This window comes from Duncaniella dubosii, from assembly GCF_004803915.1.
GTDB lineage: Bacteria > Bacteroidota > Bacteroidia > Bacteroidales > Muribaculaceae > Duncaniella > Duncaniella dubosii.
Genome location: NZ_CP039396.1, coordinates 2,363,310 through 2,478,652 on the forward strand (window position 1 = coordinate 2,363,310; position 115,343 = coordinate 2,478,652).

Annotated in this window: 97 protein-coding genes, 1 tRNA gene, 3 rRNA genes, 3 pseudogenes and 1 riboswitch (1 of these 105 only partly in view); of the genes and pseudogenes, 51 read left to right on the forward strand and 53 right to left on the reverse strand. The window is 47.5% G+C overall.

Annotated features, from left to right (window positions below):
• The 5 genes from scpA to thrA all read right to left on the reverse strand — a co-directional run.
• A protein-coding gene (gene scpA, locus E7747_RS10295; RefSeq protein ID WP_123614362.1) for a methylmalonyl-CoA mutase crosses the window boundary here: on the reverse strand, positions 1–1,398 show its 5' portion. 738 nt of this gene lie to the left of the window's left edge; the window shows 1,398 of its 2,136 coding nt (coding positions 1–1,398); its start codon is at positions 1,396–1,398; the stop codon falls past the left edge of the window.
• Positions 1,399–1,430: 32 nt separating this feature from the next.
• Positions 1,431–3,293 (reverse strand): methylmalonyl-CoA mutase small subunit, encoded by a 1,863-nt coding sequence (gene mutA / locus E7747_RS10300; RefSeq protein WP_136415789.1) that lies wholly within the window; start codon positions 3,291–3,293, stop codon positions 1,431–1,433.
• 283 nt (positions 3,294–3,576) lie between these two features.
• Positions 3,577–4,881 carry a threonine synthase gene (gene thrC / locus E7747_RS10305; RefSeq protein ID WP_136415791.1) on the reverse strand — a complete coding sequence of 435 codons (1,305 nt, stop codon included), beginning with the start codon at positions 4,879–4,881 and terminating at the stop codon, positions 3,577–3,579.
• 32 nt (positions 4,882–4,913) lie between these two features.
• Positions 4,914–6,152, reverse strand: a complete 1,239-nt coding sequence (locus E7747_RS10310) for a cofactor-independent phosphoglycerate mutase (protein ID WP_136415793.1) — start codon at positions 6,150–6,152, stop codon at positions 4,914–4,916.
• A 7-nt stretch (positions 6,153–6,159) separates the two neighbouring features.
• Positions 6,160–8,592, reverse strand: coding sequence for a bifunctional aspartate kinase/homoserine dehydrogenase I (gene thrA / locus E7747_RS10315; protein ID WP_136415794.1), 2,433 nt, complete (start codon positions 8,590–8,592; stop codon positions 6,160–6,162).
• 255 nt (positions 8,593–8,847) lie between these two features.
• On the opposite strand from thrA, the gene prfA reads away from it, so the two are divergent.
• The 10 genes and pseudogenes from prfA (at position 8,848) to E7747_RS10365 (ending at position 19,702) form a co-directional block, all read left to right on the forward strand.
• A complete protein-coding gene (gene prfA / locus E7747_RS10320; RefSeq protein ID WP_136415796.1) occupies positions 8,848–9,957 on the forward strand; it encodes a peptide chain release factor 1 in 1,110 nt (369 codons plus the stop codon).
• 50 nt (positions 9,958–10,007) lie between these two features.
• A complete protein-coding gene (pyrF, locus tag E7747_RS10325; protein WP_123614368.1) occupies positions 10,008–10,838 on the forward strand; it encodes an orotidine-5'-phosphate decarboxylase in 831 nt (276 codons plus the stop codon).
• A gap of 294 nt (positions 10,839–11,132) precedes the next feature.
• Positions 11,133–11,846 carry a hypothetical protein gene (locus tag E7747_RS10330; RefSeq protein ID WP_136415798.1) on the forward strand — a complete coding sequence of 238 codons (714 nt, stop codon included), beginning with the start codon at positions 11,133–11,135 and terminating at the stop codon, positions 11,844–11,846.
• Complete coding sequence (locus E7747_RS17505; RefSeq protein WP_136415800.1) at positions 11,846–13,492, forward strand: hypothetical protein; 1,647 nt, start codon at positions 11,846–11,848, stop codon at positions 13,490–13,492. The genes E7747_RS10330 and E7747_RS17505 overlap by 1 nt, the downstream gene beginning before the upstream one ends.
• 114 nt (positions 13,493–13,606) lie before the next feature.
• A pseudogene (locus E7747_RS17570) lies at positions 13,607–14,452 on the forward strand (pectate lyase family protein); the annotation flags it as partial.
• 780 nt (positions 14,453–15,232) lie between these two features.
• Complete coding sequence (locus E7747_RS17575) at positions 15,233–16,486, forward strand: M64 family metallopeptidase (protein ID WP_228449313.1); 1,254 nt, start codon at positions 15,233–15,235, stop codon at positions 16,484–16,486.
• 123 nt (positions 16,487–16,609) lie between these two features.
• Complete coding sequence (locus tag E7747_RS10350; protein WP_123614388.1) at positions 16,610–16,864, forward strand: type B 50S ribosomal protein L31; 255 nt, start codon at positions 16,610–16,612, stop codon at positions 16,862–16,864.
• 195 nt (positions 16,865–17,059) lie between these two features.
• Positions 17,060–18,154 (forward strand): lytic transglycosylase, encoded by a 1,095-nt coding sequence (locus tag E7747_RS10355; protein ID WP_136415802.1) that lies wholly within the window; start codon positions 17,060–17,062, stop codon positions 18,152–18,154.
• A gap of 127 nt (positions 18,155–18,281) precedes the next feature.
• Complete coding sequence (locus E7747_RS10360) at positions 18,282–18,956, forward strand: hypothetical protein (RefSeq protein ID WP_136415804.1); 675 nt, start codon at positions 18,282–18,284, stop codon at positions 18,954–18,956.
• 2 nt (positions 18,957–18,958) lie between these two features.
• Complete coding sequence (locus tag E7747_RS10365; RefSeq protein WP_228449136.1) at positions 18,959–19,702, forward strand: porin family protein; 744 nt, start codon at positions 18,959–18,961, stop codon at positions 19,700–19,702.
• Between the two features lie 124 nt (positions 19,703–19,826).
• Here E7747_RS10365 and E7747_RS10370 read toward each other — a convergent pair whose 3' ends face one another.
• From E7747_RS10370 to rplM, 8 genes are all read right to left on the reverse strand, one after another.
• On the reverse strand, positions 19,827–20,687 hold the full coding sequence (locus E7747_RS10370; protein ID WP_136415806.1) for an SDR family NAD(P)-dependent oxidoreductase: 861 nt from the start codon (positions 20,685–20,687) through the stop codon (positions 19,827–19,829).
• 235 nt (positions 20,688–20,922) lie between these two features.
• Entirely contained in the window at positions 20,923–21,579 is a 657-nt protein-coding gene (locus E7747_RS10375; protein ID WP_136415807.1) for a hypothetical protein, read from the reverse strand.
• A gap of 448 nt (positions 21,580–22,027) precedes the next feature.
• Positions 22,028–22,762, reverse strand: a complete 735-nt coding sequence (locus E7747_RS10380) for a LytR/AlgR family response regulator transcription factor (RefSeq protein WP_123614373.1) — start codon at positions 22,760–22,762, stop codon at positions 22,028–22,030.
• A 164-nt stretch (positions 22,763–22,926) separates the two neighbouring features.
• The gene (locus E7747_RS10385; RefSeq protein ID WP_136415809.1) at positions 22,927–24,027 is read right to left on the reverse strand and encodes a sensor histidine kinase; all 1,101 of its coding nucleotides are present in this window, start codon (positions 24,025–24,027) and stop codon (positions 22,927–22,929) included.
• A 372-nt stretch (positions 24,028–24,399) separates the two neighbouring features.
• Positions 24,400–25,392, reverse strand: coding sequence for a translation elongation factor Ts (gene tsf, locus E7747_RS10390; protein WP_123614375.1), 993 nt, complete (start codon positions 25,390–25,392; stop codon positions 24,400–24,402).
• 39 nt (positions 25,393–25,431) lie between these two features.
• Positions 25,432–26,247, reverse strand: coding sequence for a 30S ribosomal protein S2 (gene rpsB / locus E7747_RS10395; protein WP_123614376.1), 816 nt, complete (start codon positions 26,245–26,247; stop codon positions 25,432–25,434).
• A 169-nt stretch (positions 26,248–26,416) separates the two neighbouring features.
• The gene (rpsI, locus tag E7747_RS10400) at positions 26,417–26,803 is read right to left on the reverse strand and encodes a 30S ribosomal protein S9 (RefSeq protein ID WP_123614377.1); all 387 of its coding nucleotides are present in this window, start codon (positions 26,801–26,803) and stop codon (positions 26,417–26,419) included.
• A gap of 7 nt (positions 26,804–26,810) precedes the next feature.
• A complete protein-coding gene (rplM, locus tag E7747_RS10405) occupies positions 26,811–27,290 on the reverse strand; it encodes a 50S ribosomal protein L13 (protein WP_123614378.1) in 480 nt (159 codons plus the stop codon).
• Between the two features lie 395 nt (positions 27,291–27,685).
• Between rplM and E7747_RS10410 the strand changes: the two genes are divergently transcribed.
• The gene (locus E7747_RS10410) at positions 27,686–28,618 is read left to right on the forward strand and encodes a YitT family protein (RefSeq protein WP_168185306.1); all 933 of its coding nucleotides are present in this window, start codon (positions 27,686–27,688) and stop codon (positions 28,616–28,618) included.
• Positions 28,619–28,988: 370 nt separating this feature from the next.
• Here E7747_RS10410 and spt read toward each other — a convergent pair whose 3' ends face one another.
• Entirely contained in the window at positions 28,989–30,176 is a 1,188-nt protein-coding gene (gene spt / locus E7747_RS10415; RefSeq protein WP_123614380.1) for a serine palmitoyltransferase, read from the reverse strand.
• A 245-nt stretch (positions 30,177–30,421) separates the two neighbouring features.
• Between spt and E7747_RS10420 the strand changes: the two genes are divergently transcribed.
• Positions 30,422–31,270 carry a lysophospholipid acyltransferase family protein gene (locus E7747_RS10420; RefSeq protein WP_123614381.1) on the forward strand — a complete coding sequence of 283 codons (849 nt, stop codon included), beginning with the start codon at positions 30,422–30,424 and terminating at the stop codon, positions 31,268–31,270.
• Between the two features lie 43 nt (positions 31,271–31,313).
• Positions 31,314–32,582 carry a sigma-54 interaction domain-containing protein gene (locus E7747_RS10425; RefSeq protein WP_136415813.1) on the forward strand — a complete coding sequence of 423 codons (1,269 nt, stop codon included), beginning with the start codon at positions 31,314–31,316 and terminating at the stop codon, positions 32,580–32,582.
• Between the two features lie 107 nt (positions 32,583–32,689).
• On the opposite strand, the gene E7747_RS10430 is transcribed toward E7747_RS10425, so the two are convergent.
• Positions 32,690–33,565 carry an N-acetylmuramoyl-L-alanine amidase-like domain-containing protein gene (locus tag E7747_RS10430; protein ID WP_136415815.1) on the reverse strand — a complete coding sequence of 292 codons (876 nt, stop codon included), beginning with the start codon at positions 33,563–33,565 and terminating at the stop codon, positions 32,690–32,692.
• Between the two features lie 655 nt (positions 33,566–34,220).
• On the opposite strand from E7747_RS10430, the gene E7747_RS10435 reads away from it, so the two are divergent.
• The 23 genes and pseudogenes from E7747_RS10435 to asnS all read left to right on the forward strand — a co-directional run bounded on the left by E7747_RS10435 (position 34,221) and on the right by asnS (position 61,278).
• Positions 34,221–35,755, forward strand: a 16S ribosomal RNA gene (locus tag E7747_RS10435).
• Positions 35,756–35,897: 142 nt separating this feature from the next.
• Positions 35,898–35,971, forward strand: a tRNA-Ala gene (locus E7747_RS10440).
• A gap of 216 nt (positions 35,972–36,187) precedes the next feature.
• Positions 36,188–39,089: ribosomal RNA gene (locus E7747_RS10445) — 23S ribosomal RNA — on the forward strand.
• 198 nt (positions 39,090–39,287) lie between these two features.
• Positions 39,288–39,396 (forward strand): 5S ribosomal RNA (gene rrf / locus E7747_RS10450).
• The 16S, 23S and 5S rRNA genes sit together here with 1 tRNA gene alongside, the layout of an rRNA operon.
• A gap of 296 nt (positions 39,397–39,692) precedes the next feature.
• The gene (locus E7747_RS10455) at positions 39,693–41,219 is read left to right on the forward strand and encodes a capsule assembly Wzi family protein (protein ID WP_136415817.1); all 1,527 of its coding nucleotides are present in this window, start codon (positions 39,693–39,695) and stop codon (positions 41,217–41,219) included.
• A 52-nt stretch (positions 41,220–41,271) separates the two neighbouring features.
• Positions 41,272–41,727, forward strand: a complete 456-nt coding sequence (locus E7747_RS10460) for a lipocalin-like domain-containing protein (RefSeq protein ID WP_168185307.1) — start codon at positions 41,272–41,274, stop codon at positions 41,725–41,727.
• Positions 41,728–41,778: 51 nt separating this feature from the next.
• Positions 41,779–42,768, forward strand: coding sequence for an NAD-dependent 4,6-dehydratase LegB (locus E7747_RS10465; RefSeq protein WP_136415821.1), 990 nt, complete (start codon positions 41,779–41,781; stop codon positions 42,766–42,768).
• An 8-nt stretch (positions 42,769–42,776) separates the two neighbouring features.
• Positions 42,777–43,751 (forward strand): ATP-grasp domain-containing protein, encoded by a 975-nt coding sequence (locus tag E7747_RS10470; RefSeq protein ID WP_136415823.1) that lies wholly within the window; start codon positions 42,777–42,779, stop codon positions 43,749–43,751.
• Positions 43,748–44,761: an N-acetylneuraminate synthase gene (gene neuB, locus E7747_RS10475; protein WP_136415825.1), complete on the forward strand. Its 1,014-nt coding sequence runs from the start codon at positions 43,748–43,750 to the stop codon at positions 44,759–44,761. Before E7747_RS10470 ends, neuB begins: the two co-directional genes overlap by 4 nt.
• A 110-nt stretch (positions 44,762–44,871) precedes the next feature.
• Entirely contained in the window at positions 44,872–46,305 is a 1,434-nt protein-coding gene (rpoN, locus tag E7747_RS10480; protein WP_136415827.1) for an RNA polymerase factor sigma-54, read from the forward strand.
• 219 nt (positions 46,306–46,524) lie between these two features.
• Positions 46,525–47,133 carry a phosphatase PAP2 family protein gene (locus E7747_RS10485; RefSeq protein ID WP_123615585.1) on the forward strand — a complete coding sequence of 203 codons (609 nt, stop codon included), beginning with the start codon at positions 46,525–46,527 and terminating at the stop codon, positions 47,131–47,133.
• 40 nt (positions 47,134–47,173) lie between these two features.
• Positions 47,174–47,680, forward strand: coding sequence for a 5-(carboxyamino)imidazole ribonucleotide mutase (gene purE / locus E7747_RS10490; protein ID WP_123615584.1), 507 nt, complete (start codon positions 47,174–47,176; stop codon positions 47,678–47,680).
• Between the two features lie 74 nt (positions 47,681–47,754).
• Positions 47,755–49,419 carry a (E)-4-hydroxy-3-methylbut-2-enyl-diphosphate synthase gene (gene ispG / locus E7747_RS10495; protein ID WP_168185387.1) on the forward strand — a complete coding sequence of 555 codons (1,665 nt, stop codon included), beginning with the start codon at positions 47,755–47,757 and terminating at the stop codon, positions 49,417–49,419.
• Positions 49,420–49,509: 90 nt separating this feature from the next.
• Positions 49,510–50,472 (forward strand): bifunctional diaminohydroxyphosphoribosylaminopyrimidine deaminase/5-amino-6-(5-phosphoribosylamino)uracil reductase RibD, encoded by a 963-nt coding sequence (gene ribD / locus E7747_RS10500; protein ID WP_136415830.1) that lies wholly within the window; start codon positions 49,510–49,512, stop codon positions 50,470–50,472.
• The gene (locus E7747_RS10505; RefSeq protein ID WP_136415832.1) at positions 50,469–51,038 is read left to right on the forward strand and encodes a GNAT family N-acetyltransferase; all 570 of its coding nucleotides are present in this window, start codon (positions 50,469–50,471) and stop codon (positions 51,036–51,038) included. The genes ribD and E7747_RS10505 overlap by 4 nt, the downstream gene beginning before the upstream one ends.
• Positions 51,035–52,444: a D-alanyl-D-alanine carboxypeptidase/D-alanyl-D-alanine endopeptidase gene (dacB, locus tag E7747_RS10510; RefSeq protein WP_136415834.1), complete on the forward strand. Its 1,410-nt coding sequence runs from the start codon at positions 51,035–51,037 to the stop codon at positions 52,442–52,444. The genes E7747_RS10505 and dacB overlap by 4 nt, the downstream gene beginning before the upstream one ends.
• A complete protein-coding gene (locus tag E7747_RS10515) occupies positions 52,413–53,144 on the forward strand; it encodes a hypothetical protein (RefSeq protein WP_136415836.1) in 732 nt (243 codons plus the stop codon). Before dacB ends, E7747_RS10515 begins: the two co-directional genes overlap by 32 nt.
• A gap of 8 nt (positions 53,145–53,152) precedes the next feature.
• Positions 53,153–53,866: a 16S rRNA (cytidine(1402)-2'-O)-methyltransferase gene (rsmI, locus tag E7747_RS10520; protein WP_136415838.1), complete on the forward strand. Its 714-nt coding sequence runs from the start codon at positions 53,153–53,155 to the stop codon at positions 53,864–53,866.
• A 26-nt stretch (positions 53,867–53,892) separates the two neighbouring features.
• Complete coding sequence (locus tag E7747_RS10525; protein WP_123615577.1) at positions 53,893–54,771, forward strand: Cbp1 family collagen-binding glycoprotein adhesin; 879 nt, start codon at positions 53,893–53,895, stop codon at positions 54,769–54,771.
• A gap of 129 nt (positions 54,772–54,900) precedes the next feature.
• A complete protein-coding gene (gene pulA / locus E7747_RS10530) occupies positions 54,901–56,901 on the forward strand; it encodes a type I pullulanase (protein WP_228449137.1) in 2,001 nt (666 codons plus the stop codon).
• A gap of 275 nt (positions 56,902–57,176) precedes the next feature.
• Positions 57,177–58,009: pseudogene (gene purU, locus E7747_RS10535) on the forward strand (formyltetrahydrofolate deformylase).
• A gap of 309 nt (positions 58,010–58,318) precedes the next feature.
• Positions 58,319–59,863 (forward strand): pseudouridine synthase, encoded by a 1,545-nt coding sequence (locus tag E7747_RS10540; protein ID WP_136415840.1) that lies wholly within the window; start codon positions 58,319–58,321, stop codon positions 59,861–59,863.
• A 23-nt stretch (positions 59,864–59,886) separates the two neighbouring features.
• Positions 59,887–61,278, forward strand: a complete 1,392-nt coding sequence (gene asnS / locus E7747_RS10545; RefSeq protein WP_136415842.1) for an asparagine--tRNA ligase — start codon at positions 59,887–59,889, stop codon at positions 61,276–61,278.
• Positions 61,279–61,380: 102 nt separating this feature from the next.
• Here asnS and E7747_RS10550 read toward each other — a convergent pair whose 3' ends face one another.
• The 8 genes from E7747_RS10550 to thiD form a co-directional block, all read right to left on the reverse strand.
• Positions 61,381–61,656, reverse strand: coding sequence for a hypothetical protein (locus tag E7747_RS10550; protein ID WP_123615574.1), 276 nt, complete (start codon positions 61,654–61,656; stop codon positions 61,381–61,383).
• 137 nt (positions 61,657–61,793) lie between these two features.
• Positions 61,794–62,903 (reverse strand): 2-iminoacetate synthase ThiH, encoded by a 1,110-nt coding sequence (gene thiH / locus E7747_RS10555; RefSeq protein ID WP_123615573.1) that lies wholly within the window; start codon positions 62,901–62,903, stop codon positions 61,794–61,796.
• Positions 62,904–62,975: 72 nt separating this feature from the next.
• Positions 62,976–64,679, reverse strand: a complete 1,704-nt coding sequence (gene thiC / locus E7747_RS10560) for a phosphomethylpyrimidine synthase ThiC (RefSeq protein WP_136415844.1) — start codon at positions 64,677–64,679, stop codon at positions 62,976–62,978.
• 43 nt (positions 64,680–64,722) lie between these two features.
• Complete coding sequence (locus E7747_RS10565; protein ID WP_123615571.1) at positions 64,723–65,499, reverse strand: thiazole synthase; 777 nt, start codon at positions 65,497–65,499, stop codon at positions 64,723–64,725.
• 50 nt (positions 65,500–65,549) lie between these two features.
• Positions 65,550–66,191 carry a thiamine phosphate synthase gene (locus tag E7747_RS10570; RefSeq protein WP_136415846.1) on the reverse strand — a complete coding sequence of 214 codons (642 nt, stop codon included), beginning with the start codon at positions 66,189–66,191 and terminating at the stop codon, positions 65,550–65,552.
• 11 nt (positions 66,192–66,202) lie between these two features.
• The gene (locus tag E7747_RS10575; protein WP_136415848.1) at positions 66,203–66,781 is read right to left on the reverse strand and encodes a thiamine phosphate synthase; all 579 of its coding nucleotides are present in this window, start codon (positions 66,779–66,781) and stop codon (positions 66,203–66,205) included.
• Between the two features lie 24 nt (positions 66,782–66,805).
• Complete coding sequence (gene thiS / locus E7747_RS10580) at positions 66,806–67,006, reverse strand: sulfur carrier protein ThiS (protein WP_123615568.1); 201 nt, start codon at positions 67,004–67,006, stop codon at positions 66,806–66,808.
• The gene (gene thiD, locus E7747_RS10585; RefSeq protein ID WP_136415850.1) at positions 67,003–67,827 is read right to left on the reverse strand and encodes a bifunctional hydroxymethylpyrimidine kinase/phosphomethylpyrimidine kinase; all 825 of its coding nucleotides are present in this window, start codon (positions 67,825–67,827) and stop codon (positions 67,003–67,005) included. The genes thiS and thiD overlap by 4 nt, the downstream gene beginning before the upstream one ends.
• A 165-nt stretch (positions 67,828–67,992) precedes the next feature.
• Positions 67,993–68,093, reverse strand: a riboswitch (TPP riboswitch).
• A 230-nt stretch (positions 68,094–68,323) separates the two neighbouring features.
• On the opposite strand from thiD, the gene E7747_RS10590 reads away from it, so the two are divergent.
• From E7747_RS10590 to E7747_RS10620, 7 genes are all read left to right on the forward strand, one after another.
• Positions 68,324–69,184 carry a GLPGLI family protein gene (locus E7747_RS10590; protein WP_136415852.1) on the forward strand — a complete coding sequence of 287 codons (861 nt, stop codon included), beginning with the start codon at positions 68,324–68,326 and terminating at the stop codon, positions 69,182–69,184.
• A gap of 80 nt (positions 69,185–69,264) precedes the next feature.
• The gene (locus E7747_RS10595) at positions 69,265–71,847 is read left to right on the forward strand and encodes a TonB-dependent receptor (RefSeq protein ID WP_168185309.1); all 2,583 of its coding nucleotides are present in this window, start codon (positions 69,265–69,267) and stop codon (positions 71,845–71,847) included.
• A 30-nt stretch (positions 71,848–71,877) separates the two neighbouring features.
• Positions 71,878–72,738, forward strand: coding sequence for a GLPGLI family protein (locus E7747_RS10600; protein ID WP_136415856.1), 861 nt, complete (start codon positions 71,878–71,880; stop codon positions 72,736–72,738).
• Positions 72,738–73,604 (forward strand): GLPGLI family protein, encoded by an 867-nt coding sequence (locus E7747_RS10605; protein WP_136415858.1) that lies wholly within the window; start codon positions 72,738–72,740, stop codon positions 73,602–73,604. The genes E7747_RS10600 and E7747_RS10605 overlap by 1 nt, the downstream gene beginning before the upstream one ends.
• A 125-nt stretch (positions 73,605–73,729) precedes the next feature.
• Positions 73,730–74,686 (forward strand): HU domain-containing protein, encoded by a 957-nt coding sequence (locus tag E7747_RS10610; protein ID WP_228449138.1) that lies wholly within the window; start codon positions 73,730–73,732, stop codon positions 74,684–74,686.
• Positions 74,687–74,760: 74 nt separating this feature from the next.
• Complete coding sequence (locus tag E7747_RS10615; protein ID WP_136415861.1) at positions 74,761–75,285, forward strand: nitroreductase family protein; 525 nt, start codon at positions 74,761–74,763, stop codon at positions 75,283–75,285.
• Between the two features lie 10 nt (positions 75,286–75,295).
• Positions 75,296–76,075, forward strand: a complete 780-nt coding sequence (locus tag E7747_RS10620) for a Rossmann-like and DUF2520 domain-containing protein (RefSeq protein WP_136415863.1) — start codon at positions 75,296–75,298, stop codon at positions 76,073–76,075.
• 113 nt (positions 76,076–76,188) lie between these two features.
• On the opposite strand, the gene E7747_RS10625 is transcribed toward E7747_RS10620, so the two are convergent.
• Entirely contained in the window at positions 76,189–77,634 is a 1,446-nt protein-coding gene (locus tag E7747_RS10625; protein WP_136415865.1) for an alpha-amylase family glycosyl hydrolase, read from the reverse strand.
• A 273-nt stretch (positions 77,635–77,907) separates the two neighbouring features.
• Here E7747_RS10625 and rd point away from each other — a divergent pair, with 273 nt between their 5' ends.
• Complete coding sequence (rd, locus tag E7747_RS10630; protein WP_123615559.1) at positions 77,908–78,072, forward strand: rubredoxin; 165 nt, start codon at positions 77,908–77,910, stop codon at positions 78,070–78,072.
• Between the two features lie 163 nt (positions 78,073–78,235).
• Here rd and E7747_RS10635 read toward each other — a convergent pair whose 3' ends face one another.
• The 8 genes from E7747_RS10635 to E7747_RS10675 form a co-directional block, all read right to left on the reverse strand.
• On the reverse strand, positions 78,236–79,009 hold the full coding sequence (locus E7747_RS10635) for a prephenate dehydrogenase (protein ID WP_136417105.1): 774 nt from the start codon (positions 79,007–79,009) through the stop codon (positions 78,236–78,238).
• Positions 79,010–79,165: 156 nt separating this feature from the next.
• Complete coding sequence (locus E7747_RS10640; RefSeq protein WP_136415867.1) at positions 79,166–80,239, reverse strand: bifunctional 3-deoxy-7-phosphoheptulonate synthase/chorismate mutase type II; 1,074 nt, start codon at positions 80,237–80,239, stop codon at positions 79,166–79,168.
• A gap of 31 nt (positions 80,240–80,270) precedes the next feature.
• Entirely contained in the window at positions 80,271–81,437 is a 1,167-nt protein-coding gene (locus E7747_RS10645; protein ID WP_123615556.1) for a pyridoxal phosphate-dependent aminotransferase, read from the reverse strand.
• Between the two features lie 18 nt (positions 81,438–81,455).
• Positions 81,456–82,304, reverse strand: coding sequence for a prephenate dehydratase (locus tag E7747_RS10650; protein WP_136415869.1), 849 nt, complete (start codon positions 82,302–82,304; stop codon positions 81,456–81,458).
• Between the two features lie 746 nt (positions 82,305–83,050).
• Positions 83,051–83,533 carry a hypothetical protein gene (locus E7747_RS10660; RefSeq protein ID WP_136415871.1) on the reverse strand — a complete coding sequence of 161 codons (483 nt, stop codon included), beginning with the start codon at positions 83,531–83,533 and terminating at the stop codon, positions 83,051–83,053.
• Between the two features lie 390 nt (positions 83,534–83,923).
• Positions 83,924–84,454, reverse strand: coding sequence for a hypothetical protein (locus E7747_RS10665; protein WP_136415873.1), 531 nt, complete (start codon positions 84,452–84,454; stop codon positions 83,924–83,926).
• Positions 84,438–85,151, reverse strand: coding sequence for an ImmA/IrrE family metallo-endopeptidase (locus E7747_RS10670; RefSeq protein ID WP_136415874.1), 714 nt, complete (start codon positions 85,149–85,151; stop codon positions 84,438–84,440). Before E7747_RS10670 ends, E7747_RS10665 begins: the two co-directional genes overlap by 17 nt.
• Positions 85,148–85,483 carry a helix-turn-helix domain-containing protein gene (locus E7747_RS10675; protein ID WP_123406770.1) on the reverse strand — a complete coding sequence of 112 codons (336 nt, stop codon included), beginning with the start codon at positions 85,481–85,483 and terminating at the stop codon, positions 85,148–85,150. The genes E7747_RS10670 and E7747_RS10675 overlap by 4 nt, the downstream gene beginning before the upstream one ends.
• 230 nt (positions 85,484–85,713) lie before the next feature.
• Here E7747_RS10675 and E7747_RS10680 point away from each other — a divergent pair, with 230 nt between their 5' ends.
• A complete protein-coding gene (locus E7747_RS10680) occupies positions 85,714–86,151 on the forward strand; it encodes a hypothetical protein (protein ID WP_136415875.1) in 438 nt (145 codons plus the stop codon).
• Positions 86,152–86,578: 427 nt separating this feature from the next.
• On the opposite strand, the gene E7747_RS10685 is transcribed toward E7747_RS10680, so the two are convergent.
• The 21 genes and pseudogenes from E7747_RS10685 to E7747_RS10780 form a co-directional block, all read right to left on the reverse strand.
• Positions 86,579–87,718: a hypothetical protein gene (locus E7747_RS10685; protein WP_136415876.1), complete on the reverse strand. Its 1,140-nt coding sequence runs from the start codon at positions 87,716–87,718 to the stop codon at positions 86,579–86,581.
• Between the two features lie 187 nt (positions 87,719–87,905).
• The gene (locus E7747_RS10690; RefSeq protein WP_228449139.1) at positions 87,906–89,384 is read right to left on the reverse strand and encodes a phage terminase large subunit; all 1,479 of its coding nucleotides are present in this window, start codon (positions 89,382–89,384) and stop codon (positions 87,906–87,908) included.
• 87 nt (positions 89,385–89,471) lie between these two features.
• Positions 89,472–90,071: a hypothetical protein gene (locus E7747_RS10695; protein ID WP_124031231.1), complete on the reverse strand. Its 600-nt coding sequence runs from the start codon at positions 90,069–90,071 to the stop codon at positions 89,472–89,474.
• Positions 90,072–90,196: 125 nt separating this feature from the next.
• Positions 90,197–90,796 (reverse strand): DUF6549 family protein, encoded by a 600-nt coding sequence (locus E7747_RS10700; protein ID WP_136415877.1) that lies wholly within the window; start codon positions 90,794–90,796, stop codon positions 90,197–90,199.
• 11 nt (positions 90,797–90,807) lie between these two features.
• Positions 90,808–91,230, reverse strand: a complete 423-nt coding sequence (locus tag E7747_RS17005) for an N-acetylmuramoyl-L-alanine amidase (protein ID WP_394366331.1) — start codon at positions 91,228–91,230, stop codon at positions 90,808–90,810.
• Positions 91,231–91,275: 45 nt separating this feature from the next.
• Positions 91,276–91,437: pseudogene (locus E7747_RS17010) on the reverse strand (peptidoglycan-binding domain-containing protein); the annotation flags it as partial.
• A 285-nt stretch (positions 91,438–91,722) separates the two neighbouring features.
• A complete protein-coding gene (locus E7747_RS10710) occupies positions 91,723–92,256 on the reverse strand; it encodes a hypothetical protein (RefSeq protein WP_136415879.1) in 534 nt (177 codons plus the stop codon).
• Between the two features lie 70 nt (positions 92,257–92,326).
• Positions 92,327–92,845, reverse strand: a complete 519-nt coding sequence (locus E7747_RS10715) for a hypothetical protein (protein ID WP_136415880.1) — start codon at positions 92,843–92,845, stop codon at positions 92,327–92,329.
• Positions 92,846–92,847: 2 nt separating this feature from the next.
• On the reverse strand, positions 92,848–93,633 hold the full coding sequence (locus E7747_RS10720) for a 3'-5' exonuclease (RefSeq protein ID WP_136415881.1): 786 nt from the start codon (positions 93,631–93,633) through the stop codon (positions 92,848–92,850).
• Position 93,634: 1 nt separating this feature from the next.
• Positions 93,635–94,534 carry a nucleoside/nucleotide kinase family protein gene (locus tag E7747_RS10725; RefSeq protein WP_136415882.1) on the reverse strand — a complete coding sequence of 300 codons (900 nt, stop codon included), beginning with the start codon at positions 94,532–94,534 and terminating at the stop codon, positions 93,635–93,637.
• Position 94,535: 1 nt separating this feature from the next.
• Entirely contained in the window at positions 94,536–97,532 is a 2,997-nt protein-coding gene (locus tag E7747_RS10730; RefSeq protein ID WP_164913120.1) for a helix-hairpin-helix domain-containing protein, read from the reverse strand.
• On the reverse strand, positions 97,507–99,261 hold the full coding sequence (locus tag E7747_RS10735) for a PHP domain-containing protein (protein WP_128701953.1): 1,755 nt from the start codon (positions 99,259–99,261) through the stop codon (positions 97,507–97,509). The genes E7747_RS10730 and E7747_RS10735 overlap by 26 nt, the downstream gene beginning before the upstream one ends.
• A 1-nt stretch (position 99,262) precedes the next feature.
• Positions 99,263–100,282: a toprim domain-containing protein gene (locus E7747_RS10740; protein WP_128701926.1), complete on the reverse strand. Its 1,020-nt coding sequence runs from the start codon at positions 100,280–100,282 to the stop codon at positions 99,263–99,265.
• A 47-nt stretch (positions 100,283–100,329) separates the two neighbouring features.
• Positions 100,330–101,691 (reverse strand): DnaB-like helicase C-terminal domain-containing protein, encoded by a 1,362-nt coding sequence (locus E7747_RS10745; protein ID WP_128701925.1) that lies wholly within the window; start codon positions 101,689–101,691, stop codon positions 100,330–100,332.
• A complete protein-coding gene (locus tag E7747_RS10750) occupies positions 101,672–102,208 on the reverse strand; it encodes a hypothetical protein (RefSeq protein ID WP_168185311.1) in 537 nt (178 codons plus the stop codon). The genes E7747_RS10745 and E7747_RS10750 overlap by 20 nt, the downstream gene beginning before the upstream one ends.
• A 28-nt stretch (positions 102,209–102,236) precedes the next feature.
• On the reverse strand, positions 102,237–102,911 hold the full coding sequence (locus tag E7747_RS10755; RefSeq protein ID WP_136415885.1) for an RNA polymerase sigma factor: 675 nt from the start codon (positions 102,909–102,911) through the stop codon (positions 102,237–102,239).
• A 57-nt stretch (positions 102,912–102,968) separates the two neighbouring features.
• Positions 102,969–103,469 carry a crossover junction endodeoxyribonuclease RuvC gene (locus E7747_RS10760; protein WP_128701922.1) on the reverse strand — a complete coding sequence of 167 codons (501 nt, stop codon included), beginning with the start codon at positions 103,467–103,469 and terminating at the stop codon, positions 102,969–102,971.
• 5 nt (positions 103,470–103,474) lie between these two features.
• Entirely contained in the window at positions 103,475–105,844 is a 2,370-nt protein-coding gene (locus tag E7747_RS10765; protein ID WP_136415887.1) for an AAA family ATPase, read from the reverse strand.
• A gap of 3 nt (positions 105,845–105,847) precedes the next feature.
• Entirely contained in the window at positions 105,848–106,882 is a 1,035-nt protein-coding gene (locus E7747_RS10770) for a metallophosphoesterase family protein (RefSeq protein WP_136415889.1), read from the reverse strand.
• A gap of 95 nt (positions 106,883–106,977) precedes the next feature.
• On the reverse strand, positions 106,978–108,474 hold the full coding sequence (locus E7747_RS10775; protein ID WP_136415891.1) for a hypothetical protein: 1,497 nt from the start codon (positions 108,472–108,474) through the stop codon (positions 106,978–106,980).
• Complete coding sequence (locus E7747_RS10780) at positions 108,440–108,964, reverse strand: hypothetical protein (protein WP_136415893.1); 525 nt, start codon at positions 108,962–108,964, stop codon at positions 108,440–108,442. The genes E7747_RS10775 and E7747_RS10780 overlap by 35 nt, the downstream gene beginning before the upstream one ends.
• Positions 108,965–109,977: 1,013 nt before the next feature.
• On the opposite strand from E7747_RS10780, the gene E7747_RS10785 reads away from it, so the two are divergent.
• The 6 genes from E7747_RS10785 (at position 109,978) to E7747_RS10810 (ending at position 115,305) form a co-directional block, all read left to right on the forward strand.
• Positions 109,978–110,178, forward strand: a complete 201-nt coding sequence (locus E7747_RS10785) for a hypothetical protein (protein WP_128701917.1) — start codon at positions 109,978–109,980, stop codon at positions 110,176–110,178.
• Positions 110,165–110,560 carry a hypothetical protein gene (locus tag E7747_RS10790; RefSeq protein ID WP_136415895.1) on the forward strand — a complete coding sequence of 132 codons (396 nt, stop codon included), beginning with the start codon at positions 110,165–110,167 and terminating at the stop codon, positions 110,558–110,560. Before E7747_RS10785 ends, E7747_RS10790 begins: the two co-directional genes overlap by 14 nt.
• Before the next feature lie 53 nt (positions 110,561–110,613).
• Positions 110,614–113,892, forward strand: coding sequence for a TSCPD domain-containing protein (locus E7747_RS10795; RefSeq protein WP_136415897.1), 3,279 nt, complete (start codon positions 110,614–110,616; stop codon positions 113,890–113,892).
• Positions 113,870–114,355, forward strand: a complete 486-nt coding sequence (locus E7747_RS10800) for a 4Fe-4S cluster-binding domain-containing protein (RefSeq protein ID WP_228449140.1) — start codon at positions 113,870–113,872, stop codon at positions 114,353–114,355. Before E7747_RS10795 ends, E7747_RS10800 begins: the two co-directional genes overlap by 23 nt.
• A gap of 135 nt (positions 114,356–114,490) precedes the next feature.
• A complete protein-coding gene (locus tag E7747_RS10805) occupies positions 114,491–114,877 on the forward strand; it encodes a lipoprotein (protein WP_136415901.1) in 387 nt (128 codons plus the stop codon).
• Positions 114,877–115,305 carry a hypothetical protein gene (locus E7747_RS10810; protein WP_128701914.1) on the forward strand — a complete coding sequence of 143 codons (429 nt, stop codon included), beginning with the start codon at positions 114,877–114,879 and terminating at the stop codon, positions 115,303–115,305. Before E7747_RS10805 ends, E7747_RS10810 begins: the two co-directional genes overlap by 1 nt.
• Positions 115,306–115,343: the final 38 nt, after the last annotated feature.

Sequence of the window (115,343 nt, forward strand, 5' to 3'; positions counted from 1 at the left end):
ATCTTCGTGATCAAGACGATATTTGTTGATACCGACAATCGTCTGACGGCCTGAGTCGATGCGAGCCTGAGTGCGTGCGGAAGCTTCTTCGATACGCATCTTGGGAAGACCTGATTCGATAGCCTTGGCCATACCGCCGAGTTTTTCGATTTCCTGAATGTGCTCCCATGCGCGGTGTGCGATCTCGTTGGTGAGGGCTTCCACGTAGTATGAACCGCCCCACGGGTCTACCTGCTTGGTGACCATTGTCTCCTCCTGAATGTAGATCTGGGTGTTGCGTGCGATACGTGCCGAGAAGTCGGTCGGGAGTGCGATAGCTTCGTCAAGAGCGTTGGTGTGGAGTGACTGTGTGTGGCCGAGGGCAGCGCCCATCGCTTCGATACATGTACGTCCGACGTTGTTGAAGGGATCCTGTTCGGTGAGCGACCAGCCTGAAGTCTGTGAGTGTGTACGGAGTGCGAGCGACTTCGGATTCTTCGGGTTGAACTGCTTGACAATCTTGGCCCAGAGAAGACGTGCGGCACGCATCTTTGCTACTTCCATGAAGTAGTTCATGCCGATAGCCCAGAAGAATGACAGACGGGGAGCGAAAGCGTCGATGTCGATGCCTGCGTTGATACCTGCGCGGAGATATTCGAGACCGTCGGCGAGGGTATAGGCAAGCTCGATGTCACATGTCGCACCTGCTTCCTGCATGTGGTAGCCTGAGATTGAAATCGAGTTGAACTTAGGCATGTTCTGCGAAGTGTACTCGAAGATATCTGCGATGATTCGCATCGAGAATTCCGGTGGGTAGATATAGGTGTTACGCACCATGAATTCCTTGAGGATGTCGTTCTGGATAGTACCTGCCATTTCTTCAAGTTTCGCGCCCTGTTCGAGACCTGCGTTGATGTAGAATGCGAGTACCGGAAGCACTGCGCCGTTCATTGTCATCGAAACAGACATCTTGTTCAGGGGTATACCTTCGAAGAGCACCTTCATGTCTTCGAGAGAGCAGATTGACACACCGGCTTTGCCGACGTCGCCGACCACGCGTTCATGGTCTGCGTCATATCCGCGGTGTGTGGCAAGGTCAAACGCAACTGAGAGGCCTTTCTGTCCCGACGCAAGGTTGCGGCGGTAGAATGCGTTTGATTCTGCTGCGGTGGAGAATCCGGCATACTGGCGGATAGTCCAAGGACGGAGTGGGTACATGGCGCTGTACGGGCCACGGAGGAAAGGAGGAATACCTGAAACGTAGTTGAGGTGTTCGAGACCCTCAAGGTCGTTTTTGGTATAGATGGGCTTTACCGGGATAAGTTCGGGGGTAAGCCAGTCTTCCCCCTGAGTTTCGGGAACGTGCTGCTCACCGAAAGCATCCTTTACTATATCGATTTCTTTGAAATTGGGTTTCATATCTGAATAATATGTATGATGGGGGTGACTTTTTACTTCTTAAGCAGTTTTGCGTTAAATGCACGGAGTGTTTCAAGGACGTTGCAGCGGACATGAACGAAGTCGTTGATTCCGATAGCCTTGAGGTCGTCGGTGCATGCGGGGGCACCTGCCACGACAAACTCTGCGCGGCCGTCAAGATATTTGAAGGCTGCGGGAGCGAGTTCTGCATATTCGTCGTCGCTTGAGCAGAGCACAACGATGTCAGCACCCTTTTCGAGAGCTGCGTCAATGCCCTGTTCAACAGTGTCGAAACCGAGGTTGTCGATGATTTCGTAGCCGGCGCAACCGAAGAAGTTTGATGAGAACTGAGCGCGTGCGAGACGCATTGCAAGATTGCCGATAGTGAGCATGAACACTTTCGGACGGTTTGATGCGGCTTCTGTTTCGAGGCGGAGTGCTTCGAAATCGCTTGCCGCACGCTTGGTCGGCAGCCCGGCGGGAGTCTCGCAGGCATCTCCGTGGCCTCCGCAAGAGCAAGAGAGCGAGCCTTTGAGGTCGACAATCTTGTCGGCTGCCATTTCGTTGATGTTGGGATACTGGTTTGTTCCGAGAAGGATTTCCTTACGGCGGGCCACGTCTGTGTGACGTTTTTCAGCGCTTTCGCGGATAGCCTTCTGGATGTTGTCGTCGTTACAGCATGCAAGGAAGCCTCCGTTTTCCTCTACTTCGAGGAAGAGTTTCCACGCTTCTTTAGAGATAGCCACGGTGAGAGTTTCCACATAGTAGCTGCCGCCTGCAGGGTCGATTACCTTGTCGAGATGGCTTTCTTCTTTAAGAAGGAACTGCTGGTTGCGTGCAATGCGCTCTGAGAATTCATCGGGTGTCTTGTAGGGGACATCAAACGGAGTGACTGTAATGGAGTCAACACCTGCAAGAGCGGCTGACATTGCTTCAGTCTGGCTGCGGAGCAGATTGACGTGTGCGTCATAGAGGGTCTGGTTGAAGCGCGATGTGATTGCGTGAGCGACCATCTTGGCTGCTTCTTCAGATGCACCATACTGTTTCACGATCTGGGCCCAGAGCATGCGGGCTGCGCGGAACTTGGAAAGCTCCATGAAGAAGTTTGACGAAACGCCCATGTTGAACTTGATGCGTCCGGCAACTTCATCTGCGCTGCGTCCGGCATCGGTGAGAAGAGTCATCCACTGAGCGCCCCACGCAAGAGCATAGCCGAGTTCCTGATAGATGTATGCACCTGCGTTGCTGAGCATGTCGCTGTCGACAGAGAGGACGCGGAGGTTCTTGACTCCTTTGACTGCATCGAGAAGTTCGCATGCCATCTGAGTGAGGGTTGCAGCATCAAACGCAACCCCTTTGCGCAACGGTTTGCGGAAGGGATTGAAGTCGATAGAACCTTTGAATGTATCTGCACATCCCTTTGATTCGATATATTCTACGAGAGCTTTTGCAAGCGGAAGGGCTTTCTTGACGCAGCAGGTGAAGTTGATTTCTACCTTTGCGATGTCGATGTCCTTGAGAGTGGCCTCAAGTGTTTCGGCTGTAGGCTCGTCGATATGGAAACCGAGTGAAGTGACACCTTTTGTGAGTACGTTGAGGGCTTTCTCATTTGCTTCGGCCGGAGTCTCGGCGATGATTTCCTGACGGGTGAGCCAGTCGTTGTCGGTACGTGTACCGCGAACGTAGGGATATTCTCCCGGAAGTGAGTTTGTGGTTTTGAAGTTTTCGATGTCTTCAAGTCTGTACATAGGCTGGACATTGAAACCTTCGTTTGTGCGCCATACTAACTTTTTATCAAATGGAGCACCTTTAAGGTCAGCTTCCACCTTGGCTTTCCACTCTGCGGTGGATATAGGGGGAAACTGTTCAAACAATTTTTCTTTTTTTTCTGCCATAATGTATGGTATTAAATATTCTGTATCGGGGTTTAGGTTAACCAAGATTTCAGTAAATTCGATATGCAAAGTTAATTGGAAACTTCCTAAAAGCAAAGAAAATAAAAAGAAAAAGTTGGGAGAATCGGCTAAATTGAAGGAATAAGAGCTGCCAAAGAATCCATAATCCTGAAGATTGTAAGGGTTCTTTGGCAGCTCCGGTTTATTGTAATGACAGATAGGTGTCGATGGTTGACTGATGTGTTTTTCAACAGCCGTTACACATATATTATATATGTGAGGTTTATTGTTTCATGAGATATGCCTTGAAGTCTTTGAAATCAGAGGTCATGGAAACGGATTGTTTCTGTCCTTTCATGAAGTCTGCGAGACGGTCGGGTATCTGGATTTCTGCGTCGATGGCTTGTTCGACCGTATCTTTGAATTTTGCCGGATGGGCGGTTTCAAGGAATACTCCCGTTTCGTTTTCTCGCAGACCGGACTGCAGTGCGCGGTAGCCGCATGCTCCGTGAGGGTCAAGAATGTATCCGGTGCGGTTGTAGCATTCGTTCATTGTCTCACGTATCTGAGAGTCTGTGAAGGTGTAGCCGCTTATAAGTGACGAAATGCGTTCATGCGAACCTCCGTAGAGGTCGAATATTCGGGCGAAGTTGCTGGGATCGCCTACGTCCATTGCGTTTGCGATTGTCTGTACGCTCGCTTTGGGCGAATAGACTCCTGAAAGAAGATAGTTATAAAAGATGTCGTTGGCGTTGTTGGCGGCAATGAAACGTTTGACAGGAAGTCCCATCCGGTGAGCAAAAAGTCCGGCCGTTATATTGCCGAAGTTCCCGCTGGGCACACTGATTACAAGATTATCGCTCTTGCCGATGGCTTTCATGCGGGCATAGGCATTGAAATAGTAAAATGCCTGAGGGAGAAACCGAGCGACATTGATTGAGTTTGCCGAGGTGAGTGTCAGATGCTGACACAGATCCTGATCCATGAATGCGCTCTTTACAAGGCGCTGGCAGTCATCGAACACTCCATCTACCTCAACGGCCGTGATGTTGCGTCCGAGAGTGGTGAACTGACATTCCTGAATAGGACTGACCTTACCTTTTGGATAAAGTACGTAGACATGGATGCCGTCCACGCCGAGAAATCCGTTGGCAACGGCCGAGCCAGTGTCACCGCTGGTGGCGACGAGAACGTTTACGGTGCGTGTGTGGGAGCGTTTTTTTATGAAGTATTGGAGCAGTCGTGCCATAAAGCGTGCTCCGACATCCTTAAAGGCAAGAGTCGGGCCGTGGAAGAGTTCGAGACTATATATGTTGGGATTTACTTCTGCTACCGGGCAGTCAAATGAAAGCGTATCGCGGACTATGCGGTGAAGTTCATCGGCTGGGATGTCTTCTCCGAAAAATGCGTCTGCCACACGGCATGCGATTTCGTGAAATGACATTTTATCGATGTCATTGAAAAATTCTTTAGGAAGAGCCTTGATGTGTTCAGGCATGTATAGCCCCCTGTCTGTAGCGAGACCTTTGACCACAGCTTCTTCGAGCGTTGTCTCCGGGGATGAGTGGTTGGTGCTGTAATAAAGCATTTTTGGCTGGTGTTTAAAGTGTGTGTCAAATGTCAGAGTCTCATGAATTCCTCCATGAACTCTTGGAGATGGAGAGTCCCGTAAGCTCCTTGTGTGCAGCTTTTTTCATCATAGACTGTAACGTCGTCGGGGATTCCTCCGGGTGTGTAGATTGAGAACGGAACGGGTTCTCCTATATGTATGCGCCGTTCGACGGGTGTCGCATGATCTGGCAGGAGGGCTATGCGGACCGGTTCATCCCAGTCTGCAAGTTCATCCATTACAGGACCAACGATGCGGTTGTCGAGATATTCGATGGCCCGTATTTTAAGGTCGATGTTCCCATCGTGTCCGGCTTCATCGGTCGCTTCTACGTGGAGAAATACAAAATCATCCGTGCGTAAAGCGTCGACCGCAGCCTTGGCTTTGCCTTCGTAGTTTGTATCTGCAAGTCCCGTCATGCCGGGTATGACGATGGTCCGAAGTCCTGCGTAGTGTCCGATTCCTCTGATGAGGTCGACGGCTGAAATTACAGCTCCGCTTTTAATAGATGGATACATCTGCTGCAGGGTCTGCATTTTCGGACGGTAGCCGGGACTCCACGGCCAGATTGAATTGGCTGTCGGATGGCCTTCGGCTTTTCGCCGAAGATTTATCGGATGTTCGGCAAGAAGTTTCTGAGATCGGAGAATGAGGTCATTGATCAGTCCGGCAGTTTCCGCAGATGACATGCGCGATGCGTCTGCGGCTGTTTCGGTCGCAGGTTTTATCAGCAGATCGCGCCACTGCTCTTCCGGATGGTCGTGTGGTGGGGCGCATTCGATGTGCTTGTTGCCGGCTTTTATGACGAGCAAATGTCTGTACTGTATTCCCGGGATGAATTTCACACGCTCACTGCCGAGGTGGCTGTCGAGGTATTTGATTAGCTCGGCACCTTCCTCGGTAGTCAGATGTCCTCCGTGATGGTTGCTGATCTCACCTTGCTGGCCGAGAGTGATTATGTTACATCGCATTGCCATATCATCAGGCTCCATCTCGTAGCCGATGCTTGCGGCTTCGAGAGGCCCGCGCCCCTCATAGACTTCATTCAGGTCGTAGCCGAGGATAGACGTGTTGGCCACTTCGCTTCCGGGCGAGAAGCCTTCGGGAATGGTGACAAGTGTCCCGCATCTTCCGGCCGAGGCCAGACGGTCGAATGAGGGTGTTGAAGCATACTGAAGAGGCGTTTTTCCTCCCAGAGAGGCGATAGGATGATCCGACATCCCGTCGCCAAGGATTATGAGATGCTTCATAGGCGCATCAGTTGTTGACGGTAGACATGATGTTGGCGAACACGCCGGCTGCGGTGACCTCTGCGCCTGCGCCATAGCCTTGGATAAGCATAGGATATTCGCGATAGCGTTCGGTAGTCAGGAGAACGATGTTGTTAGAGCCTTCCAGTCCGTAGAACGGATGACGGCTGTCGACCGCTTCAAGTCCGACACTCATCTTGCCCATTTCCATTCTTGCGACAAAGCGCCAGCGTTTGCCTTCCGATTCAAGCACTTTGCGCCGGGCCTCGAAATCCTCATCAAGTTCGGGCAGTCTGTGCCAGAAGTCGTCGAGTGAGCCTTCGAACAGTTCTGTCGGTATGAAAAGATGCTTTTCGACTTCGCTTTGTTCTGCCTTATAGCCTCCTTCGCGTGTAAGGATTACGAGCTTTCGGATTACGTCCTGACCGCTGAGATCGATGCGCGGGTCTGGTTCGCTGTAGCCCATCTCCTTTGCAAGACGGACAGTTTCGGAGAATGGAACATCGGCCGACAGAGCGTTGAATATGAAATTGAGCGTACCGCTGAGAACTGCTTCGATTTTAAGGATGCGGTCGCCCGACGAGATGAGGTCATTGATTGTGCCGATAATAGGCAGCCCGGCTCCGACATTGGTCTCAAACAGGTATTTTACCCCACGGCTCAGAGCCGTGTCCTTGAGACGGCGATAGATATCATAGCTGCTTGATGCGGCTACTTTGTTAGCTGCCACTACAGAAATGTTGTGGTCAAGGAAGGTCTGGTAAAGAGCGGCAATGTCATGGCTTGCCGTGCAGTCGACGAATACACTGTTAAATATGTTCATGCTGACGATTTCGTTGCGCAGACGCTCAGGGGTGCTTTCCGGGCTTGCCTCAAGCTCTTCACGGTAGTTTGCGAGGTCTATGCCTGAACGCGAGAAGATGGCGCGACGGCTTGATGCGATTCCGACCACGTTGAGTTTCAGACGATGTGTGTTTCTCAGAGTCTCCTGTTGGCTGCGTATCTGCTCGATGAGCATACCTCCGACAGTTCCGACTCCGCAGATAAACAGATTGAGTTCCTTGTATTCGCTGAGGAAGAATGAATCATGGATTACATTGAGCGATTTGCGCAGTGAGTCGCCGTGAACCACGAACGATATATTTGTCTCGCTTGCGCCTTGGGCACAAGCAATCACGCTGATGCCGCTTCGGCCGAGAGTCCCGAAGAGCTTTCCGGCGATGCCGGGAGTATGCTTCATGTTTTCGCCTACGATCGCAACGGTCGCGAGGCCGCTTTCGGCGTGCATCGGAAACATCGCACCCTCTTCGATTTCCTTCGCGAACTCGTGGTCGAGCACACGGATGGCTTCTTCCGCATCTTGGTCACGTACGCCGATTGAAGTAGAGTTTTCCGACGATGCCTGACTGACCATGAAGACTGAGATGCCGTTTTCGGCAAGGGCGGTGAAGATGCGGCGGTTGACACCGATGACACCTACCATCGAAAGACCGGTCACTGTTATGAGCGAAGTCCCGCTGATGCTTGAAATGCCCTTGATCGGTTTGCGGTCATCCTCCACATCGTTGAGGATAATCGTGCCCGGGCCGTCGGGATTGAAGGTGTTTTTAACGCGGATAGGTATGTTTTTGACACATACCGGATATATTGTCGGGGGATAGATGACCTTTGCTCCGAAGTTGCAAAGCTCCATCGCCTCCACATAGCTCAGGGAGTTTATGGTGTAGGCTGTGGGGATGACGCGCGGGTCAGCGGTCATGAAACCGTCGACATCAGTCCATATTTCAAGAGCCTCGGCGTTGAGTGCGGCGGCGATGATTGAAGCCGTGTAGTCGCTTCCTCCGCGTCCGAGGTTGGTGACCTCTCCAGATTGTTTGTCAGTGCTTATAAATCCGGGGACTATGTGTATGCGTCCGCCGAGCACTTCGTGTCTGAATTCTTCGGCAACGAGAGCGCGTGTCAGCTCGCTGTCAAGGATGGAACGTCCGTGTTTCTGCTCGGTTTTGATGAATTCGCGTGAATCGTGGAGCTTGCTTCCGTTTATGAGCCGGTACACGATGCGGCTGCTGAGCCGTTCGCCGTAGCTGACGATTGCGGCTTGCGTTTTGGGGCTGAGGTCACGGATGAGGTAGACACCCTGATATATTGACGAAAGCTCTGAGAGGAGTGTGTCGATTTCCTCTTTAAGCTCGTCAGGGCGGTCTGTGATCACACTGGCGATAATATCGTGATGACGTTTGACTATGGTCTCGAATAGTTCCCGGTAGGATTCATTGCCTTCGGCTGCTGTCCGGGCTGTCTTGATGAGAAGGTCGGTCACTCCGCCAAGGGCGCTTACTACGATTATGGTCGGTAAATTCTGACCTTCGACGATGCTTCTGAGATTCAGAAGACTGTTTGCGGAACCTACGGATGTCCCGCCAAATTTTAATACTTTCATTGGTTTTGGTGAGAATTGTGTCTGTCGTCGCGACGATAGACTTAACTTTACAAACAGTTGTTTAATTTGAGGGGCAAAATTACTCAAATTTATTATTGAAGCCAATGTTTTTAGAAAAAATATTAAGCAAAAATGCCCTTGAAGCTGAGAATTTATTGCCGAAAGCCGGCCTGATGGCGTTTTGTATGGCATTAGTCGGGAAATGTCGGGAAAAATTCGTAAATTTGCACGTTCAAATCACGCTCTTAAATCAGTATGGCAGAAAACTCCCTATTGTCACGTCTTGATGGCATCGAGGCCCGCTTTGAAGAAGTGGGCACGCTCATCACCGACCCTTCGGTGATTCAGGATATGAAACGTTATGTCCGTCTGACCAAGGAATATAAGGACCTTGAAAAACTTACGGCCGTGACACGCCACTACCGTTCGTTGCTTGGCAATATTGACGAGGCTCGTGAAGTGCTTGCATCGGAAAGCGACCCGGAACTCCGTGATATGGCCAAGGAGGAACTTGACGAGGCTACCGGTGCGCTTCCTGCTCTTGAAGAGGAAATCAAGCTGCTTCTGATTCCTGCAGACCCTGAGGATGCCAAAAACGCCATTGTTGAAATCCGCGGAGGAACCGGTGGCGACGAAGCCGCTATTTTTGCCGGTGACTTATATAAGATGTATGTGAAATACTGCGAGTTGAAAGGCTGGAGTGTGGCAGTCACAAGTTTCAGCGAAGGAGCAGCCGGTGGTTTCAAGGAAATCGTCATGGCCGTGACCGGCGACAACGTGTATGGAACGATGAAGTATGAAAGCGGTGTCCACCGCGTGCAGCGCGTTCCGGCTACGGAGACGCAGGGTCGTGTCCACACATCCGCCGCCACTGTCGCTGTTCTTCCCGAGGCCGAAGCCTTTGATGTTGAAATCAATGAAGGCGAAATCAAATGGGATACCTTCCGTTCGGGTGGAGCAGGCGGCCAGAATGTCAATAAGGTTGAATCCGGTGTGCGTCTGCGCTACATGTGGCGTAATCCGAACACGGGTGAAAGCGAGGAGATACTCATAGAGTGTACCGAGACGCGCGACCAGCCTAAGAACAAGGAGCGTGCACTGAGCAGACTACGCACATTTATCTACGATAAGGAACATCAGAAATATATCGACGATATAGCTTCGCGCCGAAAGACGCTCGTATCAACCGGCGACCGTTCGGCGAAAATACGTACCTACAATTATCCGCAGGGCCGCATCACCGACCATCGCATCAACTATACCATATATAATCTTCAAGCCTTCATGGACGGAGAGATTCAGGATGTGATCGATCAGCTGACAATCGCAGAAAATGCCGAGAAACTCAAGGCGGCGGAACTCTGAAACGTATTGTGTGCCATATAATTAAAGAACAATAATATCAATAAAAATATATGAACCGCGAGCAAATCATTGAACAGATTAAGAAAAAAGGTTCTTTCCTCTGCGTCGGTCTCGACACGGACATAAAGAAAATTCCTGAACATCTTCTGAACGAGGAAGATCCGATTTTCGCATTCAACAAGGCTATCATTGATGCTACCGCTCCCTACTGCGTAGCCTACAAGCCCAACACCGCTTTTTATGAAAGCCTCGGCGTTGACGGCTGGAAGGCTCTTGACCGTACTGTCAGATACCTCCGTGAAAACTACTCCGACCAGTTTATAATAGCTGACGCAAAGCGTGGCGACATCGGCAACACATCGTCGCTCTATGCCCGGGCGTTTTTCGAAAATATGGGTGTCGATGCCATAACCGTAGCTCCATATATGGGATTTGACAGTGTGAAGCCCTTCATGGAATATGACGGCAAATGGGTGATACTTCTCGCTCTCACTTCCAATCCCGGAAGCCATGATTTCCAGTTCCGCACAGACATGACCGGCACGCGTCTTTTCGAACAGGTGCTTGAGACGGCTCAGAAGTGGGGTACACCTGACAACCTTATGTTTGTGGTCGGCGCTACTCAGGGAGCGATGTTTGCCGAAGTGCGTCGTGTGGCTCCGTCAAGTTTCCTTCTTGTGCCCGGTGTCGGCGCTCAGGGTGGCAGTCTTGAAGATGTGGCGAAGTGGGGCATCACACATGAATGCGGTCTCCTTGTCAATTCGTCACGTGGCATAATCTATGCTTCCAAGGGTGAGGATTTTGCTGAGGCTGCCGCTGCCGAGGCACGTAAACTGCGTGACCACATGACTATCCTTCTCTCGACCTACGGCGTGATCTGATTACGAAGCTGTTCAGATTGAAAATCCATACAGACCTGCGGCTACCGGTGCTATCCATCCGGCAGCCGCGGGTCTTGTATCGGATTCCCACACTGTTATGAGGTTTTTGTTTCAAATTTTACTGTTTTTGTCGTGAATAAATGTCAATCGCGACATGCTCGTTTTGATTATTAGTCGGAAAGCATTATATTTGCAGACTGTTAGTAACTTAATCTATAATATTATTCATCGCCCTGACGCTTTTTAATTTTACTATTTTGATTCTTAAAAATTAATACCATATTCAGTTCGTTTATGAAACATGTACTACTCAGTTCGGTGCTTGCGACGGTGTGTGCTGTCGGCAGTGCCTCGCCCGCGACCATCGACAAGCTTGAAGCCTTTCCGGGTGCGGAAGGATATGGCCGTTACACCACCGGTGGACGTGGTGGCAAGGTCTATCATGTGACCACTCTTGAAGACAACAATGAGCCCGGTTCGTTTCGCTATGCCTGCAATCAGTCAGGTGCGCGTACAATTGTCTTTGATGTGTCGGGTAATATCCATCTGACCTCAGCATTGAATTTAAGAAGCGGCAATGTGACTATCGCCGGACAGACAGCTCCCGGCGACGGCATCTGTATCACCGACTATCCATTCAGCATCAAGGCTGATAACGTTATCATCCGCTTTGTCCGTTTCCGTCTCGGCAACAAGAATGTCACTCTAAACGGAGCTGACGGATGGGATGCTCTTGGTTCACTCGACCAGAAAAATATTATGGTCGACCACTGCTCGGTCAGCTGGAGCATTGATGAATGTCTGTCGTTCAGCGGAACGAGCAATACTACAGTCCAGTGGTGTATCGTCTCACAAAGCCTTGTGAATTCCGGTCACAGCAAGGGCGGTCATGGCTATGGCGGCAACTGGGGTGGTGAATACGGCTCTTATCACCACAATCTTCTTGCCCATCACACATCGCGCTCACCACGCCTCGGCCGCGTCCCACCACTCAGCTCAACGAAGTGATGGACATGCGCAACAATGTGATGTTCAACTATTCTGGTGAAAGCTGCTATGGAGGCGAGGGTATGAATGTGAATATCGTCAACAACTACTATCAGCCCGGACCCGGCAACAAGTATTCGGGTAAGACCAAGGAATCGCGCATCGCATCGGTCGGCATCCGTACTGTCGATTATTGCCTTGATAAAGATAAAATCGCAACTGCCTATAACAATGCTATGGGCACAAAGATTACAAAAAGCAATCTGACCGGATCTTTTGTCAACGGTAAACCTTATATTTCTGTATCCGGAAGGCGTTACGAGATTTCCGACGACAACAAGATTACGGTAGATGACAAGAGCATATCAATCTTCTGGAACAGTTACTATCCTGCGCTTCACCTTGTCGGTACTTATTATGTCGACGGAAACAGCAACAGCAATCTGTCGAAGGTCTATGAAGACAACTGGACCAATGGCATGTATGACCAGATCTCGCGATGGGAAATCTGTAGTAATAACGCAGCTTGGGAAAACACCAAGCAGGACATGAGGCGTGACCTCCCTATTGAATATGTCTATACGACTACCCATTCGGCTGATGATGCCTATAAAAATGTGTTGGCCTATGCAGGTGCTTCGCTCAGCCGTGACGCGCTCGATGAAATGATTGTCAATGATGCGAAGAACAATGTCGCAGCTTCAGGAACAGGTTCCGGCCTTGACAAAGGCTTCATCAACACTCCTGACGACATCACTTATCCTGAAGGCACGGAACTTGACGGTGTGCTCCCGGTGCTTAAATCGGCTGAAGCTCCCGCCGATCGCGATGGCGACGGTATTCCTGACGCATGGGAAGAAGCCAACGGTCTTGATCCCGATGATGCTGCCGATGGCGCTAAGGTCACGTCAAGCGGATATACAAATCTTGAAGTTTATCTCAACTCTCTTGTAGCGCATATCATGGAAGGCGGAAACGCTAACGGAAAAATGCTCAACGGAGAGCTGACGTTTGCTGATGAAGCGGTGGAACTTCCGGTCTATACTCCTTCGGTCGATGATCCTATCGTCGTTCCCGGTGAAGTGTTTGAATGGGAGATTTCTGACGGAACTGCTCAGGAAGCAGGCATGATTCACAAGGAGAGCCGTCTGCCGTTCAAGTTCGGAACTGATATAGAAGTCAACTGTAGCAACGGTTCAAGAACCTACAACCACGGTTCGGGTGTAACCGCTGAATACATAAAGTTTGCCCGCAATGACACATGGACAATAAAACTGCCTGAAGGAAAGGTTGCGACTGAGCTTACTTTTGAAGGATGGTCAAACGCCAAGGATGATACTTCAAGCTATATAATGTCGATTGGTGACACCCAGTTTGACGCTGCTCAATATACCTTCCCGGTAAATTCAAGCCCGGCGGCTGTGCATACAGTCACACTGTCAGAACCGATGAATGAGATTCCGGTCAAGTTTGGCGCGGTTGAATCGGTGTTGAAGATACGCATAAAGGGCGCAGGTTCAGACCAGAGTGCCATCGAGGACATTGTGGTTGATCCGGCTGGCGCTTCCGGCAATGGCAAAATATACAATATCATGGGAGTCGAAGTGCGCGAACCGCTTCTCCCCGGTGTGTATATTCGTGACGGTAAGAAGTTTATCGTTCGATAAAAATAGAATAATCCGATAGTAAAAGCGGGAGAGACATCAATCTCCCGCTTTTACTGATATAATAATCACGCTCTGAAAGATATAATCGTGAAAAAAATCTATACTTCAATTGCTGTGGCGCTTCTGTCGGTGTCAGCGGTTTCAGCCGGAAGCCTTGTGCCGACCGCTATCCCTGCATTCCCGGGTGCAGAGGGGTTTGGCCGTTACACGACCGGTGGCCGTGGCGGCGATGTATATCATGTGACAACGCTCGACGACAATGAACTCCCGGGTTCGTTTCGCTATGCCTGTAATCAGGCTGGCCCGAGGACGATAGTTTTCGATGTCTCAGGCACTATTTTTCTAAAATCGCAACTGCGGCTTGAAAATCCCGATGTCACCATTGCCGGTCAGACAGCTCCCGGCGATGGAATCTGTATAGCCGACTATCCCTTTCTCATTCAGGCCGACAATGTGATTGTGCGTTTCATGCGTTTCCGTCTTGGGGACAGGCAGGTGGCGCATCATGAGGGAGACGGACTCGGTGGAAGCGGCCACCGTAATGTGATGGTCGACCACTGCTCGGTCAGCTGGAGCATAGACGAGTGTATCTCGGTCTATGGAATGACAGACTGCACGGTGCAATGGTGTATCGCGTCACATAGCCTCCACAACAGCGGTCACAAGAAAGGCCCTCACGGCTATGGCGGAAACTGGGGTGGAAGCGGAGCGAGCTACCACCACAATCTCATGGCAAATCATACGTCGCGCACTCCGCGTCTCGGTCCGAGCCCCCACACCCAGACAGACGAAAGGATGGATCTGCGCAACAATGTCATCTATAACTATGGCTCGAACGGATGTTATGGCGGCGAGGGAATGACGGTCAATATCGTCAATAACTACTTCCGGCCGGGGGTGACGTCAAACCTAATGCCTGAGCGCATAGCAAGTCCCGGAATACGCACCGTGCGCTACTGTCTCAATACCCGTCGACTTGCTGAAGATTATAACCGTTATTTCGGTACTTCCCTGACACGCGATGAGCTGAAGGGCATAAGGACCGGTGGTGCGTCGGATGGCAAGAACCAAGTGGTCATTGCCGACAGGACATTTGATATTGACATGGCTGACAATTCCATTGATGTCGAAGGCCGTAAACTCGGAGTCGGGTGGAACGTCTGGGCGCGGATGCTTCATAAATGGGGCCGCTTCTATGTGCGTGGCAATGTCAACCATGAAATTGCCGCCGTCGGTGATGATAACTGGAAACTCGGTGTTCTGGACCAGATAAAGCCCGGAGATTTTGACGGATATTGGGACGACAGCATAGAGCGTGACATTCAGCTCCATTCTCCGATGCCTTATGAGCAGACCACCACGCATTCGGCTGAGAAGGCTTATGAACTGGTGCTTGCCTATGCCGGTGCCTCGCTCAGTCGTGACGCATATGATGAAATCGTAGTCAACGATACCCGCAACGGGAAAGCTACTTTTGGCAACAGGGGAATAATCGACTCGCAGGATGAGGTTGTCTATTCCGACGGTTCGCGGGCGTGGCCTTTGTTGAAGAGCGCAAAAGCTCCTCGCGACAGCGATGGCGACGGCATTCCGGATGTCTGGGAGAAGTCTCATGGCCTGAATCCCAAAAATCCTGCTGACGGCCGGGAACTTGCCGCGTCAGGCTATACCAATCTTGAAGAGTACATGAATTCTCTCGTGTCGCCGATCATGGAAGCCGGTCTGGCCGGAGGAAAGGTGATGGGGGGTACGAAGGAATTTTCATCACTCGGTTTTGACCGTAATTTTGAGAACAGGACACTTCGCATCGACTATCTGTTTTCAGCGAATCCCGATGGGAAACGCGGTGTACACCTTTCGGGGCAGTCGTCAATGGACGGCTGGGCCGGCAGGAGATACAATCTTTCGGATCTGCCCCTTCAGGGCGCGGGTGTGGTGACGGTGTGCTCGGAGGCCACGGGCGATACGCTCTACCGCACTTCCTTTTCGTCGCTCTACCATGAATGGCTTTCGACAGAAGAGGCTGCGACAACTCCGAAATCCTTCGAGCATTGTGTGCTTGTGCCTTATCCTAAAGAACCGGCGCTGATCCACATCGACCTGCTCGATAACCGGCATGAACCAATGGCCTCGATGAAACACCGTTTTGACCCTAAGGATATTCTGATTGCCAAGAAAGGTCGAGGCAAACTGCCCGACCACCGCTATATCCACAAGGGTGGAGAAAGTGACGAGGTTATCGACGTGGCGATTCTTGCCGAAGGCTATACAAGGGAGGAAATGGACAGCTTCTACCGTCATGCGGAAATAGCCGTTGAATCAATCCTGTCGCATGAACCGTTCAAAAGCAAGGCATCGAAGTTTAACTTTGTCGCTGTGGCAACGCCTTCTGATGATTCCGGGGTGAGTGTGCCTCGCTTCGGCAATTGGAAATCAACCGCATTCTCGTCGAATTTCTCTACGTTCTATTCTGACCGATATCTGACGACATTGCATGTCAAGGATATACACGACGCTATTGCAGGAATACCATACGAACACATCATCATACTTGCAAATACCAATGAATATGGAGGCGGTGGCATCTATAACAGCTATACTCTGACCACATCGCGCCATAAGGATTTCAGCCCTGTGGTGGTCCACGAGTTCGGACACAGTTTCGGCGGCCTTGCCGACGAGTATTTCTATGAGGGCGATATCATGGATGAAAGCTATCCGAAGGACATCGAGCCGTGGGAGCCGAACATCACCACACTTGTCGGCTTTGACAGCAAGTGGAAATCACAGATACCTGATGGCACGCCAGTCCCGACACCTGCCGCCGATGCAAAGAAATATCCGATAGGTGTGTATGAAGGTGCGGGCTATACGTTCAAAGGTGTCTACCGTCCTGCCGACCGATGCAGGATGCGTGACAACACGTGGCCCGTATTCTGTCCGGCATGTGAACAGGCATTGTCGAATCTGATTGATTTCTACGTCAGTGAGTAAAAAATATGGCGTAGAGTTTTGATAAATCGATTAAAATCCATACCTTTGCACCGCCATTACGAATTTATGCGTCCTACCAGCGCAATTTCGGTAACTTTGACAATAAAAACTCCAGATAAGAAAATGAAAGCAGATCTCCATCCTTCCAACTACCGCGAAGTAGTATTCAAGGACATGTCGAACGACGAAATCTTCATCACTCGTTCAACTATCGCCTCAAAAGAAACTATTGAAGTTGACGGCGTGACCTATCCTCTGGTCAAGCTTGAAATCACCAGCTCATCTCACCCCTTCTTTACCGGCAAGCAGAAGCTCGTTGACACCGCAGGTCGTGTGGACAAGTTCATGAGCCGCTATGGCAACCGCAAGAAGAAATAAGACTGAGGCTTATCACTATCATTTTGCTTTAACGCATATCGCGCGCTTCATATCCGGCTGACGGATTGGAGCGCGTGTTGCTTACCGTTTAAAATTGTTGCTATCTGATTGCTTTTTAACCTGAAAAATAAACACTTTGTAGTCTGAATAATTCTGCGTAAATTTGCAAATACTTTACACTGAAAATCATAGTATATGAAATTCACTCGACTCAGCATATTGGGTGCGGTAGCGCTCGGAGCTTCCCTTTCCGGTATTACGGCTTCAATCAAGGATCTACCTACCCGTGAAGTAAATGGCCGTAACTATTACTATTATGAAGTTGCGCCTAAGGAGACCGTATATTCAATCTGTCATCGTCTCGGCATTACCAAGGACGAACTTGTGAAGTCCAATCCAAGTGTGGCTGACGGTCTGAGATGGGGCACTGTATTGTTTTTCCCTGTCGACGTGGAACAGACTGACGAATCACAGTCTTCGTCATCGCCCGCTGCTGTCCGGCCTTCTGAACCGAAGGGGGTCAGCATCATCACCCATCACGTTGAAAAAGGACAGACAATATATGGCATAGCCACCCGCTACGGTATAAGTACAAAAGATCTTATCGAACAGAATCCTATCGTAAGCGAAGGTCTTAAAGCCGGACAGACGCTCCACATCAGTGTCCCCGCCAAGGAATCGGCAGCTACGCAAACTTCTGCTCCGGCCACACCCGCAGCTGCTTCTGCCACCTCTGCTCAGATTAGCCATGAAACTTCGGCCAGCAGTGGATATATAGTCAAAAAGAAGGAGACATTCTATTCTATAGCCAATGCCCACGGCATAACAGTAAAGGCCCTTGAGGCGGCAAATCCCGGAATCACCGTTCTCCGCGAAGGACAGGTGCTGAATATACCTTCAGCTGTCACTCCCGCAACTGTCAGCGTTGATCAGCTTGCAGAGGCCGCAGGAGTCAAGACTGACAGCACGGCTGTCAGCACTCAGGGCGGCGCGCCTACGGTCAGTGTAAACGACCTCGCCGCTGCAGCAGGTGTCCCTGAACATGGGACTGAACTTTCGGTGGCGGTAGTGCTTCCGTTCATGCTCAACGAGGAGACTCCGTCGAAAAGCGCCCAGCGCTACACTGAATTTTATAAAGGATTCCTTCTCGCAGCCGACAGTCTGCGTAACAACGGGACGCCTGTGCGCATAAGTGTGTTTGACACTGAAGGCTCGACGGCAAAGGTTCATGATATCATTGCAAATCCCGAGCTGAAAAACCATCGTCTCATCATAGCCCCGACAATTTAGAGCAGTTTGCCATGCTCGGAGAGTTCGGCCGCGTGAACGGGATAAAAGTGCTCAACGATTTCATAGTCCGCGACGAGACATACCGTACAAATCCTGCGGTCATGCAGGGAAATATCCGAGTGCGATTATGTTTGAGAAAGCAGCTGACGTGATGGTTGCCAGAATGGCGTATACAGTACCTGTTTTCCTTAATCTGACCGACGGTGCCAATGACAAGACCGAATTTATTGATGCGGTAAAGAAACGTCTTGATGGAAAAGGCACGCAGTATAAGACGATAACCGTTGAAGGAAAACTGACAAAAGCGAACCTTAAGGAACTCCCGGCGGAAGGGAATTACACATTCATCCTGAACACCGGCCGTCAGAGCGACGTCAACCGTCTGCTTCCCGGACTGATCGAATGGCGTGATGAAGCTGTAATGCCTTCGATTAAGGTTGTAGGCTATCCGGAATGGATTACGTTCAGAGGCGAGACTCTCTCAAACATGCACAACCTCAATACTCTTGTCTATTCGCGCTTCTTTGACAATGAGGACAGCCCTCGTTCGCGCCGTATTGAAAGTAAGTTCAAGCAATGGTATGGCACCGGGATGGAAAATGCTATTCCGCGTCAGGGCATCCTCGGATTCGACACCGGTATGTTTGTGCTGAACTATCTGAAAAATGCCGGGCATCATTATGACGGTGTGCAGAACGGGTTCAGTTTCTTTGTCCCCGATGGAGCGGCCGGCGACTGCAACGGGTTGCTTTATATAATCAACTATCGTCCCGGCGGACTTATAGAAAAGGCCAGTATCTGAAGATGGACTCCAACCGTTTGATCAAGTTTTTCCGTAGGCTTACTCCCTGCCTCCCTTCCGGCAGAGCCGGATTACTGTTTGTGGCGATGCTTCTGCCGTCGTGTCTTCTGGCTCAGAGGGAGTATTCCCCGAATTTTGCCATAGGAGGCAAGGCCGGTGCGACGCTTTCGAGTGTGTCGTTCTCACCGGAGGTTCACACAAAATTTGCACAAGGTCTCACGATGGGTATAGCTGCGCGATATACGGAGGAGAAATACTTCGGCCTTATCGCCGAAGTGAATTTCACTCAGCGTGGCTGGGCAGAGGATTTCGCTCGCGATGAAGCTCCGCAGTTCAACTACACGCGGACGCTGAACTACATCTCGATTCCGCTGTTGACCCACATCTACTTCGGTTCGAACAAGGTCAGAGGTTTTGTCAATCTTGGCCCGGAAGTCAGTTTCATGCTGTCGAATTCGATTTCAGCGAATTTCGATTATGAAAATTACAGTTCAATCCATGATTTCCCCCAAGGCTACAGGACCAACGAACAGTTGAACATGCCGATTGACCGAAAGTTTGACTATGGAATTCTTGGAGGTGCAGGTGTGGAGTTTATAATAAGACGCAAACATTCGATAATGCTTGAAGGCCGTTATTATTTCGGCCTTGGGAATATCTATAAGGATTCAAAACGCGACTTTTTTGCCGCATCAAGAAACCAGTCAATAGAAATTTCATTGAAATATATGATAAGAGTCCGATAGGCGGCCAGTCTTTCAGCCTTTTGGCTTGAGAATAGCACAAGTGCGAAATTCAATCATGACTACTACGGTCAGATGTTGGATTTCGCACTTGTGCTATTCTGTAAATCAGCATTTCGCAGTCGTGTCAGCTCAAATCTGTCGTGGATGCCGGCGAGAGTGGGGCAGGGACTGCGACCTTTGCCGGAGATTCGGGTGACTGGAGTTGTTTTTCTGTTTTTGTATCGGCCTTGTCTTCGGCAAATGTAGCTTGGGTCGACACGCGTATTGGAAGAAGTTCCCATAGGCGGTCAGGAAGGAGACTCCAAGCCCTGACAAGAAGATTCCATCGCCAGTCGACTATGCAGACCCGTTTGCGGGCGATGATTGCACGTACGATTCCGACGACGGCATGGTCAAGGGTCATTGTCATCGGATAGATGCGGTCGGGATTAAGGAGCGGTGTGCGTATCCATCCCGGACGGATATCTGTGAATGATATGTCAAGACCCTGCATGCGTGCGAGCTGGTCGAGTGCTGTCAGGTAGGTCTGCTGATATTTTTTAGATGCGGAATATGACGCAAGTTCTCCGATTCCGTTTGTACCCGCCACGGATGTGACGGCTGCGATGCGGCCGCGTCGGCCATGCGACCTGAAGTAGCGGAAGGCGGTGTCGATCATGCGTGTGAACCCGACTACATTGGTCTGGGCAGTCGCTGTGTCGTGTTCTGTTACAAGCGCCTCGTTCTCATATCCGATTCCTGCGACATGGAAGTAGATGTCCATTCCTCCGAGACGGTTGATAAGGTCGCGCATACGGTTTGGAGCATCGGTGTCGTCGATGTTAATCTGGGCGTAGCGTATTTTTTCGGGATAGTCAGACTGAAGTTTGCGCAATACTTTCTCCTTGCGCCCGGCTGCTCCGACAAGCCAGCCGGCTTTGGCAAAAATCTCGGCTACGCGCAGCCCTATGCCTGACGTAGCGCCCATTATTACGATTCGTTTCATCTATAAATGTTGATAGGTGAGTATATTTAGTGTCATATAGGTAGAAACGCTGTAAAAGAGTTTATGGTTTATATGTACACGTCATATTGTGCAGTTTTGAAGGTGAAAAGCAAGATGTGGATGGATGTGACAGGATGTCAGACTCCGATGCAAAAATAAAAAAATCGGCCGACTTTTTGAGGTCGGCCGACTGGGATAAGTTTTGTTGTAGTGTGAATTTCTGGAATTCCGATGATTATTTCACAACAACTTTCGAAACCTTTGAACCCTGACGCTTGATGAAGATACCGTTTGAAGGATTATCTACACGCACGCCCTGAAGGTTGAAGTATTCTACGGGAGCGTTTTCGTCAGCAGCAATGTCGGTGATGGCTGACTGGTCAGCAGAAGGGATGAAGCTAAATTCTTTGAGTCTCCATTTAGTACCGTTAGTGTAGAAATTGTAGTAATTGCCAGATACTAAGTCATACTTGACAGATTCGCCTGCGGGAATCTCTTCTAATGGCTTTGCTTCGGATTCAAGCTGGCTTCCATCAGGAAGTGTGCAAGGAATCGTGTTGGTCTGGTCTCCGTTTACTTCCATGTGGATAGATTTGTTGGTAGCTACGGCTGCTGCATATGTAATGGAGAGGACTCCTGACTTGTCGGGTGTAAAACGGATTTCGAGGCCGTTTTGATTGCCACGGACATCGCTACTTTTTGAAAAATCCCATTCTCCAACGCCTACATTTGATCCTTTAGAAGTATTGTCAAGGAATTCAGCTTTGATAGAAGGAAGGTTGACAGTTTTGTTTTCAGGTTCAGTTCCATCGGGTTTCCAAGTTTCAGCGGTTTGAGCAGATGCTGTTAAGACCATAGCTGTTGCGGCAAGAAGAGTAAAAATTTTTTTCATACAAATTGATTTAAGTAAAAATAAAAAAAAAACTAAATAATTAGTTATAAAGGATTCGCGTGATGAACAAAAGGTTTAAATTAATTCTAATTCGCAAATTTCATGGTAATATTATCATGAATTCATACACACGGCAAATTTACACCGAATTATAAATTCTGACAACTATTTAACTGTATTTAACGATGAGTGTTTCGTAAATGGTTTTTCGAATATAGAAATATTAAATGATGTGAAAATTGTCACTTCGGATGTAACTATTTGGAGGGATTGAACGTCTTATATATAAAAGAGAGGATATGACTCTCTGTAATATGAAATTAATTAAGCTTCCATTTTGTAATTAAATCAGCTTAAATTTGCACTGATTTGAATATAAAGCAACAGAGGGTTGGTCGAGATGACCGACCCTCTGTTGCTTTGGGCTTATAAGAGGTGAATATTTTTTTCAGGCTAATGTCCGGCGGTTGATATAATCGGAAAACGCATCCTTGTAGCTGTCGGAAATAGGAATCTGGACTTTCCCGAAAATAATACGGTTGCGTTCGATTATCTTTATTTTTGACAGATTGACAATGAACGATCTGTGTATGCGCATGAATTGTGATGCAGGTAGTGTCTGTTCTAGGGTTTTCATGCTCAGAAGAGTCATGATTGATTTATCGGTGCCGTCGACATAGATTTTCACGTAGTCTTTAAGTCCCTCGATATAGATGATGTCGTTGATGTTGATCTGAACGAGTTTATATTCACTTTTTATAATTACATAGTCGCCATCCGTGAACGCGTTTTCTCCGTTTTTATGAGGTGAGTTGCGCTTGATCAGTTCATGCCAGTTGAGAGCCCGGTTCGCGGCTTCAAGAAACTCCTCGTAGCTGATCGGTTTGAGGAGGTAATCGAGCGCGTTCACCTTGAATCCTTCAACGGCATAGTTGGAATAGGCTGTCGTGAAAATGATTCGTGTCGTCGGGGGGATGATTTTGGCAAACTCTATCCCGTTGAGCTGTGGCATCTGTATGTCAAGAAACACGATATCTATATTATCGTTCAGTATCACAGAGATTGCATCTCTCGGTGATGAGAATTCTCCGATGAATTCAAGAAACGGGGTTTTCTCTATGTAGGATTTGATTAGACCTGATGCGAGGGGTTCGTCATCAATGACGCAGCAGCGGAGTGACATATTGGTGTTATTTAAGTAGGGTTTTATTTCATTCTATACGATTGTCTACATCCATATAGTCTGGTTAGCTATCGTCAATGCGGAAAGATGATATTTAGACTGATTTTTTATTGAAAAGTTTAAAGAGGTCTTAAGATGATTATCCTTTTTTACGACCATCTTGATTATAAATTGGGCCGAATATGAATTTTCAGACATACTTCGTATGATTTGTCTGTCGTCGTTATGTTGAGCTGTGCGTCGCGTCCATATATCAGGTCGAGTCTGCGGTGAAGATTTGATAGTCCGATTCCTCCGCTGTTACACTCGTCCTCAGTGGTAGAAGACGGTAATCTGGTTTGGCTCCCTGATGTCAGGAGGCCGTTCGATGTACGGCATTCAATAGTGTTGTCGTGGGCAGTGACTGATATTTCAAGCGGGATTTCCGGTGTGTGTATCCCGTGTTTGAAAACGTTTTCAATTAGTGTTATGAAAAGTAGCGGTGCGACGCGCAGAGTCTCGTTGTTTCCGGCATCAAGTGTCACGTTGAGTCTTATCGCAGAACTCAGCCGTAGTTTCATAAGGCTTACATAGTTGTCGATGAAAGCGAGTTCCTGTTTGAGTGAGACTGTGGCGGAGGTGTCGTAGAGCACGTAGCGGAGTAGCCGGCTAAGTTCGTGGACTGCTTCCTGTGCTTTGGTCGGAGAGATGGCGATAAGAGCGTATATCGAGTTAAGGGTGTTGAACAGGAAATGAGGATTGAGCTGGCTTTTCAGATTTTTCAGTTCTTCTTCACGCTGCATGTTGACAAGATCCTGCCGTCTGCGGTCAAGCTTTAGCCATTTGTCGCCGAGCCGTAGGGCTGTAGCAAATCCAATTACAAGAATCAACATCACTACGTCGCGCGAGAGCATGCCGATTGATTTTGCAAAATACATGCTTTCGGTCGGCGATGGATGGTTTCTGAGAGGAGTGCGCCCTCCAAGATGGCCTTTGAATCGCCAGATGAGATATATAAGCCCGAGGGCTACTATGATCAGAAGGAAATTGTAGCCGAAAAAACGCAGGAAACGTCGCGGCTTGTCGAATGACTGCTCGATTATGCAGTAGTAGTTGGCATAGAATACTCCTATGAACACAAATGTCTTTGTGTACATCCACATTTTTATCGGCCGTCCCGGATTGGCAAGACTCGATAGAATCTCGGGAAGGATAAAAAGTATGATTATGCAGAGGAGGTGGGTCAGAAAAGTGGTGATACGCTGGCGTGTCAGGATTTCCTTCATGGTTTTTATAAAATTGAGCAATGGAATGTAACAAAAATAAAAATTTTCAGTTTCCCATGCAAATCGGATGGACAATGCAAAGTTTTTCACCGACTAAGATGGTCGTTTCATAACAAATGTTAAGTTAAAGATGGTGTGTTTTCATTTAATTTGTTCATAATCAGAGGGAGCGTATCTGTCGCTATGTGGTTTCTATCCATCACGGGGTGCGACTCATGACAATGGATTTCGGCTTCAACATTTGTTCCTTAAACTTTTTGGCAGTTTTATCATCATTTGCCTTTAAAGCCGGAGGGCTGTCCCGCTGCATTATCAGCGGGACAGCCCTCCTTGCAATATTGCGTTGTTATGACTTTCAGTATTAACTGATGGTTAGTCCTGATTGAGGTTAACGCGCTTGAATGCTACAACAACAAGACCCTTCTGAGTGTTGTCGAGGAACTGGCCTACAGTGAGCTTGCTGTCCTGTACGTATTCCTGTTCCATAAGGCAAGATTCCTTGAAGAATTTGTTGAGACGGCCGTTGGCGATGTTCTGGATCATTGCTTCGGGGAGGTTTGCAGCCTTGGCCTCGGCAGTGACCTTGATGATTTCGCGACCCTTGGCAGCGTCTTCTTCAGTGATCCAACCCTTAGAGATGTTGGATTCGATGTGGTCTTCTGAGTCGAAGTGGTTGGGGTTGAGGCCGGCTTTCTTGAGAGCGGCTTCAACAGCCTTGCGTACCTGCTCCTGCTTGGTCTTTTCAACAGCGACAGCGATTTCCTGATCGATGGTGGCCTGAGGAACATCTTCGCGACTAACAGCAACGGGGTTCATTGATGCGATCTGCATACATACCTCACGGCCAATCTGAGGATCAACGCCTTCGAGGTTGAAGCCTACGATTGCAGCAAGCTTGTTGTTGAAGTGGTTGTAAGCAGCAGTTGTAGGGGCTTCTACAACTTCATAAGCGCCGATTTCAGTCTTTTCGCCGGTCTTGCCGCTTTCCTCAGTGATGAGGTCGGCTACAGTCTGTCCGTCAACAGTGAAAGCCTTGAGCTCTTCGACTGTTTTGAACTTGTTGGCCATAGCGATGTCCATGAGTTTGTTGGCGAGGGCTACGAAGCCGGCGTTCTTAGCAACGAAGTCAGTTTCGCAGTTAAGAGCGAGGACAGCAGCGAAAGTGCCGTCTGTGCGGGCGATTACACAGCCTTCAGCTGCCTGACGGTCTTCGCGCTTGGCGGCTACGGCCTGACCTTTTTTGCGGAGAATCTCGACAGCAGCTTCGATGTCACCGTCAGTCTCGGCAAGAGCTTTTTTGCAGTCCATCAAACCGGCGCTTGTGAGGTTGCGCAGTTTGGTGATGTCTGCCATTGTTACTGCCATAATATAGTTGGAGTTAGAATGTTTTGAAATAATGTTTGATTATTCTGCTTCAGCTGCAGGTTCGGCTGCTACTTCAGCTTCATTTTCGTCCTTGCGGCTTACGCGACGACGGTCACGACGGGGAGCGTCAGCGTTTTCGCCGGCTGCCTTTTCGTCGGCCTTCTCAACCTTGCGTTCTTCAAGACCTTCGGTGATTGAAGCGCATACTGTGTCGAGGATAAGCTCGATTGACTTAGATGCGTCGTCGTTTGCAGGGATTACGAAATCAACGTTTGAGGGATCAGAGTTGGTGTCAACGATAGCAAACACGGGGATACCGAGACGGTTGGCTTCGGCAACTGCGATGTGTTCCTTGCAAACGTCAACGATGAAGAGTGCAGAGGGAAGACGGTTGAGGTCGGCGATAGAGCCAAGGTTCTTTTCAAGCTTGGCGCGCTGACGTGAAATCTGGAGTTTTTCGCGCTTTGAGAGGTTGTCGAAAGTTCCGTCCTTCTGCATCTTGTCGATGGATGTCATCTTCTTCACAGCCTTGCGGATTGTGGGGAAGTTGGTGAGCATACCACCGGGCCAGCGTTCGATAACGTAGGGCATGTTGACGCTCTGAGCCTTTTCAGCGAGGATTTCCTTAGCCTGCTTCTTTGTAGCTACGAAGAGAATCTTCTTGCCGCCCTTTGCGATGTTGCGGAGAGCTGCAGCAGCTTCTTCGAGCTTGGCCTGAGTCTTATAGAGGTCGATGATGTGGATACCGTTGCGCTCCATGAAGATGTAAGGAGCCATTGCAGGATTCCATTTTCTTTTCATGTGGCCAAAATGGCAGCCTGCTTCGAGGAGTTGGTCAAAATTTGGAGTTGACATTGTCTGTTTTGTTGTTGTTTACGTTCTTTAGGAAATTACAACCGTGGAGTAGGGAACGTGTCCATCTCGGCGGTTTAGATACTAAACACTTTCGAGCTTCGTGGCAACCGGCTGTGTCAGGCTCTAAGCACTGATCCGAAAGTAGAGCCATGTCTGCTCTGAAAAAATATTAACGCTTTGAGAACTGGAAGCGTTTGCGGGCTTTGGGACGACCGGGCTTCTTACGTTCAACGACGCGCGGGTCGCGGGTCATGAAGCCTTCGACGCGGAGTGCGTGCTTGTCTTCGGGGTTGATCTTGACGAGTGCGCGGGCGATAGCGAGACGAAGAGCTTCTGCCTGTCCCTTGTAGCCACCTCCGTTAAGATTTACCTTGATGTCGTATTTCTCGGTTGCTTCGAGAGTGAGCAGGGGCTGCTTAACGATATACTGAAGGATGGAAGAGGGGAAGTAAACATCGAGGGGACGTTTGTTGATGGTGATTTGACCGTTTCCTTCTTTAACGATCACGCGAGCTACGGCTGCTTTACGGCGGCCAACTGCATTAACTGATTCCATTCTTCAATTATTTAATTTTGTTGATGTCGATAACTACTGGATTCTGTGCTTCGTGGGGATGGTTGGGACCGTTGTAGACGTGCATGTTTTCGATGATTGCACGGCCGAGACGGTTTTTGGGGAGCATGCCTTTCACAACCTTGATGAAGAGAGGGTGATAGCCGGGCTTGAGGTGCTTGTTGAGCGACTTCTTCATCATGATTTCGGGGGTAGCGACGCGCTGACCGCCGGGATAGCCGGTGTATGAAAGATATTCGCGGTCAGTCCACTTTTTGCCTGTGAGACGAACCTTGTCGGCATTGATGATGATTACGTTGTCGCCGCACTCGATGTTGGGTGAGTAGCTGGGCTTGTTCTTTCCACGAAGAATCAAGGCGACTTTGGCACAAAGGCGACCGAGCACCTGATCGGTAGCATCGATAACGACCCAGTTGTGTTCAACGCTCTGCGCGTTGGGAGTAATGGTCTTGTAGCTTAAAGTATCCACGTTAAATGTTTAATTAATAGAAAGTTACTTTTGACATCTCCAAGGCTTGACTTGGCCAAAAGTTTAGGCCGGAGGCTGTCGGGTTTATTAATTGGACATAATCGGTCTGCAAAGGTAGTCATTTTTTGGTGATTAGCAAATGTGTTTTATGAATCTTTAACATTTGGCTTTGCCGTTTATTTTGCGAGTCAAGCGAGGGGGGCTTGCAAAGAATCGTTACGAAACCTGACTTTTTTGCGTCACATTATTATATAAGGTTGTAAATTTCCTTTACGGGCCGGAAAGCAATATCGTCATATCATTTGGAGGAGATGATGAAATGACTTAAATTTGCGAAGTAATCATTCATCAGTTCAAATATAGCAATAATGACTTTTACAAGAAAACAATTATGGATGTCGAGTCGCGACTACATAATGATTACGCTGGCTGTCCTTATTTATGGATTTGGCTTTTCAGCTTTCATCCTGCCTGAAAAGGTGGTGATAGGCGGTGTGACCGGTCTCGGTACGATTGTTTATTTCCTTACGGACAATCCCTATTCAATCGGTATCACACAGTATGCCATAAATCTTGTATTGCTGGCTATTGCATGGAAGATTGTCGGCCATTCTTTTGTTTACAGGACTCTCTACGGGGCGACGGCAATTTCGATTGTCGTGACTTTTATGCCTCCGTTGTTTGACGGTCCGCTTGTCCCGGATCAGCCGTTTATGTGTGTGTGCATCGGTTCGGTGCTCTCAGGACTCGCTCTCGGAATCGTGTTTATTCATAACGGCAGCACGGGTGGAACGGATATTGTCGGTGCGATTGTCGCCAAGAAGACCAACGTTTCGGTCGGACGCACGATGCTTTATGTCGATTTTGCGATTATATCTTCGAGCTATCTGTTTTTCCACAATATCACGACTGTGGTCTACGGTTTCATTGTGTTGTTCATTCTGACATACATGGTGGATCTGATGATCAACACCAACCGTCAGGCTGTTCAGTTTATCATTATCTCGAAGCACTGGGAAAAAATCGCCACGGCCGTCAACAAGTATGGCCGAAGAGGAGTGACGGTGCTCGACGGAATGGGCTGGTACACCAAGCAGCATCTGAAGATATTACTTATAGTGAGCCGTAAGTCGGAATCAGTGACTATTTTCAGAATTGTGAAAGATGTCGATCCTGATGCGTTCATTACTCAGGGAAATGTGAACGGTGTCTACGGTCAGGGATTCGACCGCATCAAGCTGAAAGCTGACCATGAGCTAAGCAAGAAACTTGGCGAAGAAGCCGACCCTGAGTTCTCGGTGGCCAGTGCCTCTGATGTCAAATCCTGACAGTTGAGAGAACGGTATTTTAGCGTGGCCTTCTCCGGCGGAGTGTAACGTCGAGGGAGGCCACGCTGCTTTTGATGGCTTTTGAATTCAATGCGTGTGGCCGTGTCATGGTCTGTCGCGGATGCTCTGAAATCATTTTTATGCGAATATTTCGTATATTTATGAAAATGTAGTATCTTTGCACAGAATAGAAATATTCGCATCCCTATACTCCGGCCTTTACTTAGTCTAATTGATTTTGTTTATGGATATTTGGATTGTCTATGATTCACTTATTATTTTTAACGTAAATCCATAAAATCAGCGCCCCGTTTTCAATTGAGAAAACGGGGCGCTGATTTTATGGATTGTTTATTTCTGACGGATGATATCAGTGGAGAACGTCATATTTGCGGAATATGCGTGTGATGGTCTCGAGAGCGCGGTCGACCTGCTCCATTGTATGGGTAGCCATGAGAGAGAAGCGGATGAGAGTGTCGGTGGGTGCTACGGCCGGTGAAACCACGGGATTGACAAATATGCCTTCTTCGAGGAGGTCGTGGGTGATTGCAAACGTCTTGAAGTCGTCGCGGATGAATAGGGGGATGATCGGTGTCGAAGTGTTGCCGATTTCAAATCCCTGTGAGCGGAAGCCGTCAAGCGCGTGGTTTGTAAGCTTCCAGAGATTTTCCTGACGCTCGGGTTCGGTCTGCATGATTTCAAGAGCCTTGAGGGCTGCTGCAGTCGATGCAGGTGTGATGCTCGCAGTGAATATATAGGAGCGTGAGTGGTGACGGAGATAGTTGGTGACTTCTTTGTTTGTGGCGATGAATCCTCCGAGAGATGAGAATGATTTTGAGAATGTGCCCATGATAAGATCCACATCGTCTGCCAAGCCGTAATGGTGAACGAGACCGCGACCGCCTTCTCCGAACACGCCGATGCCGTGTGCTTCGTCAATCATGAGGCTGGCGTCATACTTCTTTGCGAGTTCAACCATCGCGGGTATGTTGGCGACATCACCTTCCATAGAGAACACACTGTCGCTGACGATGAGTTTCACTTTGTCGGGAGCGCACTTTTGGAGCTGCTTTTCGAGCGACTCCATGTCGTTGTGTTTATATTTTAACTGCTGGCTGAATGAAAGACGGCGGCCTTCGATGATCGAGGCATGGTCCTGCTCGTCCCAGAGAATGTAATCCTCACGGCCGGTGAGGCAGGAAACAACGCCGAGGTTGACCTCGAATCCGGTTGAGTAGACCATTACGTCTTCCTTTCCTATGTATTCAGCGAGTTTTGCTTCAAGCTCTTTGTGGATGTCAAGAGTTCCGTTCAGGAAGGGAGAACCGGCACATCCGGTGCCGTATTTGCGGGTTGCTTCGATGGCGGCTTCTTTTATGCGTGGGTCGTTGACAAGACCTGTGTAACAGTTTGAACCGAACATCAGCACTTTCTTACCGTTGATGATAACTTCAGGATCCTGTTCGCTTGAAATTGCTCGGAAATAGGGGTAGACTCCGGCCGCTTTGGCTTCCTGAGGCGCTGTGTATTTGGATAATTTTTTCTGTAGTAAATTCATAATCGGTAACTTACTTCCGCTTTTAACTATATGACTATGCTTTATTTTGCAGAGCGCAAAGGTAGGCATTTTTTCACATTTTTATACTTTTTGTGCGTGATTTAATTGTTAATTTTACGAAATGAGGCTTATTTCATGCTCTTGTTTGTGCATTTTAACCACTGTTTTGGGTTAATGGGGCATGCTATGACAAAGAATTGTTGGATTTTTGCTAATTTTGCATCCTTAAATAAGAAACCAACTGTATGGAAACTAATGAAACTGCTGTGGTCAAGCGCACGGTACTTGACTATGATGATATAGTGAAGATGGCTCCTTTCCTTAACGGTAAGCGCCGTCTTGTCAATTGGTTCATGAAGCTGCTTGATATTGACAAGGTCAATTGGATTCATGACCACAATTTTGACACTCCTGGCCCGCAATTCTGCCGTGGCTTGCTTGAAGACCTTAACATAAAGCTGCGGATCGACAATGAAAAGGTGCTCGATAATCTTCCCGAAGGTGCGTTCATAACTATCAGCAATCATCCGTTTGGCGCGCTTGACGGCATTACGCTGATCGATATCATCGGCCGTCGCCGTCCCGATTTCAAGGTAATGGTCAATATGATTTTGAACTACATAGTTGCAATGCGGCCGAATTTTATTGCTGTCGATCAGACCGCAAGCGATGATCCGGCCAAGAAAGCGGTGTCGATGAAGGGGATCAAAGAGGCTATAATGCAAGTGCGCAAGGGACACCCCATCGGCTTCTTCCCCGCCGGTGCTGTCGGCAATTACAACAAGCACCTGAAATTCGAGGACCGCGAATGGCGTGAATCGGTCATCCGTCTAATCCTGCAGCTCAAAGTGCCGGTGATTCCGATATTCTTCCACGGTTATAATAGCTGGTGGTTCCGTATGCTCGGCATCATCAGCTGGCAGCTCCGCACTCTCCGTCTGCCGGCCGAGGTGTTTCGCCGCAAGAACGACACGCTTCATATATCCGTGGGCGATCCTATTTCGGTGGAAGAGCTTGAGGCTCATTCCGGCTCTCTGAAGGAGCTGAGCGACTTCCTTCGTGAGCGCACATATTCACTCAAGGCGATAAAATAAGGGCAATCATAGTCTCTGTCATAATTTTTGTAATTCAGAAGGCATGCAGCTTAATCTTCAGGAACTTCCCGCCGAAATCGTGCAGGCCAAACAGCGCTATGGCATCGTAGGTAATGCCCCCGGGCTTATAGCTGCCGTTTCGCGTGCCATACAGGTCGCACCGATTGATCTTTCTGTATTGGTGACCGGCGAGAGCGGTACGGGCAAAGAGTTTTTTCCTAAAATCATACATGGGTTTTCATCGCGCAAACATTCCAAGTATATTGCTGTCAACTGTGGCGCGATTCCGGAAGGTACTATCGATTCGGAACTTTTCGGACATGAGAAAGGTTCGTTCACCGGGGCCATATCTTCGCGTAAAGGTTATTTTGAGGAGGCTGACGGTGGCACGATTTTTCTCGATGAGGTTGCCGAGCTTCCGCTGACGACTCAGGCACGCTTGTTGCGCGTGCTTGAAAGCGGTGAGTTTATAAAGGTCGGTTCGTCGGCTGTCCAAAGGTCAAATGTCAGGATTGTGGCGGCAACCAATGTCGATATGGCAAAGGCGGTCGCTGAAGGCCGTTTCCGTGAAGACCTGTATTATAGACTGTCGACTGTATCTATACAGATTCCGCCTTTACGTGACCGTGGCAACGACATCGCGCTTCTCGCGCGTAAATTTGCCTCTGATTTTGCAGAGCGCTATACGATGCCGGCGATTTCATTTGACGACTCGGCACGCGCTGCATTGTTGCGTTACAGGTGGCCGGGAAATGTCAGGCAGCTGAAGAATGTCGTCGAACAGATAGCTTTGTTCGAATCCGGCAACACTATTGACTCGGAAATCGTCGGAACATTCCTCCCTGCTGGGTCGATGAACTACACTCCGGTCGCTCCGCATACTGAAAGTGCTCATGAGTATGAGTCGGAACGGGATGCGCTGTTCGGCATGATTCTTAGACTCCAGCATCAGATCGAAGCACTCAATATTCGCATTGACGAGCTTACTTCCGAATCCAGCAGCGTTCCTTCCGGCGCTTTTCAGCCGGTGGAAGATGTCCTGCCGCGTGGAGAGGAAAGCTCTGTGAGGTCAATAGTGAGATTTCAGCCGTTTTCGTCATCGTTTCCTCCTGCCGGTGGAAATTCATCAGGCTCAGTTAATGATATGGTGACTGTGCAGTCTTCTCCTGTCACCCTTGAAGACACAGAGCGCGACACCATCCGTCGGGCTCTTGAACGAAACGGAGGTAAGCGCAAGGAGGCCGCCCGCGAGCTGAATATTTCAGAGAGGACTCTCTATCGCAAGATTAAAGACTACGGCATAGATTTGTAAACCTGTGTTTACAATATAATAGCATCCCCATAATAGCATCCCCGGCTAAACTTACATGTGGTTTCACATTGTTAGCCGGGGATGCTATTATATTATTATGGTTGATCCTACTGAGTTTGCAACCTTATAACGCGTATGCCTGTCAGGTTGGAGGATTTCCGCATATATTCTGCAAGAGGTAATTTATCAACTACTACTTTTCCTTCCCGGGATGATGCGTGCAGAAGATGTGGTCCGTCTTTCTCGATTACGATAAGCCCGACGTGGCTTACGTCTAATCCACCGATCTTTGTAGTAAGGGCTACGATGTCGCCACCTTTGAGTGCGTTTGTCACTGGTTTTGATGTCAGTCTGGCTGATTTTATATATGGAAATCTGTGTGAGCGATATCCGACTTCCATATTCTTGATGCCTTCAAATGTAGCTGAATCTTTTAGCGCAGGATAAGAGGCGCGGTTGTGCGACATGTAGTCGAGGGTCTTTATCTGAGAGTCGGATTGAGGTATTCGGTCTGTCACCTCTTTTATATAGCCACGGTGGATGTTTGTGACAATCCAGTCGCTGAAATAGTGGAGGCGCGATGCGTATCCATTGGTCTCTCCTTGGCGGTAACGGAGCGATTCAAGATTATTGGCGAAATCCTGCCAAGAGTTCTTCCTGTCTTCGATGGTAAGGGCGAGAGCAGTTACGGTTTCGATAAATGTAGTGCAGTCAAATTCGTCAAGATTTATTGTAAGCGTTTCAGGCTCCATTTCAAGTGTCCCGCTTTTGTATGGCATGCCTACAAACTGTCGTCCGATAAACTCCATAAGCTTGTTCGGATTTGATGCACTGAAGTCGGTAGCCTGAATCAGAAGCTTTGTGATTTTTGTTGTATCCGTACTTTCATTATGCCATCTGATTTGTGAAGGTGTTACTCCGCGCAAGGTAAACGGTATTAATAGAGAAGTTGCTATATATAATAATGTGATTATTTTTCGCATGGGTTTTCTTGGTTATTGGTTCGACTTGCAAAGAGTATTTTTTTGTAAGGCCAAAATTACTCAAATCTTTAATCATTTCAAAATTGAAGTAGTGTAATGATGGGCGTTTTTATACTGTAATTGTGAAAATATGTAATTAAATATGGCTGATTGGATTATAAGCGTTAAATTTATGTTAAAATGCCATGGGAAATTTGGAGGTAAAGGAGAAAGTGTCTACCTTTGCACTCGCTTTTGAGAAGCAAACCTCACAGAGGCGAGGGACTGAGAGATTGAAACGCTGAAAGACATTGAATTGTTCGACGATGAAATGTTAAACAAATGTTAAAATCTCGAAAAGATTTGCAGGTTTCAAAAATTTGATTTACCTTTGCAAAGTTTTTCCGCTGAACGCCTGATGAGGCAAGTGCGATGAAAGCACAGAGCACATTGAAAGAATTACAATAGACATTGAAAGTAGTACAAGAGTCAATAAAAACAAAAGACTCTGTCAATTCTACCGACAATCGCAATAGATATAACGAACGGACATCCCGGACGGGGCGACTCTCGACGGTTTTTCTGTGAAGGCAAAATAAAGAACAGAACAGAACAGACGGTCTTTCTTGCTTTCCTGCTCTATTATGAAATAGAAAAGAAAAAGAAAAGATAGACAACAACGAAGAGTTTGATCCTGGCTCAGGATGAACGCTAGCGACAGGCTTAACACATGCAAGTCGAGGGGCAGCGGGGGAGTAGCAATACTCCCGCCGGCGACCGGCGCACGGGTGAGTAACACGTATGAAACCTGCCCGTAGCAGGGGGATAAGCGGAAGAAATTCCGTCTAATACCGCGTAACAACCCATGGAGGCATCTCCGTGGGTTTAAAGGAAGCGATTCCGGCTACGGATGGTCATGCGTCGCATTAGCTTGTTGGCGGGGTAACGGCCCACCAAGGCGACGATGCGTAGGGGTTCTGAGAGGAAGGTCCCCCACACTGGTACTGAGACACGGACCAGACTCCTACGGGAGGCAGCAGTGAGGAATATTGGTCAATGGCCGCAGGGCTGAACCAGCCAAGTCGCGTGAGGGATGACGGTCCTATGGATTGTAAACCTCTTTTGTCAGGGAGCAAAGGGCGCCACGTGTGGCGTTTTGCGAGTACCTGAAGAAAAAGCATCGGCTAACTCCGTGCCAGCAGCCGCGGTAATACGGAGGATGCGAGCGTTATCCGGATTTATTGGGTTTAAAGGGTGCGCAGGCGGAATGTCAAGTCAGCGGTAAAATTTCGGGGCTCAACCCCGTCGTGCCGTTGAAACTGGCGTTCTTGAGTGAGCGAGAAGTATGCGGAATGCGTGGTGTAGCGGTGAAATGCATAGATATCACGCAGAACTCCGATTGCGAAGGCAGCATACCGGCGCTCAACTGACGCTCATGCACGAAAGCGTGGGTATCGAACAGGATTAGATACCCTGGTAGTCCACGCAGTAAACGATGAATACTAACTGTCCGGGCAGAATGATGCCTGGGTGGTACAGCGAAAGCGTTAAGTATTCCACCTGGGGAGTACGCCGGCAACGGTGAAACTCAAAGGAATTGACGGGGGCCCGCACAAGCGGAGGAACATGTGGTTTAATTCGATGATACGCGAGGAACCTTACCCGGGCTCAAACGACGGATGGATGTTTCTGAAAGGAGGCAGTCCTACGGGACATCCGTCGAGGTGCTGCATGGTTGTCGTCAGCTCGTGCCGTGAGGTGTCGGCTTAAGTGCCATAACGAGCGCAACCCCCATCGCCAGTTACCAGCAAGTAAAGTTGGGGACTCTGGCGAGACTGCCGGCGCAAGCTGTGAGGAAGGCGGGGATGACGTCAAATCAGCACGGCCCTTACGTCCGGGGCGACACACGTGTTACAATGGCAGGTACAGAGAGAAGCGATGCGGCGACGCAGAGCGGAACTTCAAAGCCTGTCTCAGTTCGGATTGGAGTCTGCAACCCGACTCCATGAAGCTGGATTCGCTAGTAATCGCGCATCAGCCACGGCGCGGTGAATACGTTCCCGGGCCTTGTACACACCGCCCGTCAAGCCATGGAAGCCGGGAGTGCCTGAAGTGTGCAACCGCAAGGAGCGCCCTAAGGTAAAACCGGTGACTGGGGCTAAGTCGTAACAAGGTAGCCGTACCGGAAGGTGCGGCTGGAACACCTCCTTTCTGGAGCGGAAAAGCCTATGGCGTTCCGTACCGAGATGGCCGTAGCGACTGTCGCAGGCAGGGTCTTCGGACATTGACGGTACTGCTTTCAAGGGTTCTATTGAAAACCCCGCGGATATCCCTTGAGGGACTCCACGGATACGGGGGATTAGCTCAGCTGGCTAGAGCACCTGCTTTGCAAGCAGGGGGTCAACGGTTCGAATCCGTTATTCTCCACACAAGAAAGAGGACATTGACATACTGGAAGCGAAGATACGCGAGACTCCATTGAAAAAATATGGAGCTTGCATAATCGAAGCAAACACAACGAGTAAATCAAATCAAGCGAAACACGAGGCAACTCTGTTTCTTTGAATCGAGTCACAACAACAGGACGATTTCAGAGAGCGAGCCGAGTGATGTTCGAACCGATTGAAAAATACTAAGGTCATAAAGAAAGGAGATAAGGGCACATGAAGGATGCCTGGGCTCTCGGAGGCGACGAAGGACGTGATAAGCTGCGAAAAGCTGCGGGTAGGAGCAAATATCCCTTGATCCGCAGATGTCCGAATGGGGCAACCCACCGGCTTCCGGCCGGTACCTCCCATATAGGAGGGGCAAACCCGGGGAACTGAAACATCTCAGTACCCGGAGGAAGAGAAAATAAACCAATGATTGCGCAAGTAGTGGCGAGCGAACGCGCAAGAGCCCAAACCGGCCGCGTTTCGGCGCGGACCGGGGTTGTAGGACCGTCGACGAATGGACAGCGGGCGCATAGCCGAACCTTCTGGAAAGGAGGGCCGCAGCGGGTGAGAGCCCCGTAGGCGAAATGCAAAGGCTGACAGAGACGGCACCTGAGTAAGCCGGGACACGAGGAATCCTGGCCGAATCCGCGGGGACCATCCCGTAAGGCTAAATACTACCGAGAGACCGATAGCGAACCAGTACCGTGAGGGAAAGGTGAAAAGAACCTCGAACAGAGGAGTGAAACAGACCCTGAAATCATGTGCCTACAAGCGGTCGGAGCTGTTTAGTACAGTGACGGCGTGCCTTTTGCATAATGAACCTACGAGTTACCGTCGTTGGCGAGGCTAAGCACTTCAGGTGCGGAGCCGAAGCGAAAGCGAGTCTGAACAAGGCGCTTCTAGTCAGCGGCGGTAGACGCGAAACCAAGTGATCTACCCTTGGGCAGGTTGAAGGTGGGGTAACACCCACTGGAGGACCGAACCGGTAAGCGTTGAAAAGCTTTCGGATGACCTGAGGGTAGGAGTGAAAGGCCAATCAAACTTGGAGATAGCTCGTACTCCCCGAAATGCATTTAGGTGCAGCCTCGGGCGCAGTACCGTGGAGGTAGAGCGACTGATAGGATGCGAGGGCTTCACCGCCTATCAAGTCCTGACAAACTCCGAATGCCACGGCACGGTCCCCGGGAGTGAGGGCGCGGGTGCTAAGGTCCGCGTCCGAGAGAGGAACAACTCAGACCACCGTCCAAGGCCCCAAATCCGGGCTAAGTTGAAGACAATAACGAGGTGGGATTGCAAGGACAGCTAGGATGTTGGCTTGGAAGCAGCCATTCATTTAAAGAGTGCGTAACAGCTCACTAGTCGAGTGATCCCGCATGGATAATAATCGGGCATAAGTCCGGTGCCGAAGACGTGGAATCATGCGTAATGCATGATTGGTAGGGGAGCATTCCGGTAACCGCTGAAGGCATGGCGCGAGCCGTGCTGGAGGAGCCGGAAAAGCAAATGTAGGTATAAGTAACGACAAAGGGGGCGGGAAACCCCCTCGCCGCAAGACCAAGGGTTTCTGATCAACGCTAATCGGATCAGAGTCAGTCGGGACCTAAGGGGCAGCCGCAAGGCGTACCCGATGGAAGAAACGGTCAACATTCCGTTACTCCTGTATGGAGTGATGTGGAGACGGAGAAGTGACACTCCCGCGTGCTGACGGAATAGCACGTTGAACCGCGTAGGTATACGCCCGGCAGGCAAATCCGCCGGGGGTGCTGAAACGGGACAGTACGGAGAGCCCCCGAGGCAATCCGACAGCGGAGGTAACCATGCTCCCGAGAAAATCCGCTAAACTTAATCCATGCAGGACCCGTACCCCAAACCGACACAGGTGGTCGGGTAGAACATACCAAGGCGCTCGAGAGATTCACGGTTAAGGAACTAGGCAAACTGACCCCGTAACTTCGGGATAAGGGGTCCCTCCCTCCGGGGAGGGCGCAGAGAATAGGTCCAGGCAACTGTTTAACAAAAACACAGGGCTGTGCGAAATTGAAAGATGAAGAATACAGCCTGACACCTGCCCGGTGCCGGAAGGTTAAGAGGAGATGTCACCGCAAGGGAAGCATTGAATTGAAGCCCCGGTAAACGGCGGCCGTAACTATAACGGTCCTAAGGTAGCGAAATTCCTTGTCGGGTAAGTTCCGACCTGCACGAATGGTGTAATGATCCGGACACTGTCTCAACCGTGAGCTCGGTGAAATTGTAGTATCGGTGAAGATGCCGATTACCCGCAACGGGACGAAAAGACCCCGTGAACCTTTACTGCAGCTTAGCACTGTGACCGGGTGTGCGATGTGTAGGATAGTCAGGAGACATCGAAGCGGTGACGCCAGTCACCGTGGAGTCGGCGTTGAAATACTGACCTTTGCACATTTGGTCTCTAACTCGCGTTGGCGAGGACACTGCTTGGTGGGTAGTTTGACTGGGGTGGTCGCCTCCAAAAGCGTAACGGAGGCTTCTAAAGGTGCGCTCAGGCCGATTGGTAACCGGCCGCAGAGTGTAATGGCACAAGCGCGCTTGACTGAGAGACAGACAAGTCGAACAGGTAGGAAACTAGAGCATAGTGATCCGGTGGTTCCGTATGGAAGGGCCATCGCTCAAAGGATAAAAGGTACTCCGGGGATAACAGGCTGATCCCTCCCAAGAGCTCATATCGACGGAGTGGTTTGGCACCTCGATGTCGGCTCGTCACATCCCGGGGCTGGAGAAGGTCCCAAGGGTTAGGCTGTTCGCCTATTAAAGTGGCACGCGAGCTGGGTTCAGAACGTCGTGAGACAGTTCGGTCTCTATCTGTTGTGGGCGCGGGAGATTTGCGAGGCCCCGACACTAGTACGAGAGGACCGTGTTGGACCGACCTCCGGTTTACCGGTTGTTCCGCCAGGAGCACCGCCGGGTAGCCGCGTCGGGTAAGGATAAGTGCTGAAAGCATCTAAGCACGAAGCCCCCCTCAAGATAAGATCTCCACACAAGGGCCGTTTAAGACGAAGACGTAGATAGGCCGCAGGTGCAGGTACGGTAACGTACACAGCCGAGCGGTACTAATCGCCCAAACCCTTTCTTGGGAGCAATCCCCAAAATAGCCTTCCCATTGATGGAAGGACAGTTTCAGTCGCTGAATCGTACATCCGCTGGCAAACGTAACAAGGCCTCGGGAATCGTTCGGTGGCCGGTTCAAGAGAAGGTTACTCATGTAGCTTCACTTCGCTTCCACGCCTCTTTCTAACCTTACAAAGCAGGATACCGTTCCTGACCGAAGACACTAAGGTGGCTATAGCGTGAGGGCTCCACCTCTTCCCATTCCGAACAGAGAAGTTAAACCTCACCACGTCGATGATACTGCGAAAGTGGGAAAGTAGATAACCGCCCCTTCTAAACGACCGAAGCCTGAGATGCAGATAGCGTCTCAGGCTTCGGCTTTTTTATGAACTATAGTTGTTTTTAGATTATTTTTGTTTTTTTGATTGATAATCTCAATTTGGGGTTGTATATGCTTGCTTTATTATCGCGTTGATATTTAATTGATGATGAAACAGGTCTAATTTCTGTTATGCCGCATGCAGATGATTGGTGTTCGGGTTATTTTATGTAACTTTGTGGCGATAATCATACACTGCAACGACCGGATAGAAATGTCGAATACAGACGATACGATTATTCTTATGTTTATGAAATTTTATAAGGTTGCAAAATATAATCTGGCTCTCGCGTTTACGGTATTCTCTATTACCGGGAAGGCAGAAGATGTTTTGCATTATGAGGCTTCGGCTTTTGCCGGAACAGGCTCGGGGAAATTTGCTCCATACTACATATCTTCATTGGAACACGGACGTTTTACGCAGGCTGACAACGTAAGGCTCGAAGCTTCCTTCTGGAAAGATGTCGATTACGAGAAGCGCTTTTCGTATGGTTTTGGTGCAGATGTCATAGGTGGCTATGCTTCTTCTGTAGCCTATGAGCGTTATAGTGCTGAAACCGAATCGTGGTTTTCCCACAAAGAATCGCCCTCCTCTGTCTGGTTGCAGCAGCTTTATGGTGAATTGAAATTCAGAGGCGTTTTTGCTCAGCTCGGGCTTAAGGAACAGAATTCGGCTTTGCTTAACCAGCGCTTGTCGAGCGGCGATCTGATTGAAAGCGGCAACACTCGTCCGATGCTTCAGGCCCGTGCCGGATTCTGGGATTTTCAGAATATCCCTTTTACAAACGGTTGGCTTCAGATTTCAGGTGAAGGCGCATTCGGCTACATGGCAGATGATGGCTGGTGGAAAAATCACTACAACTACTATGGCAATCACATCACCACTCATCAGCTCTATAACTATAAGCGTGTATATTTCCGCACTAAACCATCGAAACCGTTTTCTGTGATTTTCGGCATGCAGGCGGCAGCTGTTTTCGGCGGTACTACCAAATGGTATTACAACGGAGAGCTGACCCGCACGCAAAGTCATCCGAAATCATTGAAATATTTTGTAAAAATGCTGTTCCCGATGGAGGATGGCGGCGAGGGTTTCTACTCAGGCAACCACCTTGGCAGTTGGGATATACGTGGGCGCTATCGTCTTAAAAACGGAGACGAACTTTTTGCCTATACCTCATGGTTGTGGGACGATGGATCGGGAATAGGTAAGCTTAATGGCTTTGACGGGCTGTGGGGCATTGAATATAAAGCCTCCCGTCCGGGATACATATCAGGCGTCGTAGCCGAATATTTTGATTTTACAAACCAGAGTGGCCCGATTCATTTCAATCCCGGAGACTACGACGGTTGTACTCTTCCAGGGCATGTCTCAGGCGCTGACGATTATTATAATAATGCGTCATATAATGCCTATGCCTATTTCGGCATGGCTTTGGGAACGCCTGTTATGATGTCTCCTATATATAATCTTGACGGTAATCCGAATTTTGTCGCAAACGCGGTACGCGGTTTCCACATCGGTCTTGAAGGAAATATTACACCATCTCTCGACTATCGTGTCAAAGGTGGTTACCGCAAGGCTTGGGGAACTCCCTTCAACATGTTGCCTCGTCCGATTCATCTGACCTCTGTTATGTTGGAGGCCGGATGGCATCCTGCTACTGTCAATGGTTTGACAATCAATGCAAAAGTCGAGCTTGACCGTGGCAATATGCCTGAGAATGCTTTCGGGATTCTTGTCGGAGTGAGATATGACGGATTGTTTAACTTTTAATTCTGAAGTTATAGTGTTGTCTACACATATAAAAGCTAAAGTAACAAAGACCATGACTGTATTTGTGGTCTGTCTGACTGTCATTATTATGTCCGGGTGTACACGCCATAACGGCGATATCGGCGACTTGTTTGGGGAATGGAGACTTGAACGACTTACGGCCGACGGTCAGGAAACGGAGCTATATGAGACACCCGACGCCCCGCTGCTTTACACATGGGCTTTTCAGGGCAATATCATACGAATCAATACCATCTATGCCCATAACCGTGTATTCGAGTGTTTCGGGACATGGATGCGTGAAGATGATTTGCTTGAATTGTGTTTTATCTACCATGATAATCTTCAGGGAACAGATTACCTCTATACTCCTCCTCAAGCGATGTGTTTTTCATCCGATGGTGTCACGCGCCTTCACATTGACCGTCTGACAGGCAAAAAGATGGAGGTAAGCTACACCTCTACTGAAGGGGTAGAATATAAGTATTATCTTACCCATCCGCATTAGGCATCTGTCTCTGAACATAAAAACAACTTAGATATTAAGAAAATAACATATATGGATAGCATTAAAGAAAAAGTGCTCGTCACCGGTGCTGACGGCTTTATCGGGTCTCACCTGACTGAAGCTTTGCTTGCCGAGGGCTACAAGGTGAGAGCTTTGAGCCAATATAATTCATTTAACGACTGGGGTTGGCTTGAAGGAATCAATAATCCGGATCTGGAAATTGTTACAGGCGATGTCAGAGATCCGAATTTCTGCCGTCACATAACCGAAGGCTGTTCTACTGTCTACCATCTTGCAGCACTTATCGCCATTCCGTATAGCTACGTCGCGCCCGACAGCTACGTAGACACAAATATCAAGGGGACTCTCAATATGTGTCAGGCTGCGCGTGACTGCGGTGTGAAGCGGCTTGTCGTGACCTCGACAAGCGAGGTCTATGGTACGGCGAGATATGTCCCGATTGACGAAAAACATCCCCGGCAGCCCCAGTCGCCCTACAGCGCTACTAAAATCGGGGCGGATGCTATCGCCATGAGTTTCTATAACGCATTCGGACTTCCTGTGGTCATAGCACGTCCGTTCAACACCTATGGCCCGCGTCAGAGTGCCCGTGCGATCATACCTACGATTATCACACAGATAGCTAATGGCGCTCGTGAAATCAAGGTCGGAGATCTCACCCCCACACGTGATTTCAACTTTGTCAAGGATACGGCAGCCGGATTCATCGCGCTCGGAAGAGCAGAGGGCATAGAAGGAAAAGAAATCAACATTGCCACCGGCACTGAGGTAAGCATGCGTCAGACTCTTGAGACTATTGCTGATATAATGGGCGAGAAAGTCGATTACGTTGTCGATCCTGCCCGCTTGCGTCCATCGGGCAGTGAAGTGTTCCGCCTTTGTGGCGACAACACTCTTATAACCTCTCTGACAGACTGGCGTCCTCGCTATGACCTTGAAGCCGGTCTCCGCGATACGGTCGAGTGGTTTACGAAGCCTGAAAATCTTGCTAAATATAAATCGGGAATCTATAACGTTTGATTTTTATCATGAGCGGACAGACTGACAATAGCGGCAAGCGCCGGAACATAAACATTCTGTTTCTCGGCGGTGCTAAGCGTGTTTCATTTGGACGGAAATTGATAGAGGCCGGCCGTGAGCTTGACATGGATGTCAGGATTTATAGCTATGAGCTTGAGCCTGAAGTCCCGGTTGCTCTCGTCGGCGGTGTCATTATCGGACGCAAATGGAATGCGCCTGACATCCTTGAACATCTTCATCAGATAGTCTCTGCCTATCATATTGATGTGATGCTTCCGTTTGTTGACGGGGCTATTTCCATTGCCGGAGCATACGTGGCCACTTATGGAGACTCGTGGTCCCCTGTTGTCACACCCGGAAAGGCTGACACCCTGTTTGACAAAGTGTTGTCTGCCCGTGAGTTCGAGTCGCTTGGCCTCGACATTCCTCCGACATATACCGGCGGTCGCCCTGTTTTCCCGCTCATCGCCAAGCCGCGTCGCGGATCTGCCTCGAAAGGTATTGAAGTCATCAACGGCATCAACGAGTTCAAGCGTATTTCGAAAATAGCCGACGAATATCTCATTCAGACCTACTATCCCGAGCGCGAAGAGTTCACTGTTGACTGCTACATATCCAAGCGTGGCAAGATTCTTTGCGTCAGTCCCCGAAAGAGACTCGAAGTGGTCGGTGGAGAAGTTTCGCGCACTGTCACTGTCGACAGTCCTGAGCTGCTTGAGGCTTCAGTTGATGCGATTGTCAGGATTGGTCTCCGCGGTGCGGTCACACTTCAATATCTGCGCGACCTTCGGACAGGTCGACTGATGCTGATGGAAATAAATCCCCGTCTCGGCGGAGGTGTGGTATGTTCGGTTCATGCAGGAGCTGACATTCCGTCAATGATATTGAAAGAGGCGGTCGGGCTGCCGCTTGAGCCTGCCGCAAAAATAAAAGCAGGCACTATGATCTGCCGTTATTTTGAAGAAGCTGTGTTTAACGTATGAAAAAGACTGGAAAAATAATCATAATCGCCGAGGCAGGAGTCAATCACAATGCCTCGATGGAGATGGCACGCAGAATGGTAGTCGAGGCCGCACGCGCCGGTGCTGACTATGTGAAATTTCAGACAGCCGTGCCTGAACTTGTCATATCTTCAATAGCCCCGAAGGCGGCCTATCAGAAGGAGGCCACGGGCGAAGGTGAATCGCAGCTTGATATGTGTAAGGCTATCCATCTACCTCTGAGTGCCTATCCTGAGCTTGCGCAGCTGTGTCGTGAGGAAGGCATCGGATTCATGAGCACACCTTTTGATCTTGTAAGCATTGATGCGCTTGTGCCATTGCAGATGGACTTCTGGAAGATACCTTCGGGCGAGATTACAAATCTTCCATATCTGCGCAAGATTGCGTCAATTGGAGGAAAAGTCATACTTTCGACAGGCATGTCGACAATCATTGAGGTCAATGAGGCCGTTGAAATCCTTGTCAACGGCGGAATCCGGCGTGAGGATATCTATTTGCTCCACTGTACCACTCAGTATCCGACTCCGTATTCCGATGTCAATCTGTTGGCAATGGAAAGTCTGCGTAAGCTTAATGTAGGAGGCGTAGGTTACAGCGACCACACACTTGGCATAGAAGTCCCGGTGGCGGCAGCCGCTCTTGGCGCACAGGTTATCGAAAAACATTTTACTCTTGACAAGTCTCTGCCCGGACCTGACCACCGGGCGTCGCTTGATCCGGCAGAACTTGCAGCGATGGTCAAGGCTGTCCGTCATATTGAGATGGCTCTTGGATCTGGAGAGAAGCGTATTGCCGATTGCGAACGCCCGAATATAGAGGTGGCGCGTAAAAGTATTGTGGCTGCACGGCCGATTTCCGCCGGCGAAGAGTTTACCGAGGAAAATATCACCGTCAAGCGACCCGGAAATGGAATAAGCCCGATGGACTGGGATTCTGTTATCGGTAAAAAGGCGAAAAAAGATTTTCCATACGACTCTTTGATTGAACTTTAAAGCCCTGTATTCATTTCTAATTGTAGAGGATGTAAAATTTAGGCCTGTATGTCCCTCTGAGAAGTTTTTCATTCACGTGTCTTTAATCCTGTTTGTCGCATTTTAATAAAATGAAAGGTTCGCTACGATTATCACTTTCACAGAAATTGCAACAGCGGTTGTCGCCGTTGCAGATGCGTTTCGTACGTCTTCTTGAGATGAACGGATTGGAGATTGAAGACGAAGTTCGTCGTGAACTTGACGATAATCCGGCACTTGAAGTCGCTGATACACCCGCGATTGAAGGAGATGATGATTTCAACGAAAGTGCCGAGGACCTTCAGTTGGCCGATTATCGCGATGAAGACGAGATTCCTTCCTATAGGTTCGAGGCAAACAACCGTTCGGCCGACGATGATTTTTATGAGCCGGTAGCCGTTGCCGACGAAGGTTCGCTTGGAGAGTCACTGACACGTCAGCTTTCAGAAACCGATATTGATGCGCGCGATTTACAGATTGCACGCTACATAATAGGGAATCTTGACGATAACGGATATCTCACGCGGACACTGACACAGATTCTTGACGATCTGGCGATTAATGCCGGAATTGACGTTCCGATGGAGCATTTGCGTGAGATTGTAGGACGAGTGCGTGCGCTTGACCCTCCCGGAGTTTGTGCCTATGACTTGCGCGATTGTCTTGTGTTGCAGTTGCGTCGGATGCCCCGGTCCGACATCCGGGATCTTGCGCTTGAAATCGTGGAGCATTATTTCGATATATTCTCATTGAGACATTTCGACAGGCTCGCATCGATGCTCGATGTCGACCGCGACAGACTTCGTGAGGCAGACGAATTGATTCGCTCTCTTAATCCAAAACCCGGCGGACAGATTGGTGATAGTGCAGGCGATGAAAAATCGCGTCACATAATTCCTGATTTCAATGTCGAGGTCGACGGGAATGTCGTCACACTTTCACTCGTCAACAACGTCCCGGAACTGACAATCGAGAGCAGTTTTGTCAGCGACGGCAACAGTTTCATATCTGTAGCAGGTGCTTCGGGCGAACACAAAGCTGCACGGGCGTTTATAAACCGTAAGCGTGAGGATGCCACTGAATTCATCGAACTTCTCCGTATTCGTCAGGAGACGCTTTACAAGGTCATGTCTGCCATTGTGAAGTTGCAGCATGATTTTTTTATAAGTGAGGATGAGAGCTGTCTGCGTCCCATGATATTAAAGGATGTGTCGAATGAGACCGGCTATGACCTTTCGGTGATTTCACGTGCGACTGCCGGAAAATATGTCGCCACTCCCGGCGGGATATATCCGTTGAAATTTTTCTTCAATGAAAAAGTGGGTTCTGACGAGGATGCGTCCTCTCGCGAAATCCTTGCAGCCATACGTGAGCTTATCGCCCGAGAGGATTCCGACCACCCTCTTAGTGATGATGCTTTGATGAAGCTCCTCGCTGAACGAGGCTACGACATTGCCCGCCGCACGGTGGCTAAATATCGCGAACGCCTCTCTATACCCGTCGCCCGACTGCGAAAGAAAATCTGATAATTTATATGGATTTTATGGTTTGTCGGCTGTTTTTTATTGTTATTTGACAGAGTGATTGTATTTTGAGGTGTGGTATTGCCACAATGGTACCAAAATATAGAATAAGATAATTTATTGTCAGTGTCCGGCTTTGCCTTTAGCAAATAAAACGCTAAATTTGCGTTTAAATATGTCGATTCACTCGTTTGAAATGACATTTCGGTTGTTTAGAATAATATGAAGAAAATTTCAGAAATACTGTCAGCGGTGTTTTCTCCGTTACTTGTTCCTACTTACGGAATGGTACTCGCCGCTTTCCTGACGATACTCCGGATGCTGCCGTCAAATCTGCTCTGGACGGCAATAGGCATAACGTTTGTCATAACATGCCTTGTCCCGGTCTCAGCCATCGTGGCTCTTTATCGGAGCGGTGTGATAAAAGATCCCGCACTCAACAACCGTACCGAGCGCTTCATTCCCTATGGAGTGGTTGTGCTCTGCTATCTTGGCTGTGGTTTCTTTTTCTATAAGGCAAGTGCTCCGTTCTGGCTCCCGATGTTTTTTGCCGGCGGAGCTTTGGCAACAGTTATCAGCACGGTTGTGAACTGCTGGTGGAAAATCAGCGCGCATGCAGCCGCTATGGGCGGACTGGTCGCCCTTGTATTCAGAATTGTAGCCTCACATTATGCACTGTTTAATATGAATGTGTGGCTGTCGGGTGTGATAATTGTGGCAGGACTTGTAATGACCGCCCGTGTCTATCTCAGCCGTCACACTCTGTGGCAGGTTCTTGCAGGATGTGCCAATGGCTTCCTGTGTGTCTACCTGATGTCAATGATTAATTAAAAACCAACGTTATCAATCATACAAGAATAAAAGCATTATCATGAAACCAATAGTCAGCATCATCATGGGAAGCACAAGCGACCTTCCCATCCTGAAAAAAGCGGCCGACTTTCTCAATCAGATGGAAGTGCCCTTCGAGATGAATGCCCTTTCCGCTCACCGCACGCCCTCTGAAGTCGAAGAGTTTGCCCGTGGAGCTGAAGGCCGTGGAATAAAAGTGATTATAGCCGCCGCCGGAATGGCCGCCGCTCTTCCCGGGGTGATTGCAGCCATGACCCCTGTCCCTGTCATCGGTATTCCTATCAATTCGAGTCTTGACGGCATGGACGCACTCTATTCAATCGTTCAGATGCCTCCGGGTATTTCGGTAGCGACAGTCGGAATAAATGCCGGCATGAATGCGGCAGTCATGGCGGTGCAGATTCTCGCTCTCGCCGATCCGGCGCTTGCAAAACGCTATGGCGATTACCGTTCGACTCTTTCTCAGAAAATAGTCAAGGCTAACGAGGAACTGAAAACCGTAAAATATGACTTCAAGGTCAATTGATTCCACAGTGGATTCAAATTGATTTTGTAGCTTCATATCCATCGCATTATAAACAAGACATGAATCACAGCAGAATCAGAAATTTCAATTATAACCGCCGTTCGACATGGCCTGTCAGAGTCGGGCATGTGGAAATCGGCGGTGAAAATCCCATACGCCTTCAGTCCATGACTTCGACCAGCACAATGGACAGTGAAGGGTCGGTTGCCCAGATCAGGCGCATTGTCGACGCCGGTGGCGAGATTGTGCGCCTTACCGCACAGGGTGTCCGTGAAGCGGAGAATCTTGCCGATATTTCCTCACGTCTGCGTGCCGGGGGAATTAACACTCCGCTTGTGGCTGATATTCATTTCAATCCGCGTGCGGCTTTCGCGGCTGCTTCGAGAGTGGAGAAAGTGCGTATCAATCCCGGCAATTTCGTTGATCCCGGACGTGTATTCAAGAAGATTGACTACACCGATGAGGAATATGCGGCCGAGATTGTCAAGATTGAAGAAGGACTCGTGCCTCTGCTCGATATATGCCGTGAACACTCCACTGCATTGCGCATCGGTGTGAACCACGGTTCGCTTTCCGACAGGATTATGAGCCGCTATGGCGACACTCCGGCCGGCATGGTCGAGAGTGCGCTGGAATTCCTACGCGTATGTCTCCGACACGATTTCCGTGATGTGGTGATTTCAATAAAGGCTTCCAACGTCGGTGTTATGGTCGAGACTGTGCGTCGCCTTGTAGCGGCGATGGATGCCGAAGACATGCACTTCCCGCTACATCTCGGTGTCACCGAGGCAGGAGATGCGGAAGACGGACGAATCAAATCGGCTGTCGGTATCGGTTCATTGCTGGCCGACGGCATCGGCGATACCATCCGTGTCTCGCTCAGCGAAGAGCCTGAATTCGAGATTCCGGTGGCACGTGCGATAAGCGGTTTTATCACCGGGCTTGCAGCCGGAAAAGAGGTGAAGTCCCAGCCGGTTCCGGAATCCTATAATGAATTTTCGCCTTTACGCCGGAGCAGTGTGTGGTCCACACGCCAGCCTGTTGTAGTCGGACTCGACATGAAGCCGTCAGACCTCGCGGACGCAATCACTGCATTGGCTGAGGATGGTCTGTCTGACGGACTTCGTGAAGAATTGGCCGCCGATAGCTCACGTCTGCTCATCCTTGACAGCAAGGATGAAAACGCGATAGGACATATCCGTTCGTTCATGTTTGCGATGATGAACAGCGGTCTGACAAATCCGGTCATCATACGCCGTGACTATAGCGGTCTGAGCGAGGACAATCTCATAATCGCCGCTTCTATCGAGCTTGGTTCTGTCCTTCTCGCCGGTTTTGCCGATGGATTGTGGATTGAGTCGGGCGATATGTCCCGCGAACGTCTTAACGAAATCTCGCTTGCCATCCTTCAGGCAACCCGTCTGCGCATTTCGAAGACTGAATTCATATCATGTCCCGGATGCGGACGTACTCTTTATGACCTTCAGTCGACACTGCGCGACATCAAGGCTGCGACATCCCATCTTAAAGGATTGAAAATAGGAGTGATGGGCTGTATCGTAAACGGTCCGGGCGAAATGGCCGACGCCGATTACGGATATGTCGGAGCTGCCGCCGGTAAAATCAGTCTCTACAAAGGCAAAGAGTGTATAGAGAAAAACATACCTGCCGCCGATGCTATCGAACGCCTCGTGGCCTTGATCAAGGAAAACGGCGACTGGACCGATAAAGAAGATTAGAAGATTAAGAGTGTGTCTGATATTTACTGTCGGACACACTCTTGCTCCGGCCATTTTGCCGGAATGCTATTAAATTTTTATTTTTGAAACATGGAGACTGACGAGAAATACATGCGTCGTGCCTTGGAACTGGCACGTCACGGAGAGCTTGATGCCTCACCCAATCCTATGGTCGGAGCTGTGATTGTCGACACTTCAGGCAGGATAATAGGGGAGGGCTGGCACCGCCGTTGCGGCGAAGGCCATGCCGAGGTCAATGCTGTGGCTTCGGTCAAAGACCGGGATTTGCTTAAAGATGCGACGATGTATGTCACCCTTGAACCGTGTTCCCATTACGGGAAAACACCTCCATGTGCCGATATGATTGTCGAAAATGGGATTCCGCGTGTCGTAATAGGCACACTCGATCCCTTCGCTAAAGTGGCTGGACGCGGAGTGGCCAAGCTTCTTGATGCCGGAGTCGAGGTGATGACCGGTATGCTTGAGAAAGAGTGCCGGGAGCTTAACCGCAAGTTTATGACCGCTCATAGCCTACAGCGCCCTTACATCACTTTGAAATGGGCACAGAGCGCCGACGGATTTATCGACGGACACATCTCCACGCCTCTTAATTCAATGCTTGTCCATAAGCTGCGTGCCACGCACGACGCAATTCTTATCGGCAGCGGGACTGCGCTTGCCGACAATCCGACACTGACAACCCGTTTCTATGCAGGAAAATCGCCTGTCAAAGTCGTGCTTGACCGCAGAAAGCGTCTTCCGGCAGACCTGCGGCTGTTTTCCGACGGCGATGTCATTGTGATCGATGGCGAAATGACGCTTGCAGAGGCAATGCACACATTATATAATAAAGGTATAAGTTCTGTGCTGGTCGAGGGTGGAGCGCAGATCATGGAATCGTTTGCCAAAGACAATCTCTGGGACGAAATCAGGGTAGAGGTTTCGCCTGAACATATCGAAGGGAAAATAAAAGCACCGTCACTTCCTAAAACAGACACAATTCCAGATATCCGGGTTGTTGACGGACATAAAATAATCAGTTATAAAAAATGAAAATTGTAGAAGCACGCAAAGAGGATGCACCGCTGATAGCTCGTTCGATAATGGATGCTGTCGGCGAGGAAATCTGTCTGGGTCTCGCAGGCCGGAATCACACTCTTGAAGATGTCAAAGGGCTGTTCACCCGTCTGGCTGAGCGCGAAGACACCCAGTATAGTTATCTCAACACCCTTGTTGCCGTTGACGACGACGGAAAGACAGTCGGGGTGTGCGTCGGTTATGACGGAGCGAAGCTCGATGAACTTCGCAAACCGTTTTTTGAAGCAGTCAGGCGCGAACTTGGCAAGGATATGGGCGATGTCGAAGACGAGACGGATTCTTCGGAATTCTATCTCGACACTCTTGCAGTCCTGCCTGCATATCGAGGCCGTGGCATCGCATCGCAGTTGCTGGAGGCGTCTGTCCGCCGGGCAGCGTCGACAGGGAAACCCGCCGGGCTGCTTGTCGACAAGGATAATCTAAAGGCTCGCCGTCTTTATGAAAAGGTTGGTTTCACGCAGGTCGGAGAACGTCCGTTCTGCTATGTTATGATGGATCATCTGCAGTATAGAGGCAAATGAAAACCATACTTAAAATCAGGGCGGTGATTGCGCTGACATTCATCGCCTGCTCTGCCTTGGCCTATGCCTTCCCGCTTAACGTACATGGTCTCGACACTCTGAACACTGCAATCCTTATACGCGATCTCCGTTTTGGCCATGACATTGTGTCGGCCAATATTGACCGCTCATTGATTCCGGCTTCCGTCATGAAATCGGTGACCGTAGCCTCGATGCTCAATCTTGCGGACCCGCAGGAGCGCTTCGCCACTCCTGTAGTCGCCACAGGGAAAATACGCAACGGTGTGCTCGAGGGAAATCTTGTGGTTAAGGTGTGTGGCGATCCTACAATCGAATCCCAGTTTCTTCCCGAGACACAGGGCTTTGCCGACAGTATCGCTGCTGCCGTGCGTCGTATGGACATCACTAAAATCCGAGGAAATGTACTGATTGACGAATCCGACTTTCCCGACGCGACCACTCCTCCCGGCTGGATGGACGAGGATATACCTTGGTATTACGGCGCTCGCCTTCAGGGTGCGAATTTCCGCGACAACCGTTTCCGTCTCCGCTATCCGTCAAAAAAGACTGAGCCGTTTGTCCCGGATTTGAAATTCAGTGTTATCAAAGGCAAGGGGAGCAAGATTGACCGCAAGGACGGTTCAGAAACTTTCCTTGTGAGAGGTACTCGTGCAATCAACGACATTTTCTCTATGCCTTATCCGCGCAAGGCCATGAGCTATGAGATCGTATCGACACTCAAACGGGCCGGGGTCGAGGTGGCCGGGCAAAGTGTAAAGCCTTCGGATGAGGAGACTGAAATTTACGTCCACCATTCATCTCCGTTCGGGGAAATCATGCAGAGTCTCATGTTTCGTTCCGACAATCTTATGGCCGAAGGCATGCTCCGGGCTCTCACGCCGGGTGGCACCCGTGCCGATGCGATAATGGAGGAACAGGCTGTGTGGTCAATGGCCGGGATAAGCGCTCATGGCATAAATATCGTGGATGGCAGCGGTCTTTCACGCGACAACCGCCTGACGGCGAGATTTCTTGGAGATGTCTACACTTATATGGCCACAGATTCGTTTTCGAACGATTATCTGACACTTTTTCCGAAAGCCGGTTTTGACGGAACGATGAAAAATTTTCTTGTCTCCACGCCGTTGTCAGGACGTGTCGCAATGAAAACCGGCTCGATGAAAGGTGTGCAGAGCTATGGAGGCTACCTTTTTGATGAAAACGGCTATCCGACACATGTAATCGTGTTTATGGTCAACAATTTCAGATGTAGCCGTGCTGCCTTGAAAAAAGATATTGAACGTTTGTTATTAGAAAAATTTAATGTAAGTTTGCAGATTGAAAACCCAATAGATGCAGACGACCAAGAAAACAATGATGAACAAAGACTTGACCGGGCTACTTAATCTGGCCTACGAAATAGAAGGACTGCTGATGCTTCATATTAGCAGAGGCGAGGAAGCCGCCCCGGAGATGGGACAACTTCTGACTGCCAAGGCTGAGAAGCTCTTGGCAGGACTGAAAGCCGACAGTTGTGCCGATGACACGCATACGGAGTCACAAGAAGATGAAATTGCCACCACTTTCACGGTGGCCGGTGCCTCTTGTGGCGAAGCTCCGGCGGTTGAGGCTGAAAAAGACGTGACTGTCGTTGAGCAGCCGGCTCCGACAACCGCTCCCGTTACAGTGAGTGAAGCAATGGCCGGAGGCAGCGAATCTGAAAAGGTTGCCGAGGCTGCTGTCGACACTACCGAAGCAGATGATGAAGCTGTGGCTGAAAATGCCATAGCCGAAGAGACGGCCGATGCCGATGTCGTGCCTACTGTCAACGACACGCTTGCTGCGGAGACCCAGCTGACACTCGACGAAAAGCTCGCGCGTGAGCGTGCGGCAGACATCTCGAAGGCATTCACTCTAAATGATCGTTTCCGTTTCCGCAGGGAACTGTTCCGAAATTCCGATGATGAATTCCGTGAGACGCTTGAAGCTATCGGCAGCATGGCGGATATGGATGAGGCTGAGGACTACTTCTTCAATGACCTTTGCTGGGATTCCTCCGATCCAGTGGTCAAGGAGTTTATGGCTATAGTCGCCAAACATTTCTGACACGACGCATGGGTAAATTATATATAGTACCGACACCTGTAGGAAATATGGCCGACATGACTCCGCGCGCCGTCGAAGTGCTGAAGTCATGTGACCGCATATATGCCGAGGACACACGCACATCGGGTGTGTTGCTACGTCATTTTGACATATCGACCCCGTGTTCGAGTCATCACAAGTTTAACGAGCACTCTACTGTACGTCCGATTATCGAACAGCTCATGGCCGGCGAGAACGTGGCGCTGATATCCGATGCCGGCACTCCCGGCATCAGTGATCCCGGTTTTCTCCTGACACGCGAGTGTCGGCGAGAGGGAATCGAGGTCGAGACCCTTCCCGGGCCGACAGCCTTTGTCCCGGCTCTTGTCAATTCGGGTCTCCCGACTGACCGATTCACCTTCGAAGGCTTCCTGCCACCGAAAAAAGGCCGGCAGACGCGCATAGAGAGAATCGCTGCCAGTGACTGCACTTCGATTGTCTACGAATCGCCGCTGCGTCTCGTTAAGACACTGGAACAGTTTGCCGAGGCTTGCGGACGCGACAGGGCTGCATCCGTGTCGCGTGAGATTTCAAAACTCCACAACACTACGGTCAATGGAACATTGGGAGAACTCGTGGAATATTTTGGACAAAACCTTCCGCGAGGAGAAATTGTTATAGTGATAGGCGCTCAGGAAAGCGCAGGACCGAAAGTCCATAAAAACAAGTATAAAGACGCATAAAAATTCACACATCAACTACGAAATTTATGAAAAAGATCGCGACATTGGCAGTCATCGCAACTGCAATCCTCTCTTCATGTAATGGAGGTAAACTCCGAGAAGCAGAAGCTCAGAACGAACAACTCAAAGGCGACCTTCGTGAGACACTCGCCACTCAAGACAGTCTTCTCGTGCTTGTGAATGATATTTCCGACGGGATGTCACAGATCAAGGATCTGGAAAAAATCATCGCCACCCCCGGTTCGCTCGGGGAGTCAGACTCACGAAAGGAGCAGATCAAGAACGATATGATTGCCATCCAGCAGGCGCTTCAGGAACGCCGTCAGCGTCTTGAAGAGCTGGAAAAGAAGCTTGCGGCAGCCGGTGGCGAAAGCTCTACGCTCAAGCGCACCGTCTCGAATCTCAAGGCTCAGATTGCAGAGCAGCAGACAGAAATCGCTACATTGACCAATCAGCTTGCAAGCGCCAACATCAAGATTGAGGAACTCAGCGCGCAGGTGACAAGTCTTGATGCCGCCAACGATTCGCTCAACATCGGTCTCAATGCGGAGCGTGAGCAGAAGCAGGCTGCCGAAGAGGCCGCTACTGCCGCTGACAAGGAACTAAATGCCGTATACTATGCCATCGGTACAGGAAAGGAACTGAAGGAAAAGAAGATTCTTGAATCAGGGTTCCTCCGCAAGACCAAGGTTATGAAGGGAGATTTCGATATGAGTTACTTCACCACTGCAGACCGCCGTGAACTGACTCAGATTCCGACTCACAGCAAGAAGGCAAAAATTATGACTTCGCAGCCCAAGGATTCATATACGATTGTTGACGAAAACGGCCAGAAGGTTGTAAAAATCACCAATCCCGAGAAGTTCTGGCAGCTCTCAAACTTCCTTGTGATTGAAGTCGACTGATATTTATAGCTCTCCTCAAAAAACTCTCTCCCCAAAGAAACACACGGATTTATATTATATTTTTTCATACTTGCATCGGGAGTTTCGGCTCCCGATTCTTTTCATTTTTAATTAATACCATTTCCGACAATGAACCAAGGATTATCAATCGTGACAATGCTTGCACTCAGCGCGGCTTCGGCTGTTTCGGCTCAGAATGCCGATGCTGTATTTAAGACTTATCCTGCCTATGGAGGCGAAGACCTTGAGCTGACTGTCAATGACAGCGGCACTCACTGGCGTCTGTGGTCGCCAGCTGCCGAGGGTGCGCGCGTCATTCTCTACCCGACAGGCGTGAACACTTCCGCCACCGATACAATAGCCATGACCCGGGGCGAGAGCGGGACGTGGGTGGCCAACGTTCCTGAAAAGCTCTATGGCAAGTTTTATACATTCTCGATTCTCAATAAGGGCAAATGGCTCGACGAGACTCCCGGTGTTTGGGCCAAGGCTGTCGGTGTCAACGGCAAACGTGCCGCCATTATCGATTTTGCCGGAACAAATCCTGAAGGATGGAATCTTGACAAAGGTCCGGCGATCAAACACATCAATGACGCGGTCATCTATGAGATGCACCACCGCGATTTTTCTGTACATCCGTCGTCTGGCATAGCTGCCAAGGGCAAGTTCCTTGCTTTGACCGAGGAGGCTACACGTTCACCTAAAGGCGACAAAACAGGCATCGACCATTTGAAGGAACTCGGTGTGACCCATGTGCATATCCTTCCTTCCTACGACTATAACAGTGTCGACGAAGCCAATCTTCCCACCAATACCTATAACTGGGGTTATGATCCTCAGAACTATAACGCACCGGAGGGTTCTTATTCGACCAATCCGTCAGATCCTTCGACCCGTGTTCTGGAAATGAAAGAGATGGTCAAGGCACTCCATGACAACGGTATCGGTGTGATTATGGACGTGGTCTATAACCATACAGCCGAAAACGACGGTTCGAATTTCTCGCTTACAGCTCCGGGCTATTATTACCGTCACCGTCCCGACGGAAGCTACAGCGATGCTTCGGGCTGCGGCAACGAGACAGCCTCTGACCGCCGGCAGATGCGTGATTTCATAATTAATTCAGTGAAATACTGGGCCAAGGAATATCACATCGACGGCTTCCGTTTCGACCTCATGGCAATCCACGACATCGAGACAATGAACGAAGTCGCTGCCGCGCTCAAGGAAATCAATCCCGATATTTTTGTTTATGGCGAAGGGTGGACGGCCGGCGATTCTCCACTCCCTGTCGAGCAGCGTGCCCTGAAAGAAAACGTGGCCAAGATGCCTCAGATTGCAGTGTTCAGCGATGACATCCGCGATGCTATCAAGGGACATTACACTGATGCTTCCGATCGGGGATTCGCCACAGGCAAGCCCGGACTTGAAGAGACCGTTAAAATCGGAATCGTCGGTGCTACAGCACATCCGCAGGTCGACTACTCGAAGGGCAACAATTCGAAATTTCCCTATGCCTCAGCTCCGACACAGATTATAAATTATGTGTCGTGTCACGACGACCTCATGCTCACCGACAAGCTCCGCAAGTCAATGCCCGACGCGACCGACGCCGAGCGTCAGCGCGCTGCCCGTCTTGCCCAGACAATAGTGCTGACCTCGCAGGGAACTCCCTTTATTTTTGCCGGCGAGGAAATTTTCCGCGATAAGAAGGGTGTCCATAATTCCTACAAGTCGCCCGACTCAATCAATGCGATAGACTGGAATCTGAAGCATGACAATGCCGGACAGTTCAATTACTACAAGGAGCTTATCAGACTTCGCAAAGAACATCCGGCTTTCCGCATGACAACTGCCGAACAGGTGCGGAAACATCTGAAATTTGACAATGTGAACGAGCCTAATCTGATTTCATATTCGTTGACCGACTATGCCAACGGAGACGAATGGAAGGAAATTAAGCTCGTGTTTAACGGATCTGACGAGCCGAGAGAAGTAAAGATTCCAAAAGGAAACTGGACAGTTATAGCGGAAGACGGCAATATCAATGCCGATGGTCTCGGAACTGCAAAAGGAGGCAAGATGACGATAGCTCCACGTTCGGCGCTCATTCTCGCACTGACAAAGTAAAAAGGTGTGACATGCACCTATAAAAGACAAAGAATAACAGATTTTAGCTGATGAATCCGGCTTTAGTGCCCGACTTTAAAGATAAAATCTGTTATTCTTTGTCTTTTTCGATTTAGCAATATCCGGATTACTATAAATTCTTATGTTCTGCGAACTTTATGCTGTGATTCGTTGGTGGTTTATGGAAAAAAGTCTGTATTTTTGCAGGGTATTTTACAAAACGAAAAAACTTAAGGTAAGTGGAAAGCAAAAAGAAGCCAACGGCCATACTCAGAATGCACTGCCCCGACCAGCCGGGGATTATTGCGGTGATAACTGACTTCATCACCACAAACCGGGGCAACATAATCTATCTCGACCAGTATGTCGACCGTGTGAACGGCATATTCTATATGCGTGTCGAATGGGAACTGGAAAACTTCCTTATCCCGTCTGAAAAAATCAACGAATATTTCACCACGCTTTATGCCAAGCGCTATGAACTGACTTATCGTATCAGTTTCTCGAAACGTCGTCAGAAAATGGCAATATTCGTGAGCAAAATGTCACATTGTCTCTACGACATGCTTGCCCGTCACATGGCCGGGAATGGGATGTGGATATTCCTGTAATAATCAGCAATCATCCCGACCTTGCTATAGCCGGGCGGCAGTTCAACATTCCTTTCGAGCATATTCCTGTCAACCGCGAGAACAAAGCCGAGATGGAGCAGCGGGAATTTGAGATTCTTGACCGCTACGGGATTGATTTTATTGTGCTTGCCCGCTACATGCAGGTTCTGTCAGAGGATTTCATCAATCGCTATCCCAACCGTATAATAAATATCCACCATTCGTTTCTTCCCGCCTTCGTCGGTGCGAAACCATATCATCAGGCTTATGAGCGCGGTGTCAAACTCATCGGAGCGACAAGCCACTATGTGACCGCCGATCTTGACGCAGGTCCTATAATCGAGCAGGATGTGGTTAGAATCAGCCATAAGGACACGATTGACGAACTTGTGAAAAAGGGACGTGACCTTGAAAAGATAGTGTTGTCGCGGGCGGTTGAGAAACATATCCAGCGCAAGATTCTGACATACGACAATAAAACCGTCGTTTTTAGTTGAACATTAGACCCGTTTTGATGGTTTTCGCTGGTGTGAGGCCATGTATGATGCGAAAAATTCATCAAAATTGTATAGGATAAAATAAAAATTATTTCTAATTTTGCATGTGAGTTATGCAGAGGACTTATTGTTCCATACATGACCATATCCGATAGGAAAAATTGGCATTAAAAACGAAATTTTTGACCAGTTAACACGATGCCCTTTTCGGGCGAAAATAACAAACTAAACAGCAGAACATAAAGTTAAAGACAGCCGCGAGGCATGCACTAATCAAATTTATCTCAACTCAAAATTTAAAATTACTTCATGGACAGCAACGAAAAGAAAAGCAAGCGCCCGCGTATCGGAGTGCGCCCGGTGAGCTCAGACAGTGCCGAAAATCTCAAAAACGACTTCAACACACAGGAGGGAAACCATCAGTCTGATTCGCAGGAGCGTCATCAGGGATCCTATAACTCCTATGGTAACAACCGTCCTTATCAGCCCAGACCCTACAACAATAACCGTCAGGGAGGATATGGTAACAACCGTTACAGCAACAATCAGGGAGGCTATAACCGTTACAACAACAATAATAACCGTTACAACAACTACCAGCCACGTCCGATGGCCAATCCGCAGCTTGAAGGCGAGCCTCAGAGCGCGGCTGAAGGGAGTGTGACAAACACTGCCGAGGGTGAGAATGCGGGCGGCTATCAGCCCCGTCCACAGTATAACCGCTACAATCAGGGCGGTTACAACAATAACGGTAATCATTATAACAACAACCGTCAGGGCGGTTACAATAACAACCGTCCTCAGGGTGGCTACAACAACCGTCAGGGCGGCTACAGCAACAACCGTCAGGGCGGCTATAACAACAACCGTCAGGGCGGTTACAACAACAACCGTCCTCAGGGCGGCTACAACAACAACCGTCCTCAGGGCGGTTACAACAATAACGGTAATCATTATAACAACAACCGTCAGGGCGGCTATAACAACAACCGTCAGGGTGGCTACAACAACAACCGTCCGCAGGGCTTTAAGAAACCCAATCCTCGTCAGAACCAGTATGGCATGCCTCAGGGAGGCCGCAGTTTCACTCCGCGTCCCCGTCGCATAGAATACGAAGTGCCTGTTCCCGATCCTAACGAGCAGATTCGTCTCAACAAGTTCATGGCCAATGCCGGTCTGTGCTCGCGCCGTGAGGCTGACGAATATATCCAGCAGGGTCTCATCAAGGTCAACGGCGAGGTGGTGACCGAGCTCGGAACAAAGATTTCACACAACGATGTCGTCGAATACAACGACAAGGTTGTGACTCTCGAAAGCAAGTGCTACATCCTTCTCAACAAGCCGAAGGACTGTGTGACCACAAGCGACGATCCCAACGGCCGTCTCACTGTCATGGATCTCGTGAAGGGTGCTTGCGAAGAACGCATCTATCCCGTAGGACGTCTTGACCGCAACACTACAGGCGTACTTCTTCTCACAAACGACGGAGATCTCGCATCGAAGCTCACCCACCCGAAATTCGTGAAGAAAAAAATCTATCACGTATGGACCGACAAGGATATCGCCGAGGAGGACATGCAGCGTATCGCCGACGGCATCGAGCTTGAGGACGGTCCTATCCACGCTGATGCAATCTCTTATGCCACCGAGACTGACCGCAATCAGGCCGGTATCGAGATTCACTCCGGTCGTAACCGCATCGTGCGCCGTATCTTCGAAAGCCTCGGTTACCACGTCACCAAACTCGACCGTGTGTATTTCGCAGGTCTCACCAAGAAGAATCTTCCCCGCGGTCGTTGGCGCTATCTCACTCAGGAAGAGGTCAACTTCCTTAAAATGGGTTCATTCGAATAATTTAATATAGAATACACTTGCAAATGAAAAGGACTAAAGTCGTCGATCTTCTCAAAGACGCTGCCCTTATCGGATCTGAGGTTTTGGCCAAAGGCTGGGTGCGTACCCGCCGTGGTAACAAACACGTGCAGTTCGTGCAGCTCAACGATGGTTCGACCATAAAGAATATACAGATTGTGTTTGACATGGCCAAGTTTACCGACGAGGAGCTTAAGCCTGTCACCACCGGCTCAAGCATCTGTGTCAGAGGGCTTCTCGTAGAGTCGCAGGGCAAAGGCCAGACTTGCGAGATTCAGGCAGAATCGCTTGAGGTCTACGGCACAGCCGACGTGGAGTCATACCCTCTCCAGAAGAAGGGTCACACTCTCGAATTCCTCCGCGAGATCGCACATCTCCGTCCGCGCACAAACACATTCGGCGCTGTGCTCCGTGTGCGCAGCACCCTCGCTTTTGCAATCCACAAGTTCTTCAACGAACGCGGATTCCAGTATCTCCACACACCTCTCATCACAGCGAGCGACTGCGAGGGTGCAGGAGCTATGTTTCAGGTCACCACTCTCGACCTGAACAATCTTCCAAAGGATGAGGAAGGCAAGGTTGACTATTCGCAGGATTTCTTCGGAAAGCCCACTGCCCTGACTGTCTCAGGTCAGCTCGAAGGTGAGCTTGGCGCGACTGCCCTCGGCCAGATCTACACTTTCGGTCCGACTTTCCGCGCTGAGAATTCCAACACTCCCCGTCACCTCTCGGAATTCTGGATGATAGAGCCGGAAATGGCTTTCTATGACATCACCGACAACATGGATCTTGCCGAAGAGTTCGTGAAATATTGTATCAACTACGCTCTCGAACATTCGCTTGACGACATCACCTTCCTTCAGGAGATGTATGACAAGGATTTGATTGATCGTCTGAAATTCGTTGTCAACAACGATTTCGTCCGTCTTTCGTATGGCGAAGGTGTGAAAATCCTTGAAGAGTCCGGCAGGAAGTTTGAATTCCCTGTTCACTGGGGTACTGATCTCCAGAGCGAGCACGAACGCTATCTCGTTGAGGAACATTTCAAGAAACCTGTCATCCTGACCGACTATCCCAAGGAAATCAAGGCGTTCTACATGAAGCAGAACGAGGACGGAAAGACTGTCCGCGCGATGGACGTGCTTTTCCCGCACATCGGCGAGATTATCGGTGGTTCAGAGCGTGAGGAGAACTACGACAAGCTTCTCGCACGTATCGAAGAGCTTGGCATTCCTATGAAGGATATGTGGTGGTATCTTGATACCCGTCGTTTCGGCACGGTTCCTCACTCCGGCTTCGGCCTCGGTTTCGAGCGTCTTGTGCTCTTCGTGACCGGCATGACGAATATCCGCGACGTGATTCCTTTCCCCCGTACTCCGGGCAAGGCTGAATTTTAAAAGTTCTTATCGAAAGATAAACAAGTTTCATAAAAAACGCATCACCGACCCATTGGCTACGGTGATGCGTTTTTTTTGTGTATCGATTTTAGCCGGAATTATTTATAGGGTGGTTTTGCCGGCTGTATCCGTGGAGCTGAAGTTTCTTTCAGCAGCCTCAAGGTCTTTCATCTGACGTTTGATTTCGCCCTTGCGTTCATACGCACGACCGATGAGCATGAAAATACCACCGACTAAAATCAGACCGCAGAATGTCAGGGCTGTCACCCATGAAGCGAATGCCACGACTCCTGCAAGCATGGTTATAAGATAACCGATCACAACTCCCATCAGGAGTATAAAACCAATCCAGAATAGACCTTTGCCAAACGATTTCATAATACAAAATAGTTAATATGTGAGTTTTATAAAAATTCCTTTACTATATAAAGGATTGCACTATGAAAAAGTTTTGGATACCGGCGTTTTTGTCTATTTATATCCCTTTGGTATATCTGCTATTGACGACTGATTTGTCAGTCAAACACTTTGTCCCAGTCTTTCCAGACGGCTTCGTATCCCAGACGGCGGATATCGGCTGCGACGGCCTGAGGCGAACGTGGGTCGGACACTTCAAACTGTTCGAGTGCGTCGGGAGTCGAGACATATCCTCCCGGTTCGGTCTTGCTGCCGGCGCTCATGGAGGTCACGCCGAGTTTCATCATGTTGGCTCGGAAAACCGGATCTTCTCTGGTCGAATATGAAATGTCGACATCATGGTCAAACAGACGGAAGGCGAATGTCACCTGAGCCAGTTCGCGGTCGCTCATCACGACCTTTGGCTGGTAGCCTCCTTCGGCGGGACACATGCGCGGAAAGTTGACACTGTAGCGGGTGCGCCAGTAATTTTTACGCAGATATTGAAGGTGGCGAGCCATCATCGCGAGATCCGTGCGCCAGTCTTCCAGTCCGATGAGGACACCCATTCCGATTTTGTGTACCCCGGCCTGACCCATGCGGTCGAAACCGTTGACGCGCCATTCGAAAATCGATTTCATCCCCTTGGGATGATATTTTTTGTAGTTGGCGGCGTTATAGGTCTCCTGAAAACATACCACTCCGTTTAGTCCGCTTTCGACCAGACGGGCGTAGCTCTCGCTTTTCATCGGCATGACTTCGATGGTGAGATTGTTGAAATACGGACGGCACACACGTAGCACCTGTTCAAGATAATCGACACCGTTGAGCGCCGGAAACTCGCCGGATACAATCAGCAGGTTCTCGAACGGTCCGAGTTTTCGGATGGCTTCACATTCGGCCTTCACCTGCTCCATTGTGAGAGTCACACGTGCAAGCGGGTTGTTGTGGTTGAAACCGCAATAGACGCAGTGGTTTGTGCATGCGTTTGAGACATACATCGGGATATACATCGAGATTGTCTTGCCGAAGCGTTCGAGGGTGTAACGGTGGCTCAGTTGCGCCATCTCTTCAAGAAATGGCTCGGCTGCGGGAGAAATGAGCGCCATGAAGTCCTCGACGCTCAGATGCTCCTTGCGGAGTGCCATGCGGACATGGGCGGCCGTGCGCGACTCGATGAAACGTGTGGTCTCGTCCCAGTCATATTTCTTTAATTCGTCAGAAAACATAATCTTGACTTTATCATAATCGTGGGTTCATATATGACGGACAACTCTCCGTCATATATGAACGTGATTGGTTTAATTTTTCGCACAGTCGTCGACGAGCTGCTGGGTGATTCGCATCGCACAGAAGTTCGGACCGCACATTGTGCAGAAATGGTCATCATCCTTATGGCTCTCGACGTAATACTGGCGTGCACGCGCCGGGTCGAGCGACAAGTTGAACTGGTCTTTCCAGCGGAATTCAAAACGCGCCTTGCTCATGGCATCGTCGCGCAGCTGTGCGCCCGGATGACCTTTTGCGATGTCGGCGGCATGGGCTGCGATCTTATATGTGATCACGCCGTTGCGCACGTCTTCGAGATTAGGCAGCGCGAGGTGTTCTTTGGGTGTCACATAGCATATCATCGCAGTGCCCATCCATGCTATCTGTGCGGCACCGATGGCCGAGGTGATGTGGTCGTAGCCGGGTGCGATATCCGTCGTCAGCGGTCCGAGGGTATAGAACGGCGCTTCGTGACACTTGTCAATCTGGCGCTCCATATTTTCACGGATTTTGTGCATGGGGACATGGCCCGGACCTTCGATGAGCACCTGTACATTGTGTCGCCATGCGATTTCTGTGAGTTCGCCAAGGACATCGAGTTCGAGGAACTGCGAGCGGTCGTTGGCATCGTGGATTGAACCCGGACGCAGACCGTCGCCGAGCGACACGGCTACGTCGTAGCGGGCAAGAATCTCGCAGATTTCGTCGAAGTGGGTGTAGAGGAAATTTTCCTGATCGTGAATGACAGCCCATCGGGTCATGATCGAGCCTCCGCGCGACACGATTCCTGTCAGTCGCTCCTGAACCATGTCGGCATGCGCGCGCAGAGCGCCTGCATGGATGGTGAAATAGTCGACACCCTGCTCAGCCTGTTCGATGAGGGTGTCACGGTAGATTTCCCAAGTGAGATCCTCCACCTTGCCGTCGACCTTTTCGAGAGCCTGATAGACGGGGACTGTCCCGACGGGGACAGGGCAGTTACGGATAATCCATTCGCGGGTCTCGTGGATGTTGTCGCCTGTCGAGAGGTCCATCAGAGTGTCTCCGCCCCAGTAGCAGCTCCACACGGCCTTGCTCACCTCCTCTTCAATACCCGATGAGAGTGCCGAATTGCCGATGTTGGTATTGAGTTTAACGAGGAAGTTTTTGCCGATAATCATCGGTTCCGCTTCGGGATGATTGATGTTGGCAGGGATTACGGCGCGTCCGGCTGCCACTTCGTCGCGCACGAATTCCGGTGTGATGTGACTCTTGATGCCGAGGGCTTCGGCATTGTTGTTCTCACGTATGGCAACATATTCCATCTCCGGTGTGATTATGCCCTGACGCGCAAGTGCCATCTGGGTTATATTGCGGCCTTCAGCCGCACGCCGGGGTGCATATCGGTGGGCGAAACGGATTGGGTCGAGACTTTTGTCGGCCTCGCGCATGCGTCCGTAGTCGGATGTAATGTGGGATAGCTGTTCGAGATCTTCGCGACGCTCCAGCCACTCCTCGCGAAGCCGGGGGAGTCCGGCGTTGATGTCTACACTGACATCAGGGTCGGTGTACACGCCGCTTGTGTCATAGACATAGACGGGATCATTTTTGCGGGTCATCTTCTCTCCGTCGATTATCTTGACTGTCGGGGTGAGGTTGACACGTCGCATCGCGACACGTATAGGGTGAAGCTTTCCGTCGATATATACTTTTTCAGAACCCGGATAAGAGTTCACATCGATATTTTCAATTTTCATGCTGGTTTCCGATGGTTATGGTTGTGATGGAATGGCTATGTTTTTACAGATTAAGGAATTCGGTGAGAGGACTTGTGGCAGAGGCGGAGTCTGACACGGTGCCCAGTCCGGCAAGATAGGCTCTGCGGCCGGCTTCGACCGCGAGGCGGAATGCCACGGCCATTTCTACTGGGTCGCCTGCGACGGCGATGGCTGTGTTGACGAGCACCGCATCAGCTCCCATCTCCATTGCGTCGGCGGCGTGGGATGGAGCGCCGAGTCCTGCATCAATCACAACCGGAACACGGCTTTCGCTGATGATGATTTCAAGGAAATCGCGTGTCTTGAGACCTTTGTTTGTTCCGATTGGCGCTCCGAGAGGCATCACGGCTGCTGTTCCGACTTCTTCGAGCCGCTTGCACAACACGGGGTCGGCCTGAATGTAGGGGAGCACCTTGAATCCCTGCTTAGCGAGAATTTCCGTCGCTTTTAAAGTCTCCACAGGGTCGGGCAGGAGGTATTTCGGGTCGGGATGGATTTCGAGCTTTATGAAATCAGTGCCGAAGCAGTCACGGGCAAGGTTGGCGGCGAGGACGGCTTCGTCGGCGGTGCGCACGCCTGAGGTGTTGGGGAGAAACTGGACATGGTCGCGGTTGATGTGGCGCAGCATGTCGTCGTCCTCCTCATGTTCCATGTCAATGCGTTTCATGGCTACTGTAATCATCTGTGATTCAGAAGCAAGGATTGATTCAAGCATGAGCTTGTTGGAGGAAAATTTGCCTGTTCCGACAAACAGACGGGATGTAAAATCCCTTTCCCCTATGGTCAGAATATCATTCATAGGTGGTTACTATATATTGTTATTTTAATGGTTCGGAAGCTTGTCGCGGCTTAGCGCTTGCGGTATTTTTCGGCTGCTTCGTGGATTTTTTCAAGCGCCTGTCGCGTATAGGCTACAGGGTCGGGGGAATTGATGATCGCACCGCTCATTGCTATGCCGTTGACACCGGTCTGCATGATAGCGTCGATATCGTCGATTGTGATTCCACCGATGGCCACGATAGGGAGCAGAATATCTTCTGCACGCACTTCATTGACTATCGCCGCATATCCGTCGAGACCGATGACAGGCGATAGTTTTTCTTTTGTTGTCGTGTAGCGGAACGGGCCGAGTCCTACATAGTCGACATCCCATCCTTTGAAACCCTTGATGTCGGCTGCGGTGTTGGCCGTGCATCCGATGATTGTTTCCGCCCCCATAGTCTCGCGTGCGAGCAGCGGGTTCATGTCGTTTTTGCCGAGATGGACACCGTGGACCGACATTTCCATCGCCAGCTCCACACGGTCGTCGAACACGAGGAAGGCTTCGCTTTCCTGACAGAGCGGAATGATTTCAAGTGCAGTCTGGCGGAATTCTTCGTCGCTTGCGTCTTTCAGGCGAAGCTGAATCCATTTACAGCCGCCTTCGAGCGCCATCTGCACTTCTTCGGCTATCGAGTATTTGTCTGAGGGATGGGTTATGAACTGTAGCATATATTTCTTGTTTATAATTCCTTATTGAGTCGGGAGATAAAATCTGTCATCCGGCCGACGTTCTCTCCCCACGGCAGAGCGCCGAGCATCGCAAAACCTGTGAAATTGTAACGTTTGAGGAAGTCGATGCGTTCGGGATTTACTCCTCCGAGTGCGATGACCTTTGTGGGAGCGCCGCTCAGGCGCAAGAGTTCTTCATGGCTGTAGGCTGCCATGTAGCCTGATTTTGAAATGCTGTCGAACACCGGGCTGAGGGTCACATAGTCCATCGTGCCGCCGGCCATCACTTCGTCGATCGAGTGGCACGACCGGCTCAGTCCTCCGCTGTAGCCGTGGGGCGCGACAGGGCAGCGGCGGTTGAGGTGCAGCCCTCCGAGCCGATAGCGGCTGATGAGGTCGAAGTGGTCGTGAATCACGAGCCGTGTGTGCATCTGAGGAGGGATTGCCTCTATGAGCCGTCGCATATCGGCTGGTGAAGCTGACGGATGGCGCAGGTGAACTCTGTCCCATCCGTTGGTGATGAGGGTGCAGACCATCGCCGCTTCATTTTTCTCGTCGATGTTTTCAGGTGTTATTGCGATTTTCAACATGTGCAGCCGTCTGTCGTGACAGGTCTAACCTCCGTAGAAAGCCTTGATGATTACAATACTGTCGCCGTCGGCAAGTTTTTTCGACGGGCGCAGTATGGCCGGGACTACCGCTCCGTTGAGCGCCGTGGCTATTCCCTGCGGTTTTATATCCTTTGCGTCAAGAGCGTCCTGAAGGGTAGAGCCTTCGGGAAGTTCGAGCGAAACTTCGTTGATTGTTATTTTCATCGTCGGTTGGGATTGAAATTTTTTAGTCTTCGGGGAGAGAAGAAGTGGTTGAGAGGGCCGTGGCCTTTGCCCGTAGTGATCCAAGAACCTTCCTCCAGCGCATGCGTGACATAGAGTTTGCCGAGTCTTACCGCATCGGCAAGGCTGTTGCCGACGGCGAGATATGATGCGATAGCCGAGGAGAGTGTACATCCCGTCCCGTGGGTATTTTTTGTGTCGACGGCATCGGCACGCAGCTCGATTGTCTCATCACGTTCTCCGAGGTAAAGATAGTCGATTTTGAAATCCTTGTTCCCGCTGTCACCACCTTTTATAAGAATGTTCCTGCATCCCATCTCGCGGAGACGGTCGATCTGACGTGTTAAGTCTGTCTCACCTGTCAGGGCTTTGGCTTCGGCGAGATTAGGGGTGACAAGGGTGCTCAGCGGAAATATTTTTTTCACAAGCACTTCGACGGCATCCTCTTCAAGCAACACTGATCCTGAGGTGGAAACCATCACCGGGTCTAATATTATGTTGGCCGGACTGTAACGGCTGAGGCATGTGGCTACGGCATCGGCGACTTCGGCGTTGCAGAGCATTCCGATTTTTACGGCAAGCGGAGTGATGTCGGTCATCACCATTTCAATCTGATCGGTGACAACGGTCGGTGTGACAGGCATGATGGAACGTACGCCTGTTGTGTTTTGCGCTGTTATTGAAGTGATTGCCGACATCGCATAGCAGCCTATGGCCGACATCGTTTTAATGTCGGCCTGAATGCCTGCACCTCCCGACGAGTCGGAGCCTGCAATAGTGAGTACTGGATAATAGGTTCTCATCGCTGTTTTCAAATCATGGATGCACCTCGCGCATACGCAACGGAGGTGGATTTTTATCAAAATGACAAAGCGATGGGTTGAAATGATGTCCTCCCGGCCATTGTTAATTGAAAATGGCCTGTGAGTTCGACGGCTTCCATGACATATTCAGAGTCTATGGCATGAAGCGAGGACAAGTGCAATCCCTTCGGCGGTACTAACCGCATCAGGTTCAGAGGGTATCATCTCAGCGGACTGATAAGTGGCCCGCACCCCTTTGTCACCGCAAAGTTAGGTTTTTATATTTGAATAAGCAAATAGGATGTGGTTGAAAATTTTTTGCATGGTATAACAGTCATACAACCTAATTTTTATCAATATACCGTCTGGGATAGTGAAATATAGTTAAAATTGTGTTAAAAACGTATGTTAAACTTTTTTGCCTATTGCAAATTGGCGGCTATGTACTAATTTTGTTGGTGATTCATATTGTAATTCTTTTTTTTACTATTTTATTATGAATAGGCTTATTTTATTCGTCGCAATTGTCTTTTCTTCGGTAGTGAAAGGATATGCACAGCGCATCGAGCCGAAAGAACCGGCTATGTTTGAAGTGCTTTTCACTAAACATGTCGTGAGGGACACTGTCTCTGAGGTCGAGAAGCATCCATGGCCCGACGCGCAGATGGCCCTGCGTGTAGGCAAGACCTCTGCAATGTTCTACCCGGTGCTTAAATTTTTCAGGGATTCACTTGCCCACTACAATTCGGATCTGTATTGGCAGCTTGACAGGGCAAATTTCGAAGAGGAGCGCAGGACCAAGGTCTGGAAACCGCTCGGTGGCTGGGAGAACGAATATATTTTCAAAAACATGCCCGAAGGTAAGTGGACTGTAGCCAACTACTTCGATATGGAGCGCCGGGTCTATGAAGAGGAGATTGAGACACCCGTGTGGGAGATTGCCGATTCGGTCAAGACGATTTTAGGCTATGAATGCCAGCTCGCCTTCACTGATTTTCGTGGCCGAAGATGGTCGGCGTGGTTCACCCCGGAAATCCCTGTCGCCGAAGGGCCGTGGAAACTCAGCGGACTGCCGGGTCTGATACTTGAAGCCTACGATGCCAAGCGCCATTATGTCTTTACATCTACAGGCATCGTGAAAGACAATCTTGGAGACGTTGGCATCTATATTTTCCGTGACTATTTCAAGACCACCCGCGACAAGTATCTCAACGACCGTTACAAATACATAACCTCCACCACAAGTATGGGCAGCAAGATTGCTGCGGCATACGGGGTAAAGACGAATACAGACAACGCTCCGAAGAAAGTCAAGAGGACGCCCTACGATTTTGAAGAGACTAACTATCCGCATTAATCCGGATGAACCGGGATTGGGATGAAAATATACACTTTTGTGTATTTCCCGTATGGTTTCAACGATGTAATTTTGCCATTATGAAAAAACTCAGTGCTATAATATTGTTTCTTATGTTCATCGTGTCGGGCGTGTCGGCACAGGTGACTGTCAGCGGTATCGTGATTGATAAGGAGGACGGCTCGGCGATGGCCGGAGTCAATGTCACGCTGCGCGACTCACTCAACAAGATAAAGAGCTTCGCCACGACCGACGCGCAGGGGCGCTTCTCGATGAAGACCCGCACCGTCGAGGGTATGAAGGTCAAGGCCACATTCATGGGCTATGGCGAACGGACTGTCACTCCGGTGGCCGACGCTCCGCTGCGCATAGAGATGGAGCCAGCTGCCTTTCAGCTCAAGGAGGTGGCGGTCAAGGCCGACCGTATCCGCGAGCAGGGCGACACGATAACATATCATGTGGCATCGTTCGCCCAGAAACAGGACCACACGATAGGCGATGTGCTAAAGCGCATGCCCGGCATAGATGTAAACAATGCAGGAAAGATTCAATATCAGGGCACTGACATAAATAAATTTTACATCGAGGGCAACGACTTGCTCGGCGGACGCTACGGTGTGGCTACCAACGGAATCGCCCACGACGATATAAAATCGGTCGAAGTGATGGAAAACCATCAGCCGATGCAGGTGCTCCGTGGTCTGAGTTTCTCGGATCAGGCTGCCATCAATCTGAAGGTGAAAAACAGCGCCAAGGCAACATTCATCGCCCACGGCACACTTTCCGGCGGATGGTCTGACCAGCCTGCGGGAGCTCTTTGGAACGGTGAGATATTCACCATGATGGTGATGGGCAAATATCAGATGCTGACCACTTTCAAGGGAAATAATACGGGGCTTGACCTTTCAGGCCAAGTGTTTGACTTCACTGCCGACCGTTCCTCGGAGGAGCTTACGGGCTATACGTCGGTCGGAGCGCCGTCGACACCTAATCTTGCGAGAAAACGCAGCTATTTCAACCGTTCGTGGATGGTTTCTTCGAGCCATCTGTGGAAGACGAAGAAAGGGTCTGACATACGTCTGCAGCTTGACTACAACAATGACCGCGTGACGGCTCAGGGCATATCGGCCACCACATATTTCCTTGAATCAGGCGATAAGGTGATTCTCGAAGACCGCAATTCGCTCAGCCACCGCAACGCCATTAAAGGCAAATTCATCTATGAGGCGAATGAAAAGACATATTTTCTCAACAATACCCTTTCGGCCGATCTTTCGTGGAACGACCTGCGTCTCAACACTACCGGCTCGCTCCCGAATGTCCAGTCGACGCGCAATCCGGAATACTCCGTAACCAACGATCTTAAAATCATTAAGCGTTTCGGCAAAAACCGCCTTATAACCTTCACCAGCCGTAACGAATGGAACTCACTGCCCGAGCATCTCACTGTCAGCCGTGATGGCGGCGAGGCTTACGGACAGCAGGTGAAGCAGTATTCGTTCTATACCGACGAACGCGCATCGTACGGTCTCGTCCTGAATCGTGTGCTTCTTTCGCTCGAAGGCGGTCTTACCGGTTACTTCCGCCACCTTGACACAGATCTGTGGGGAGTCGAGCTTGAAGGCATCACCGGGTCTGAAGGGCTGACCACTGACTATCTGCGTGTATATGCCTCGCCTAAATTCGAATGGAGCCACCGCAAAGTTGAGCTGACGCTCGGTCTGCCTGTCAATTTCTATACCTATTTCTTTTCCGGCGCTCTCGCCGACCGCAGCGAGTTTTTCATTTCGCCGTCGCTCTCGGCCAAATGGAAAATAACCCCTCGCATGAGCCTCAGGTTGAGTGGCAGCGCACGCCGGAGTCCCGCATCGCTCCACAACATACATGATGCGTCTATTCTCACCGACTACCGCACATTCAATTCGGGGACAGACGACTATTATACCTCTTCCGGCCAGGCTGTGTCGATATCCTATATGTTCCGCAACGCGCGCAAGGGGATATTCATCAATGCTTTAGGCCGATATTCATGGAACAGGTCTAAATTCGGCAGTGTCCAGAACATTCTCGGCGACTATATATTCTATTCCTACACTTCACAGCCGTCATCGTCACGCGGTGTTCTTGCGTATGCGAATGTCAGCAAGACGCTTGATTTCATGCGTGGCGCGATAGGTGTCAATACGAACTATAACCGAAATGAGAACAATATGTGGTCACAGGGACTTGCCATGAACTATATCAACGACTCATTCTCTCTCGCTCCTCATGTCAACGGCAACATATCGTCGTTTGTCAACTGGAATTTTCGCTTTACATGGAGAAAGGAGTTCCTGAAAATATCGGAAATGCCGAGACAGACCACCGACAATTTCATCTATTCCGGCAGTCTGACTGTCACTCCGTGCCGGCTTGTGACATGGTCTACTGGCGGAGAGTATTACCGCAATCAGATTGAGGCAGACAACTATAAGAACATGTTTATGCTCGACTCTAAGCTGACGTTCAACATCACCAAGCGTCTTGAACTCTCGGCATCGCTGACCAACATACTTAACCGCAAGGAATATAGCTATACTTCGTTCGGGACCCTGTCGCAATATGAACGTTCGAGCCGTCTGCGCGGACGCGAATTCATGATTTCGGTCTATCTAAAAAAGTAGTGAATAAATCGGATAAAATACATAACATCAATGAGAAAAATAATTCTTTCAGTCCTCATGGCTGCTGCGTCATCATTGTCAATCATTGCAGCCGACTATCCCAAGGCACAGATAAAAGCTGTCTATACCTATAAATATCTGACCCGTCACACTGACGGTCATGATATTGAGAATACAGACAACATGATGCTTCTCGCATCGCCTGTGGCCTCGCGTTTCTTCAGTGTCAACACCGAGCAATATGATTCGCTCATGGCCCGGCCCGATGGCAAAGAAAAATATCAGCTGATGAGCCGTGAGGCCATGAAGGATGCGATTGTCCATGAAAACGGCGAAATGCGCATTGATATGTCGCGGGTGAAAAAACCGCTTGACGGGGTTGCATTTCAGGTCACACGCAAGCCGGATGCAGATGTGCTTGACGTTTATGATTCCATGGCCAAAGAAGATTATGTGTATCAGGTCCCGATGTCCGACCTCTTGTGGGAAGTCGGGGATTCGGTGAAGACTATACTCGGCTACGAGTGTCAGCAAGCCGTCTCCGACTATCATGGACGCAGATGGACCGCATGGTTTGCTCCCGATGTGCCGGTGTCGTCAGGCCCGTGGCAGCTTATGGGACTTCCCGGACTTATCATGGAGGCTGAGAGCGATGGAGGGGAGTATAGTTTCACTATCACCGGACTTGAGGCTGCTGACTGTCCGATAACCCCGCGTCCCGGCGAACGTGACCTGTTTAAGACTACACGCAAAAAATTTCTTGCCGAGAAACGTGACAGACACCTGAATCCTGAAAAATATATGCCGGGTGTCACGCTCGTAAACCGAGACGATGCCATGAAGGCAGCCCTTTCCCATGACTTAATTGAAACAGACTACAAAGATAAATAATGAAACGTATCATATTTATCACGTTCTCACTCCTCACAGCTTTTGCCTCGCAGGCAGCCGACTATCCCAAAGCACAGATAAAAGCTGTCTATACCTATAAATATCTGATCCGTCACACTGCCGGCCATGATATTGAGAATACAGACAACATGATGCTTCTCGCATCGCCTGTGGCCTCGCGTTTCTTCAGTGTCAACACCGAGGAATATGACTCGCTCATGGCCACACCTGACGGTCAGGCGAAATATCAGGAGCTGATGCGTAGTGCGGTTTCAACAGCTCTTACAATTGAGAACGGAGCTTTGTCGATTGACAAGACAAAAGTTAATGTCCCGTCGAGGGGTAAGGCTTTTCAGGTTACGCGTCGCGAGGGTGCGGACATACTTGATGTCTGCGATCAGGCTGCAAGGGAGGATTATGCCTATACAGTTCCGATGTCCGACCTCGTGTGGGAAGTCGGAGATTCAGTCAGGACAATTCTTGGATATGAATGCCAGCAGGCGGTGACCGACTATCATGGGCGCAGATGGACTGCATGGTTTGCTCCCGATGTGCCGGTGTCGTCAGGCCCGTGGCAGCTGATGGGGCTTCCCGGACTCATCATGGAGGCAGAGAGCGATGGAGGTGAGTATGCTTTTATCATAAACAGTATTGAAGCGACCGACCGTCCTATCACACCGCGTCCCGGTGAACATGAGTATATCAGAACCGACCGTATAAAGTTTCTGCGTATACTCGACGATATACGCAGAAATCCTGAAAAAGCTTTTCAGGGTTTGAAATTCGAGGTCAAACTGACGAACCGTTCCGAGTCTATAAAGGCAAAAACCGCGCATGATCTGATTGAGACGGATTATAAACAATGATATTTAATTTTATCGGACAGCAATAATAAACAATCGTCCTGTTCCTGAAAAAATACGGTGGCTTTGCCGATGATTTTTTCCTGTCCCCGTTTGCAAGGTCAGTGGAAGTTTAGTAACTTTGCAGTGTGATCGACATAGCGCAACATATAGAATACTTACTTATGCACCACGAATGTGTAGTGGTGCCCGGTTTCGGTGCATTCATGCTCAACCATGAATCAGCGCGTTATGATGCCAAGACACAGCGTTTTCTCCCTCCTTCACGGACTCTCGGCTTCAATCCGGAAGTCCGTCACAACGACGCTTTGCTGCTCGGAAGCATCTCGCGCCGGGAAGGTGTGAGCCTTGAAAATGCACGTTTGACTCTCGATGCTTCAATAGCTGCACTTCGCGGACAGTTGCAGCATTGCGGAGAAGTGGTGATGGGACATCTTGGCGTGTTCACGCCCGGTGTTACCTCTGAATCGCCTGTCTTTAACCCTTCTGACGATTCTCTCGCAGTCCGTCGTTTCGACGGACTGCAACCTCTGAATATAGTCCCGCTTGACTATGAGGAGAAAGTCGAGACCGAAGCTTACGGTTCAGAGCCGTCGGCCAACGATCCTGTGGTGATACCTTTCCCGTTAAAGATTGTCGCCTCGGTTGTAGCTGTGATTGTCGGGCTTGGCATTCTTTATTCGACGACAAGCCTTGTGAGCGGTCCGCGTGTGAATTTCGCATCGCTTGACACCGGCATAAGCTCGCGTATCGAGCGGGTGATTGATTCGACGGTCTCTGTCTCGCGTGAAATATTGCTCAACATCGCCATGCCTCCTGCAGAGGATGATGAGGCGGTGACAGTTGCCGCGACGGCTCAGCAGACTGCGCCGATCGGACGCTATATCCTTGTGGTCGGCTCGTTCCCGACCGAGAAAGCGGCCCGGAGTCACATCGCTCAGTGCAAGGACGAGGCGATGAAGATTATCGAGATGGACAGCAATTATCGCGTCTACGTGGCATCTGCTTCCGACATCAATGAAGCTCAGTCGCTTGCATCATCACTTTCGGAGCGTTATCCGGGAGTCTGGGTGTGCCGTCGCTGACGATGGATTGCCGGTCTTGAACGCCATAATTTATTCCCCCCTCATTATTCCCTCATTCAGATTAGACTTAAACTATGGATTTCCAGCAACTTCTCATCAACCGCAGAAGCATACGCCGTTATACCGACGAAAAAATTGACCCTGAGCACGTAAAGCTCATTCTTGAGGCCGGTTTGCTTTCACCTACGTCAAAAAGCTCACGTGCGTGGCAATTTGTCGTGGTCGAAGATTCCGACATGCTTTCACGGCTGGCCGACTGCAAGCCTGCAGGCGCGATGCCAGTGGCCAAGTGTCCGCTTGCGGTCGTGGTTGCTGTCGACACTACATCGACAGATCCGTGGATTGAGGACGGATCGGTTGCCGCATCGTTCATGATGCTTCAGGCTGCATCCCTCGGTCTGGGTTCATGCTGGATTCAGGTTCGCGGACGCTTCACAGCCGACAATATCCCTTCGGAGGAATATGTGCAGGAAGCGCTCGGAATGCCTGAGACCTGTATTCCCGTCTGCATCCTCACATTCGGTCATAAAGACGAGGACCGTAAGCCTCAGGATCTTGAAAAACTCAAATGGGAGAATGTCCATATAGGGAAATTCTAACAGATTCTTTATGATAAAACCGAAGATAGTAATGGTCGGAGCTGGAAATGTGGCCTCACATCTCGCTCCGGCTCTTTCTTTTTCAGGAGCATGCGAAGTGGTGCAGGTCTACAGCCGGCACATTGAATCAGCATTGGCTCTTGCCGACAGGATTCCCGGAGCGACGGCCACGGCTGATGTCGGAGCTGTCATCCCTGATGCGGATATCTATCTGATCAGCGTGGCCGACGATGCCATAGCCCAGCTTGCCGAGGCTCTTCCAAAAGGCGATGCTCTTTATCTTCACACATCAGGCTCTGTCGGCATGGAATCCCTTGCGGGACTTTCGGAACGCTATGGGGTGTTTTATCCCTTGCAGACATTCTCAAGGGATGTGGAGCTTGACATGGCTGAAGTCCCGCTTTTCATCGAGGGTTCGACGGATGAGGTTGAGTCGGAGATACGCGGATTTGCCGGACAGTTGTTCCGTTCGGTCTACCACGCTGACAGTGATACCCGAAAGAAGATGCACATCGCAGCCGTGTTTGGCTGTAATTTTACGAATTATCTATGGACTCTTGCTGCCGAACTTCTCGCGCGCGATGGTCTTCCGTTCGAAGTTCTCCGGCCATTGCTTGAGGAGACCTTGCGCAAGGCGTTTGTCAACTCTCCGGCAGCCTCGCAGACAGGCCCTGCGGCGCGTGGCGACCGCCGTGTGATCGACGGCCATCTCTCATTGCTCGATGGCCGTGAAAAAGAAATCTATAGCTTGCTGTCTGACTGCATAATGTCACGCCGTAGCAATAAATGACTGATAAAAAGAAAAAACGAGACAGCCCCGTATGCCATTGAATCAGGTATGCGGGGCTGTCTCGTTGCCGGGATATCCGATATTGCTCTTTTCGGGATATATCTTGACGGAGTCTACTTTATCTTGATGAATACCGGTTGCCATGCTTTAAGGCTCACTGTTTCATCTGTGGTGGGTAGTGGGAGTTTGGTGTCGGCATCGCTGAATATGATGCAGACCTGATTGCCGGTCGCCTTGTCGGTTTTTGTCACTACGAGGACATTACAATCCTGAGTAGGAGAGACAGTATAGAAACTTGCCTCCCCGCGCCACATTGCAGGGTTGGCTTTGCGGAAGTCCATAGCTTTGGCGATATAATCTTTCAGCTCATTTTCTCGGGCATTGCGCGGCGAAAGGTGGCCAGTGGTGCGTGCGATGTTGTCTTTCTGCGCCCCTTTCGAGTCGCGGCTCATGTCGGCATACTCGTCGCCGTAGTAGAGGGTGATAGGTCCAGAATAGGCTGCGAGAATCGCATGGCGTGTCATAAGTTTCTGATAGAACAGCGGGTCGGCCGGATCGAAATGGTCGGCAAGACGGTAGCCGTCATGATTCGACAGAAAGAGGTTTGGCATCACCGAGTCGTTGAGGTATCCGCGCGAGGTCGGAGGTGAAAGCATTGTGATGACATCGTTCCAGCCGTTTTCAAGACCTTCGGAGTCAATAGCCTGCATAGGACCGCTGATGCGTTCCTTGCCGTCGAAATCGAATGCGCTTTTCAGACCTCCGTCCTTGTAGACACCATTGTTGATGACATCAGCTGTGCCCCAGTCTTCGCCTACGAGATATCCGAGAGTCCCCCAGCGTTCTCCGCGAGCTTTTCGCGTGGCCGTAACCGAGTCGACAGCTTCGCGGATTTCATTCCAGTAGTTGTGGCCGCCCTGTAATGCCTGATATGCCTGGTCGAGACGCCATCCGTCGATGCCGTATTTGTCAATGTAATATGTCGCAAGGTCTTTGAAATATTCGAGAGACTGGGGATAGACCACGTTACCTTTGCCTCCGCTTTCGCCACGGTCGCTGAAAACCCATTCAGATGTGATTTCGTGTCCGTTGGGCGAGGGAGATGTCACTCCGCCGTGATGGCCGAACACTCCGTCAAGAATCACGTGGATACCTCTTTTGTGGGCTTCTTCAATCAGTTCGCGCAGGTCGGATTCAGTTCCGAAGTGCGGATCGATTTTAAAATAATCGTTTGTGAAATAGCCCGTAGCCTGTAGTTTCTCACCTCCGTCTGCGGTCGAGCTGTCAAAAACGGGTGTCATCCAAAGAGCATTCGCCCCGAGGCTTTTGATATGGTCGAGAGAGTTTATGATACCGCGTAGATTTCCGTTTTTAATCGCATCGTCTGGTCCCCACATGGCAGTGTAGCCCGGCGCTCCGTCGGGGGAGTGTTGGAACGAGGCAACCATTACCTGATAGATTATCAGTTCGCGCGGATCTTTGACCGGTTCTGAGGCATGTCCCCACCGCACACCGAACAGCGATGCCAGCAGGCTTAGAAAAATCAGTTTTAATTTCATTGTCGGATTTCTTAAAATTGGAAAGGTGGTGAAAAGAAATATGTGTAATGATAAAGTGTAATATCTTCTTTATGCGTAAAATTACTTGAAAAATATGAGATATGCAATAAGTGGCGGAAATACGGCCGGGAAATATAAGTCGTTTTTGGATTGTTAAACTTTTTATTCGGTATCGGTGTTCAATATATATGATTTATATCACGATTCAATTATTGAATAATATTTAAAATCACACAATTAATAAATAGTTTAATTTTTTTTATTTGAGAGATTATGGATAAATATGTTTGCACTGTATGCAACTGGGTTTATGATCCAGCAGTAGGTGATCCTGACAATGGCATTGAGCCGGGTGTTGCATTTGCCGACCTTCCTGACGACTGGACATGTCCTGAGTGTGGTGTCGGAAAAGATATGTTCGAGCCGTTGTCGGAATAATCCCCGTTACGGTGTATAAACGACAAAAAAATCAGTCCTTTTCCCGGTTGGGGCATGAGGGCTGATTTTTTGTCGTTTAGCCGTGAAGCAATAACAGGCCGGACTGGTATCCTGACCGAAGGCTCGACGCTACTGTGCGGCTATCTGATGTAATGGGTGATAGTTATCTGATATGTTCACGAACTCGCGCGAGGAAGGCTTTCATGTCATTGCTGTCGCGGCGTTTGATAATGTCGAGAAGTTCAGCCATCTGCTGCTGGATTTTTTCAATCTGCTGCGGAGTGTTGGGATTGAAGAGGATTTCGCTGACAAGGAAATCGTCTTCCGACATGAGCCCGCGTGCAATCTGCATGTGGCGCTTGAAGGTTGTTCCGGGTGCTTCCTGATGTTTCATGACTCCGGCAAAAGCCAGTGTGGCCGCAAACGGAATCGACAGCGAATAGGCTATGGTCTCGTCGTGTTCGGTAAAGGTATATTCGACAATGTTGAGATGAAGACGAGAATACAGGTCGCGGAAAAACACTTTGCCGAGATGGTCGCCTTCGCTGATTATGATGGCGTTTTCATTGCTGAGGTTGCTCAGCGAAGCGAATGTCGGCCCGAACATGGGATGGGTGCTGACGAAGGGATGGCCGCATGTGGCATAAAATTCCGGCAGTCCGGTCTTGACCGATGCTATGTCGCTTATGATACATGAAGGTTTGAGGTAGGGGAGGACGGCCTCAAACGACTGTAGCGTGTATTTTACAGTCGAGGCGTTTATTACCAGCTGAGGTTCAAATTCCTCGATTTCGCTAAGTTCCTTGAATCGGAGGGCATTGAATGTGAATCGAAGCCGCTGGTGGTCGGGATCGTATACGGCTACTTCGTGGTCAAACGAGAGGAGGTCGCAGAAGAAGCTGCCCATTTTGCCTGCTCCGAGAATCAGTATTTTCATCTCTGTCGTTATGTGGACGGTTGTTAAATCTGGTGGTTGGTAGGGGGAAGTCGTTTTCTCAGGGTCTTTCATTTGCCGGTATCCACTTCTCCGTGGCGGTCATAGATTGAAGGACGGGAGAAAACAACTTCTAAGACCTTGTGTGTGGATGTCGGCCTACTTCTTTTCAGTCAATTCGACCTGTAGTCTGACAGATTCCTCATGAATGGTAGAGAGAATCTTGCTCATGAATTCCTCGTCGACACCGGCTGCTGCTGCTGTCTTCACACGGGTGTGCATGATGTCGCCGTAACGTCCGGGCTGCACGATAGGCATGTTGTGGTTCTTTTTGTATTTACCGATTTCGCGCGAGATGTTCATACGCTTTGCAAGTATTTCGACGAGGTCGTTGTCAAGCTGGTCGATCTGACGGCGGAGCTGCGCGAGGCTTTCGGTAGGTACAGGTGCGTCGCGGTAGACGAGGTTGTCGAGTATGACACCGAGCACTTCAGGGGTTATCTGCTGGTTCTTGTCGCTCCACGCACAGTCCGGATTGCAGTGGCTTTCGATGATCAGGCCGTCGAAGCCCATGTCGAGTGCCTGCTGCGAGAGCGAAGCGATGAGTTCGCGTTTGCCTCCGATGTGGCTGGGATCGCAGATTATGGGAATCTGCGGGTAGCGTATGCGGAGTTCGAGGGGGATGCGCCACTGGGGATGGTTGCGGTAGATGTGTTCGCCGTAAGTGCTGAATCCACGGTGGATTACGCCCAGACGGGTGATGCCGGCGTTGTAGAGGCGTTCGAGCGCTCCGATCCACAGTTCAAGATCGGGGTTGACAGGATTCTTTACAAGCACGGGGATGTCGCGTCCGCTTTCGCGGAGCACGTCGGCGATTTCCTGCATGGCGAAGGGATTGGCCGATGTGCGCGCTCCGATCCACAGAAGGTCAAGGTCATATTCGAGGGCGGCTTCGACGTGGCCTCGGTTGGCGACTTCGGTTGCGATTTTCATGCCGGTCTCCTCACGAACTTTGTTGAGCCATGCGAGGCCGGGGACGCCGACACCTTCGAACCCTCCGGGTTTTGTGCGGGGTTTCCAGATTCCGGCGCGATATATCTTTACTCCCGAACGCAAGAGTTCGCGTGCGGTCTGCATGACTTGTTCCTCTGTCTCGGCGCTGCATGGGCCTGAAATTATAATCGGTTTGGTGAGTTCCACTCCGTCGATTGCGAGCGGTTTGATATTTTCCATAAGATATATGTATTGTCTATGTATAAGTTACTTATTTTCCGTTGAGTTTTTTGATGCGGTCGAGTGCTTCGTTCATGCGCTCTTCCGTCGCGCAGAGAGAGATGCGGATATATCTTTCGCCGTTAGAGCCGAAGATGAAGCCGGGTGTCAGGAACACTTTGGCCTCGTGGAGCAGACGGTCGGCGAGAGCTTCGGATGTGACTGCGGGGTCATTTATTTTACCCCACAGGAACAATCCGCTCTGGGTTGGGTCGAATGTGCATCCGAGTTCATCCATGATTTTTTCGGCGACTTTCCGGCGTGAGGCATAGACGGCGTTGACTTCGTCGTGCCAGCTCTTGTCGGCCTCAAGAGCTTTGGCGGCTGCAAGCATGAGGGGTTTGAACTGGCCTGAGTCAATGTTGCTTTTGACTTTGAGTATCCATGATATGAACGTCTGGTTCGATGCGGCCATGCCTACGCGCCATCCGGGCATGTTGTGGCTCTTGCTGAGAGAGTTCATTTCGATGGCTATCTCCTTTGCGCCATCCACCTGCATGATGCTCATGGGGTTGTCGTTGAGGATGAAGGAGTAGGGATTGTCGTTGACGATGACGATGCCGTGTTTCTTACCGAAGGCTATGGCTTTTTCGAATGTCTCCATGCGTGCCCTTGCGCCGGTGGGCATGTGGGGATAGTTGAGCCACATGAGTTTTATGCGGTCGAGCGGCAATTTTTCCAAGGCTTCGAAATCGGGTTGCCATCCGCTTTCCTCGACAAGGTCATAGTTGAAGATTTCAGCGCCTACAAGTTTGCTGATTGAGGAATAGGTCGGATAGCCGGGGTTGGGGACGAGTACTCCGTCGCCCGGATTGAGGAAGGCAAGGGAGATGTGGGTCACACCCTCTTTTGAACCGATCAGCGGCTGAATTTCCGATTTCGGGTCGAGGTCTACGTCATACCATTTCCTGTACCATTTGGCAAAACCTTCGCGGAGTTCGGGCACACCGACATGTGGCTGATAACCGTGGTTTGACGGGCAGTTGAGTGCGTCGGTCATAGCGTCGATGACGCTATGGTGTGGCGGGCGGTCAGGACCGCCTATGCCGAGCGACACGACATCTTCGCCGGCGGCTTTCATAGCGGCCACTTCCTTAAGTTTTGTCGAAAAGTAGTATTCCTTTATATTTTCAACTCGTTGTGAGGGCTTGATTTCCATGAGTCTGTTGGTGAGGGGTTAAGCGTGGGTTATCTTGGCTTCGGCATATTCGCCGAGTATCTTGAGGTCTTTGATGAGCGGACGCACGGCTTCGATGGCCTGATGGTAGCGCACGAGGCTGTCGAATGTCACATCGACATAGAATCTGTATTCCCATTCGCGTCCTACAATCGGGGTTGATTGTATTTTTGAGAGGTTGATGTCGTAGAACGAAAGGATTGTCAGCACCTTTGACAGCGCTCCGTGTGTGTGGGGGAGTGTGAAGACTATTGAAGCCTTGTCGATGTCACGTTCGGCAGGCCCGATTTCTGATGCGAGCAACGGGTCGGCTATTATGAGGAAGCGCGTGAAATTGCGTTTATTGGTCTCGATACCCTTTTCAAGTATGTTTAGACCATAGAGCGAGGCTGCATATTCTCCGCAGACGGCTGCATGGCCTTCAAGATTGTCGGTCGCGATTTCTTTGGCACTTCCTGCGGTGTCAAGGCGCTCCACGATTTTGAGATTCGGATGGCGGCGCAGGAACTGTTCGCACTGCATCAGGGCCATCGGGTGGGAGTTGACTTCCGAAAGGTCGTCGATAGACTGTCCCGGAAGCGCGGCGAGTACGTGTGAGATCCTCAGTTTCAGTTCGCCGATTATCCTCAGATTGCTCTGGCGCAGCAATTCGTGGTTTTGCAGAAGACTTCCGGCAATAGTGTTTTCGATTGCCACTATTCCAAGCAGTGATGCGTCGGTCGCGAGCGTTTCAAACATGGCAGGAAATGTCTCGCATTCAATGGTCTGTATGTCATCTTCGCTGAAATAGAGGTGGGCTGCTGCGTCGTGGTAGCACCCGGCCACTCCTTGGATGGTAATCTTTTTCATTGTCGTAGTCATTTGACAGTAGTTAAAATATACGGTCTTATAATTTTGTTCAGTTCTATGTCACTAAAATAAAAAATCCCGTTCATTGACGAACGGGATTTTTATGATGGAAATATTTTGCAATCATAATGAAAAATCTACGCATGCAAATCCCGTTCTTATTTTTTGTCAAAATAAAAATAATAAAAAAACGGATATGCGTAAAATCGTGTCATTTTTTCAAAATATTCTTGCGTTTACTTTAAAATTTATGTTGCAAAGGTATATATTATTTACGGAATGACAAATTTATTTCAGAAAAAAATAAAATTGGCTCTTGAAGGATTCCACTGAGAAGTGCAATTGCTCTGTCATCACTCTTAATCACGGGACGGTCGTTGTATCTCGTCGTTGGAAATATTACAACCTAAGATTTGAATCTTTCGTAAAAAATACATCGCAGAAAAATCACAAAAAATCAGCTTCGGATTTGGAAAATCGCCAAAAACTTTCTACCTTTGCAGCGCTTTAGAGAGACATCCGTGTACTCTTTGGGCAAATAGGATTGTCTTATGGTGTAATGGTAGCACTGCAGTTTTTGGTTCTGCCTGTCTTGGTTCGAATCCAGGTAAGACAACGTTTTTAGTCGCTAAATCGCTGAAAATCAGAGATTTAGTGGCTTTTCTTTTGCCAATTTTGTCTCCTGTAGGACTCCACATTGCTTGGCGTGGATGGAATCGGAGTAAATGCCGGGAGTCATATTATGGTTATTTAGCCATGCGCTCGTATGTATCTATTTTTCCGTCAATGATTTTGATACGTGTTTTGCCCGGCCACCCCATATCTGAATATAAGACAACATACCAACCGTCGCCACTCGGTTCTATACCATATACCTTGGACTCTCCGTCTGACCCCGGTCTTGAATCCTGCATCATGGTTCTCAAAGCATAAAAGGCATAACAAGGACCATCATTCTGACAATCAAAATCGTAGTCTTCCTGAAGTTTCTTTAAAGCGTTGTCCGTGAAATATATCTCAGGCTTGTCATTCACATCCGCATCGATTGCAAACACGAATTTATTATAAACGTTGTTTACCAAATCGGTGTATTCAGCAATGTCTGTGTCAGTTCCTTTTTCCGTCAGATTGTGCTTGAAACGTAGGTCTGTGGCATTTTCGGCATTTGCTCCATAAGCGGGATTTATTGCGATGCAGAAAGCATAAAAGATGTATTTGTGGAATCTCATTTTAGTTCTATTTAAGGTGGTGTGATAAAAGAATAGAGCCGGGCGTGACTTCCGGCTTTATATTGGCTTCGGATAAAAGAAAAGTGCTCTCAAAAGTCCGTTTTTGGCTACTTTTTTGTCTTTATTTTGTAATTCGCTGAGAATCAGCGAATATTGCGGAAGGGCAGGGGCGTGCTTCTCCGCTGTAAATGCAACTATATCAAATAGTTGGATGTTCAATGTTTTTGTCAGTGCCGTTTTAGTGCCAAAGTTTACAACTCGGACTTTGGACTCCGAAAGCCTGTCTCCACAGGCAATGTCCAATCACTATTTCAAAATTAGTCGATTTGTCTCATACTTGCAAGACCGGGAGTTCGATTTAATAATTTCTAACAGAGTCTCGCGCATTTCTTAAATCTGACTTGTGGGTACATATTTTTCTATATCAACATCCGGAAGTTTACTGCCATTTGCCCTTACATCCTTGATAAAAGCATCTATCTCGACCTTGCTCATTTTCTTTCGTATATATGCGTAATATAGGAAATCCAATGTGGTCAGATATGTTATCTGATTTTGGCTGCAATATTCCTTTATATCTTTAAGGTTGCTGCTGCCAAGCACATCCTGATTGTCACGACAATATACCATACATGCACTCTCTCCCTTGCCTAACAGCAAAGTTGAGCGAAGTCGGGCATACTCAAGCCGGGATTCTCCCTTAGGGGCGAACGTCACATTGGCAATACGAGCGGATAGAAATTTCAGAGTGTTGTCAATCTGTGTCTTCGTAGCCTTATTGACAGTCACTTCGTCATAAACCACATCCAGTATGATATACTGATATTCCGGGAATATATCAAGCAGCAGGCTGAACTGTCCGGCCTTGACAAAGTGAATGATTACATCGGCGTCAAGTACGATTTTAGTCTTCGCTGTCATTTATGCCGATTTTATGTAACAGTTCTATATAATGGCCTTCGGAAATCTTTTCCTCATCGAAAAGCCGTCTTGCCATCTCACCGAAATTTCCGATTACAAGATTTTCATTGCCCGGCTCATATAAGGTGGTGTCATAGCCGTATTCCCTTGCAGTCTTCTTTACCGGATATTGCAGATAAAGGTCTCTCTCGTTTCGGTCAATAAGTCTGAGGTCAAAAAGCCGATTGAGAGCAGCGGAATGTGACACCGAAAAATAATGCTCTATTCTCAGCACCGAGGCCAACGACACATGCCCTGACATCAGCTCATTGTCCGGAATCATCTGTCTTACACCGTCTGCCGGCATAAGGAACATCAGGGCAAAAGCATCCGCACATTGCTCTGCATCACTTTTCTTTCCATCGGCAGAACAGTTATGCGGCATCGGATTCGGATCCACATACAGATGATAGAGTTCATGGGCAATTGTGAAATGTTGACGGCATTTCGGCTGGTTGGAATTGATGAGCATAAACCGTCTGTCACCGCTTTTCAGACTCATGCCTGAGAAGTTATCAGACAACGGACGATAAACAGTAAGCACATTCAATTTCAAAAGCAGACTTTTGAGATTGACCGCCTCGGCATCACTCAGTCCCGCCATCTGACGAAACCGTGACACCTGATTCTCCACGAGATTTAATAATGCAGCTTTCATCGAGCCTCTATCGCCTCCATCTTCAAATAAGACTTCACAATATCTTTGAAGCGCATGATTTCAGCCGCATCATCGGCTGTCATACCGTCAAGACGGAAAGCCGATGCAAGAATCATGGCATCGACATTCTCGTTTTCTTCAAACAATACAGCCATATCGCAACCGAAAAAGTCGCTTGCTTTCTCGATTACATCGTATGGCACCTCCCTGTCGCCCGACTCATAGTTGCTGTATGCCGACCTCGTTACGCCGAGAGCCTGCGCGATCTCATCCTGTGTGTATCGGGCTGTTTCCCTGAGTTTCTTTATGTTGCGGGCTATTATCTTATCCATATCTGTTTGCTTTCGTGTGGCAAAGTTAATAAATAATTCTCATATAATAACGTTTTGCCACACTGAAATGTTGCGTTGGAATATCACAAACGCTTTGATTCAGACTATCGAAAGCGACGAGAGACGGAGCGGTTTTCCGTGTTGTCGGCGTTATGCCGTCAAAAGGTGACTGTGCAGGCACTGACACCAGTTGACCGCAGATAGTTCGAGGCTATTTTGGCACTAAAACCATGATGTTGATTCTTAGTGCCATTTTAGTGCCAAAACTTTGTCTGAAATGGTCTTTTCTTGGTCTGGATTCGGTCTTGAGCACGGCCCCGGATTGGCTTAACACAGTAATAGCCGCTACCGCTTCCGAGGGCGACGAGAAGGCGAAGCCTCCCAACGTGAAAAGCATCACGAAAAGCCGGGCAGTTCTTAATGGGGAGAAAAACGAGCAAAGCTGGACGGAAGCCCATGCCGACCGAACCACTATCGAAGACGACACGGAAAAACAGAACATCAACGCCGAAGCGAAGGAAGATACCGACACCAAGACAGAGGAAAAGCCGAAGTCCACAATTTGGGATTGGCTATATTTGGCAGTCATCGGCGGGTTCAGCGTTTATGCGATAATTATCGGCGTAAAGGTAGCGATAAAGATACACCGGGCCGCAAAAGGTAAATAAACGAATAGAGCCGGGAGCCGGGCGGGGCTTCCGGCTTTATATTGGCCCCTGATAAAAGAAAAGTACCTTCAAAAGTCCGTCTTCGGGTACTTTTTCGGGTACTTATTTTATAAGTCGCTGATAATAAGCGAATATTGCGGAAGGACAGGGTTAATCCTGAAATTCACAATAAAATATTGATAACCAGTGAATTCGCATATTGCAATTTCTGGAAAAATCACATTGTATGCACAAGTTGTGACATAAAATCACATTTTGCATCACAAAATTAGCTATAAAATTTGAATTTTAAGACCTATTATTTCATCAAAATTTGAATTTTAAGCCTCTCAAAAGCCCTATAAGTGTTAAATAAAGTTAATAAATAAGGCGATCACCCTGCTTTTACACAAGAATGACCGCCCTGCCAGGCAAGAAAGAAAGTTGTTCAAATTAGCCAAGGATTTTCGTTAGGGTCATAACTTCTCTGAAAAGTCTCCAATGCCCAGTCCACTTTAGGGGCACACGAATCATGCTCCCTCTTTCTCGGCAACTGAGGATTGATCTTGAACTTCGAGGCATTGTAGAGCCACTGTATCGAGTCCTCATAGGCCCAACGCCGTGTCTCAGGAATATTGGTGGCAGAAATGATCGAATGAAGATGATATAGGGCGATACGGCTTAGGTGGGCCACGATATTTGCATTTCTCGGATCATCCCTTGTAATATTCACACCATCCACCAGCTCATCCGGGTTAGGATTCAGGACTGGATAGAAAACAGTGCCTTCTGCTACGACATAATCAAAAACACCTTCTGAATAATCGTACTCCAGCTCTTCTGAATATTCTCCGATAAGACCCCAACGATCATCTTCCTCTGGAGTCAATACAATCTCATCGGCCGGCAAATCAGGGATAGGCTCTTGCTCATCCTCATTGACTTCTCCACCGCCCTCTTCCTCTTCATTTTGCAAAGAGATTTCTGGGTCGTCATCAGGTAATGGCTCTATGGGCTCCGGCTCTTCAGGCTGGGGTTCGGGATCTTCTATCGGCTCTTCAGTTTCCGGCTCTCCAAGGAACTGATAGAATTGCTCATTAAAAGAGCAAACTTGATCTTTCTCCCATTCCATATTGGGTTCCCAAGGAATAATCTCAGCTTCACGCCACGCTTTTACACCTGGCATGTGTATATCCCCCTTCTCAAAACCATGAGGAATCATACACTGCCAGTATTCAGTGCCAAATTTCACGATTTCGCCCTTGGGGTACATCCTAAGCTGGGAATACTTATGCGCATGGTCAATTAACCTGGGATCAACAAAATCAACCACCTGACGCCAGTATTCAAGTTTTGTCGGCTTCTTATAGCCATTGATACGCATCAGGGTTTTGAAAATCTCCTCATCCTTCTTAATCCAAGTATTTACCGGATAAGAAACATAAGGACTATACTCGCGGATGTTTTTACCCACTGCCAGTACCTTTTCTATTTCATAATACTGGTCGAGATATTCCAGCATTTGCATCTCGGCACGTTGCTCGGCTTGTGGAAAACGCTCTGGAACGTCTCGGATAAGCTGCTTCATGTGCTCTTCAGTAGCAATGCAGCAGTAATCCTTATTTGTCAGAAAACGATGATATGCCATATTATTTTGTACTGTTTTATTTATTAATAGTCAAAATCACCATATACAGTGTCGTTTGAGTCGATAGTGGTTACAATCTCTGTAGATGCAGTTTTATATTGGGAATAATACTGACTCAAATAGTATATCATCGCATAATCAAAACAGTCTGAGAAGTGCCCCATCGTTCAACGCGCTCACCATTATCATTCAATACTTTCTTCTTTTCCTTGGTGCCATCCGGGTTCTTTTTCTGATATACGAAGTCCTCAATCAGTTTATGACAACGTGCATCAATATAAACCTTCCAGCCTTTGAAATTTTGTAACAGTTCATTGATAAACTCCAATCGAGTAATCATTGCCGGCTGCTTGCTCAATAGCTGAATCTTTGGCTTCAGTACGGCGTTTGTCATATTCTTATTGGCGATTGTGAAGTTATTGACTCCCTCTTCAGTTTGAGTAGAGCGAGACAATCCAGCAGGGTCTCCAGTCAATAATACACCACCAATATGACCGTCCGCTACAAGCTGAGAGGCAATCCAGCGAGTGAATGAAGGAGTGTTGTTTCTCTTATCTTTGGGATAGCCGACATATTCAGGAAAGACACACACAATCTTATTGTCGTAATCAATCTGGATAGGAAGGCAACTCATATATGGATTGACATTGAAGTCAAAACTGAGGATGAGAGGCTTCATCGGATTGTAAGATTGTTCCCTAAGATTATGCACAAGATGCGTGTCGCCATCAAAATTCCAATATGCTGCCATTTTGTTACTGGTGGTAAATAGCCAGTTACCATAGAGCAGACGGTCTCGGTCAGCTTTATTACGAAGTTTGCTCAACTTATTGTAGTAGATAGCTCGGAATTGCTCATTAGGATTGTCGAAAAGACTGAATGGAATATAGCGATAACCAGACTGAAGTTCCACCGGATCTCCATCATCTGTCATTACAAAGGTAGAGCGCACCCATGTCAAACAAGGATTTGTTGACATAAACAATTTACCCACAATAAAGGTCTCTGCTATCTTATAACGAATACGGGAAGCCAATACCTCCACAGCCTTCTCAGAGACCTCAGAAACCTCATCTATGAAGCCTCCAGTGATTTCCAAAGAACCAAGGGAGTTGAAATCAGGGTCTTGAGGGCTTGGAGTCAAGTCCATTGCTATGATTTCAGAACCATTCCAAAACGTAATTACATAAGTCACGTTATTGACGTGGTAATGAATATCTTTCTTTAATCCCCATGAATTAAGTACATCATTCAGTGTTTTCCAAGTGGTTTCCAGAAGAGTCTTACGGACCTTACGAGCAACCACCATGCGAATACCGGGGAATTGAATACAACTACATACAAGCCAACAGCAGCCGATGTAAGACTTACCACCACCGGCAGAACCGCCACCCAAGACTTGTTCAGGAATGTCTGTATTGCCACATTGCACACATGTAGCTCTATAAACCTGATGTCCTTTGCTGTCAAATCCATTTGGCCGCATAGCGAGCTTACCCCCACACTTATCACAATGGTTAGGTTGCAGGGCGTTCCAAAGCTCATATTGTCTTGCGGAAGGTTTGAATGTTATTTTGAGACCTCTTGGTCGTTCTAATCTTGCCATTATTAAGATACTTTTCTCAATAATAGTCCGATAACTAAAAAGAGCTACGGTATAGTTACTACTCCATAGCTCTTAATAAATTTATTCTTAACAATTCGTATCGATTGCTGAAACATCATTACCACTGCTGGGAACAATCTGTTTTGTTTTCTCCAAAGGGATATATTTTATAGGTACAGATTGCTTAGGTTCGCGTCTGCCGCATTTTTCAGGATCACATTGTTCATTGCCAAATTCCCTACGACAGAACCATGTTTTGAAAAAATCACGTTCTCGCTCTAAATCCGCAATTCGTTTCGTATAAACAATCTCTTGCTGAGTCCTTGCCAACAAATCTCGCTGTACGTCTCGCAGTCTATCTGTTTGCTTATCAAATCGTTCCTCCCAGTCTTTAATATCTTGCTGATGTCGATCTTCTTTGTCGGCATTCATCCTGAGCAATTCGTTTATGCGCTCATCCTTGAACTTAACATGCTCACGCTCGGCTTCAAGCTGTTCTTTCCAGATATTCCATTCATCGGCCTTGCTCTCAACCTTTGCCTTACTGACGTTTGCCTCTGCTAAAGCAGCTTCAGCTTCTTTAAGACGTTTATTTTGTTTACGGTATAACCATGCTCCAACACCGCCCAATGGGGTGATAATGCCAAGCATTGTACCAAGCATAGTCGTGATTTCTGTAATATCCATATTCATAATCATTAAAACCGATGCTTAGTTCTTTTTAGATTGACATTTAATATTCTGCAATTTATTAACTGCATTTTGGCCAATCTTCTTTAAGTTATCAGGAGTGATTGGCTTGTTATTTTTTTTCATTTCTCGATGATGTCTATAGTTTGAAGGCTGACAATCTCAGCTTTTGGATTGTGATTGATTACTTTAATACCTTTTTGTTCTTTCCATTTGATTAATCCGAATAGCCAAGAATGTTTTTTCTGAACACTGAGTATGGTTAAACTGTCCCGAACTTCATAATCAATAATGGTCTTTTTATCCGGCAATACCTCAACATCTATATCCACAAAATCATCTTCTAACTTCGCTTTGATTCCACCGAAAGAATCAATTACTGCAATCACGGTATCAATACTATGAATTGTGCTTGAAACTTCCGTTACATTGCTAATGTCCTTCGGCTTTACCTTAGAAGCTGCCAATAAATTGTTATACTTAGCCTTAAGATTATTCTGAGTCATATTCAGGCTCTTGACTTCTGCCTGATATAAGGCAATAGAATCATTCAGTTGAATCTTGGTATATTTGATTTCCTGATTCAAGTCACTGATAGTTGCCTCCAATGTATTGGCCTTGTGCTGATATTTTGCAACCTGACTATATGTTTGCCAAAGAAAAAAGCAAAGAATCCCAATAACCAGATATGGGTTATATTTATTTAAGATTATTTTCCACATAAGTTTATAGATTAGAGGTTTGAATACTCTTTCTTGACCTCAAAACAAGGACAAGCCTTATTTGCAAACTCCTTATGTCCGTGAATGGTGGCATTAGGATATAGCTTCTTCAAATCCTTCAGGAGTTTGAGAAGTGCCTTTTTCTGCTCGGCAGTGCGAGTATCTTTAGGTTTTGTACTACCTACCTCTCGACCACCTATATAGCAAATGCCGATACTGATGGTATTGTGGTTAGTGCAGTGGGCGCCGGCAATGTCGATGTCACGCCCCAGATGAATAGAACCGTCACGATAAATCACATAGTGATAGCCTACATCTGAGAAGTTACGAGCCTTATGCCATGCCCGAATGTCTGCTACAGTAAAGTCTTTCCCCTCTGGGGTGTCAGAGCAATGGATAATGATCTCTTTAATATTGCGCTTGCTCTTAGCGATTGAAGAGACTCCTTTGGCCTCGTCTGCTTCGATGACAGCCCATGTCTTAGTACCAACAATGCCGTCAGCGGTCAATCCATGATTTTTCTGGAACTCTTTAACCGCCTCTTCAGTCAAAGGTCCAAAAATACCATCGGCCATCAAATGAAGATAAGTCTGCAAGTGCTTAACTTCTTGGCCTCTGCTTCCTTTTTTTATAGTTTTCATCTTATAATATTGTTGATTTTAATATACTTAGAGTTCTCATTTTGTTGATGGTGTCAGGTCCTTCAATCGAGCTAATAGGGATATAATAATTTCTAATTCGTCTCATCACCTTAACATCAACATAAGCTCCGGTTAAGTTGCCCCCAGTAAATAAAATCCGTGTGACTACGCCAGTCCTATTTGTTAAAAGGCTATTTCCATTCTGCTCCAACTTTTTGGAATAACGAATTGTAATCTGATCCCCGACTTTTAACTCATTCATATACAATGAAATTAGATTAAAAATTATTCAATCACTTTATCAATTCCATTGTCCTTATTGACTTCCGGCACAATCAAGTTGAATGTAATACCATCGCCGTCTGCACCTTCCAGCATAACCTTATGTGCAATATCTTCCTTGATACCATACATATCGGTCAATTTGCTGATAGCGTTAACAGCGACAGAGCGTAGAGCAGCCGGAGATTGAGTGTTGCCCCAGCGATCAACCACCATCAGAGTAGAACACTCATCAGCAATTTTCAATAGGGTTTCAGTCAATCTGGGGCGTAGTGTTGTTGCGTCAACTAATGTTTCGCTTCTTAACTGGTCTATGCGATCCCGAATATCATCGCGTGTTATAAGCTGCCGAACGGCAATGGCGACTTCAACCTCATTTTTTGTATGCTCTTCAACCCCATCTTTAGAGGGATCAAACAGCGCCCCTGTATTCCCGTTGAATACAAGGTCAAAGGTTTTGCGCGCATTGCCGTTATATGGTGAAGGCCCGCAGGCATATACCAGGCAGAACTTCTCTTCTTGGTCTGTGAGCTTCATTTTCTATTGTCTATAAAAATTATTGTTCTTTTATAGATAATAGAAAACTTGCTCATCTAAACTCAATATCTCATTTCTCTGATGAATTACTACGCAGATTTTGGTTCATAATTTGGTGTCGGAACAACTTTACAATCCCTTGCAGACATTGCTCAATTCGCTCCATCGTATTCAATTCAGTCATATTAAAATTGAACTGAAGTGCATATCCACCGATATATGCAAGCACTTTCCCGGTTTTCTCATCACTTATCTGACAGATGTCTAAATCCTCTCTTTCCCGGAACATCATCACTCCAGTTGTAATTGAATCAAGATAGGCTTCAGGCATACCATTTTCATCAATCAGCTGAATGGGTGTTGGATGATTTACACGCTTCATCTGAACGACCTGATTATGATTGACATTGACGGTATCGGACTTTACATCTATCTTTTTTTCGCTCTCAAACTTGGGCTGGAAAGTAGTCTTGTCAGACTTTGACTGCACAACATCTTTATGCACATTGGCATTTACAGCTTGTGCAACTGCATCACTGGCCGGTTTCATCGTTCCAGTGGCTTTATCAAATTTGAACTCTGTTTTCATAATTATATCTTGAAATGATCCCTAAGTTTCTCTCGTTTTTCAGCAGTTAGACCTCCGACTTCAGTACCACCACCAGCAGACTGTGAGCGCATCCTTGCAGTGAGCACTCTTACGATTTCTCTGGTAGCAGTCACATCAGCGTCTGCATCGTGAGCGTCATCCAGATCAATGCCCAGACGCTCTGCCATAGCCTCCAGTTTCCAAGTAGTGATACTCTTGTCATTATCAAAAGTGAGCTGAGAAAGGAGGATTGTGTCAAGTTGAGTGGGCTGGAAGTTACCCCAGAAATCCTTGGCTCCCCGGACAAGTTTGATAAATCTTGCCCAGACTCCAGTATAGAGCATAATCTGCTGCATAAATCCATTATCAAATAACGGATTCTGACCGATCATAAAGGGCTTGTTTGAAGCCACCACTGGGAAGGTATTTCTTTCAATGAAGTCGCAGATCTCATTACATACATCTTCCAAAGGTTTGCCTTGCTTATAAAGCAAATCCATAGTGATTCCACTTATATCCAAAGCTGTGGAACCATACTCCATCAGCTCTTCCTCTTCTTCTGCATCGTACTTATTTTTAAGCACTTTTCTTTTGGGCTTGCCGATGTCTGCTTTCTTACTGTAAGGATAGATATAAGAATTATACCTATCTATCACTTCAAAGGTATCGAGACGAACTGCATGAAGTGATATTTGAGTCGCGGCACTTCTGGTACAGTCAAGACCGCCGGTTTCAAAGTCATAGAATATTCCAACAATGATATTGCCTTTTTCAACTGGTGCTGCCATCTTATTTGTTTTTAATTTCTTCGTAAATACGTTCTATTTCCTTAAATAGCTCTGCCTTTTTGCCATTGTTGACAATCACATAATCATAATCCTCATCATTGAGGTTACGGCGCTCATCTCGACGGAGCCGGGTCTCATCAATCCCAGATTTACGGCGCAGAGCCTTATCTCGCTTAATCAGCACAGTATGGATATCGTAAACTTCTCCGAAGTCATTTCGCAGATTTTCCAGCCCCTTTTCATCAATCACATAAACAGTGCATGGGCCAAAGACTTGCCATTTGGTAGCATAATAATAATATCCACCAAAATGAGCATAAGCAATCAACTCCGTTTTGTCTGGAACGATGTCAATGAAATGATGATCACGCCCCTCCACTTCCGTAGGTCTGGGAGGTCTGGTTGTAAAGGAGCAAATCACATTTGCCTCTTTATGGTACTTCAGGTGTAACGAGGCCAAGGTCTTACCACAGCCAGAGCCACCTACAATACACATGATTTTTAATTTTTCCATATCTGTTTGTGGATTTAAGTATTGTTCTATTCGATAGTTAAGAATCTCCTTCATCAGCATTTTGAGTCTGGTAGGTGTGACCCGGCCACGCTTTCTACTGCCTTTAGATGAGATCTGCAAATTACGTTTTATCATATTGACTTGTACTTGCTGGGGATCTCGCCAATGATACCACGCAATCGCATCGCCATTTTCATCAAAGAGATTGGGCATGATAAAATTCTCAATCTTATCATGGTATATGGTGAGGTCACGAGCCTTGGCAATGGCAGCCTGAATACGGTACCAGCCTCTATAACTGGTACCGGCACATTCAAGCCTGAATTTGCGAAGCTGCTCTTGAACCTGACCGTCCAACTCTTCGCGTATGTCAATTAAAAAAGACATATCAAATCAATTTTAAGAATGAGCTTTTACCGATTTGAAGAGTATTCTTCTCATCATAATCACTCCATTTTATGTTGACCACAGCGACAATCATACGACCCTCTGCCTTCCTCAGTTCCTTCTTCCAAATATCCCAATCATCCCAAATTGTTAGAATATTGGTTTCGGTATTCTGCTGAAGTTCAATCTTGCCAAAGTGCTTGGTCTCACCAGTTCGCCTATCCTTATAAGACCTATCAGTTACAGAGCAAATGGCAGCGCATATCACGCCCTTCCGAACCTCATAGAATATATTATTCAGTTCTGAGAACTCAATGTACTTATAGGCCGAAACACTTTTAGGCTTCTCCAGATTGTCATATATTCTCTTATAGTCAATAGTTCCGTGACCTGAGACGGCTATTTGCTGACGGCTCCACCAATAATGCTTATCACGCATATCTTCCGGAATATCTTTTTCTGTCAGCTTAAATCCTAAGAGACTGGCTGCACTCTCTAAGAGACCATATCGCTCCAATACTGAACCGACGTTTTCAATCTGGTCAAACGCGCCAGCAAAGATGAGGTTCCTGACGCTTCTCGCTGTTACCGGGCAACGCTCACGAACTTCTGCTGTGCCCTCATCTTCAAAACTTTTGAACTTGCTCTTGAAAATACGCTTGATGAAATCCTCCAGATTATAAAATTCGCCATATAAATTGCGTTCTTGAACGATATACTTCACAGCCTTCGGTCCCAACTGTTTGATACGAGATAAAGACCAGTATATCTTATTGTTCTTAAAATCGGCTGTGAAATTCTCACCTGAGATATTGATGTTGGGCTTCTCCAATTCGGTACCTCCCACAGTCTTAATTTCATTCATCAAGACCGCCATTTTATCTTCATCCTGATCTCGCAACACTACAGTGTAAAAGGCAGTCGGATAATATGTCTTTAACCACGCTCCGACATAAGCGGTCAGTCCATAGGCAGTAGCGTGGGAATTACACGTCACCACGCCTTTACCGGTAAGAAATGTGTGATATGGATGCTCCATTTCCACATCATATACGGCAGTGTTGCATAAGAACTCCACTGAAACAACTTGAACGACAGCTGTACCTAAGCCTTTACGCCCCATTTTTACTCGCCCCATTTCATAGTGAGCCTTCTTATGACAACTGGGGCAGAGTGTTCTGATGTTGGAATAATTTTCTCCGACATCAGAATGATCACCATTGACATGATGGATCTCCAGACGCTTTAGGCGCCGGCCACATTCTTCACAATAATCTTTTTTGAGGTGATTCTTGTAATATTCAAGTTTAGTATAGTTGGAATCACGAGTCAGAAAACCCTTATGCCCCTTTTGAACATTCAAAGTATGACTTTCTACATGGTCGTTTGAATGATAACGAGTATTATTCAATCCACCCTTATCTGTAAACCGATAAGAAGTATCTTCCTTGATCCAACCTACACGGATATACATAAAATCCTCTCCTGGGATTAATTCATCAGTACGCTTCTGACCATTTAATGTTGGGTGCTTATGATTGTCTGTTACATCTATGGTACTGCCATTAGCCAAAGTGATACGATAGACTGGCCGGACACCCTGGTAGCGGATATCCACAATTCGATTGATGACCAACTTATCATCTTCATTTAGAGACCAGCAAGTTCCATAGCCATACTTACGATACTTGTTTCTAAGAGCAAGCCGACCGTTTTCCTTGGCCCACTGGTAATCATTCCTTGTACGCCACATATCTCCGATGTTAATCCGGGTGCCAGAACCTTTCTCCTTATGTCTGCCCCAAAGATATTCATGGCCGGCAATACAAGCATTGAATGAATACTTAGCCGCATCTTCAACATTGCTCCAGATTTGGTCGGCCGCCTCTTTAGGACAACCGTTTTGTTTTGCTCCGGCAAAAAATTTGTCCTGAAACTTACGCACCTTCTCCAGCTTCTTTTTACTCAAAGCCTTTACAAGATTCACACCGTCACCAAGGCTAAGTCCACCGACTTTCTGAGCCACACGCGAAATCTGCTCCTGATATACCATCTGAGCAAAGGTGTCTTTCAAAATTTCGTAAGTACCCCAAAGATAAGTAGGCTCATACTCACCTCGCTTTGCCCGGACATAATTGTCAGCAGCACCAGAATCCAAAGGTCCCGGACGGAACAAAGCAACCGAAGCAATCAGATCATTGATATTGTCCGGCGCAAGACGTTTGATAAATTTTGTAATGCCCTCGCCACCCATCTGGAATACGCCCTGAGTGTTTCCGTCACGGATGATCTTAAAAACCTTCTCGTCATTCAGGTATTTTGAGGCTATTTCAAGAATATTATACTTGACACCGTACTCACTTTCCACAAGATTAAGTGTATCAGAAAGCCTGGTAAGCTCCTTAATACCCAGCACGTCGTTTTTCAAGATACCAATAGCGTCAATATCATTACCTGATATTTCGGACACAAGCAAATCTCCCATCTTTCTGATAGGAAGCAGGTCAAAGCACTCGACACGCTCTCCCTTGACATATTCAGGAGTGATAATGAGTGCAGAGGCGTGAATACCAGCAGAACGTGCTTGACCCATAATCGGCAATATCTCTTCAAAGACATCAGGATATTTCTGAATGAAATCCCTCATGCGCTTATCGGTCGAAGCCATCTTCATCAGGTCAGTCCACGTCATATTATCATCCAATATGGCTGTCAAATAATTGGTGGTGGCCTGAGATATTTTATGGGTACGAGCCACATCCTTGATTACAGACTTAATCTTCTCAGTGGTGAATGTACCAGCAGAAAAGACACGCTGGAGGCCGTCTTTATTGTAACGTCTCTCCAGATACGCCTTAACTTCATCACGACGTACTGCGCTAAAGTCGGAGTCAATATCTGGAAGAGAACCGTGATTTCGTTTTACATATCCGTCACCGGCATAGCAGTCAGATACAAGTTGAGTGTCAGTCTTATGAGTTATGCGTTGGATTTTCATGCAGAAGTTTGTGGGGTAAGGTGTGAAGTAAATCACAGTTATCAAACTGAATGTCATCACCTTCTTGCAACTCATCTGCATAAACGGTCAGTTGTTCACCATCTCTGATTACAACTAACTCCGCATCCTTGTCAAGCAAGAGTATTGTATCATTATCAAAGGCCACCTCAAAATAATCTGAGGATTCAATATCATCAGCCATAATCGTTACCTTATCCGGCTCCAAGCCAGCACGCTCCGGCAACAAGAAGCGCTCGAAAATCAAATCGTACTTCAGAGGATCAATAAATGTGATACCCATCAGATAAAGAAGTAAACAGCCACCGGCAGAGCCTCGACCAATTCCAGTCAAGATTCCGTTTTCTTGTGCCCAGTTTAGCTCATCTCTTTGAATGAGAAAGTAATCTACATTGTCGGTACTTTCGATTACATATTTTTCATATTCTACACGCCTACGATAAACTTCTTCTTCTCCTTCCGGCACCAGCTTTCGGAAGCCATCTTCAATCAGCTCTCGAAACATAGTGAGAGTATCACCATATTTTGCCTGCTCCTGGGGTGTCATATCATACTTAGGGGCATAATTGTCACTCAGGTCATAGGCGGCAGTTGCATTTTCTATGATGTCAGCAGTAGCAGCGCACATATCATAAAAAACCTCATCATCATATCTATCTGAGAACAGGGCACGAAATTCAGCATAAATCTCATCAATAGTTTTCAGATACTGTTTATATGATTGCTCGTGCGCGGCGCCGGTATCGACTTTATTCAAAATGATTTTGGTACGCCAGTCCTCTTTGTCAAGATAATACACATCCTGAATCAAAACTGGACGTATATTCATCGAATATTCCAGATTGCCCAGATAGAAGTTGTCAAAATACGCTTTCTGGCTCTGCAACAATGTTGAGTCTATTCTGTCAGCACGATACTCGGTCGTATCTACCTGAAAATATACCCACCCATCAAAAGCGTCCACAAAATCCTGCAAGGCGTTCTTGTTTTCGGTAAGCCAATGACCACTCCATTTATCAAAAACTAAAGTATTGCCTTCAGCAAGATTTAGTAATGTGATCAGGTCAATTTCCTTGGTTTCAAAGCTATCTACCGCAACTGCTTTTTGAATACGCAACATATTCCTAAATCCTTGCTGAGTAGCGGCGTATATCTTAACGCCGACTTTATCCAGACCAATTCGTACTGTCAGGGAATATCCAAAACAATATTTCAGTCCAGCATCAGTAGCTGACTGTTGCAAATCCAAGGAAGCAGCCATAGTATTCCTATCAGCAACTGCAATGCCCTTATATCCAAGGAATTTTGCCTTGGCACACCAGTCTTTTAATAAGCCACTACCATTCAGTAACTCAAAACCTGAATGTAAGCCTAATGGGTAAAACTCACACTCATGTTCAAACTTCGGAGATTCACCTACATACCGAAGTATTTTGAACTGGAGGTCAGAAGGATCCTTACGAATGTCGATATAGTACCACCGACACCCAAAAGGAAATACAATATAATAAATCTCATCTGCTATCAGATAAGAATAATTCTCGATACTGTTGAAAACCACATCCCCATCCTTAGTCTGCCTGAAGATATGATCATAGTTATCCTGAATGAGACAACGGCCAAATCCAGGGATAACAAGAACATCCTTCCTCAAAGAATATATGAGATTATGGTTATCCAGCCATTCTTTTAATGATACCACCTCTTTCATCTCATCCAAGATTAAATTCTCTGACTGTTTTTAGATTATAGGCAAATACTTCATAGATGTCCTCGACATCCATTTCATCCCAGTCTTTGCCAACTCCATCTGGGATGTCTGCAATCAACACATCGAAGTATTTATCCAGCTCCATAGCTATCCGGGCAGTTGTCTCTTTAGCGTCATTATCATACCCGATAACAATCTGCTCCACCCCTTTTTTCTGGAGTTTATACATCTGCTCTTGGCTAATCTTTTTTCCAAAAGTTGCTACCGGCACAATGTGCTTATTATCATACAACTCCAGCTTACGATTGAGTCCAACCACATCAAACGGCCCCTCGCAGAGTATTACCGAATGAGTGGTGCCAGACTCAATCGCATCATAGTTATAAAGCATTTTTGAGAAGCCGTTACCTTCACGCTCATCGGAGTTCTTATACCGACGGATTTTGTAATGGTGCCGGGCATTATAGCTATCAATTTCTTCTTTGCTGAGTATGCTGCGCGCTACAAAACCAACGATACGGCCCTCATCTCGAATTTCAAGAATGATGTAATCTTCATATTCTCGCTCAATACAGCGATTAGTGCCAACTGGGAAATACTCATAATCATCTACCACCCATCCACGCGACTTCAAATAAGCGTTTTTGTAACAGCGCTTATATCCATTAGGCATAGAGATTTTCACAAGCTCGTCATCAAGCTCGTCATCCAACAATGCTGAGATGTCGGTCTCTTCATCGTCAAGTTCTACGGTCTCTGCTGGAAGGAGATCTTCTCGGTCAAGAGCTTTGAGGGTATCTTTCAGAGAACCAAAACGACGATTACAATGGTAGCAATTTGACATTCCAAAACGCTTCTTACCGACATTATTGCCGACATAGATACCATATTTGAAGCCATCATGCCCACAAAAAGGACAGTTGGGAACCAATATATTTCTTCTGGATCCATCCATCTTACCGCCCAAGTCGTATAGTAACTCATCGGCAATGGATCGCTGAATTTCTGGTGATAAAATCATTTATGTATTCCTGTCATATCACTGCTTTCATCAAATTCATAAAAGGCTTAGGAAGCCTCGCGTGGAAGATTTAAGGTCCTTACCCGGTCATAGAATACTTCATGCTCGTAATCCAATGCAATCCGGAATGGCTCACCTTTCTTGCAGAACCTGAACTTATCCGCATATAAGCGCATCGTCTGTTCACGATATTCACGCTTACTCTGATTAAGTGAAATAAGATGGGTACAAGGTCTCTGTAATCCCTTACATTCTGAAGTATTGAAGGCTGTAAGGACGTTCTTTTCATCATTGACCCATTCAGGATTCTCAATAGTAGCCTGATAAGTGACAACGAACCAAGCATCTGTTTCACCGGCCAAGTCTTTGAGATCTTGTGCCGTAGCAATGCGTTTATGCCGTAATGCTTTGGAATCCCAATTTTTACCTGAAGAATCGGTCAGAAGGTCGAGTGAATCAACCACGACAACATCAGGATACTTACCGTATTTCTCACGATACTTCTCCAAGTCGTTTCTGATGTCTGTGGTTGAAACCTCCTTGCCGAATTTTGGATAAGCCTTGACCCTCAAAGTACCCTTATAAGTATCGAGCAAGTCCTTCAAATGCTCCAGAGTATGATTATTGACCTTGCCAGTCTCATACTCATAAGTGGTAGTGCCACTGAGCATTGCGGAATAAGCATCGGTGGTCTCAGAAGCAGCACCTTCCAACTGGATATGCAGCACATCAAGTCCGCTGATATAAGCTGCATTGTAACCAATCCATCGAGCGATATGGCTTTTACCGACACCAGACATAGCAAGGAACAGAGAAAGCTGAGTGCGAAGATTACGTCCTTTATTCATCTCATCAAGCCCGTCAATATAAAAACTATTGACCATCTTTGAGGAAGGGTTCTCACTACGCATCTTATTCTCACGCAATCTTTCTTCATACGTCTGAGCAATGTCAATAAACTCTTCAGGTTTAAGAGTAAATTGCTGTAGCTTCAATGCTTCGTGAGTGAACGACATCATAGCGTCGAGCCGGGCGCCTTCCTCATATTTCTTAGACACCTCCTTAAAGATTTTCTTAAATTGAACGAGTTTAAGATATTCTTCAAATTGGTCTCTTATACCTTCGGGATTGACACTGGTGGAAACTTCCCTAATTTCTTCCAAAAGCTCTGAAACAGCTCTGGAAGATGAAAGACGCTGTGAGATTATGCCATACTGAGGTGCCGTTTTGTACTCATTAAAATAGCTCTTCAGAGTCACATTTAACAACTGATACTGCGGATCCGGAAGAAATTGATCTTCCATATAGCGGCTCACAACCGAACAGATCTGATTGTTGGTTATGGCACAATTATACAGCTCCGCAAGGAACTCAGAAGTCAACACGTTTTCATTTTTCTTTCCTGCCATGATAAACTTCTTTTCTGTACCGCATAAGCTCTGGGTACTTCTTAGCGGTCATTTTGCCACACTCCACCCAGTTATCACATTGTTTGCAAGCCTCTGAAAGCGGACTCCAACCGGTAGTTGATCTCTGACAGAGGGCAAGCCCTGCATCAGTATTCAAAAACCGTTTTTTGATTGGCTCTTCAGATGCAAGATAAACCATTTTTTTCAATGGGTCTGGTTTCGGTTTCTCTATCATCAAGGTTAGTTGCCCTCTTGATAATTCTGCCTCATCCAGCCATTGATTGATATAATAATTCATGCCGGCCTTACCATCAGCACTCAGGAACTGACTACGATATTTTTCTAAAGCAGCCTGAGAGAACAGGTAAGTGTATTGCCACGAACTGTTAGCAATAGATGTGCGATAACGATATATCTGATAGACCAAATAATCAACTATGCGCTCATCATCAATATCTGAGACACCGAACAATGCCGGTAAAAGCTGCAATCCATTTTGGATATAGAGCGCAGCCATTCCGCTTTGTGTAAACCGCCATTTGGGATTAATCGTCCTCTTCACAACGGTCTCGATCATCTGTCGCACCTTTACGGTTCTTTCTTGTAATTCCATTTTGTCTCAGTATATATTGCAGTTCTCGTCTTGTCCAATAAATTCGGCTTTTCACTATATCTTCACTTCGCTTTTCAAGATGTCCGAGCTTCCATTCAGCTGCTGTTATCTCTCTTATTCGATGACCCTGAACGTACATCATAAAAGGTGATAACCTCTGGGGTGGAATTTTCATCAATGCCTCTAACATTTGGTCTGAGATATTGTCTATCAAATTCCCAAATTCAACTTCTGAAACCATACTCGTTCCATGCTGATATATATCCTCCATCGAACACATCTCAATATCAGTCCAATACTGAGATTCTTCACTTCGTTTTTTGTTTTCGTGCTGACAGGCACGTTTAACAACGATATGGAGCCAAGTCATCAACTTTTGTTCTGGATTGTATGAGCCAATATAGTTATAAAGTTGAGCTAAACAGTGCTGATAATTATCATCTACATCTTGATAGTTTGCTGTATAATACTTGGTTAGGCTTTTAATATCCGCAAGGTTAGGAACGATATACATATTGAAAAGACGCTCCTTCTCTTTAGGACTTAACTGCCGACATTTTGCAGTCGGTTTGGGGGATTTTCCCGGATCTTTAGCATTGATTGACATTTTGAAGCGAACTTAAAGGGCAAATTATTCATAATGATTTTGTTTTTAGCAGATTAGTTATAGCTTATAGCGATGAATAAAATACATGTAGATGTGTATAGCATCTGCAAGATTATCATCACCATCCACTTCAATGTGGTATCGCTTTTCTGCGAACTCAATCATCATTTTTTTGTCCGCATTGCCCTTACCGGTTCCGTGCTTTTTGATGTCAGAGGGCTTAAATGTTACCACTGGAATATCCAGTGTTTCACAGACTTCCAGTAAGATACCCCGGAACTCACATAACTTCCTAAAGTCTGTGAAATGGCCATAAATAACATCCTCAGCAGCCACAGCTTTGATTTTGTGAGATGTAAGCATATCAATAAGCCAATTCCTAAAAGCCTTATGCTGGGCATAATCCGGGCCCAGATACTTCGGTGCCTTGTCATTGTTAGGAAAGACCTTGGTGCCGTAATCGCCCAGAGTGTAGTACCCACAGTGAGTAGCCACATCAAAAGCCATTACGTCACCACGTCCTAACTGACGAACATACTCTTCAGTTAACTTCTGCATAACTATTAATTTGAAATGGTTGAAATTCCTTGTTTTTTTACTATTAATAGCTTATGCGGATAGCCTTCTGAGACACCTCCCTGAGTAATGAGTAAGGCGGTCTGGCCGAGCTTGTTCAAAGCCTCACAATAGGTCGCCATACCCATTTCATCAGATTTATCAAGTAGCTCATCTATTATGATGAAATCCAATCCTTTGCCATCCTCACAATTAGAATTTGTAAGAGTGTGAAGAGAAAGGATACAAGCCAGATTCAGTCGAGCCTTTTCGCCTCCGGAGAACTTATGGTAAGATCCACAATCAATACCGTCACGCATAACCTGAACTGAAATCTTATCTCTCAGTTTGCCGGTCTTAGTTACTGTGAAGCCTTCCAGTTTAAGACGTATATCAGAGCCAATCTTCTCCAGAAAGTCATTTACAATCAGGGAAAGCGCGTCAATCTTTTTTCTTGCAATATATGACTTGAACATCACAAAATCCAGCTCCTGCTTCTTCAAAATGTCATACTCTGATTGAATGTCAGAGGCTGATTTTTCGGCTTTCTGAAGATCTGACTGATACTTCTCCAAAGAAGCCTTCAATGAGGCTGTAAAGTCAGTCTGTGGAGCCTCCAACAATTCACGTTTTGATTGCTGGTACTGCGCCATCTGACCCTGAATAAATTTTATAGAAGAAGTCTGCTGGGAAATGTAGTTTTCGCCATTGGTTATACGACCTTCCAGTATGCCATTGATTTCTCCGAACAAACGATTACGCATGACCTCAATCTTTCCATTGATACGGTCAAGCTCATTCTCGGTAGAAATTTGTTGTTTCTGAAGAGATGATACTGAACGCTCTGCCTCATCCAATTTCTTGGATAAGGACACTAATGATGAATATTCTGTATTTAAGTCGAGAGACCGAGATTTGATTCTTTTTTCAATAGTCTCAATCTCATCTGATTTGGTAGCAGCCTGATCATCATAGTGATCAAATTCTTCATTCAGTTTCTTGACTTTGGATTTATTATCCTCCATCTCAGTTCTGAAATTGACAAGATTTGCTCGCACCTCTTCAACGGTAATCTCGTTACCGACAAAGAATTTATGCTCACATTTCGGACAGATGATTATGCCATCCATCATAGCGGAATTTCGAGCAATCAAAGTCTCTAATTGAGCCTGACGTGACTTATGAACCTTAATCTGATCCTCAATTTTATCAAGTTGCTGATCAATCTTAGCAACCTCTTTGTTGAATTTCTCAATGAGAGCTTTGTCTTTTTCAGTCAATTCAGACTGCTCTTGGGTATGCTGAGTATAAAGATTATTTTTGCCTTCATAATCCTTCTGAAGCTCTTTTACTCGCTTATTGGCAGCATTTATTTGAGCTTTAAGTTTTGTGATCAGGTCATTTGCGTCAATCAGATCTTTCTTGTATCTTTCTGACAAAACATCAAATTCACTGACAGTCCCAAGCTCATTCACTTCACACATGGACTTTATCTGGTGATACGCTTCCAACAACGCTGTGTCGGACTCTTCCAGATTGGCCACCTGCTTTTGGAGTTGTTGCAGCAATTCAAGACGTTTTTCACCCTTGCTCTTTTTATCCTCAGCAGCCTCGATGTCCTCACGGCATTTTTGTATCTGCCCGTCCAGTCTTTCGATATGCGATTCACGTTCTTTCTGTGCATTGACTTTTTTCTCATCAACCTGAGTTAATTCATTTTCGATAGCTGAGATGGAGCCTTTTACGTTGATAACCTTATTGTTTACCTCATTAAGACGCACAACAATAGGCTCCATATCCGCTTGAACACGAGCAATACTTTCATCAACAATTATGCCGTTGCTAAAACGGTTGATGACCTCTTTCTTATTCTTGTCAGAACAGTCGAAAAAGCTCTCATACTTGTTGTCACACAGTATGAAATTGTTATAGATGTCATCTTTGGAAAGCCCGATTTCATTAAGAATGAACTTATTATAGTCCGATACTGTAGGCTGGATGGTCTTGTCTGTCTCAATCTCCTGACCGGCTGCATCGTATTTATGGCACTCAATAGATTGAGGGGCATTACGACTAATGTTGCGCTCAATAGTGAATGTGGTGTCATTGAAATCGTTATCAAGCCTGAGATAGACATAAGCCTCGTCTGCATGATCATTGATGATTTCCTCAACACTTTTAACCTTGCGGAGCTGCTCACCAGTCAATGCAAAAGAGATCGCTTCGATAAGTGATGATTTACCGGAGCCATTGCAGGGCTGTGAGGCATTATCCTCATTTCTACCAAAGATAAGAGTAGCTACACCCTGCGATATGTTTAATGTTGCCTCGTGAAAAGAGACAATATTTCGTATTCTAATTTCTGATAATCTCCACATGGTTTAGCCCTCCAAATATTTGATACCCAGCTTACTGTCAATCGCATTTTCATTGCAATAATTCTGATATTCCTTCTTTATGCCCTGCTTGTCATATTTTTCGTGAATATCAGCAGCAGCTGATTCATTAGGTAAATTGCTGGCCGCCACAACTTCAACCTTGTGAAAGCCTAAGTCAATAAGTTTCTGCTTATCAAGCATTTTTGCCTGCTTGTCATCGCATTTTACCTTGACTTTATACTTGTAGCGATCATCTTTATCCAGAGTGAATTTCTCAACACTCTTAGCATCCAGTTCAATAGTCTGATACCTGGTGTTGACTTCATTCTTGACAAAACCATAGGATCCATCGGCATACAAAAGGGTATAACCCTTCTCTTCATCTTCACCAAAGTTACCCTGGCGTGATGAACCGATGTATTCAATATTGGTATTTTTGATTTTGACCCGATTATGATAGTGTCCGCATAGTACGGCCTTGAAATCGAGTAAAGGAGCCTGGGGTAATTCTCCGTCTATTTCAAAATCACCTAACGCACCATGCACTCCTTCATGGATATAAAGGATGATGTCGTTTTTAGTGAATTGTGGATATTGTTCGAGAGTGTTATTAACAGCCGCTTCCAGTTTATCCAAAAATGAACCATTCTCAGGGAAATAGCTCATAAGAAGCAGACAGAAGTCACATCCATCCCAAACCAAAGCCTTATAGACATCTACCACCTCAATACCCTGTAATCCAGTCCATAGGTGATTATATCCTTCAATGGCTTCTTGATCAGTTTTATCATGATTGCCTTCGCCTATTGTCACATAGACACCTTGGCTCACAGCTTTGGTCAAAGCTGCTTTAACGGCAAGTAAGGTAGAAAGTGTTTGAGCGGCCCTGGTAGTGAACATATCACCGGCGATAACGACTTCCTCGACCCCTTCACGTTGACACACTGACAACATTTCATCCCAGTTCTTATTGAACTCAGCTATGTTGTCTTTGTTAACGTGTATATCGTTTATTAACAAAGCAATAGCCTCTTTCATATTCCTATCTGAGATTTTAGATTAAAGAATGAGAGGGCACAGGCATTGAGCCAATGCCCTCTCGAACTGCATGAATTATTATCTAAAGACAGGAATTATCTTAGGCGACGCTTGTGAAGTCTACGAGGAGGTACAGAATCCGAGGCCGGGGCCTCATCTTCTTTCTCTTCCGGAGCTTCAGGCTCTGGGTCAGGCTCTGAAGCTGTTTCGGCTTCACTTCCCGGACGTGCGCGGCGTGCGCGGCGACCAGTTTCAGGTGCCGGTGCAGGAGCGGCCGGTGCTTCTTCAGTCTCGTCAGGGTCAGGATCTTGCCCTTCATCATCTCCCTCTTCGGGATCTTCTTCAGGTTCCTCTGCCTTGGGCTTGGGAGCACGGCGACGGGCCGGTGCAGGAGCTGGAGTCGGATCTTCCTTGGGCTGCTCTTTAGGCTGCTTGGCCTGCGCATCGAGAGCTTCATCAATTTCTTCAAGAAGCTGGAGATTGTTCTTTGTGCGAGAGATACGCACGTCAAGATCCTTGGCCTCGATAAACATACGGATCTTCTCGCGGAGCTCCTGATATTCATCAGACTTTTCATTCAAACCCTGATCAACGATGCTGTCATACTCGTTATAGAGTGAATCAATAGTGACCTCATCTTTGTCGCTATCCTTACCGGAAGCATTTGCAAGGTCAAAGTGTGATGTGTCATCGGCCGGCAGTTCACCCTTTAAGGTCTCAACAGCTTCGATAAAGTCAGGCTCTTTGCAGACTTCCATATCGTGTTCCTCATCATATTGCTGGAGGAACGCAAGTGTAGCCTCCATCTGATAACGAGTGTAACGATAGAGCTGTTCGGGGAGGCGCGGAAGTTCAAGCAGCTTCTCAGCTTCAGCTTCCGTGATGTCAAGTGTCTTACGACCAATTTCAATCGTATAGCTGGTTTTATTATTTTCAGTTTTACGAATGACCTTAACTGGATAAGCGTCAGTAAAACCACTGATAGGACATGTATCCTGACCGTCATCGGCCTTTAGTTCGGCCCAAAGACGCATTTTGGCAGCATCAAGATCCTTGTACTGGCTGTGTGAACATTGCCATACTTGTGGACCTTTTGCACGTTCCTTGTCACTGGAAACATCAAGCACCATAAGTGCGTGCTGATAATTCCAGCGAATACCGCCTTCATACGAAGAACTGGTGAGGAGCTTCATCAGAGCCTCGTCATCACCATACATCTCCTTGGCAATCTTAACGTAGGTGTCAAGAAGGTCAACTGACTTGCCGACTTCTTTATCGGTAGTACGAATGACAGGAATACTGAGTTTTTTTGGCTTTTTACCCTTCTTATTGGGAACCTTAATTCCCAGGAAGAACTGATGGACGGCATACTCATAGCCCTTACGATCCATCGGGAGAATGTTACCCTCATTGTCGAAAGAGGGTGCCAGAGGCAATACGCGGATTGAATACTCGCCGTCCTCGCCCATACGGAATCTCTCTACTTTGGGGGCACCGGCTTCTTGCTTTGCTTTTTCTTCTGCCTCGGCAAAAGTGAGTTGTGTTTGCTGGAACGCTTCAAATGCGCTCAGTTTTCTTTTTTCTTCGCTCATCTTTAGATAATTTGCGCGAAGAGATAAAATTGCTCCAATCTACCTCTTGATTCAAGTAGGCTTGGCTATGCAGTTCTCGCATTTCAGGATCTCTCAAGTCCTCATTACGGGGAACCTCAATGCCCCATTCCTTTAGGGCATATTCAACGACTTTCTCTATAACGCCGTTGACATCACTTGCTTTCTCCGATTTTAAGTCGCAGTATTCAAACTGCTCATTATCTATTTCGACGGTATGAATCGGAGCAAACATATCCTCGAAATATCGGTAGAGTGCAGTAGTGCCGGGATGGTTGGGCAAAGAGTCCGATATGTATTTCAGCACCACTGAGAAAAAATAGGACAGATAAGGTAAATTCCTATTTCGCGTATCATCACAAACAACGAATAGATAGTTTTCATTGTCGGGCAGCTTTTCACATACCTTCTTGAACTCGTCAATAAAAGTGTGTCCGACCACCTTTCGCAACTTTCCTTTTCCTTTAATCATGTCTTCATACTGGTCATGTCATTTGGTTTTCGTTGCTGTCATCAGGTTTTCGATGGCAAAATTAAGAAAACAATTTGATACCACAAAATAATTTTGAAAAATTTTTAATACTGAATACTAAAAATGTTATAATGCGCTGGTTTATAATATTTTAATTATATATTATGATGTATAGTTAAAATCTCTTACGCACACGCGAGCATTATAAAGACTAACAAATGCAACTGCAAATAAATGTTAAAATTAAATCCATAATCTCACTTTATTGCGAAATTATTTGGAACGAAGAATAATTAGCATTAACTTTGCATCGCAATGTTGAAAGTGGTGTTTCAGCAAGCGAAGATAATAAATATATTTTTGATCGCCGAAGGCATCATCAACATATTCCCTAACCTCCGTAAGCGTACACCACCTTGGCTTGCGGGGGTTATTCTTTTTCCCCCTAATTCCACAACACTGCCTGGTGCCAGCTTTGAGTGTTTCAAGCAACTACCAGTACAACATTGAAAGCCGTAGCGGGCCTTTAACTTCTGCAACATGGCAATCCGGCACAACAACGATGCGTGGATAGATGCAATGCAAAGTTAATGCAAAAAGCAGTCGTTGGCAAGTAAGATGAAACACTCTGGGACGAAAAATCCATAGGGAGCGGCAAATGATAATGCCAAGGCTCTATGAGCCGAGAGATAACTTCAAGAACACCTATGGTGCTGACGGCATATTCACAACCCACCGGGCACGTCTGAGACTCGCAGGGATATAGCGAGAGTCGCGGGGTAGGAATGATGATCCGCATTATCATCATTAGGCAAGTGCGACTATAAATAAGATTTTGCCCTGTGCAACAGTATAACTGTACGCAATGAATAAGCAATGCACAGCGAGTAGGGCGAGACTTCAGTTTAACCCCCTATAAGGGGTAACTGTGCTCGTAAACTACCGCAATGAATATTTTTTTGAGCGCACACGAGCGCAAGTGATGAAAGCAGTGTTTCTTAAAAACTTCAGCAATGAAAGAGAAGAAACAAAATCTTTTAATTGTTTTACTGCTGATATTGCTTGCGTTTTCTTTGGTCTTAAACTGTCTCCAAGGAGAACAAGTCAGCAGACTGATGAATGAGATGAGAGATATGGAATACATACAGTCCGTACTCTCATCACACATCGAAGAATTGGAGCGTGGGGAGGGCGAAGAGTATGGAAATGAATAATTATACTCTTGATGATTTGAAAAAAGCCGTCTCTGTGCTCGAAAATCACAATCACACCAGAGATTTTCAAGCTCTGGAAGAAATCTTGCCTCTGGTACTTGTAATCCTCAAATCTCAGGTCAGAAAATCTAATCTTCCGGAAGGAGTCAACAAATTCTATGCTCCAGTCTGGGTAGATGTCCTTTTAGAACGTCTCAGTTCAAGTGATCAGCCACTTTCTGATGAAGAATACTGTGCGTTCCGAGCTGATGTCGAAAAATTATCAATAAGTGATTACAAAATAGCCAATGATGATTTTATTGGCTATGTGCCGGTTTTTACTTCTATAGAAGGGATTACAGAAGTGATCTTGGCATTGAAACATTACTTTGGGTTTCTCTAATCTATTATTAGGTGCCGGGCATACCGTTATGTCCAGCCCAATATTTTTATTATATGAAACAATCAAAAACTATCAAACCAAATGATAGCTGTTCAGACAATCCCAGCATGACTGCTGAGGAATGGCTGAACAATGAGAAGCTATCAGTTGATATTTGGCACAACAAATATCAGCAAGGAGATGAGACGTTTGAAGGATGGTTGGATCGTGTATCAGGAGGCAATGAGCGGATCCGACAACTTATCAAAGAACAAAAATTCATCTTCGCCGGGCGAATACTCTCAAATCGTGGTGTGACTGACCGAAAGATTACTTATAGTAATTGCTACTGTCTGACACCGCCACAGGATTCTCTGGAGTCCATTTTTGAGGCTGGCTCTAAACTCGCTCGTACATTCAGTTATGGAGGCGGCAGTGGTGTCGATGTAAGCAATCTCAGACCTAAAAATGCTCCGGTCAATAATGCCGCTAAAAGCACATCAGGTACTGTGAGCTTTATGGACTTTTACAGCTACATTACCGGTCTTATCGGGCAAGAGGGAAGACGCGGTGCATTAATGATAAGTATTTCATGTGAGCATCCTGACCTTGTGGAGTTCATTAACTTGAAATCCAATCTCGATGTATGTACCAAAGCGAACATTTCCGTTCGCATGACAGACGCTTTTATGCAGGCTGTGGAAAGTGGTTCAGACTTTACTCTCCATTTCACTATGGAAGATGGCTCAGAGATTACAAAGATTGTAAATGCACGAGAAGTTTTTATGCTTCTTGCTCAGCGCAACTGGGAGATGGCTGAACCTGGTATTCTATATTGGGATCGTATTGCTAATTACAATCTTCTCCAAAACACTGGGTTTAAGTATGCAGGAGTAAACCCATGTGTTACAGGTGACACTCTTGTTCTGACAGAGAATGGTTATGCGTCCATAGCATCACTTGTTGGTCATAAGTGTGTGGTGTGGAATGGGTATGAATGGTCTGAAGTGGAGCCAAAACTTATGGAAAATAATGCACAAGTGTATGAAATTTCCTTTAGCGACGGCACTTCTATCAAATGTACGGATTATCACAAATTTCCAATTAATACTGGAACCTATCATAAGGCAGTAGATACCCGTAAACAGCTTAAAGACATCAAGGTTGGTGAAAAGCTAATCAAATGTGCATTCCCAATAATCTGTGGACCTTCGGAAAATTCTGGAGTGTGTATGTATACTCAGGGATTCTTTAGTGGCGATGGATATTATTGTGCAGACAGAGTTACGCCATATATCAAATTCTATGGCAGAAAAAAATATTGCATTCCTTTCTGTGATACTATAAATCAGAGAGGGGGAGATTCAATGTCAACTACATATTCAGTTAATGTTAAGTATCATAAAGAGTTTGTGCCCGACACTACCTTTAGCGTACAAGACCGTCTGGATTGGCTGGCTGGTATAATAGACTCTGATGGGTGTCGCAACTCTAAGGATGGTGCTATATCAATTTCGAGTATTAATCGTGATTTTCTTTTGAAAATCAAATATATGCTCAATACGTTGGGTAGCACCGGTGTTATTTCTCTTATGCACGAGGAAGACAGTAGACAACTGCCATCCAGTGTAAAGGGTGAGTCCAAGGAGTATCATTGTCAAGACTCTTATCGTCTTACAATTAATGCTTCCAATATGCGGATTCTGCTAATAGCTGGATTAAAAACTCATAGAGTTGAGGTATTTAGTGCCCCTAATCGTAATGCTACCAGATTTATTAAAGTTGAATCTATTGTTCCTTGTGGCAAAGAAGATGTATTCTGCTTTAACGAACCAAAGAATCACACATTCATAGCAAATGGGTGTATCACTGGCAACTGTGCCGAAGAGCCTCTGCCGGCTGGTGGTTCTTGCCTCCTTGGAAGTATTAACCTTTCCAAGTTTGTAGAGAACCCATTTACGGGCCATCCTATCATCAGGTATGATGATCTTGCAAAAGCTGTTGAGTGCGCCATTTATGCCTTGAATGACGTGCTGATGGAAGGATTACCATTGCACCCTCTTCAGGAGCAACGTGATTCTGTTGCAGGCTGGCGTCAGATCGGTCTGGGAACTATGGGTCTTGGAGATCTATTACTGATGTGCGGTCTTAAATATGGTGCGCCGGAGTCTATTTCAGTCATTAAAACAATCTATCATCTGATTGCAAGTACAGCCGTCAAAACCTCTTTGCAGCTTGCCAAAGATAAAGGGTGTTTCCCGAATTGTACTCCCGAAATCAAGGAAGCGATGACTAAGTGCGATTTTATTCGCAATCTTGACCTCCCCCAAGAAGTATTGTATGAGATTAAAGAATACGGTCTCTACAATTCACAGCTTCTCACTTGCGCCCCCACTGGAACAATCGGCACCATGCTTCAGGTCAGCACCGGAGTTGAACCAAACTATGCTTTCTCATACAATCGCCGCACAGTATCACTCCATAAAGAAGAAACCGATTATAAAGTTGATTCAAAAATTGTTGCTGATTATAAAAAAGTGACTGGGAGTGATGCTCTCCCGGAATATTTTGTGTCAGCAGAACAGATACCTTATGAGAGACGTATAGAGGTTCAGGCCACGTTACAACGCTTCATTGATGCGTCTATCAGTTCTACCGTGAACTTGCCTAATTCTACCACAGTTGAAGATGTAGCCAATCTCTATCTTCTTGCTTGGAAAAAGGGGTTAAAGGGTACAACTATTTGGCGTGATGGCTGTCAGCGCCAGGCTATTCTAACCAAAGAGGAGAAAAAAACTGAAGAGAAACCAGGTCTTAAACGTGGTGAAATACAAAGAGCCTCTGACGATCTTGTTGGGAAAAAGAGAACTTTGCAAACCGGGTGCGGCACCCTTCATCTATCTGCTTGGTTTGATAAGAACACTGGAGAATTGGTTGAAACATTTTTTAGTAAAGGTTCTACGGGTGGGTGTGCATTGTTTATGACAGGTCTTTCTCGTATGACATCACTTGCCGCTCGTGCAGGAGCTCCAATAGAAGCTATCGTTGACCAGCTTCTGTCAAGTGGCACTTGTCCATCTTATGCTGTGAGAACAGCAACTAAGAAAGATACCTCCAAGGGTTCCAGTTGTCCTGTTGCAATTGGTAACGCTTTGCTTGATATGTGTCGTGAATTGCAGTTGGAACAGATGCAAGCATATCGTCATATTTTGGATGGGCATTGGATATATAACAGTTCCGAGATTGCTGAGAATCCGGCACTTTCTCCCAAATGCCCCAAGTGTGGAGAGCCCATCCAGATGGTAGAAGGGTGCATGACATGTCCGTCCTGTGGCTATTCTAAATGCAGTTGACCTTATGCTGAAGTATAGCGACATAATGATAGGATCACAAGAGATTCCTGGTGAGGCGTCTCTTGTAATCAATATCACTAACTGTCCTTTCAGATGTAAGGGGTGTAATGCAAAACAGCTATGGGAAGATTTTGGAGAGCCGTTATCTTATGAAAATCTCAATATGCTGATAGACTCAACTCTGCAAGACATTACTTGTGTTTTGTTTATGGGTGGGGATATTGCGCCAGATGAGATTAACGAACTTGCCAGCCACATTCGAGCCAACTATCCTAAGTTAAGAATAGCTTGGTATAGTGGTGGAGAGACTATCACAGTCTTTACTGAATATAAAAATTTTGATTACTTGAAATTTGGCCCATTTATCAAAAAGTTAGGTCCTCTCACTTCTACAAAGACCAATCAACGATTATACAAGGTAGAAGGTGGTGTTCTGAGGAATATAACAAGGCTTTTATGGTAAGTATCACAAGCAAAATGAAAATCGCAATTTTCGGTCATAAACTGGAGGTTGCGATTTTTCATTTGTCTGGGTGCAAGATTTTTAGTAATTTTGCGCTACTTTCCGTACATTGGTACTGATAACAACAAATTCAAAATGGCTATGAGACAGTCGATATTCATTCTTTTATTTGCTCTGTTGCTGAGTGCTTGTAGCAACAAGGACGCAACCCCTCAACAATGGGAGTACACTATTGTATCATTCCCTGGATCCAAGTTGCCCACAGTGTATAGTCCGAATGATAAAGAGGCACTAATAGAGTTAAGCAACTCTCAACCACTAAACTTTCCAGAAGCATCAGCTATTCCTAATTCTCTTAATCTTTATGGTAAAGATGGCTGGGAACTTGTTAGTGCTTACACAACGGTTGAGACTGTTTTTCCGAATTTTGGAGATGCAAGTTATCATACCGGAATGAAAGACAATACACGAACTAATACAATTAACTTTGTATTTAAGCGTATCAAGCAGAAGGGTAAGTAGTGGCAAAAAAGAAATGCGATCCTAAACCGGCGCCACTGGTAAAATGTCTGATATGTGGTGAGACCCTTAAAGTTACCAAGTGGCGCAAACATTTGGCTCGATTTCACGATGAAGTAGATGATCCCAATTTTAGAGATTTCTTTGTTATTTTGAAACACTTATCTCGTTCAAAAATCAAGTGTCGCTTATGTGATCAGGTAATCACACTAACAGACTGGGAATATCATCTGAGAGTGAAGCATGGATTAAAAAATGATTTAAGACTCAAAGAATTTTACATAGGTCAAGACTCTTCTACCCAGATTGCAAATAAATCGTGGTATAATCCACAGTCCAACGAAGATTTACCTTGCGGCACCATTGTCAATGGTCCACCACCAATCAAGATTATTTACAACTCAATATTTTCAAGCAGGAAGAAATTTTAATAATAAATGCACCGGGCTTATTACTCGGTGCATTGTTT

What these genes read in the sequence shown, in the direction of transcription:
- mutA (WP_136415789.1), bottom strand. Translation starts at nt 3,293, where the DNA reads ATGGCAGAAAAAAAAGAAAAATTGTTTGAACAGTTTCCCCCTATATCC.
- thrC (WP_136415791.1), bottom strand. Translation starts at nt 4,881, where the DNA reads ATGCTTTATTACAGCACCAACCACTCATCCCCGGAGACAACGCTCGAA.
- E7747_RS10310 (WP_136415793.1), bottom strand. Translation starts at nt 6,152, where the DNA reads ATGAAGCATCTCATAATCCTTGGCGACGGGATGTCGGATCATCCTATC.
- thrA (WP_136415794.1), bottom strand. Translation starts at nt 8,592, where the DNA reads ATGAAAGTATTAAAATTTGGCGGGACATCCGTAGGTTCCGCAAACAGT.
- prfA (WP_136415796.1), top strand. Translation starts at nt 8,848, where the DNA reads ATGGCAGAAAACTCCCTATTGTCACGTCTTGATGGCATCGAGGCCCGC.
- pyrF (WP_123614368.1), top strand. Translation starts at nt 10,008, where the DNA reads ATGAACCGCGAGCAAATCATTGAACAGATTAAGAAAAAAGGTTCTTTC.
- E7747_RS10330 (WP_136415798.1), top strand. Translation starts at nt 11,133, where the DNA reads ATGAAACATGTACTACTCAGTTCGGTGCTTGCGACGGTGTGTGCTGTC.
- E7747_RS17505 (WP_136415800.1), top strand. Translation starts at nt 11,846, where the DNA reads ATGGACATGCGCAACAATGTGATGTTCAACTATTCTGGTGAAAGCTGC.
- E7747_RS17575 (WP_228449313.1), top strand. Translation starts at nt 15,233, where the DNA reads ATGGGGGGTACGAAGGAATTTTCATCACTCGGTTTTGACCGTAATTTT.
- E7747_RS10350 (WP_123614388.1), top strand. Translation starts at nt 16,610, where the DNA reads ATGAAAGCAGATCTCCATCCTTCCAACTACCGCGAAGTAGTATTCAAG.
- E7747_RS10355 (WP_136415802.1), top strand. Translation starts at nt 17,060, where the DNA reads ATGAAATTCACTCGACTCAGCATATTGGGTGCGGTAGCGCTCGGAGCT.
- E7747_RS10360 (WP_136415804.1), top strand. Translation starts at nt 18,282, where the DNA reads ATGTTTGAGAAAGCAGCTGACGTGATGGTTGCCAGAATGGCGTATACA.
- E7747_RS10365 (WP_228449136.1), top strand. Translation starts at nt 18,959, where the DNA reads ATGGACTCCAACCGTTTGATCAAGTTTTTCCGTAGGCTTACTCCCTGC.
- E7747_RS10370 (WP_136415806.1), bottom strand. Translation starts at nt 20,687, where the DNA reads ATGAAACGAATCGTAATAATGGGCGCTACGTCAGGCATAGGGCTGCGC.
- E7747_RS10375 (WP_136415807.1), bottom strand. Translation starts at nt 21,579, where the DNA reads ATGAAAAAAATTTTTACTCTTCTTGCCGCAACAGCTATGGTCTTAACA.
- E7747_RS10380 (WP_123614373.1), bottom strand. Translation starts at nt 22,762, where the DNA reads ATGTCACTCCGCTGCTGCGTCATTGATGACGAACCCCTCGCATCAGGT.
- E7747_RS10385 (WP_136415809.1), bottom strand. Translation starts at nt 24,027, where the DNA reads ATGAAGGAAATCCTGACACGCCAGCGTATCACCACTTTTCTGACCCAC.
- tsf (WP_123614375.1), bottom strand. Translation starts at nt 25,392, where the DNA reads ATGGCAGTAACAATGGCAGACATCACCAAACTGCGCAACCTCACAAGC.
- rpsB (WP_123614376.1), bottom strand. Translation starts at nt 26,247, where the DNA reads ATGTCAACTCCAAATTTTGACCAACTCCTCGAAGCAGGCTGCCATTTT.
- rpsI (WP_123614377.1), bottom strand. Translation starts at nt 26,803, where the DNA reads ATGGAATCAGTTAATGCAGTTGGCCGCCGTAAAGCAGCCGTAGCTCGC.
- E7747_RS10410 (WP_168185306.1), top strand. Translation starts at nt 27,686, where the DNA reads ATGTCGAGTCGCGACTACATAATGATTACGCTGGCTGTCCTTATTTAT.
- spt (WP_123614380.1), bottom strand. Translation starts at nt 30,176, where the DNA reads ATGAATTTACTACAGAAAAAATTATCCAAATACACAGCGCCTCAGGAA.
- E7747_RS10420 (WP_123614381.1), top strand. Translation starts at nt 30,422, where the DNA reads ATGGAAACTAATGAAACTGCTGTGGTCAAGCGCACGGTACTTGACTAT.
- E7747_RS10425 (WP_136415813.1), top strand. Translation starts at nt 31,314, where the DNA reads ATGCAGCTTAATCTTCAGGAACTTCCCGCCGAAATCGTGCAGGCCAAA.
- E7747_RS10430 (WP_136415815.1), bottom strand. Translation starts at nt 33,565, where the DNA reads ATGCGAAAAATAATCACATTATTATATATAGCAACTTCTCTATTAATA.
- E7747_RS10455 (WP_136415817.1), top strand. Translation starts at nt 39,693, where the DNA reads ATGAAATTTTATAAGGTTGCAAAATATAATCTGGCTCTCGCGTTTACG.
- E7747_RS10460 (WP_168185307.1), top strand. Translation starts at nt 41,272, where the DNA reads ATGACTGTATTTGTGGTCTGTCTGACTGTCATTATTATGTCCGGGTGT.
- E7747_RS10465 (WP_136415821.1), top strand. Translation starts at nt 41,779, where the DNA reads ATGGATAGCATTAAAGAAAAAGTGCTCGTCACCGGTGCTGACGGCTTT.
- E7747_RS10470 (WP_136415823.1), top strand. Translation starts at nt 42,777, where the DNA reads ATGAGCGGACAGACTGACAATAGCGGCAAGCGCCGGAACATAAACATT.
- neuB (WP_136415825.1), top strand. Translation starts at nt 43,748, where the DNA reads ATGAAAAAGACTGGAAAAATAATCATAATCGCCGAGGCAGGAGTCAAT.
- rpoN (WP_136415827.1), top strand. Translation starts at nt 44,872, where the DNA reads ATGAAAGGTTCGCTACGATTATCACTTTCACAGAAATTGCAACAGCGG.
- E7747_RS10485 (WP_123615585.1), top strand. Translation starts at nt 46,525, where the DNA reads ATGAAGAAAATTTCAGAAATACTGTCAGCGGTGTTTTCTCCGTTACTT.
- purE (WP_123615584.1), top strand. Translation starts at nt 47,174, where the DNA reads ATGAAACCAATAGTCAGCATCATCATGGGAAGCACAAGCGACCTTCCC.
- ribD (WP_136415830.1), top strand. Translation starts at nt 49,510, where the DNA reads ATGGAGACTGACGAGAAATACATGCGTCGTGCCTTGGAACTGGCACGT.
- E7747_RS10505 (WP_136415832.1), top strand. Translation starts at nt 50,469, where the DNA reads ATGAAAATTGTAGAAGCACGCAAAGAGGATGCACCGCTGATAGCTCGT.
- dacB (WP_136415834.1), top strand. Translation starts at nt 51,035, where the DNA reads ATGAAAACCATACTTAAAATCAGGGCGGTGATTGCGCTGACATTCATC.
- E7747_RS10515 (WP_136415836.1), top strand. Translation starts at nt 52,413, where the DNA reads ATGATGAACAAAGACTTGACCGGGCTACTTAATCTGGCCTACGAAATA.
- rsmI (WP_136415838.1), top strand. Translation starts at nt 53,153, where the DNA reads ATGGGTAAATTATATATAGTACCGACACCTGTAGGAAATATGGCCGAC.
- E7747_RS10525 (WP_123615577.1), top strand. Translation starts at nt 53,893, where the DNA reads ATGAAAAAGATCGCGACATTGGCAGTCATCGCAACTGCAATCCTCTCT.
- pulA (WP_228449137.1), top strand. Translation starts at nt 54,901, where the DNA reads ATGAACCAAGGATTATCAATCGTGACAATGCTTGCACTCAGCGCGGCT.
- E7747_RS10540 (WP_136415840.1), top strand. Translation starts at nt 58,319, where the DNA reads ATGGACAGCAACGAAAAGAAAAGCAAGCGCCCGCGTATCGGAGTGCGC.
- asnS (WP_136415842.1), top strand. Translation starts at nt 59,887, where the DNA reads ATGAAAAGGACTAAAGTCGTCGATCTTCTCAAAGACGCTGCCCTTATC.
- E7747_RS10550 (WP_123615574.1), bottom strand. Translation starts at nt 61,656, where the DNA reads ATGAAATCGTTTGGCAAAGGTCTATTCTGGATTGGTTTTATACTCCTG.
- thiH (WP_123615573.1), bottom strand. Translation starts at nt 62,903, where the DNA reads ATGTTTTCTGACGAATTAAAGAAATATGACTGGGACGAGACCACACGT.
- thiC (WP_136415844.1), bottom strand. Translation starts at nt 64,679, where the DNA reads ATGAAAATTGAAAATATCGATGTGAACTCTTATCCGGGTTCTGAAAAA.
- E7747_RS10565 (WP_123615571.1), bottom strand. Translation starts at nt 65,499, where the DNA reads ATGAATGATATTCTGACCATAGGGGAAAGGGATTTTACATCCCGTCTG.
- E7747_RS10570 (WP_136415846.1), bottom strand. Translation starts at nt 66,191, where the DNA reads ATGCTACAGTTCATAACCCATCCCTCAGACAAATACTCGATAGCCGAA.
- E7747_RS10575 (WP_136415848.1), bottom strand. Translation starts at nt 66,781, where the DNA reads ATGTTGAAAATCGCAATAACACCTGAAAACATCGACGAGAAAAATGAA.
- thiS (WP_123615568.1), bottom strand. Translation starts at nt 67,006, where the DNA reads ATGAAAATAACAATCAACGAAGTTTCGCTCGAACTTCCCGAAGGCTCT.
- thiD (WP_136415850.1), bottom strand. Translation starts at nt 67,827, where the DNA reads ATGAGAACCTATTATCCAGTACTCACTATTGCAGGCTCCGACTCGTCG.
- E7747_RS10590 (WP_136415852.1), top strand. Translation starts at nt 68,324, where the DNA reads ATGAATAGGCTTATTTTATTCGTCGCAATTGTCTTTTCTTCGGTAGTG.
- E7747_RS10595 (WP_168185309.1), top strand. Translation starts at nt 69,265, where the DNA reads ATGAAAAAACTCAGTGCTATAATATTGTTTCTTATGTTCATCGTGTCG.
- E7747_RS10600 (WP_136415856.1), top strand. Translation starts at nt 71,878, where the DNA reads ATGAGAAAAATAATTCTTTCAGTCCTCATGGCTGCTGCGTCATCATTG.
- E7747_RS10605 (WP_136415858.1), top strand. Translation starts at nt 72,738, where the DNA reads ATGAAACGTATCATATTTATCACGTTCTCACTCCTCACAGCTTTTGCC.
- E7747_RS10615 (WP_136415861.1), top strand. Translation starts at nt 74,761, where the DNA reads ATGGATTTCCAGCAACTTCTCATCAACCGCAGAAGCATACGCCGTTAT.
- E7747_RS10620 (WP_136415863.1), top strand. Translation starts at nt 75,296, where the DNA reads ATGATAAAACCGAAGATAGTAATGGTCGGAGCTGGAAATGTGGCCTCA.
- E7747_RS10625 (WP_136415865.1), bottom strand. Translation starts at nt 77,634, where the DNA reads ATGAAATTAAAACTGATTTTTCTAAGCCTGCTGGCATCGCTGTTCGGT.
- rd (WP_123615559.1), top strand. Translation starts at nt 77,908, where the DNA reads ATGGATAAATATGTTTGCACTGTATGCAACTGGGTTTATGATCCAGCA.
- E7747_RS10635 (WP_136417105.1), bottom strand. Translation starts at nt 79,009, where the DNA reads ATGAAAATACTGATTCTCGGAGCAGGCAAAATGGGCAGCTTCTTCTGC.
- E7747_RS10640 (WP_136415867.1), bottom strand. Translation starts at nt 80,239, where the DNA reads ATGGAAAATATCAAACCGCTCGCAATCGACGGAGTGGAACTCACCAAA.
- E7747_RS10645 (WP_123615556.1), bottom strand. Translation starts at nt 81,437, where the DNA reads ATGGAAATCAAGCCCTCACAACGAGTTGAAAATATAAAGGAATACTAC.
- E7747_RS10650 (WP_136415869.1), bottom strand. Translation starts at nt 82,304, where the DNA reads ATGAAAAAGATTACCATCCAAGGAGTGGCCGGGTGCTACCACGACGCA.
- E7747_RS10660 (WP_136415871.1), bottom strand. Translation starts at nt 83,533, where the DNA reads ATGAGATTCCACAAATACATCTTTTATGCTTTCTGCATCGCAATAAAT.
- E7747_RS10665 (WP_136415873.1), bottom strand. Translation starts at nt 84,454, where the DNA reads ATGACAGCGAAGACTAAAATCGTACTTGACGCCGATGTAATCATTCAC.
- E7747_RS10670 (WP_136415874.1), bottom strand. Translation starts at nt 85,151, where the DNA reads ATGAAAGCTGCATTATTAAATCTCGTGGAGAATCAGGTGTCACGGTTT.
- E7747_RS10675 (WP_123406770.1), bottom strand. Translation starts at nt 85,483, where the DNA reads ATGGATAAGATAATAGCCCGCAACATAAAGAAACTCAGGGAAACAGCC.
- E7747_RS10680 (WP_136415875.1), top strand. Translation starts at nt 85,714, where the DNA reads ATGATGTTGATTCTTAGTGCCATTTTAGTGCCAAAACTTTGTCTGAAA.
- E7747_RS10685 (WP_136415876.1), bottom strand. Translation starts at nt 87,718, where the DNA reads ATGAAGCAGCTTATCCGAGACGTTCCAGAGCGTTTTCCACAAGCCGAG.
- E7747_RS10690 (WP_228449139.1), bottom strand. Translation starts at nt 89,384, where the DNA reads ATGGCAAGATTAGAACGACCAAGAGGTCTCAAAATAACATTCAAACCT.
- E7747_RS10695 (WP_124031231.1), bottom strand. Translation starts at nt 90,071, where the DNA reads ATGGATATTACAGAAATCACGACTATGCTTGGTACAATGCTTGGCATT.
- E7747_RS10700 (WP_136415877.1), bottom strand. Translation starts at nt 90,796, where the DNA reads ATGTGGAAAATAATCTTAAATAAATATAACCCATATCTGGTTATTGGG.
- E7747_RS10710 (WP_136415879.1), bottom strand. Translation starts at nt 92,256, where the DNA reads ATGAAGCTCACAGACCAAGAAGAGAAGTTCTGCCTGGTATATGCCTGC.
- E7747_RS10715 (WP_136415880.1), bottom strand. Translation starts at nt 92,845, where the DNA reads ATGAAAACAGAGTTCAAATTTGATAAAGCCACTGGAACGATGAAACCG.
- E7747_RS10720 (WP_136415881.1), bottom strand. Translation starts at nt 93,633, where the DNA reads ATGGCAGCACCAGTTGAAAAAGGCAATATCATTGTTGGAATATTCTAT.
- E7747_RS10725 (WP_136415882.1), bottom strand. Translation starts at nt 94,534, where the DNA reads ATGTCTTTTTTAATTGACATACGCGAAGAGTTGGACGGTCAGGTTCAA.
- E7747_RS10730 (WP_164913120.1), bottom strand. Translation starts at nt 97,532, where the DNA reads ATGAAAATCCAACGCATAACTCATAAGACTGACACTCAACTTGTATCT.
- E7747_RS10735 (WP_128701953.1), bottom strand. Translation starts at nt 99,261, where the DNA reads ATGAAAGAGGTGGTATCATTAAAAGAATGGCTGGATAACCATAATCTC.
- E7747_RS10740 (WP_128701926.1), bottom strand. Translation starts at nt 100,282, where the DNA reads ATGATTTTATCACCAGAAATTCAGCGATCCATTGCCGATGAGTTACTA.
- E7747_RS10745 (WP_128701925.1), bottom strand. Translation starts at nt 101,691, where the DNA reads ATGGCAGGAAAGAAAAATGAAAACGTGTTGACTTCTGAGTTCCTTGCG.
- E7747_RS10750 (WP_168185311.1), bottom strand. Translation starts at nt 102,208, where the DNA reads ATGGCTGCGCTCTATATCCAAAATGGATTGCAGCTTTTACCGGCATTG.
- E7747_RS10755 (WP_136415885.1), bottom strand. Translation starts at nt 102,911, where the DNA reads ATGTCAATCAATGCTAAAGATCCGGGAAAATCCCCCAAACCGACTGCA.
- E7747_RS10760 (WP_128701922.1), bottom strand. Translation starts at nt 103,469, where the DNA reads ATGCAGAAGTTAACTGAAGAGTATGTTCGTCAGTTAGGACGTGGTGAC.
- E7747_RS10765 (WP_136415887.1), bottom strand. Translation starts at nt 105,844, where the DNA reads ATGTGGAGATTATCAGAAATTAGAATACGAAATATTGTCTCTTTTCAC.
- E7747_RS10770 (WP_136415889.1), bottom strand. Translation starts at nt 106,882, where the DNA reads ATGAAAGAGGCTATTGCTTTGTTAATAAACGATATACACGTTAACAAA.
- E7747_RS10775 (WP_136415891.1), bottom strand. Translation starts at nt 108,474, where the DNA reads ATGAGCGAAGAAAAAAGAAAACTGAGCGCATTTGAAGCGTTCCAGCAA.
- E7747_RS10780 (WP_136415893.1), bottom strand. Translation starts at nt 108,964, where the DNA reads ATGATTAAAGGAAAAGGAAAGTTGCGAAAGGTGGTCGGACACACTTTT.
- E7747_RS10785 (WP_128701917.1), top strand. Translation starts at nt 109,978, where the DNA reads ATGAAAGAGAAGAAACAAAATCTTTTAATTGTTTTACTGCTGATATTG.
- E7747_RS10790 (WP_136415895.1), top strand. Translation starts at nt 110,165, where the DNA reads ATGGAAATGAATAATTATACTCTTGATGATTTGAAAAAAGCCGTCTCT.
- E7747_RS10795 (WP_136415897.1), top strand. Translation starts at nt 110,614, where the DNA reads ATGAAACAATCAAAAACTATCAAACCAAATGATAGCTGTTCAGACAAT.
- E7747_RS10805 (WP_136415901.1), top strand. Translation starts at nt 114,491, where the DNA reads ATGGCTATGAGACAGTCGATATTCATTCTTTTATTTGCTCTGTTGCTG.